Consider the following 114,699-nt stretch of genomic DNA (forward strand, 5'->3'; position numbering starts at 1 on the left):
GCTGAAAGGGCTGAGTCCTGTGATGTACAGAACTCAGCCCTTAGCGGCCTAGCCCAAAACTGTCCAACTTTGCGGGGTCAGTTCAGAAGAGGGCTTTTTTGCGTTTCGACCGATCGAATCAAAGCTGCGGATTGAGCTTTTCGACCTTCGAATGCAGCTTGTTCAACGCGGCGATGTACGCCTTCGCCGACGCCGCGACGATGTCCGGATCCGTGCCCACGCCGTTCACGATGCGACCGCTCTTCGACAGACGCACGGTGACTTCGCCCTGCGCCTGCGTGCCGGTCGTGATCGCGTTGACCGAATACAGCACGAGCTCCGCGCCGCTCTCGACCTTCGATTCGATCGCGTGCAGCGTCGCATCGACCGGACCGTTGCCGCGCGCTTCGCCCGTGACTTCGGTGCCTTCCACCGCGAACACGACCTTCGCTTGCGGCTGCTCGCCGGTTTCCGAATGCTGCTTCATCGACACGAAGCGGAAGTGCTCTTTCGCCTGCGCCTCGGCGGATTCCTCGGAGACGATCTGCATGATGTCTTCGTCGAAGATTTCGGCCTTGCGGTCGGCGAGATCCTTGAAGCGCGCGAATGCCGCGTTCACATCGGCTTCGGATTCGAGCGTCACGCCCAGTTCTTCCAGACGCTGCTTGAACGCATTTCGGCCCGACAGCTTGCCGAGCACGATCTTGTTCGCGCTCCAGCCCACGTCTTCCGCGCGCATGATTTCGTAGGTGTCGCGCGCCTTCAGCACGCCGTCCTGATGGATGCCCGAAGCGTGCGCGAACGCATTCGCCCCGACGACCGCCTTGTTCGGCTGCACGACGAAACCGGTGATCTGCGAGACGAGCTTCGAGGTCGGCACGATCTGCGTCGTGTCGATGCCCAGATCGAGGCCGAAGTAATCCTTGCGCGTCTTCACCGACATCACGATTTCTTCGAGCGACGTATTGCCCGCGCGCTCGCCCAGACCGTTGATCGTGCATTCGACCTGACGCGCGCCGCCGATCTGCACGCCCGCGAGCGAATTCGCGACCGCCATGCCGAGGTCGTCGTGGCAATGCACCGACCAGATCGCCTTGTCGGAGTTCGGCACGCGCTCGCGCAGCGTCTTGACGAGATTGCCGTAGAGCTCCGGCACGCCGTAGCCGACCGTATCCGCGATATTGATGGTGCGCGCGCCTTCGTCGATCACGGCTTCGAGCACGCGGCAGAGATAATCGATATCCGAGCGGCTGCCGTCTTCCGGCGAGAATTCGACATCATCCGTGAACTTGCGCGCGAAACGCACCGCGAGGCGCGCCTGGTCGTAGACCTGCTCCGGCGTCATGCGCAGCTTCTTCTCCATGTGCAGCGCCGACGTCGCGATGAACGTGTGGATACGGAACTGGCCGGCGGGCTTGAGCGCATCGGCGGCGCGCTGGATGTCCTTGTCGTTCGCGCGGGCGAGCGAGCAGACCGTGCTGTCCTTCACGAGCCCCGCGATGGTGTGGATCGCGTCGAAGTCGCCGTTCGAGCTGGCCGCGAAGCCCGCCTCGATCACGTCGACCTTCATGCGTTCCAGTTGCTTCGCGATGCGGATCTTCTCTTCCTTCGTCATCGACGCGCCGGGGGACTGCTCGCCATCGCGCAAGGTCGTGTCGAAGATGATCAACTTGTCTGCTGCCATGTTGGGCTCCTGTGGGGAGATTTATCGATTGTTGGAGATATCGAGACGAAACTCAAAAGGGAATTCGGGTGTTCGCGCCACCGCTGGCGTCGAAAACCTGAATGGACGAGCAGACGGGAGGCGTGAAGGATCAGCGCGGTAGGCGCGCTAGCAGCGATAGTGCGCGTAGCGACGCACTAGCCGGAAACAACGAGAAGGGGAACGTGAAAAAGTTCATTCAAAAACTATAACGACTTTTGATGACGTGTGCAATGAGGCTTTCCGATTGCGCCGATTGACTTTACCTCGCGCCCGAACGCAAAACAAAAAAGCCTGCGTCCGCAAAGGAGGCAGGCTTTTTTCGATGCCGACAGACGATCAGTAACCGCCGATCGACGCGCTCACGCGCTGGCGCAGTTCCGCGCCGTCGCCGACTTGCGCGTTCTCGATGCGACGCGCGCCCTGAAAACGCTTTTCCCAATAGCCGTCTTCCATGTCGTCGACACGGATCGTGCTGCCGGTCGACGGCGAATGCACGAACTTGTTGTCGCCGATATAGATGCCGACGTGGGAGAACGAGCGGCGCATCGTATTAAAGAACACGAGGTCGCCCGGCTTCAGGTCGGAGACGGTCACTTTCTCGCCGACCCGGCTCATTTCCTCGGCGCGGCGCGGCAAGGTCATGCCGAGCGTGTCCTGGAAAACGTAGCGGACAAAGCCGCTGCAATCGAGACCGGAATCCGGCGTGTTGCCGCCCCAGCGATAACGCACGCCGATCATGTTGAGCGCGCCGACGACGACGTCGCCCGCCTTGCTCGCCACGCCCGACAGAAACGACTTCGCGCCGCCCGGATTGCTGGCGGCGTCTGCGCTTGCTGCATCGCTGGATTTGCTGGAGAAAATGCCGTTGTTGGCATTTTGGCTGCTACTGCTGACTTCGTCGGCGAACGCGCCGGAAGTTGTTGTCATCAGAAGGCCGATTAACATGCTCGCGGCGGCGCGCGCACATGTCTGAGTCATCGTTAGTGGCTGCATCGGTCGGTAGGTTTTACAATTAAAAGCTGCTAAATCAGGGAGATACGTGAAAGTTTGGAGGGATACTAGCCATAAAGTATTTAACTGTCAAAAGAAATAGAAAAATACAATTGAGACGCGCACCCAATTGGCGAAAAAGAAAGATTTTTAGGAAACTAGCGATGCTTTCAGAAGCTTTCTTGTGTATTCGTCAGAAGGGTTCGCAAAAATCTTCTCTACTTCCCCCGACTCCACGACAAAACCATTCCGCATGACCGCCACGCGATGAGCCATCGCGCCGATCACCTGCAGGTCGTGACTTATGAAAACGTAACCAAGATTGTGCTTCTTCTGAATATCGGCCAGAAGCGCAAGCACTTGAGTTTGAATGGAAACATCGAGCGCGCTGGTCGGCTCGTCGAGGATCAGGATGCTCGGTTCGAGCACGAGCGCGCGCGCGATCGCAATGCGCTGGCGCTGTCCGCCGGAGAATTCGTGCGGATAGCGATCGAGCGCCGCGCGCTCCATGCCGACTTCGCGCAGCACGGCGATCACTTTCGCCCGTCGAGCGGCGGCATCGAGTTCCGGTCGATGCAGCGCGAGCCCTTCTCCGACGATGCGCTCCACCGTCTGCCGCGGCGAGAGCGAGCTGAACGGGTCCTGAAACACCACTTGCAAGTTCGAGCGCAGCACGGTTTTTTCGCGTCCGCGAAAATCGCTGATTGCGCGCCCCTGGAACTCCACCGCGCCATTCGAGATGCGCTGCAGGCCGAGTAGCGCCATCGCGAGCGTCGATTTCCCCGAACCCGATTCGCCGACGATGCCGAGCGTCTCGCCCTGGCGCACCGTCAGCGTGACGTCGTCGACGGCCTTGAAGCGGCCGCGCCGGAACCAGCCCGCGAAACCCGGCAGACGCGTCGGGTAATCGACGGACACATCCTTCGCATCGAGCAGCACCGGGGCGATGGGCAGCACCGGCAGCACGCTGCGCTTCGGCTTGCTCTCGATGAGCCGCTTCGTGTACGGATGCTGCGGCGACGCGAAAATGGCCTCCACCGTGCCGCTTTCGACGAGCACGCCCTTCTCCATCACCGCGACGCGCTCGGCGAAACGCCGCACGAGATTCAGGTCGTGCGTGATGAGCAGCACCGCCATGCCGCGCTTTTCGGCTTCATCGCGCTGAAGTTCGAGCAGCAACTCGACGATCTGCGCGCGGATCGTCACATCGAGCGCGGTGGTCGGCTCGTCGGCGAGCAGAAGCCGCGGCCGGCAGGCGAGCGCCATCGCGATCATCACGCGCTGACGCTGTCCGCCCGAAAGCTGATGCGGATAACTGTCCACGCGCCTTTCCGGCTCGGTGATCCCCGTACGCGCGAGCAGCGCAATCGCGCGTTTTCTCGCCTCGCGCGGGCTCGTGCCGTCGTGCAGGCGGATCGTCTCGCCGATCTGGTCCCCGACCGTGTAGAGCGGATTGAGCGCGGTCATCGGCTCCTGAAAGATCATCGCGATGTCGGAACCGCGCAGACCTCGGATCGCGCGTTCGCTTTTCGACAGCAATTCCTCGCCGTTGAAGCGGATCGATCCGCTCACTTCGGCCTCGTGCACGAGGCGCAACACCGACAGCGCCGTCACGCTCTTGCCCGAGCCCGATTCGCCGACGAGCGCCACACGCTCGCCCGCGCGAATGTCGAGATTGACGCCATCGACCGCGAGCGTGTCGCCGAAGCGCACGCGCAAGTCTTCGATCGAAAGTAGCGGCTCCGTCACTGCCCGCCTCCGGCTTTCACGGCATCGGAAATACGCGTATCGAGCGCGTTGCGCAAGGCGTCGCCCATGAAGGTCAGCAGGAGCAGCGTCGCGACGAGCACGCCGAACGTCGACAGCGAAATCCACCACGCGTCGAGATTGGCCTTGCCCTGCGCGAGCAACTCGCCGAGCGACGGCGTCGGCGACGGCACGCCGAGGCCGAGAAAATCGAGGCTCGTGAGCGCGAGAATCGCTCCGCTCATGCGAAACGGCAGGAACGTGATGACGGGCGTCAGGCTATTGGGCAAGACGTGCCGCCAGATGATCTGCCAGTTCGACAAACCCATCGCGCGCGCGGCGCGGACATAGTCCTGCGTGCGATTGCGCAGAAACTCCGCGCGCACGTAATCCGACAGGCCGATCCATCCGAACAGCGACAGCAGGATGATCAAAAGAATGAGACTCGGCTCGAATATCGACGCGAAGATGATCAGCAGATAAAGCTCCGGCAACGCGCTCCAGATTTCGATCAGGCGTTGCCCGGTGATATCGATCCTGCCGCCGAAGTAGCCCTGCACCGCGCCCGCGACGACACCGAGCACGGTGCCGATCGCCGTCAGCACGAGCGCGAACAGCACCGACACGCGAAAGCCGTAGACGAGGCGCGCGAACACGTCGCGGCCGCGATCGTCGGTGCCGAGCCAGTTCTCGCGCGACGGCGGCGCCGGGTTCGAGCCCTTCGAAAAATAGTTGAGCGTGTCGTAGTAGTAGTGATTCGGCGGATAGATCGCGAAGTTGCCGGGCGCGCTGAAGCGATCGCGCACGAACGGATCGAGATAATCGGCGGGCGTCGGAAAGTCGCCGCCGAAGGTCGTCTCCGCATACGTCTTCGCGAGCGGAAAGTAAATGTGGCCCTGATAGCGCACGACGAGCGGCTTGTCGTTCGACCACAGCGGCCCCGCGAGACTGATGACGAACGCCGCGATGAACACGATCAGGCTCCAGTATCCGAGCCTGTTTCGCTTGAAGCGCAGCCATACGCGCCGTCCTGGCGGCACCGATGCCGCGCCGCGCAGCGGTTGCGCATCGCTGCCGTTGGCACCGCGCCGTGACGATTCCGGTGAAGCGGCTCGATTCAAATCAGCGCTCCAGTTGTTCGAATTGAATGCGTGGATCGACCCAGACGTAACAGAGGTCCGAGATGAGCTTCGTCGCGAGGCCGATCAGCGTGAAGAGATAAAGCGTGCCGAGCACGACCGGATAGTCGCGCCGCACGACGGATTCGTACGAGAGCAGTCCGAGGCCGTCGAGCGAAAAGAGCGTCTCGATCAGCAGGCTGCCCGTAAAGAACGCGCCGATGAACGCCGCCGGAAAACCGACGATCAGCGGCAAGAGCGCGTTGCGGAATACGTGCTTCCACAGCACGCGCCGCTCACTCAAGCCTTTGGCGCGCGCGGTCAGCACATATTGCTTGCGGATTTCGTCGAGGAACGCGTTCTTCGTGAGCATCGTGACGACGGCGAAGCTGCCCACCACCGACGCCACGACCGGCAACGTGATGTGCCACAGATAATCGAGAATCTTGCCGCCGAGCGAGAGCGTCGCCCAGTTGTCGGACGTGAGATTGCGCAGCGGAAACAGTTGCCAGAACGTGCCGCCGCCGAACAGCACGAGCAGCAGCACGCCGAGCACGAAGCCCGGAATCGCAAAGCCGACGAGCACGATGAGACTCGTCGCGACATCGAACTTCGAGCCGTTCTTCACGGCTTTGGCGATGCCGAGCGGCACCGATATCAGATACGTGATGAAGAAGGTCCACAAGCCGATGCTGATCGACACCGGCAGCTTCGACACGATCAGCGACCACACGCTCTGATGCCTGAAATAACTCTCGCCGAGATCGAAGCGCGCGAACTTGCCGAGCATCAGAAAGTAGCGTTGCAGCGGCGGTTTGTCGAAGCCGTAGAGCTTCTTCAGTTGCTCGACCTGCTGCGCATCGACGCCCGTATGCGTGCGCAGCCCGAAGCCGCCGCCGCCTTCGGACTGTCCGCGCCGCAAGTCGTGCACCGCCTGTTCGACCGGACCGCCCGGCACGAACTGGATCACGACGAACGTGAGCGTCAACACGCCGATGAGCGTCGGGATCATCAAGAGAATGCGTTTAAGGATGTAGCTCCACATGGCGCGTCCTCGTTACTTCGCCGCGTGCGCGGCGGGCCCGGATTTGGCCCACCACGTCGATATGACCCACTCTTCCGCGCCGTAATACAGCGGCAGCGTCGACGGGTACGCCAGCGTATTCCGATACGCCACGCGATGCGTCGCCGAGTACCAGTGCGGCACCACATAGTAGCCGTTCATCAGCACGCGATCGAGCGCGTGCGTCGTGTCCACCAGTTGCTCGCGCGTCTGCGCGGAGATCACTTTCTGCAGGATCGCATCGACGGCCGGCGACTTCACGCCTGCGAGATTGTCGGAGCCCTGCTCGTCCGCGGACTTGCTGCCGAAGCGCGAAACCTGCTCGGTGCCCGGCACCTGCACGTCGGGCATGCGCACGCTCGTCATGTCGAAGTCGAACGCATCGAGACGTTTCTGGATCAACGCGTAATCGACGGTGCGAAAGTTCATCGTGATGCCGAGCTTCTGCAGATTGCGCCCGAACGCGGCCGCGACCGGCTCCATCGACGCGCCGCCGCCGGTGTCGTCGAGAATCTCGAAGACGAACGGCTCGCCCTTCGCGTTGCGCAGCGCGCCGTCGCGATACGTCCAGCCGGCCCGAGCGAGCAATTCGCGCGCCTTGATGAGATTGGCGCGCAGCGAGCCGGGCGGATCGGTGTCCGGCTGACGCGGCATCTCGCCGAACACGGAAGGATCGAGCTGCTTCTTCAGCGGGTTCAATATCGCGAGTTCGCCTTCGCTCGGCAATCCCTTCGCCTGCAGATCCGTGTTGACGAAAAAGCTGTCGATGCGCCTGTACTGATTGAAGAACAGTTGCCGGTTGAGCCACTCGAAATCGAGCGCGAGATCGAGCGCCTGACGCACGCGCACGTCCTTGAAGAGCGGCTTGCGCGTGTTCATGAAGAAGCCCTGCATGCCGGTGCCGTTGTGGTGCGGGAACTCGCGCTTGATGAGCTCGCCGCTGTCGAAGCGTTTGCCGATATCGCGCCGCACCCAACTGCGCGCGACGTACTCGACCAGCACGTCGTACTCGCCCGCCTTGAACGCTTCGAGGCGCGCGGTCGGATCGCCGTAAAGCTTGTAGTCGATGTGCGCGAAATTGAACGTGCCGACACGCACCGGCAGCGCCGCGCCCCAGTAATCCGGATTGCGCCGGTACGAGATCGTGCGGCCGTTGTCGTAACGATCGATCAGATACGGCCCGCTGCCGATGGGCTTCTGGAACGCGATCCTGTCGAACGGAATGCGCGTGCCGTCCGGCTTCATGCCCCACTTGCGCGAAAACACCGGAATGCCGCCCGCGAGCAGCGGCATCTCGCGCGTCGCGATCTTGAACTCGAAGCGGATCGTCTGCGGATCGACGATCACCGCGCGCGCGATCTGCCCGAAGTACACGGAGAACTGCGGCGCGGCAAGCGGACTCTTGAGCGTCTCGAACGAGAACTTCACGTCTTCCGCCGTGACCGGATCGCCGTTGGAAAAGCGCGCTTTCGGATTGATGTGGAAGGTGGTCGACATGCCATCGGGCGCGACGGAAATGTCATCGGCGAGCAGGCCGTAAGCGGTCGATACTTCGTCGGAACTGCCTGTCGTCAGGCTCTCGAACATCAGCGAAAGACCGGGCGCGGGATTGCCGCGCAACGTGAACGGATTGAACTTGTCGAAGCTCGTCAGCCGGTTCGGGTTCGCGAGGACGAGCGTGCCGTCGCGCGGCGCGTCGGGATTCACGTAATCGAAGTGTTTGAAACCGGCCGGGTATTTCGGCTCGCCGTATTGCGCGATGGCATGCACCGCGTAAGCCGGACCCGCGAGCCATGCAGCCGATGCGGCCAGCGACCAGGTCAGGACCAAGCGTGAGGCGCTGCATAAACGGATCGTCATGTGCCTCTGGGCGCGATTTGAGTGTGTGACGCGATGGAGTGACCCGGCCGGAAACCCGAAGCGCGAGCCGCGGGAATCTTAAGGCGAGGCATTGCGATGTGAGAGAATTCTACCCAAAATCACGCACCGCTCGGCCTGCGACCCAAGGGTTGTCGACTGGCCGATCGCGCCACGCACGACCCCGCGCGGCATCGGACAACCGGTGCGCGCCGCGACACTGACATCAAAGAAGGAGCATTCATGGGCTTTCTCGCTGGAAAACGAATTCTGCTGACGGGCCTGCTGTCCAACCGCTCGATCGCTTACGGCATCGCCGCGGCCTGCAAGCGCGAAGGCGCGGAACTGGCGTTCACGTATGTCGGCGAGCGCTTCAAGGAGCGCATCACCGAGTTCGCGACCGAGTTCGGCAGCGACATGGTCTATCCGTGCGACGTCGCCGACGACGCGCAAATCGATGCGCTGTTCGCGTCGCTGAAAGAACGCTGGGACTCGCTCGACGGCCTCGTGCACTCCATCGGCTTCGCGCCGCGCGAGGCGATCGCGGGCGATTTCCTCGACGGCATGACGCGCGAGAACTTCCGCGTTGCGCACGACATCTCCGCCTACAGCTTCCCCGCGCTCGCGAAAGCCGCGCTGCCGATGCTGAAAGACGGCTCGTCGCTGCTCACGCTGTCGTATCTCGGCGCCGAGCGCGCGCTGCCGAACTACAACACGATGGGCCTCGCGAAGGCATCGCTCGAGGCGAGCGTGCGTTACATGGCGGCGTCGCAGTCGCTCGGCGCCAAGGGCGTACGCGTCAACGCCATCTCGGCCGGCCCGATCAAGACGCTCGCGGCGAGCGGCATCAAGAGCTTCGGCAAGATTCTGAACTTCGTCGAACAGAATGCGCCGCTCAAGCGCAATGTGACGATCGAGCAAGTGGGCAATGTCGCCGCGTTCCTGCTGTCGGATCTGTCGAGCGGCATGAGCGCGGAAGTCGTCCACGTCGATGCCGGATTCCATGCGGTCGTCGGCGGAATGGGCGGCGACGCGGAATAAGCGCCCGTTCGCAGCTGCAAAACGAAGCGCCGCTCACTTCAGGTGAGCGGCGCTTTTTATTTGCCGCGATGACCGCGCCCTGCCTCAACGATAGCCGTGCGGGCCGCCATGTCCGTTGCCGTGCCCGTTGCCATGTCCGTAACCGTGCCCCGGCGGCGGACCATGCGGGCGCGGCGGAGGCGGCGGACGGCCGTGCCCGTAATGACGATAGTAGTCGTTGCGGCTCCAATAGCGTCGGCCGTCCCAGTACCGGCTGCCATGCCAGCCGATGACGACCGGCGGCGCGTACATCGGCGCGGGCTGATAGACGACGGGCGGCGGAGGCGGTGCATAGACCGGCGTCGGCGCGACGTAGACCGGCGCCGGAATGCCGATATTCACGCCGACATGAACATCCGCCGCGCGCGCGATGCCCGTCACGCTCAGCGCCGCCATGGTCAGCACACCGGCCACGATTCGTCCCGAGAACTTCTTTTTCATATGCAACCGGACCTCGCTTTGTACTTGTTCGCTTGCGCCCAAATATAACGAAAACCTTTCGACGCAATATTTCAGCTTTGTAAGTTATTGCCTGCTCGCGCTTTACGTCTGGAGAAACCTTACCTTTTGTTACATCGCGCGGGTGAGAATTCGCGGCGTTGTTGTTTTACTGGGAATTCGCCCTTCCACGTTCAAGCGGCAACAAAAAAGCCACCCGTGACGAACGAGTGGCTTTCGGCGACGGACGCCGGGCGGCGCGGGACGATCAACGCCAGCCGTTGTGACGGCCGTGGTCATGGCCGTCGTGATCGTGGCCGCGGCCATGATCGTAGTGGCGATAGTAATCGTCGCGATCCCAGTAGCGACGGCCATCCCAGTAACGATCGCCATGCCAGCCGACCACGATGGCCGGCTGCACGTAGACAGGCGCCGGAGGCGGCGCGTACACGACGGGCGGCGGAGGCGGCGCATAGACCGGCTCGGGCGCGACGTACACGGGCGCGGGCACCCCGATGTTCACGCCCACGGACACACCCGCATTGGCCGCGCCGGACACCATCAGACCGCCGAACATCACGGCGCCAGCCAGCACGGAAGCCTTCGATACCTTGTTCATGTAAAGCCCCACCCCGATGGGTTGTTTGTTGTGTTGACCGGACTATATCGGACGGATGCCGCATCGAGTGTTCGACTTCGTAACCTGCTATTACTGAGGAAAAACTTACGAAAAGTAAGCTCGTGCAGATGGAAAAACGGCGGCCCTCGCATCGCGAAGATCGCCGTTCGTGAGAGGCGCAGCGAAGATCAGTTCGGCAGTTCCTGGCCTTTGGTTTCCGGCGCGAGCGGGATCACCGCGAGACCGATGAGAAACGCAATCGCGGTAATGGCAATCGGCACGCCGAGCGTCTTCATGTTGAGCACCATCGCGCCGATGCCGAAGTTCACGATCGCGCCGAAGAAGCGCCCGACCGACGTGCAGAACGCGAAGGCCGTCGCACGCACGCGGGTTTCGAACTGCTCGGGCAGCCACAGCGAAAAGAGCGCGAAGTTGCCGCCGAAGAAGCCCAGCACGACGAGCAGCGCGATGAACGGCACCAGCCCGTTCGGCAGATAGAACGCCCAGCCGAACGCGAGCGCGATCGACGCTGCCATGCCGACGAAATACACCGCGAGCGTCTTTCTGCGGCCGATCTTTTCGGCCATCGGCGGCAGCGCGAGACAGCCGACGATCGTGCCGATCGAAAGCAGCCCCGTCGCGATCGACGCCATGCGCGCGGCATCGTGCTTGTCCATGCCCGCCTTCGTCGCGAGCTGAACGACCGCCGACGGTTCATACACCGCGCCCGCCCACAAGCCGATGATCGCCACCGTCAGCAGCACGGCCGCGACGATCGTCCGCTTGCGATATTGCGCATTGAAGATCGCCTTCAGCGAACTCTCGTGCTTGACGTGCGGATGAGCGGTTTCGGCGCGTTCCCACTTGTCGGTTTCCTTCACGCGCAGGAGCACCATGATCGACACGACGACCGGAAACAGGCCGACGAGAAACATCGCGCGCCAGCCGAACGTCGCGCCGATCGTGTAATTGAGCGCGGCGGCGAGGAAGAAGCCCGCGTAGTAGCCGGTCTGCAGATAACCCGCGCCCATCTTCCGGCGATCTTCCGGCCACGCTTCCGCGACATACGTGCCCGCGAGCGCCCATTCACCGCCGATCCCCACGCCCGCGCAAAACCGATAGAAGCCGAGCTCCCACACGTTATGCGCGGTCGCCGCGAGGCCGGTGAAGATCGCGAACGTGAAGATGGTCGCCGCGAGCACTTTGGTGCGTCCGAAACGGTCGGCGAGCGGTCCCCAGATGAACGACAGTCCCCATCCGACGAGAAAGAGCGCGAAGAGAATTGAGCCCGCAAGCCCGATGTTCGCCGGCGTCGCATCATAGCCCGAACGCGGCAGCAATTCGGTGAGCGCCGGCGCGAGCACGAGCGCGTAGATGAACGAATCCATTCCGTCGAGCGTCCAGCCGGCCCACGCACCCCAGAAACCGGTGATCTGCGACCGGTTGAGCGGTGTCTTCGTGGCGCGCGTGGCGCTTATCTGTCGATCCAGCGTGCTGGGCATGGCCATGTCTCCAAAGGAATTAGCGACGCGCCGGTTAAAAATGTTTGTTATGGCGTCTAGGGAAAGCACCGAAGTACGGTGTGCATTTTTATATATAATATTTGAACATCGACACACGACAAGTCCGCACTTTCACCTAGCCATGCCGACAGATCTCTCAGCCGGATCGACTCCGGCCTCATTTCGCGACGCGCAGTTCGAACCGCGCCAGAGCACGTCGCGCTTCATCGCGGATGCGCTGCGCGCCGCCATCGTCGATGGCTCGCTGTTGCCGGGCGAGCCGCTGCGGCAGGACGCGATCGCCCGGCAGTTTTCGGTCAGCGCCATTCCGGTGCGAGAAGCGTTCCGCCAGCTCGAAAGCGAAGGCTGGGTGACAATCGAGCCGAATCGCGGCGCGGCCGTCAGTCTGCAATCGGCCGACGAGGCGCGCGAGATCTACGAGATTCGCGCATCGCTCGAAAGTCTCGCGATCGGCATTGCGATCGCGCATCACACGCCCGCAACGCTTGCCGACGCGAAACGCCTGCTCGAAGCCGCCGAGAACGAGCCCGATCCGACGCTCTACGTCGTGCGCAACGAGCAGTTCCACATGGCGCTCTACGCGCCCGCCGACCGTCCTCGGCTGATGGAGCTGATCGGCCAGATGCATCGGCGCGGCGAACGCTATCTGCGGCTGAAGCTCGGTCTGCCGATCCACAAGGATTCATCCGATGCCGAGCACCGCGCGATCTTCGATGCCCTCGCCGCGCGCGATATCGAACAGGCGCAGACGCTCGTCGCGCGCCATCTGCTCGCGACGGGCGAACTGCTCTACCGCTTTCTCGCCGATGCCCAGGCGCTCGCGCACTCGAGCCACGTCAAGAAGAAGAAACGCCGCGCATCTTCCCGATCGAATTCCGTCAAGGCTGACCAATGAACGACGTCATCGCTAAAACCCGCAACTGGAACACGCGCGCGCAGGAAAAAGCGCGGCGTCTTAAGCTGATCGAGCCGTGGATGAACGGCTCCGTGCTCGATGCCGCGCACATCGTCGATGCGTTGAGTGCGCTCATCGTCACCGGCGACCGAGTCGCGCTCGAAGGCAACAATCAGAAGCAGGCGGACTTTCTCTCGCGCGCATTCGCGAAGCTCGATCCGGATCGCGTTCACGACATCCATCTGCTGATCTCGAGCATCAGCCGTCCCGAGCATCTCGCGCTCTTCGAGCAAGGCATCGCGCACAAGGTCGATTTCGCGTTCGCCGGGCCGCAAAGCCTGCGCGTCGCGCAACTGCTCGAAGACGGCATGCTGGAGATCGGCGCGATCTATACGTACATCGAACTGTATGCGCGCATGTTCATCGACTTGACGCCGCAGGTCGCGCTCGTGTGCGCGGCGCAGGCGGACCGGCACGGCAATCTGTACACGGGCGCCAACACCGAGGACACGCCGACGATCGTCGAAGCCACCGCGTTCCGGCATGGCATCGTGGTCGCGCAGGTGAACGAAATCGTCGACGAACTGCCGCGCGTCGATATTCCCGGCTCGTGGGTCGATGTCGTCGTCGAGGCCGATCGTCCGTTCGCCGTGGAGCCGCTTTTCACGCGCGATCCGCGTCACATCGGCGAATTGCAGATTCTCATGGCGATGATGACGATCCGCGGCATCTACGAGCGCTATGGCGTCAAGGCGCTCAATCACGGCATCGGCTTCGATACGGCCGCGATCGAACTGCTGTTGCCGACATACGGCGAGAAGCTCGGCCTCAAAGGAAAGATCTGCACGAACTGGGCGCTCAATCCGCATCCGACGCTGATTCCCGCGATCGAATCCGGCTGGGTGGACAGCGTGCATTGCTTCGGCAGCGAAGTCGGCATGGAGGACTACATCGCGGCGCGCTCCGATGTGTTCTTCACCGGCCGCGACGGCAGCCTGCGCTCGAATCGCGTGTTCTGCCAGCTCGCGGGGCAATACGGTGTCGATCTCTTCATCGGCTCGACCTTGCAGATGGACGCCGACGCGAATTCGTCGACGGTCACGCTCGGGCGGCTCGCGGGCTTCGGCGGCGCGCCGAACATGGGACACGATCCGCGCGGCCGGCGTCATTCGAGCGAAGCGTGGCTGAAGCTCCTGAAGGACGACGGCCCGAATCCGAAGATCGCGCGCGGGCACAAGCTCGTCGTGCAGACGGCCGAGACGTACAAGAAAGGCGGCGAGCCGACCATCGTCGATGCGCTCGACGCGATTGCCGTCGGCGAGAAAAGCGGCATGCCGATCGCGCCCGTGATGATCTACGGCGACGATGTCACGCACGTCGTGACGGAAGAAGGCATCGCGTATCTGCACGCGGCCGAAGGCGTCGACGAGCGCCGCGCCGCGCTCGCGGCGGTCGCGGGCGTGACGCCGATCGGCATGCGCGCCGATCCCGCGAAGACGGCGGAATTGAGACGGCGCGGCATCGTCGCGTATCCGGAAGATCTGGGCGTGCGGCGCGGCGAAGCCAAGCGCTCGCTGCTCGCGGCGCGCAGCATCGACGATCTCGTCGCGTGGTCGGGCGGCTTGTACGCGCCGCCCGCGCGCTTCCGGAGCTGGTGATGAAGCCGGCTCTTCGCGATCTTGCGCGCGCGGTCGCGTCGCCGCCGCTCATCGCGCAATGCGCCGTCGATGCGCTGATCGCCGAGGCGCGTCTCACGCCGAAGCCCGCACTCGTCGATGAACGCGGCAGCGGCGCGCATCGCGATCTCGATCTGGACACGATGCTGCGTTCCGCTCGCGCCCTGCATCCGACGTTTCTCGCGATCGCGCGCGCGGCGTCGCACGCGGAGCCGTCGCAGATCTTGCGCGAGCAACTGGCGCGCATCGGCCGCGAAGGCGAATCCGCGATGATGCGCGCAACCGATGGCAGCAACGCGCATCGCGGCGCGATCTGGATCATCGGTTTGCTGTGCGCGGGCGCGGCGATGCAAGCGCCCGACGACAGCGGCGCGATCTGCTTTTCGGCGGCGAAGATCGCCCGTTTCGACGATCGCTACGCGCCGCTAACGGCAACGAAGAGCCACGGTGCGCGCGTCAGCGAACGCTATCGCGTGGCGGGCGCACGCGGCGAAGCGCGCGATGGTTTTCCGCACGCGCGGCTCGTCGGCCTGTCCGCGCTGGACGCCGCGCGCGCACGCGGACTCGCCGAATCCGACGCGCGGCTCGATGCGCTCGTCGCGATCATCGCGTCGCTGGACGATACGTGTCTTCTGCATCGCGGCGGAATGCCCGCGCTCGAAGCAGCGCAACGCGGCGCGCGCGATGTGATCGCTTGCGGCGGAGCGGCGAGCGTCGCGGGCCGTCGCGCGCTCGAGGCGCTTCACGAAGAACTGATGAAGCTGAACGCATCGCCCGGCGGCGCGGCCGACCTGCTCGCGGCGACACTCTTTCTCGACAGTCTCAGGCGCTTGCCCTGAAGAGGAACGAACGATGGAAAACATGCGATACGAATATCCGGCCAAACGGCCCGTCACGCGCCGCGCGCACGTGGGCGTCGTCGGCTCGGGCGATCTCGAAGTGCTGCTTTCGCCGTCACAAAGTGCGAACGCGGAAGTGGTGATCCGCACGAGCGTCGATGGCTACGGCCATGTCTGGAAAAGCGTGCTCGACCGCTTCTTCCAGCGCTACGACGGCGCGGCGAAAATCGAACTGAACGATTTCGGCGCGACGCCCGGCGTCGTCATGCTGCGACTCAACGAAGCCGTCGAAGCAAGCGAAAGCGAAGGAGACACGCCATGAACGCGCACGACACGTTTCTCGCGCGGCACAGCTTCATCGAAATGACGGCGCGCGAACGCGCGCACGCGCTGCTCGACCAAGGCACGTTCCGCGAACTGCTCGGCCCGTTCGACCGCATCGAATCGCCGTGGCTCGCGATGCAGAACATCGTCTGCCAGGCGGATGACGGCGCGGTCATCGCACGCGGCATGCTCGGCGGCGAACCGGCGGTGATCGCCGCGATCGAGCCGGCGTTTCAGGGCGGCAGCATCGGCGAAGTATCCGGCGCGAAGATCGCCGCCGCGCTCGAAATGGCCTTGAGCGAATTCGAAGCCGGGCGCGCGATCCGTCCCGTCGTGCTGTTCGAAACCGGCGGCGTGCGTCTGCAGGAAGCGAATCTCGGGCTCGCGGCCATCGCCGAAATTCAGGCGGCGATCGTCGCGCTGCGGGCTCATGTGCCTGTCGTCGGGGTGATCGGCGGGATGGTCGGCTGCTTCGGCGGCATGTCGCTCGCGGCCGCGCTCTGTACCGAGCTGGTGATGACGCGGCAGGCGCGCCTCGGCATGAACGGGCCGGAGGTGATCGAGCAGGAAGCGGGCATCGAGGAACTCGATTCGGGCGACCGGCGCCTCATCTGGTCGATGATCGGCGGCGAGGAACGCGTCGCGGTCGGTCTTGCGGACACGCTCGTCGAAGACGATACCGAGCAGGTGCGCGACGCCGTGCTCGCGGCGTTCAGGCGCGGCGTGCCGCCGCGGCATCGCACGGAGAACGTGGATGGCTTCATCGCGCGGCTTGCCGACGTGAACCCCGACGCCATCGATCCCGACACCTTGCGCAAACTGTGGGGCGCATCATGACCGACACACTTTCCCGCGGCGAGCGCTGGCTCGACGCGCTGACTTCTGCGTCGACGCAATCGGAGCGCGGGCCGATCCGCGTGCGCGAAGGCGCTCTCGATGGCGAACGCGCGAGCTTCTTTGCCGTCGTGCCCGATCCGCAGAACCGCTTCCCGCGCGCGACCGATAACGTCGTCGGCCTCGAACAGGGCTGGCTGCTCGCACGCGCCGTGCGCGAAACGATCGACGCCGATCGCGATGCCGGGGTGAAGCGCGCCATCGTCGCCGTCGTCGATGTGAAGAGCCAGGCGTACGGACGTCGCGAAGAACTGCTCGGCATTCATCTCGCGTGCGCCGCCGCCGTCGATGCCTACGCGAGCGCGCGGCTCGCGGGCCATCCGGTGATCGCGCTGATCGTCGGACCGGCGATGTCGGGCGCGTATCTCGCGCACGGCTATCAGGCGAATCGCATCGTCGCGCTCGACGCGCCCGGCACGGCCGTCCACGCGATGGGCAAGGAAGCCGCCGCGCGCGTTACGCGGCGCAGCGTCGAAAGCCTCGACGCGCTCGGCGACGCGGTCCTGCCGATGTCGTACAAGATGAGCGCCTACGCGAAGCTCGGCTTGCTGCACGAGCTGATCGAAGGCGTCGACGCCGACGCGCCCTCTTCCGCCGACATCGAGCGCGTGAAGGCATCGCTCGCGGCGGCGGTGAAGGATGCGCGCAACGGTCCGCGCGATCTGTCGAACCGGCTCGCTTCCGCCGATGCGAAACGCACGCGCGCCGCATCGATCGAGGTGCGCAGGCGCATGCGCGAGCAGTGGAGCGTTTGATGGACCGCGTGATGGAGCGCGCGCCGCGTCCGCACGATTTGCTGCGGATCGCGCCCGGGACGGCCGCCTTTGACAACGCGCCGGCGTGGGTCGCCGCGTCGCTCGCGCGCGCGCCGTTCGTCGTCGTGCGGCGCGCACCGCGCATCGGCGCTGCGATTCCCGTCGGCGTGCGCGGAATGGCGCGCGGCGAACGCTTCGGCGCGTGGATCGAGACGCGTCACATCGACGCGATGCTCACGCCCGAAGCGCTGCGCACGCGCGCGCCGGATCCGGCGCGTCGCGACCTGCCCGCGTTCGCGTTGTTGCGCGCGGTCGCGCCGATCATCGACGGATGCGGTCTCGAATGGGGCCCGGCCGGCAGCGCGGGCTTCGAGCTCGCGTGCGCGATGCCGGCGATCACGCGCGACAGCGACCTCGATATCGTCGTGCGCGCGCCGACGCCCTTGCCCCGCGAAGACGCATCGGCGCTCTTCGATGCGCTCTCGCAAGCGGCGCAGAAGGAAGACACGCGCATCGACGTGCAGATCGAAACATGCGACGCGGCTTTCTCGCTCGCGGAGTTCGCGCGCGTCGGACTACGCGTCATGCTGCGGCACGCCGACGGCCCGCGCCTCGTCGCGAATCCGTGGGCAGCGGCATGATCGCGTACCTCTTTCCCGGACAGGGCGCGCAAGCGCCGGGCTTTCTGCATCGGCTCGGCGGCGGCGAGCCGCATCCGGCGATCGTCCGCACGCTCGACGAAGCATCCGATGTGCTCGGCGCGGACGTCCGCGATCTCGACAGCGCCGACGCGCTCAAATCGACCGTCGCCGTGCAGATTTCGCTCGTCGTCGCGGGCGTGGCCGCGGCGCGCGCGCTCGTGGAGGAAGGCGTCGAGCCGGAAGCCGTCGCGGGCTTGTCGGTCGGGGCGTTCGGCGCGGCGGTCGTGTGCGGCGCGATTCGCTTCGACAATGCGCTCGAACTCGTGCGCCTGCGCGCCAGGCTGATGGAAGACGCGTATCCGAGCGGCTACGGCATGCTCGCCGTGCTCGGGCTCAACGAAAGCGAGATCGCCCGCGCGATCGCCGATTGCGGCGCCGACGCCTACATCGGCAATCTGAACGCGCCGCGTCAAATCGTCCTTTCGGGCAGCGACGCCGCGCTCGCGCAAGTCCGCGACATCGCCCTGTCGCGCGGCGCGCGGCGCGCCGAACGGCTGTGCGTGAGCGTGCCCTCGCATTGCGTGCTGCTGGAAAGCGCCGCGCAACGGCTCGGCGAAGCGGCGAGCAAGGTGCGGATCGAGGCGCCGCGCATCGCCTACATCGGCAATCGCGGCGCGCGCGTGCTGCGTCGCGCCGACGCCATTCGCGAAGACCTCGCCACCAATCTGCGCTATCCGGTGCGCTGGCACGAATCGACGATCGCGCTCGCCGAACTCGGCGCGAAGGTGTTCGTCGAGATGCCGCCGGGACAGACGCTCACGCAGCTTGCCGCCGAAGCCTTGCCGGACGCGGCTTCGATCGCGATGGACACCGCACCCGCCGCATCCGTCGCCGCACGCGTGCGCGCCGCCTGCAAGCGCGCGACCGATTGATTCGCGTTCCGTGCGCGACTGATGCACGGTTTCCGCTGGCGTTTTCATCTTTTTTGCCGACAAAATCGGAATTTTCGAATAGCTTACGAATCGACTGTCATTAGCATTTCGCTGCGTTCGCGCAATCTGCGCAGAACGACGATCACAACAACATTCGAAAGGTAAAACTATGACGATCTTCCGCATCGCGCTGGCGGCCTCCGCTGTGTTCACACTTGCGTCGTGCAGCAGCATGAGCAGCATGGATCCGAACCAATTGATGCAATCCGGGCAAATGGCGACTCAGGCGCTGTCGCTGAGCGACTCCGATGTCCGCACGCTGTCCGACAAGTCCTGTGCCGAACTCGACAAGGAAAACAAAGTCGCGGCGGCCAACAGCCCGTACACCCAGCGCCTGAACAAGATTTCGAAGCAGCTCGGCGACAACATCAACGGCGTGCCGGTCAATTACAAGGTCTATCTGACGAAGGACGTCAACGCGTGGGCGATGGCCAACGGCTGCGTGCGCGTTTACAGCGGCCTCATGGACCTGATGAACGATGACGAAGTGCGTGGCGTCGTCGGGCACGAAATGGGGCACGTCGCGCTCGGCCATACGAAGAAAGCGATGCAGGTGGCGTACGCGACGTCGGCGGCGCGCACGGTGGCTTCGGCGGCGGGCGGTATGGTCGGAAGCCTGTCGGCGTCGCAGCTCGGCGATCTGTCGGAAAAATTCGTCAACGCGCAGTTCTCGCAAACGCAGGAATCGGCCGCTGACGATTACTCCTTCGATACGCAGAAGAAGAAGGGCTACGACCCGAAGGGACTGGTCACGGCGTTCCAGAAGCTCGCGACCATCGATGGCGGCAAGTCGAGCATGCTGAGTTCGCATCCGTCGTCGCCGGCGCGCGCGAAGCATATCGAGGACCGGATCGCGTCAGGGAAGTAAGGATGTGACTGAACGCGAGCGGCGACGCTCGCGTTCTCTTCGGCGACGATTCAGAAGGATGACGAAGCGATGCACTTCGTCGCAATGCACTTCGTCGCAATGCACTTCGCCGACTAACGCGGCAAAAAGAAAAAGCCCCGCAAGTTTTTAACCTTGCGGGGCCTTTCTACGACAACTGGCGGAGACGGAGGGATTCGAACCCTCGATCCAGTTTTTAGCCAGATGCTCCCTTAGCAGGGGAGTGCCTTCGACCTCTCGGCCACGTCTCCCAAACTTTTCGCCGCACCGGGAGTGCAGTGCAACGAGATCGAGATAATAGCGTGTTCGCAGGCCGGGGTCAAATTCACACGACGATTTTTTTCGAAACGGCCAATATGGAATCGCGCGTTCAGCGAACCGCAACGATGTGAAGGCCCGCGAGCCTTCACATCTCCGTCACACGCTTACACGCTTACGCGCGATCCAGCTCGAACGCCTTGTGCAGCGCGCGCACGGCGAGTTCGGTGTACTTCTCGTCGATCAGCACCGAGATCTTGATTTCGGACGTCGAGATCATCTGGATGTTGATGCCCTCTTCCGACAGCGTGCGGAACATCGTGCTAGCAATACCCACGTGCGAGCGCATGCCGACGCCCACCACCGACACCTTCGACACCTTCGGGTCGCCCAGCACGGTTTCGGCCTGGACGTGGCCCTTCACCTGGTTGTTCAGGATTTCGAGCGCGCGCTGATAGTCGCCGCGGCCGACCGTGAACGTGAAGTCGGTCTTGCCGTTCACGCTCTGGTTCTGAATGATCATGTCGATGTCGATGTTCGCATCGGCGACCGGGCCGAGAATCTGATACGCGACGCCCGGCTTGTCAGGCACGCCCATGACCGCGATGCGCGCTTCGTCGCGCTGGAACGCGATGCCAGAAATCACTGCTTTTTCCATGTTCTCGTCTTCTTCAAAAGTAATCAGGGTGCCGGAGTGCATTTCGGCTTCGAGCGGCATCAGCGGGTCGGTCAGGCTGGAGAGCACACGCGTCTTCACCTGATACTTGCCGGCGAATTCCACCGAGCGGATTTGCAGCACTTTCGAGCCGAGGCTCGCCATCTCCAGCATTTCCTCGAAGGTCACGCGGTCCAGCCGGCGCGCTTCTTCCACCACGCGCGGATCGGTCGTGTAGACGCCGTCGACGTCGGTGTAGATCAGGCATTCGTCCGCTTTCATCGCCGCCGCGATCGCAACCGCCGACGTGTCCGAGCCGCCGCGTCCGAGCGTCGCGATATGGCCTTCCGGATCGACGCCCTGAAAGCCCGTGATGACCACGACCTTGCCCGCGTCGAGGTCCTTCAGCACGCGTTCGCCGTCGATTTCGCTGATACGCGCCTTCGTGAACGCGCTGTCCGTCTTGATCGGCACTTGCCAGCCGGCATAACTCACGGCGTCGAGGCCTTCCGCGTGCAGCGCGATGGCCAGCAAGCCCACGCTGACCTGCTCGCCGGTGGAGGCAATCATGTCGAGTTCGCGCGGGTCCGGATCGGCCTTGATGTCTTTCGCGAGACCGAGCAGGCGATTGGTTTCGCCGGACATCGCCGAGGGCACGACGACCATCTTGTGGCCGGCCTTATGCCATTTGGCGACGCGCTTGGCGACGTTCTTGATGCGCTCGACCGAGCCCATCGAAGTGCCGCCGTATTTGTGTACGATGAGTGCCATTGTCGTTCTTGAACTGGAGAGAAAACCGCGCTTCACGCGCTTTGACGCGAGAACGCTCGAGACTCGCGCTCGATCGCTTCAGGGGATGTCGAAGCCGGCTACGATACGCGGGCGCTGCCGCACGCCCTTCGCACGCTCGCGCCATTGATAAGCGACGCGAGCGGATGCGTCGTTGCGGGCGAAATCGAGTCTTTTGAACGCAGATGCCGCGCAAAAACGCGCTTGGGCGAAAACGAGTTACCGTACCCGATCGAGGCTGAAATTACAAGATGAGGCACCGGTGACGGCGATTTTACCGGCTTCGGCGCAACGTTTGCCCAAAGCGCCTCACACGAGCAGCAAATCCGGCCGCCACGAAATGCGCCGCAGCGGTCCGTGCGCGGCGCTCGGCGCGGCCTCGCGGTTCACGCCGACATGCGGCACGAACAGCAGCGCCTCGCCGATGAAAAGCAGCGGCACATCGCGCTTCCAGGCCGGCACGCCGCGCTCCTGAAAGAGGTTCTTGAGCGTGCGGCTCGGCGCTTCGGCCGCGACGCGCATGCGCTCGCCGCCCGCACGCGAACGCGCGACGAGCGGCGCGGCGCGCAATACGCCCTCCCCGACGACATCGTCGGCGGAAGAATCAGCGGGCTCGAACACGAACGAGCCGCGCCATTGCGGCAGACGCCACACCTCTTCGCCCTGCCATAGCAGTTCCGCCGCGACTTTGAGCGCGGCCGCGCCTTCATCGAGATCGGGCGCATCGGCGCTGTCGCCGGCTTCCCAGAACAGCAGATTGCGATACACGCGCAAGCTGTGCCCCGCATGATCGACGCGCAGCGCGTGGCCATCGCGCGCGGCGGCGGCATCGCGCAACTGACGCAACATGTCGGCGATGCGCGCCGTCGATGCCGCCATCAAACCGCGCGAGCGGATCCAGAAACGCATGAGATTGATCGCGCGCTCGTCGTCGAGTGCGAGAAACGCGTCGAGCACGAGCGCGCCCTCTTCGTCGGCGCTCTGAACGTGTCCCAGATCGATGCGCGCAAGCTGATCCAAAAGCCGCTGCGCCGACGCGGCATGCGATGCCGTGCGCGCGAGGGCATCGCGAAAGCCGGGAAAATGCACCGCGAGCATCGGCAGCACGTCATGGCGCAGCGCGTTGCGCGAATAGCGCGTGTCGGCGTTGGATTCGTCGTCGATCCAGCTCAGGTCGCGCTCGTGCGCGTATTGCTCCAGTTGCGCGCGCAGCAGGCGCAGCAGCGGACGCACACGCGGCGCGGCGCCGTCCGCGCGTTGCGGCGCCATCGCCGCGAGGCCCGCGACGCCCGCGCCGCGCAGCAGTTGCAGCAGCACGGTTTCGGCCTGATCGTCGGCATGATGCGCGATGAGCAGCGCCGCCGCGCCATGCTGATCGCAGAGCTCGTCGAGCGCGCGATAACGCGCGTCGCGCGCCGTGGCTTCGAGGCTCTCGCCGCCGGTCCGCGCGACATCGACATGACGCGCGTCATACCGCACGCCGAGCGACGCCGCAAAGCGCTCGCAATGCGCGGCCCACGCGTTGGCGTTCGGACTCAGACCGTGATGAACATGCAGCGCGATCACACGTCGCGCGCCGAAGCAACTCACGGCCGCGTCGAGCAGCACGGTGGAGTCGAGCCCGCCGCTCAATGCGACCGCGAGAAGTGAATCCGGGGAAAGGTCCGCGTCCGAAACCGCCGCGCGCACCGCCTGTAACACGAGGCGGCCGGCCGGGGTTTCGTTATCGGATGTCACGAGAGTTCGTGATGGATGAGATGACGAAGATGACGGGAACGGATTACGCGCCCGGCAGCGATTCCTTGAACTTGCCGTACGCCATCAGCTTTTCGAAGCGGCGCTCGCGCAAGTCGTTGACGCTCATGCCCTGGAACTGACGCAGCGAATCGGCGAGTGCGCGGCGCAGGAGCGCGGCCATGCCCTTCGCGTCGCGATGCGCGCCGCCGAGCGGCTCGTTCACGATCTTGTCGATGAGACCGAGCGCCTTAAGACGATGCGCCGTGAGGCCGAGCGCTTCGGCCGCTTCCGGCGCCTTCGCCGCGCTCTTCCACAGGATCGACGCACAGCCTTCCGGCGAAATGACCGAGTACGTGGAGAACTGCAGCATCATCACGGTATCGGCGACGGCGATCGCCAGCGCGCCGCCCGAGCCGCCTTCACCGATGATCGTCGTGATGATCGGCGTCTTGAGCTCCGCCATCACATAGAGATTGCGGCCGATGGCTTCCGACTGGCCGCGCTCTTCCGCGCCGATGCCCGGGTACGCGCCCGGCGTATCGACGAACGTGAAAATGGGCAAGCTGAACTTCTCGGCGGTACGCATCAGGCGCTCCGCCTTGCGATAGCCTTCCGGACGCGGCATGCCGAAGTTGCGCAGCGCGCGTTCCTTCGTGTCGCGGCCCTTCTGATGGCCGATCACCATGCACGGCTGGCCATTGAAGCGCGCGAAGCCGCCGACGATCGCAAGGTCGTCCGCGAATGCGCGGTCGCCATGCAATTCATGAAAATCGGTGAAAAGCTCGCTGACGTAATCGAGCGTGTACGGACGCTGCGGGTGACGCGCAATCTGCGAAACCTGCCACGGCGACAGGTTTGCGTAGAGATCCTTCGTGAGCTGCTGGCTCTTCTTCGACAGCCGCTCGATTTCTTCCGAAATATCGACAGCGGAATCGTCCTGAACGAAGCGGAGTTCTTCGATCTTCGCTTCGAGTTCAGCGATCGGCTGCTCGAAATCCAGAAACGTGGTCTTCATATGTTCGAGTCCTGGGAACATCGGGCAGCGCGTATTCTAACCGCGTCCGCCCCTCAAAAATTCGCGCGTGAACTATCGATTATAAAGCAACGATAGCGCGCGCTTTTCGCGTGGTTATTTTAGTGATCTGACGGAATCGGATTGAGGCTGCGCCACATGTACCACGTCGCGACCGTGCGCCACGGCTCCCAATTCGCCGCCACTTCGCGCGCCTCGCTGCGCGTCACCGGCTCGCCGCTGAAGTAGTTGACGCTGATCGCCTGAATCAGGCCGAGATCGTCGAGCGGCAGGACGTCCGGGCGCGACAGATTGAAGATGAGGAACATCTCCGCCGTCCATCGGCCGATGCCGCGAATCTGCGTGAGCTCGGCGATGACGGCTTCGTCGTCCATCGACGTCCATGCGTCGACGTGCAGCGCGCCCGATTCGAAATGCTGCGCGAGATCGAGAATGTACTCGGCCTTGCGTTTGGATAAGCCGCACGCCTGCAGTTTCTCGTGACCGAGCTTGATGAAGTGCGCCGGATGAACCTCGGGACATGCGCCCTTCACCCGTTCCCAGATCGCCTGCGCGGCCTTCACCGAAATCTGCTGGCCGGCAACGGAACGCGCGAGCGTGGAGAACGGATCGCCGAGATTGACGAGATGAATCTCGCCGAACTTCGGAATCAGCTTCTTGAGTATGCGGTCGCGTCGCATCAAATCTGCGCACGCGCGGTCCCAGTAGTCGGGACGAACGGCTTCGCGCGTGAGTCCGCCGATTTGCACGGGCACCGCGGCATCCGATGTGACGACGCGCGACTTGCGCACCACTTCGCCGCGTTCGGCGACGAGCGCCTGAGCGCGCGCGCCATCGCCTGCGATCGCGCGGCCGTTGCCCTTCGCGGGCGACGCTTCGGCTTCTTCCGTGCCCGCTTTCGATGCGCGCGCAGCGCCGTTCAGGCGCGTTGCCGTCTCCGGCTTCGCGGCCTTGAGCGCAACGCTGCGCGCCGGCTTCGCCGTCTTGCCGGCCGCCGCACCTGCGCCATCGATCTTCTGCGTGTTCACTTTCGTTTGTGCGCTGCTCGCGCGCTTCGTTGCGCCCGACGCATCGCTGACAGACGCGGGTCGCTTGACCGGCGTCTTCCTGGCCGTTGCCATCTTGCCTCCTGCCTGGTGAGTCGATCAGAGGGTTCGAAGGGCCGCGCTCAAACGCGGCGCCATTCGGTCGACCCACCCGGTTTGTCTTCAAGCGCAATACCGGCTTCGAGCAATGCAGCGCGAATCCGGTCTGCTTCGGCATAGTTCTTCGCCTGCTTCGCGGCGATGCGCTCGGCGATCTTCGCTTCGATCTCTTGCGGCGAGAGTCCCTCGCTCGAGCCTGCGCCGCTCGCCCGCTGCAGGAACGCACGCGGCTCGCGCTGAAGCAGTCCGAGCACGCCCGCAAGACCCTTGAGCTGACGAGCGAGCGCGGCATCGCGCGTACGATTCACTTCGCTCGCGAGATCGAACAACACCGACACGGCCACCGGCGTGTTGAAGTCGTCGTTCATCGCAGACTGGAAACGCTGCGCGTTCGCCTCGCTCCAGTCAAGTTGCTGATTGTCCGGCTCGACATCCTTCATCGCCGTATATAGGCGCGTCAACGCGTTCTTTGCGTCGTCGATATGCACGTCGCTGTAATTCAGCGGCGACCGATAGTGTGCCCGCGCAATAAAGAAGCGCACGACTTCAGCATCAAATTTTTCAAGAACTTCGCGGATCGTGAAAAAGTTGCCGAGCGACTTCGACATCTTTTCACTGTCGATCTGCACGAAGCCGTTGTGCATCCAGTAGTTCACGAACTGCTTTCCGGTAGCGCCTTCGCTTTGCGCGATCTCGTTCTCGTGATGCGGGAACTGGAGATCCATGCCGCCACCGTGGATGTCGAACTGTTCGCCGAGCAACGTGCAGCCCATCGCGGAACATTCGATGTGCCAGCCGGGACGCCCGCGGCCCCACTTCGAGTTCCAGCCTGTGTCTTCCGGCTCGCCCGCCTTCGATTGCTTCCACAGCACGAAGTCGAGCGGATCTTCCTTGGCGTCGTTGGCCGTGACGCGCTCGCCCGCGCGCAAGTCTTCGATCGACTTGCCGGACAGCTTGCCGTAGTCGGTGAACTTGCGCACCGAGTAATTCACGTCGCCGTCTTTGGCCTGATATGCATAACCGTTGGCGTGCAACGCATCGATCATGCCGAGCATCTGCGGCACGAACTCGGTCGCGCGCGGCTCGATGTCCGCACGCGCGACGCCGAGCGCGTCCATGTCCTCATACATCGCCTCGATGAAACGCTGCGTGAGCGACTTGATCGATTCGTTGTTCTCCACCGCGCGGCGAATGATCTTGTCGTCGATGTCGGTGATGTTGCGGACGTAAGTCACCTTGTAGCCGATCTCGCGCAGCCATCGCTGAACGATGTCGAACACCACGAACATGCGCGCGTGCCCGACGTGACAGTAGTCATACACGGTGATTCCGCAGACATACATGCGTACCTCGCCGGCGCGAAGCGGCGTGAAGGTTTGCTTGTCACGCGCGAGCGTGTTGTAGATGCGCAGCGAGTTCATAGAAGGCGAAGCATGGGCCGGAATCAACCGTGTGCCGGGCAGCGAGCGCCGTGAGCGATACGCGCGGGAGCGAAGAGACCCACACGCGAGCGCGAACACGACGGTCATGCGACCAGGACGGAGACGGCCACGAGTGGCGAAAGACAGTCTGGAGTCGGCGCGAGATGCTCGCCTGGAGATCCAGGCGCAAGACTCGTGCGCGGGACGTGCAGACCTTTTGTTAGAATGGGTCGGAGTATAACACCGGGACTTGAGCCTATGAAATCTCGAAGCGGCCGCGCGGCGGGCATGGCAAGCCGCGCTCCGGGCCGGGCCGAAAGCCTTGCCGGACACGACGCCGCATCGGGCATTTCCGCTCGTTCTCCAGTGCTCGCACGCCTTCGCGTGCTCGGGCGCTCGCCGTCCCTTTCGCCGCTTCCACGGCTTCTTTCGCCGCCTCATTCATTGACTCGATTCCAAGTGACTCATCGCCACGCGCGCACGCCTCTGCAACTCTCTTGCCGGCTCGTTTCCCGGACGCTCGCCATCGCGGCGCTCGGCTTCGCATGTGTCGGCATGTCCGGGGCCGCGCTCGCGCAGACCTCGACCGCAACTCGCGACGACACGCCGCAGATCGATTCGGCCATCGCGGGCAAGGACTGGAACGCCGCGCTAACACAACTCGATGCGCGCATCGCGAGCAACCCGCGCGACGTGCAGGCAAAGTTCAAGCGCGCCACCGTGCTCGCGCGCCTGAATCGCGACGACGAAGCCATCGCCGCCTTCACCGAGCTCACGCAGGCCTATCCAGAATTGCCGGAGCCGTACAACAACCTCGCCGCGCTCTACGCGAAGAAGGGCCGCTACGAGGATGCGCGCGTCGCGCTCGAAACCGCGGTCAAGGCGAATCCAGGCTACGCGCTCGCCTATGACAACCTGGGCGATCTTTATCTTCGTCTCGCGAGCGAGTCGTACAAGCGCGCGCAATCGCTCGGCTCGAAGAGTCCGCTCACGCGCCAGCGCATCACGGCGATTCAGAACATCTACAACCCGCCGAAGAAGCGCGCGGGCGCGGCAGAAGGCGCATCGGGAACGGGCGCGGCAATTGCGCCAAGTCCGGCCGCGGACGAATGGGCGCCGGCATCCGGAGCCGCCTCGCAGACGATGCCCGGTCCCGACGATTACGCGCCGTTCGGCGGCCCGACGAGCCCGCTGCCGGCCACGCCATACGTCGCGCCGCAAGCGCAGCCATAAGCAGGCGCATTCGCGGCCGACTGTTTGCATTCACCACACGAGGATCGATCCTTCATGAAATTCCTGATGTTGGCGCTGTCGAGCGCTGCCCTGATCGCGACCACGCCTGCGTTAGCGCAGCCGAACGCGCAGGCCGCGCACCCCACCGTGCTCTTCAAGACCACGCAAGGCGACATCAAGGTCGAGCTGTATCCCGAGAAAGCGCCGAAGACGGTCGCGAACTTTCTCGACTACGTGAAGTCCGGTCAGTACAGCGGCACGATCTTTCATCGTGTGATTCCGGGCTTCATGATCCAGGGCGGCGGCTATAGCACGAGCTTCGCCGAGAAGCCGACGCGCGCGCCGATTCCGCTCGAAAGCAAGAACGGTCTGAAGAACGCCACCGGCACGCTCGCGATGGCGCGCACGAGCGATCCGAATTCGGCCACCGCGCAGTTCTTCATCAATACCGTCGATAATGCGGGTCTCGACTATCCGAGCCCGGACGGCAACGGCTACGCCGTGTTCGGCAAGGTCGTCGCGGGCATGGACGTCGTGAAGAAGATCGAAGGCAGCCCGACCACCACGCGCGGCCCGATGCAGGACGTGCCGCAAAAGCCGACCGTGATCGAGTCGGCCACCGTGGTCCCGCAGTAATCCGTAAGCGCCTGTCGCTGACCTGGCGCGCGCTGCGCCAGGGCTCAATCAAACACAATGGAGAGAACATCATCATGGTCGAACTGCATACGAACCACGGCGTCATCAAGATTGAACTGGACGCCGACAAGGCCCCGAAGACGGTCGAGAACTTCCTCAACTACGTGAAGAAGGGTCATTACGACAACACCGTGTTCCATCGCGTGATCGATGGCTTCATGATCCAGGGCGGCGGCTTCGAGCCGGGCATGAAGCAGAAGCCGACCGATGCGCCGATCGACAACGAAGCCAACAACGGCCTCAAGAACGAAAACGGCTCGATCGCGATGGCGCGCACGAACGACCCGCATTCGGCGACTGCACAGTTCTTCATCAACGTGAAGGACAACGACTTCCTGAACCACTCGTCGCCGACGCCGCAAGGCTGGGGCTACACCGTGTTCGGCAAGGTCGTCGAAGGCATGGACGTGGTCGAGAAGATCAAGAAGGTGAAGACCGGCTCGAAGGGCTTCCACCAGGACGTTCCGGTCGACGACGTGGTGATCGAGAAGGCCGTCGTGGTCTGATCACGGTCATTGCATGATCGATACGAAGACTTCATTCGATCGCGAAGCAGCGGGCACAGCGAAAAACGCGCGCCCGCTGTTTTTCATTGGCGATCTGCATCTCTCCGAAGCGATTCCGAAAACCGTTGCGGCCTTCGAGCATTTCATCGAGGTCACGGCGAACGATGCCGATTCGGTCTTCATCCTCGGCGACCTGTTCGAGTTCTGGATCGGCGACGACATTCTCGACGGCCCGCCAACCGACCCGCGCGCCAGCTTCGCGCGCCGCATGACGCGCCTCATGCATACGCTCTCGGAACGCGGCATCGGCCTATATGTGATGCACGGCAATCGCGATTTCCTGCTGGGCAAGCGCTTCATGAAAGATGCAGGCGCGCTGCCGCTGCCCGATCCGTTCGTCATCACCGCGTTCGGCAAGCGCATCGTGCTCGCCCACGGCGATGGCCTGTGCACCGCCGATCGCGCCTATCAAGCCTTTCGCTCGTTCGCGCGCAACAAGCTCGCGCAACGGCTCTTTCTGGCGTTGCCGCTCGACACGCGCCTGGGCATCGGCCAGCGCATGCGCTCGAAAAGCGAGGGCGCGCGCGTGACCACCGGCGTCAAGGCGAAGTACGACGTGACGAAGAAAGCGGTCGCGGAACTCTTCATCAATAGCCGCACGAACACGCTGATTCACGGCCACACGCATCGTCCGGCGATGCATCGCGAAGTCGCAGGCGTGCGCTGGGTTCTGCCCGACTGGGAACTCGACGCGGACCCGCCGCGCGGCGGCTATCTGCGCGTCGATGAAGAAGGCGTGCGCCCGCTGCCGCTTTAACTCGCGCGTTCGAGCGACGCGGCGCGCTCGTCCGCGGCCTTGCCATCCATCGACGTGCACAGGCGCTTGAGATCGACGAGCGCGGCGCCATCGACGGCGTTGAGCGCTTCCACGCGCGCGCCGAGCCGTTCGAGCGCCGCGACGATGTCGTCGATGCGCTGCGTCTGCGTCGACGCGTGATCGATCAGCCCGTGGATCGCGAGCGACACGGGATCGTCCGCGTTCGGCGTAATGCCGTAAGCGCAAAAGCCGCTCTTCGCGGTTTCATCGGATGGCTTCTTCGCGACGGCCGGCATCACGATGCGCGCCGGATTGCCCACCGCCGTACCGCCCGCCGGCACCGGCTTCACGACGACCGCATTCGAGCCGATCTTCGCATCCGCGCCGACCGTGAAACCGCCGAGCACCTTCGCGCCCGCACCGACGATCACGCCGCGCCCGAGCGTCGGATGACGTTTCGCGCCGCGCGTGAGCGACGTGCCGCCGAGCGTCACGCCCTGATAGATCGTGCAGTCGTCGCCGATTTCGGCCGTCTCGCCGATCACGACGCCCATGCCGTGATCGATGAACACGCGCCGTCCGAGCGTCGCGCCCGGATGAATTTCGATGCCGGTGAGAAAGCGCCCGATCTGCGACACGAACCGCGCGAGCCAGCGCCACTGTCCGCGCCAGCACGCGTTCGCGATGCGATGCAGGACGATCGCGTGCAGCCCCGGATAACAGGTGACGACTTCCCAGGCGCTGCGGGCGGCGGGATCGCGCTCGCGGATGGCGGCGATGTCTTCGCGAAGTCGGTCGAACATGGCGATGTCTCTGAAAGGGGGACGAGTGCTTTGCACGAATCGCGCAAAGCTTATCGGCGTTCGCCGTTTTTCGCCGATTGTAGGACGAGCGCGCGCAGTCTGCCCGATGCCCCCGACGCCAGCGCGGTCAGTCCTTTTTCGTCCGAAGGAGGATGTGCTTCGCGATGCCGCGCAGAATATTCACTTCTTCGCGCTCGAGCCCGGAACGCGCGAACATCCGCCGCACGCGCGACATCAGCTTCTTCGGATTGGCCGGATCGAGAAAATCGAGCGCGACGAGCGCGTCTTCGAGATGCGCGTACATGCCTTCGATTTCATCGCTCGATGCGCTCTGCCCCGCCGATTCCACCACGGCAAGCGGGCTCGCGGACGTCTGGAACGCGACGCGTAGTTCATACGCGAGCACCTGCACGGCCTGCGCGAGATTGAGCGAGCTGTAGGCGGGATTGGCCGGAATATGTGCGAGCGCGCTGCATCTTTCGACGTCCGCGTTGGAAAGCCCGGTGCGCTCGTTGCCGAACACGAGCGCGATATCGCCGTGGCGCACGAATTCATGCGCGCGTTCGGCGAGCGCGCGCGGCGGCATCTGCGGCGGCCCGTATTCGCGCATACGCGCGGTCAGCGCGACCGACCAGCGCACGCCGACGAGCGCATCGGCGAGCGTGTCGACGACATGCGCGGACGCGAGCACGTCGTCGGCGCCGGAGGCCATCGCGATGGCTTCGGGCTCGTTCTTGACGTCGGTCACGCGCGGCGCGACGAGGACGAGGCGCGCGAAGCCCATCGTCTTGAGCGCGCGGGCGGCCGCGCCGACATTGCCCGGATGACTCGGCTCGACCAGGATGAAGCGCGTCGACGTGAAGCCGCCGGCGGGCGCGGAAAGTTCGTTGGGTTCCAAGGCGCGGTTCGTGCTGAATTTTGAAGAAAGTGCGACCCGATATGTTAACGCGCTTTGGCCATGCGCCGGAACCGCGCGGCCACTTTCGGGTAAAATGGCGCCTTCGCGCGCGGCGAACGGTTCTTGCATGGCTTCCAAAGAACCTTCGCGCGAACGCCCCGCTCTTATTCAATTCGTCTTTCGTCGACATAGTCGTTGTCGCCAATTTTCCCGTCCACACGAAGCTGCTGGGCGGTCAGAGGATTTCGCTCATGCATCCGATGCTCAATATCGCTGTCAAGGCCGCCCGCCGCGCCGGACAGATCATCAACCGCGCGTCGCTCGATCTGGATCGTCTCCAGGTCAGCAAGAAACAGCACAACGACTTCGTGACGGAAGTCGACAAGGCGTCCGAAGCCGCGATCATCGAGACGCTGCACACCGCCTATCCCGATCACTCGATCCTCGCCGAAGAATCCGGCGCGACGGATCGCGAGTCGGAGTTTCAGTGGATCATCGATCCGCTCGACGGCACCACCAACTTCATCCACGGCTTTCCGTACTACTGCGTGTCGATCGCGCTCGCGCACAAGGGCGTCGTGCAGCAGGCGGTCATCTACGATCCGACGCGCAACGACCTCTTCACCGCATCGCGCGGCCGCGGCGCGTATCTGAACGAGCGACGCATTCGCGTGGGCAAGCTCGACCGTCTGTCGGATGCGCTGATCGGCACCGGCTTCCCGTTCCGCGACGGCCAGGGTCTGAACGCCTATATGCGCCTCTTCAGCGAAATGACGCTGTCGTGCGCAGGGCTGCGCCGTCCGGGCGCGGCGGCGCTGGATCTCGCGAACGTCGCGGCCGGCCGTCTCGACGGCTTCTTCGAGCAAGGCATCCATCCGTGGGATGTGGCGGCGGGCAGCCTCATCGTGACCGAAGCGGGCGGACTCGTCGGCAACTACACCGGCGAATCGGATTTCCTGTTCAGAAACGAAATCGTCGCCGCCAATCCGAAGGTCTACGCGCAGATGGTCAAGATCCTCGACATGTACTCGCGCACGCGCCTGACCGGCGAATAAGCCGCATCGAGGGGGCGCGTCTTGCGCCCCTTTTGTTTTACCTCTTCCGCATCCCGGGCGCGCCGCCTGCTCTGCACCGAATGCAGGGCTCCGTTACAGTGCAAGCTTTGCCCTCGTTCCGGCAACGGCGATGCGCGCTTTCTTCCGCCTGCCCCGCTCTCACGCCGCGCGCCGCGCCCCACGTCATTCCCGCTCATGAAGAAAGGCTTCTATACGATCATCGCCGCGCAGTTCGTTTCGTCGCTCGCCGACAATGCGCTCCTGATCGCGGCGATCGCCATGCTCGCCGTCGTGCATTCCGCGCCGTGGGTCACGCCGCTGTTGCAGATCTTCTTCACGATTTCGTATGTTCTGCTCGCGCCATTCGTCGGCGCATTCGCCGATGCGATCCAGAAGCGCCACGTCATGTTCACGTCGAACGCGCTCAAGGCGGCCGGCTGCGCGATGATGATCGCGGGCGTGCATCCGATGATCGCGTATGGCGTCGTCGGCCTCGGCGCGGCGGCCTATTCGCCCGCGAAATACGGCATTCTCACCGAGCTCTTGCCGCCGCAAAAGCTGATCGCGGCGAACGCGTGGCTCGAATCGGCGACGGTCGGCTCGACGATTCTCGGCACCGTGATCGGCGGCGCGCTCGTGAGCCAGGTCGTCGGGCGCTGGGTCGAGCACGCGCATCTGCCGTTCGTGAGCAGCGCCGCGCACGCCGCGCTCTTCGCCGTGATGGTGATCTACGCGTCGGCGGCCGTCATCAACGTATTCATCCCCGATACCGGCGCGCGCTATCCGAATCTGCTGAACGAACCGACGAAGCTCGTCCACGATTTCTCGCGCTGCTTCATGGTGCTGTGGAAGGACAAGCTCGCGCAGATCGCGCTGTGGGTCACGACGCTGCTCTGGGGCGCGGCCGTCACGCTGCAATTGCTCGTGCTGAAATGGGCCGATGCGAACCTCGGCCTGTCGCTCTCCAAAGCCGCCGTGCTGCAGGGCGTGACGGGCGTGGGCATCGCGCTCGGCGCGGCGGCGGCGTCCGCGTGGATCGTGCTGCGCCAGTCGCTGAAAGTGCTGCCGGTCGGCGTGCTGATCGGCGCGGTCGCGGTCGCGATGGCGTTCTACAACAAGGACCTCTTTCCGGCCGGCGCGGGCCTGCATATCGGTCCGCTCTTCGCGCCGGCGTACATCCTGATGGCCTATCCGCTGATGATCGCGCTCGGCGGCCTGTCGGGCTTTTTCATCGTGCCGATGAACGCGATCCTGCAGCATCGCGGCGCGACGCTGCTGTCGGCCGGACATTCCATCGCGGTGCAGAACTTCAACCAGAATCTCGCCGTGCTCGCAATGCTCGGCGCTTACGCCTTGCTGTTGACGGAGAAGGTGCCGGTGCAGTGGATCATCGTCGTGTTCGGCGTCTTCGTGTGCCTGATGATGGCGCTGGCGATGCGCCGCCACACGCACAACGAGCGCGAAACCGATCTCGTCGCGCTCGTCGAGGAATGAACCTTGCTCCACGGTGAACGGTGTATTCTGGGTTCATGCCCCGGCGCCGGCTCACGAGGAAACCATGGGAGGAACGCCGGCGGCGGGGTCGGGTCGTAACGCCATGTACGGCCCGGCGCGGCCGATCGCGGGCATCCGCATGGCGCATCGCGGACGGACCCGGCGATATTCATTTCTCGGCAAACGTCAATAAAGGAGCATGGAAATGGGATTGTTCACACGTTCGACGCTCGACAGCAAGATCAATGGCGCAGCCGATGTCGGCCAGCGCGCGGTGCGTGGTGCGAGCGACGCGGTCGATTCGGCGAGCAGCCAGTTGCGCAGCCTGCTCGATGATCTGGAAAGCTCGATCTCCGGCGCAAGGGACGTCGATGCCGACAAGCTGCGCAAGGAACTGCAATCGCGCCTCAAGACCGCCCGTTCGCAGATGAACGGCGCGGGCACGGCGCTCACCGGCAGGCTGAACGACGCAGCCGGTTACGCCGACGAGTTCGTTCACGACAAGCCGTGGCACACGCTCGGCGCGGTGGCGGGTCTCGCATTGCTCGTCGGATATCTCGCCGGGCGCGCGTGACGCGCTCCGGCGTCATCGGAAATCGCCGCCGGCACGGCATCGCGTCCGTGCCGGCGGCGGCGTTCGCGCAGGCGATGCACATCGACTAGACACATCTCGTTGGCCATTCGGCCGACTCGCCGTCATCTCGCGACAGGTTAAACTCCTGCTCTATCGGCTGAACGACGGCCGGCGCACGTCGCGCCCGGCCGTTTAGTCATTCTGGCCTTCAAAGCACGCAAGATGGGCACTCAAACGGCAACTCCCGACACCTCACCAGACACCGCCGCGCCGCTCGCGGACCTGTCGCAGCACACGCCGATGATGCAGCAGTATCTGCGCATCAAGGCGGAGCATCCCGGCACGCTCGTTTTCTACCGGATGGGCGATTTCTACGAGCTTTTCTTCGACGACGCCGAGAAAGCCGCGCGTCTGCTCGATCTCACGCTCACACAGCGCGGCGCATCGGGCGGCAATCCGATCAGGATGGCGGGCGTGCCGCATCACGCATGCGAACAATATCTCGCGAAGCTCGTGAAGCTGGGCGAATCGGTGGCGATCTGCGAGCAGATCGGCGATCCGGCGACATCTAAAGGTCCGGTCGAGCGCAAGGTCGTGCGCGTCGTCACACCGGGCACGCTCACCGACGCAGCCCTGCTCTCCGATAAGAGCGATGTCTATCTGCTGGCGCTCTGCCCCGCGCACAACCGTCGCGGCGTGGTGACGAGCGTCGGCCTCGCGTGGCTCAATCTCGCGAGCGGCGCATTGCGTCTCGCGGAAGTCGCGCCGAATCAGGTCAGCGCGGCGCTCGAGCGCATTCGTCCGGCGGAAACGCTCATCGCCGATTCGATCACCGACGTTCAGGCGTCGCTCGGCGTGACGCATCCCGGCGCGACCACGCGCGTGCCGGCGTGGCACTTCGACGTCGGCTCGGGCACGCAGCGCTTGCGAGAGCAACTCGATGTCGCGAGCCTCGACGGTTTCGGCGCGCAAACGCTCACCTGCGCGTGCGGTGCGGCCGGCGCGCTGCTGCTCTATGCCGCCGCCACGCAAGGCCAGCAGTTGCGCCACGTGCGCAGTCTGAAAGTCGAATACGAATCGGAGTACATCGGGCTCGATCCGGCCACGCGACGCAATCTCGAACTCACCGAAACACTGCGCGGCACCGAATCGCCGACGCTGTTCTCGCTGCTCGACACTTGCTGTACGACGATGGGCAGCCGCCTGTTGCGCCACTGGCTGCATCATCCGCCGCGCGATGCGTCGATCGCTCAGGCGCGCCAGCAGGCGATCGGCGCATTGCTCGACGCGCCCACGAGCGGCGGCCTCGACACGCTGCGCGGCGCGCTGCGCAAGATTTCGGACATCGAGCGCATCACGGGCCGTCTCGCGTTGCTGTCGGCGCGTCCGCGCGATCTGTCGAGCCTGCGCGATACCTTCGCCGCGCTGCCCGATCTGCGCGCCCTCGTCGCCGCAGTCGCCACGCATGCGCCGGCGCTCGAGCGCATCGACGCCGGGCTTGAACCGCCGCACGAATGTCTCGATCTGCTGACGAACGCCATCGCAGCGGAACCCGCCGCGCTGATTCGCGACGGCGGTGTGATCGCGCGCGGCTACGATCCCGATCTCGACGAATTGCGCGATATTTCGGAGAACTGCGATCAGTTCCTGATCGATCTCGAAGCGCGCGAGCGCACGCGCACCGGCATCGCGAATCTGCGTGTCGAGTACAACAAGGTGCACGGCTTCTATATCGAGGTCACGCGCGGGCAGACCGACAAGGTGCCCGACGACTATCGCCGCCGTCAGACGCTCAAGAACGCCGAGCGCTACATTACGCCCGAACTGAAGGCGTTCGAAGACAAGGCGCTTTCCGCGCAGGAACGCGCCCTCGCCCGCGAACGCGCGCTGTACGACGCGCTCTTGCAGAACCTGTTGCCCTTCATCGCGGATTGTCAGCGCGTCGCAAGCACGCTCGCGGAACTCGATCTGCTGTGCGCGTTTGCCGAACGCGCCCGCGCGCTCGACTGGGTCGCACCGGAATTCAGCGCCGACGCGGGCATCGATATCGAACAGGGCCGGCATCCCGTCGTCGAGGCGCAGGTCGAGCAGTTCATCGCCAACGACTGTTGTCTCAGCCAGGACCGCAAGCTGTTGCTCATCACCGGCCCGAATATGGGCGGTAAATCGACCTTCATGCGTCAGACCGCGCTGATCGCGCTGATGGCGCACGTCGGCAGTTACGTGCCCGCAAAGCGCGCGCGTTTCGGCGCGCTGGATCGCATCTTCACGCGCATCGGCGCCGCCGACGATCTCGCGGGCGGACGTTCGACCTTCATGGTCGAGATGACGGAGGCAGCGGCGATTCTCAACGACGCGACCGCGTCGAGCCTTGTCTTGATGGATGAGATCGGACGCGGCACGTCGACCTTCGACGGCCTCGCGCTCGCATGGGCGATCGCGCGGCATCTGCTCACGCACAACGCCTGCTACACGCTCTTCGCCACGCATTACTTCGAGCTCACGCAGTTGCCCGCGGAATTTGCGCAGGCGGCCAACGTGCATCTGTCGGCGGTGGAGCACGATCACGGCATCGTGTTCCTGCACGCGGTGAGCGAAGGTCCGGCCAATCAGAGCTACGGTCTGCAGGTCGCGCAGCTCGCCGGCGTGCCAGGCGCCGTGATCCGCGCGGCGCGCAAGCATCTCGTCCATTTGGAGCAGCAGTCGATCAGCCAGCCCGCCGCGCAATTCGACCTGTTCGCGAGCCAGCCTTACACGCCTTATGAAGATGAAGCGCCAGCGAAGGAAGCGCCTGAACATCCGGTGATGGAAAAACTGCGCGCGCTCGATCCGAACGATCTGCGGCCGCGTGAGGCGCTCGATCTGCTCTACGAACTGCATGAACTGGCGAAGCTTGCGCCGGATGCCTCGCGTTGAGCGTGACACTTCGCGCGTTGCGCGTGCCGCGACACGTTTGACGCGCGTCATGGCGATCGGCGCCGCACTCGCGTGCGGCACGATCGCGCAGGCGCGCGCCGAGAGCAGCGCGCCGCTCGGCTTCGCGGTTCTGTCCGGCGCCATTTCCCGCCCCGCCGACGAAGCGCCCGTGCGCCGCATGCTCGACGCGATCGGGCGCGACCCCAACATCGCGTTCATCGTCTACGACGGCAATTTGAAGGACGGCGCCGAACCGTGCCGCGACAGCGTCTATCAGTCGCGGCACGATCTGCTCGACGCGTCGCGCACGCCGCTCGTGCTGCTGCTCGGCCAGCACGACTGGGCGGATTGCGGACTCGCGCATGCGGGTGCCTACGATCCGGTCGAGCGGCTCGACTTCGTGCGCCAGCTCTTTTTCGCCGATGCCGGGTCGCTCGGGCAGAACCCGCTTACGCTCTCGCGCGAAAGCGATGTCGCGCGCTTTCGGACCTTCCGGGAAATCGTGCGCTGGCAGGCGCAAGGCGTCGCGTTCATCGGGCTGAATGCACCGAGTCCGAACAATCACTATCTGACCGCGGGCGGGCGCAACGGCGAGTTCGAGGATCGCGCCGTCGCGACAACATTCTGGCTCGAACACGCGGCGGAATCGGCGCGACGTTCCGAGATGCGCGCGCTCGTCATCCTGCTGCAGGGCGATCCCGATTTTTCGCGCTACGAACGGCGCGAGCGCTTCGCGTGGCTGCGCTTCTCGCGCACGAACCAGCCGCGCGATGGCTTTCTCGAATTGAAACGCAGCCTCGTGAAAGCGGCCGAAAGTTTTCGCGGGCCCGTGATCGTGATTCACGGCACGGATGCGCCCGAGCCGAACGGCTTTCACATCGATCAACCTTTGCGCAACGACAAGGGCTTGATCGTTACGAATCTCACGCGCGTCGCGATTGCGTTCAAGAAGCCGCAATCGCAATGGCTCGAAGTGCAGAGCGATGCGCAGTGGCATCCGCCGTTTCGTCTGCGCGTGCGCGATGTGAATGTGAATGTGAAGGACACGCGCACGCGTGAACCGGTCGCGCCACCAGAGACGCCAGCTGCATCCTATCCGGCTCCCTACCCCGCGCCTCAGCCGACGATGCCCGCATCAGCGCCGCCCGCGTTGCCGCGTAACGACCTGCCCGAGTCGCTGCCGGCGCCGCCGTCGATGCCCCTGCCGGCATCCGACCTGCCGCCGATCTATCCCGTGCCCGCGTCGGGCGTGCAGAACGGGACCGGCGCGACGAACGGGCAATAAAAAAGCGCAGCCGTAGCTGCGCTTTCTTCATCGGCCGACGCGCTCAGTGCAGCGTCGGACCTGCGTCCTTGGGCGGTGCGTCGTCATCGTCCTCGTCGTCATCGACGACATGCAGGCCGTCCGCGCCGTGCGCGTGCTGATGTTCGATTTCGTCGTCCGTCGCCGTGCGCACTTCCTGCACCGACAGCGCGAAACGCAGCGCCATGCCGGCGAGCGGATGATTGCCGTCGAGCACCACTTTGTCTTCGGCGACGTCGGTCACGGTGTAGATGAGCGAGTCGATATCGTCATCGCCGTCTTCGGGCGTGCCTTCGAACTGCATGCCGACTTCCAGCGGCTCCGGAAAACGGCTGCGCTCTTCGACCTTCACGAGCTCGGGATCGTACTCGCCGAATGCATCCTGCGGCTCGAGTTGAATGAGCGTTTCATAGCCCGCCTCGTGACCGTCGAGCGCTTCCTCGATCTTGGGGAACGTGCCATCATAGCCGCCGTGCAGATAGACCATCGGCTCGTCGCTCTCCTCGATCAGATTGCCTTGCGCATCCGATAGCTTGTAAGCGACCGAAACGACAGTGTCTTTCGCAATTTTCATTGGATCCTCCAAGATACAAGCCTCGATTATACGATGCCCAAGCGGCCCTCATACGCAACACCGTCCCCCGTTTCCGGCCTTCCCGAGCATGCCCGCGCGCCTTTGCCGGACGAACTCACACCGCTGTTGGGCAACCGTACGCCGCGACAGTTCATGCGGCGTTACTGGCAGAAGAAACCGCTCTTGATCCGGCAGGCGATTCCCGATATCGCGGCGCCGCTCGCACGCGACGAACTGTTCCAACTTGCCGATCTCGACGACGTCGAGGCGCGGCTCATCACGCATTTTCGCAATGCGTGGAATCTGGAGCACGGACCGTTCGCGCCCGACGAATTGCCATCGGTCAAAAAGCGTGAATGGACGCTGCTCGTGCAAGGCGTGAACCTGCATCACGACCGCGCACACGCGCTGATGAACCGGTTCCGCTTCATTCCGGACGCGCGCCTCGACGATCTGATGATCTCCTATGCGACCGATGGCGGCGGCGTCGGACCGCACTTCGACTCTTACGACGTGTTCTTGCTTCAGGTCTATGGCAAGCGGCGCTGGCGAATCGGCGCGCAGCGCGACCTTTCGCTAAAACCCGGACTGCCGTTGAAAGTTTTACAGCACTTCGAGCCCGAGGAAGAATGGGTGCTGGAGCCGGGCGACATGCTTTATCTGCCGCCGCATATCGCACACGACGGCATCGCCGAGGGCGAATGCATGACGGCATCGATAGGCTTTCGCGCGCCCTCGTCGCACGAGCTCACGGCTCAGTTCCTCTATCACCTCGCCGAGCGCGCCGGTGAAGCATCGGAGGGTGCTCGCGGCAACGCGCGGTATCGCGATCCGGCGCAGGAGCCGGTGTCGAATCCAGCGGCGCTGCCCGCGCTCCTGGTCGACCGCGTTGGCGCGATACTTGCGAACGTGAACTGGAACGAAAAGGACATCGCGGAGTTTCTGGGTACTTATCTGAGCGAGCCGAAAGCGAACGTCGTGTTCGATGCACCCGACCGTGCGCTGAATGAGCAAAAATTTGTAGAACGAGCGAAAAAGACAGGCGTCAGGCTGGATAGAAAGACCATTTTGCTCTACAACGCCCGTTCTTATTTCGTAAATGGCGAAGCGGAAGTCTTGTCGTCGAAGCTGAAAAAGTGGCTCCCTGAATTGGCCGATACTCGGTCTCTGGAGGCGAAACGCTTTGTAACACTTACAGACGAATCGACAATGACAGCGCTGCTACACGAATGGTATCGTGCGGGCTGGATTCTTTTGGGCGCTTTGCCTTGACGGGCGTGCCTTTACAGGATTTCACGGAATACAGCAGATGCTAGAAATTTGCTGTTCCGCAATATGAAAATTTGTATGAGAAAGACAACGTATCGTCCCCTGATTTATCGACGGTCGTTACGAAAGTGCCTATAATTTCCGGCCAAGCCGTAGGAAGTCTCACATAAAAAAGAATTGTGAGTCTCCACAGCGGCCCAGGTCGGTGTTGGAGCACACATTACCGGTACTTTGCGCTGTTGCTTACCTTTAACCATAAAAGGACGTGATCATGAAGAAATCCCTCCTCGTAGCATCCCTGTTGGCTGCTGTTGCTCTGGCTGCATGCAACAAGTCTAGCGAAACGGCTGCTCCGAGCGCTGCAAGCGATACGTCGGCTGCTTCGGCTCCGGCTGCTGCTGCTTCGGACGCAAACGCTGCTGCATCGAGCGCTTCGGCCGCTGCAAGCGACGCAGCTTCGGCTGCTGGCGCAGCTTCGGACGCTGCCGCTTCGGCTGCCGCTCCGGCATCGGGCGCAAGCCAGTAAGGCTAGCGCTACGCCGCAGGCCGCTTCATGCGGTCTGCCAACGAAAGAACCGGCCCTTGGGCCGGTTTTTTTGTATCTGCTTTTGTATCTGCTTGCGGCGTCGGTCGGCGCGCAAGGCATCTTCGATTCAGAGCGTGAGCCAGTCGAAGCCTTCCGCCTGAGTCGCGACGACGACGTCCACCGCACTCGCGCCCAACACGGACGCAAGCGCCGCCTGCGCGAGGTGCGGCAGATTGTTTTGCTGACTCAGATGCGCGGCCACGAGATGGCGCAGCTTGGAGCGATCCAGCGACGCGAGAATGGCCGCCGCCGCTTCGTTATTCAGGTGTCCATGCGTGCCGCCAATACGCGCCTTGAGCATCGGCGGATAGCGGCTCGCGGCAAGCATCTCGACATCGTGATTGGATTCGAGCACGAGCGCGTCGCAGCCGCTCAGCACGCTCGTGATATGCGGCGTCGACACGCCGACATCCGTCAACACGCCGAGCCGGCTCGCGCCGTCGGAGAACACGTATTGCAGCGGCTCACGCGCATCGTGAGGCACGGTGTACGGCAGCACGCTCAGATCGCCGATGGCGACGCTTTCATCGCCCCATAGCACGTTCAATTCGACCTTGGCTTCATCGGCGCCGATCGCGCGCGCCGTGCCCCAGCTCATGTACAGCGGAATCGACCAGCGGCGCGCCAGCGTCAGCGCGCTGCCGATATGGTCCGTGTGCTCATGCGTGATGACGATGGCGTCGAGATCTTCGGCACGGCAGTTCAGACGCGCGAGACGGCGCTCGACCTCCTTGCCGGAGAATCCGCAATCGAGCAGCACGCGCGTCGTCGTCGTACCGCTCGATGCCTCGACGAGCAATGCATTGCCCTCGCTGCCGCTGCCGAGACTGGCGAATCTCACGATGTCTTCACTTCAGGATGTCGTTAGTTCAACTGCGCGTGCAGCAAGGAAACGATGCGCTGCGCATCGGACGACGTGTCCGGCTGGCCGTTCGCATCGACGACGCCGACTTGCGTGACCGAGTCGGCCTTCGGCCTCACGTTGACGAGGAACTGGCGCGTCGGCTTCGGCGTGTTGCTCGAGAAGAACTTGCCGAAGAGGCCGTCCTTCTTCAGCTCCGCCATGGAGTCCGAAAAATGGACGTAGTAGATGCCCTTGTCGCGATCGCGATTGTCGACCGTGAAGTTGGTGCGATCGAGCGCGAGGCCCACACGCAGCCAGGCGCGATCGAACGGCTCGGCGAGATCGAGCGTGGAGCCGCCCGCGCTCGGGTCGACCGCGACCTTCGCGCCGATCGGACGCGCTTGCGCCATCAACTGCTGCGACTGCTTTTCGGTCAGGCCGAACTTCTGCATCAGCTTCGTGAGCACCGCGGCTTCGAGCTGCGGATTACGCGGACGCGCCTCCCAGCGCGACGACGTCTTGTCCTGCCCCGTCAGCACTTCTTCCATCGCGCTGTGCGTGACGGAGATGTCGGTCGAGCCATCGGATGCGCGATCGACCTGCGTGCGGAACATGTCGCGCGTACCCGACGAGTACGCGAAGTCGAGCAGCTTGCCCACGCTGTTCCTGAACCAGTCGTTCGGAATGTTCGCGCGGTTTTCGGCCCAGTCCGTCGCCATGATGCCCGTCTGCGGGGCATCGGTCTTGAGCGTGAAGCCGTTCTCTTCCCAGAACTCCTTCAGCGGTCCCCAGACCTGGTCCGGCGAACGGCCATCGACGACGAGCCAGCGGTGATCGCCATCGCTTTCGATGTGCATGCCGAACGGATCCTGCGCGTTCGGCACGCCGAGCGTCGCGTTGCCGGCCGGCGTGACCGCTCGCTCCGCGGCGCCGCCGAGCGAGTTGATCTTGGGCGGCGCGGCATAACGCTGGCTGATGTCGGCCGTGGTCAGGTCGGACGGAACGGCCAGCGAGGGTGCGGTTTCAGCAGCCTTGTAGTTGACGCGATCCGGCGCGAGCCAGTCGTTGAGCGTGTCGCAACCCGCGAGCGCGAAGACCGCACCGGCGCCGAGCGACAGCACGCCCAGGCGTTTGGCACGAGTAAGAAGAGCGGAACGTTTCATGAGGTCCTTCTTTGCTGCTGATGCGCATTGCCTCGCGCCGAACCCGCTCTAGGCGAGCGGCTCAGCGAGGCCAATGTCGAGGCCAATGAGCGGCGGTTGATGACTGAAGGTGTGGTTCATTTCGATCACGTGCGGCGGCGCGGCTTTCGATTCCTTGTGACTCGGCGCGCCGCCCCATGCGATCAGGCGAGGAGCCCGGCGTCGCGCAACGCGCCACGCACCACGTCGTGATAGCGCGCGTCGAGCGGCGTGAGCGGCAGCCGGATGCCGCCTTCCATGCGGCCGAGCGCCTGCAGCGCCCATTTGGCCGGAATCGGATTCGATTCGCAGAAGAGTTGCTTGTGCAGCGACAGCAGCTTCAGATGGATGCGGCGCGCGGTGATCGCATCGCCTTCGATCGCGGCGCGGCAGAGCTGGCTCATTTCCTTCGGCGCGACGTTGGCCGTCACCGAGATGTTGCCGTGTCCGCCGAGCAGCATGAGCGCGATCGCCGTGGGATCGTCGCCGCTGAAGATGCTGAAATGCGCCGGCGCGTGCTTGATCAGATGCGCAGCGCGATCGATGTTGCCCGTCGCTTCCTTGACGCCGATGATGCCCGGCACGTCCGCGAGGCGCAGGATCGTTTCGTTGCTCATGTCGGCAACGGTGCGGCCCGGCACGTTGTAGAGCAGCACCGGCAGATCGACGGCTTCGGCGATCGCCTTGAAATGGCGATACATGCCTTCCTGCGTCGGCTTGTTGTAATACGGAACGACTTGCAGCGTGGCGTCGGCGCCGACCTTTTTGGCCTGCTTCGAGAGCTCGATGGCTTCGGCGGTCGAATTGCCGCCCGCGCCCGCGATGATCGGAAAGCGCTTGGCCGTATGCTCGACGGCCGTCTGGATCATCAGGATGTGTTCTTCGACCGACAAAGTGGCCGACTCGCCACTGGTGCCGACCACGACGAGTCCGTTCGAGCCTTGTTCGACGTGCCAGTCGATCAGTTTTCGAAACGCCGGCAGATCGAGACTACCGTCCTCGTGCATCGGTGTGACGATGGCAGGGATACTGCCGCGGATCTGGATGCCGCCGTGTGTTCCGTTTGTCATGAAACTCTATGAATTTAATCGTGAATTTAATCGCAAAAAGCGATATTACGCGATTGTAGCGGATTAGCCGCCGAGCGCGTAACGTGGCGGACCCGGGGGTATGTTACTAATCGTGAGTGGGTTTTCCGCTGACTGCGGTGCGCGAACCGCACAGATTCGCTGCACGTAGGCAGGGCGCGGGTCATCGACGAACCCGTCTTCGTAGCCGATCACGCGCAGTCGCCCTCGCACCGCTTCGAGCAGTTCGCCGGGTTCGAGCAGAAACGCCGGATTCGACGGCTTGCCGATACTGCCGTTGCCCGCCGCGAACGTTTCATAGATCAGCACGCCGCCGGGCGCGAGCGCGTCGATGAAGTGCCCGAACAGCGGCCGATGCAGATAGTTGGTGACGACGACGGCATCGAACTTTCGATCGCCCGAAAGCGGCCACGGCGCGCCGTTTTCCAGATCGGCGGCAAGCGTTTCGATGCCTTCGAGCGCCGCCATCGACGCGAGCGCGTCCGCGTCACGATCGACCGCCAGCACGGAAAAACCGCGCGCCGCGAACCAGCGCGCGTGGCGCCCGCTGCCCGCGGCGACGTCGAGGACCGCGCCGCCGGGCGCGACGAGATGCGCCCAGCGCGCGACCCACGGAATGATCGCACTGTCCATCAGTTGTAAGACAGCCCCATGGCCTCGCGCACGTCGCGCATCGTTTCGGTCGCGAACTTGCGCGCCTTGTCGCAGCCGTCCGCGACGATCGCGCGCAACAGCGACGGATCGTCCATGTACTTCTGCGCGCGTTCCAGCATCGGCTGCTGCTCGCGCAGGATGCCTTCGATCACCGGCTGCTTGCACTCCAGACAGCCGATGCCCGCGCTGCGGCAGCCCTTCTGCACCCATTCGTGCGTGTTCTCGTCGGTGTAGACCTGATGCAGTTGCCACACCGGACACTTGTCGGGATCGCCCGGATCGGTGCGGCGCACGCGCGCCGGGTCGGTCGGCATCTTGCGGACTTTCTGCTCGATGGTCGCCGCGTCCTCACGCAAGCCGATGGTGTTACCGTACGACTTCGACATCTTCTGGCCGTCGAGGCCCGGCATGCGCGACGCTTCGGTCAGGAGAACCTGCGGCTCGACCAGAATGATCTTGCGCGCGCCTTCGAGATAGCCGAACAGACGCTCGCGATCGCTCATCGACAGGCTTTGCGATTCCTGCAGCATCGCGCGTGCTTGTTCGAGCGCTTCGTCGTCGCCTTCCTGCTGATACGCGACGCGCAGCTCGTGATACAGCTTCGAGCGCTTGCCGCCGAGTTTCTTGGCCGCTTCGAGCGCCTTCTCCTCGAAATCCGGCTCCTTGCCATAGAGATAGTTGAAGCGGCGCGCGATCTCGCGCGTCATTTCCACGTGCGGCACCTGATCCTCGCCCACCGGCACGAGCGACGCGCGATACAGCAGGATGTCCGCCGCCATCAGCACCGGATAGCCGAGGAAGCCGTACGTCGACAGATCCTTTTCGCGCAGCTTTTCGATCTGCTCCTTGTAGGTCGGCACGCGTTCGAGCCAGCCGAGCGGCGTGCCCATGCCGAGCAGCAGCGAAAGTTCGGCGTGCTCGGGCACGCGGCTCTGGATGAAGAGCGTCGCCTGTGCCGGGTCGATGCCGGACGCCAGCCAGTCGATGAGCACTTCCCAGACGTTTTTCTCGATGACCTCGGGCGTCTCGTAGTGCGTCGTGAGCGCGTGCCAGTCGACCACTGCGAAGAAGCACGGATACTCGGACTGCAGCCGCACCCAGTTTTTCAGCACGCCGTGATAGTGGCCGAGGTGCAGCGACCCGGTGGGCCGCATGCCGGAGAAGATACGGTCAGGGAACATGATGTTATGGGAATAGTGAAGCGAGGGGATTCAAGATAGCCGACACCGCCGTATAGCCGACGTTCACGAGCGGCCCGAGCCAGAAGCGCGTCAGCACGCCGGTCACGACGAGCGCCATCACGATGAAGAAGCCGTACGGCTCGAGCTTCGAAAACGCGATGGACGCGCGCACCGGCAGAAGCGCCATGACGACACGCCCGCCGTCGAGCGGCGGCAACGGAAAGAGATTGAGCACGCCGAGCACGAGATTCACGCTGATGCCCGCCTGAGCCATGCCCGTGAAGAACGGCTCGTCGATGTGAAAGGCCCGCAGCAGCACGAAGATCACGCCCCAGACGATCGCCTGGGCGAAGTTGCTGCCCGGCCCGGCCGCCGCGACCCACAGGCTGCCCCAGCGCGGATTGCGCAGGTTGCCGAACGCCACGGGCACGGGCTTCGCATAGCCGAACATGAACGCACCGCTCGTCACGAAGTAAAGGACGATCGGAATGACGATCGTGCCGATCGGGTCGATGTGGCGCATCGGGTTCATCGAAACGCGGCCGAGAACGTAGGCCGTGTTGTCGCCGAGCAGTCGCGCGGCGTAGCCATGCGCGGCCTCGTGCAGCGTGATCGCGAAAATCACGGGGAGCGCGTAGACCGCGATGGTCTGTATCAGGGAAGCATCCATAGGGCGGTATTGTAACAAGCAGGCAGGTTGGATCAGACACGCACGGCGGCGCCGGGCGCGCACTATTTCGCCCATGGTGTGAGCAAACGCTTAATCGGGTCGTATGCCCGTGTGCGCTACTGCGCGGCGCTTACGCCGTGAGCCCGAACGGTTCGAGACTGCCTCTCCCCGCGCGCACGAGCACTGGCTCCCCCGAAGAAAGATCGATCACCGTGGACGGCTCCGCCGGACACGCGCCGGCATCGATCACGAGTTCGATCTGTTTTTCGAGGCGTTCGCGGATTTCCTCGGCGTCGTTGAGCGGCTCGGTGTCGGGCGGCAGGATCAGCGTCGATGCAAGCAGCGGCTCGCCGAGCGCCTCCAGCAACGCGAGCGTGATCGCGTGATCGGGCACGCGCAGCCCGATCGTCTTGCGCGACGGATGCGAAAGCCGCCGCGGCACTTCCTTGGTCGCCTGCAGCACGAAAACGTAAGGCCCAGGCGTCACCGACTTGATCAGCCGATACTGCTGGTTGTCGACCATGGCGAAATTGGACAGCTCGGAGAGGTCGCGCACGAGCAGGGAGAGCAACTGCTTGTCGTCGATGCCGCGCACGCGTCGCAATCGCTCGACCGCGTCCTTGTCGTCGAGATGGCAGCCGAGCGCGTAGCTCGAATCGGTCGGCAACGCGACGAGACCGCCGTCCTTGATGATCTGCACGGCCTGATTGATGAGCCGCGGCTGCGGATTATCCGGATGAATGCGAAAGAATTGAGACATGGCGACGCCTTATTGTTTCGATCGTTATCGCGATGGGCCGAGCGGCGCGCGACTTCTTGTCTCGCGCGCGAGCGCGCCCTGCGCGATGCGCGTGCGGAAAATCACAGGTGATGCAAAGACCGTGCGCGCGAACAGAAAGACGCGCGCCGCGGGAACGCTAAAGCCAGCGCTCCCAGACAGGCGTGAGATCGTCGGGCAACGGCGGAAGCAGGCCGAGATCGACGCGCCCTTCGCCCGCGCCGTGGAAGTCCGAGCCGCGCGATGCCTCGAACCCATAGCGGCGCGCGACATCGGCGTATTCGCGGTACTGGTCGGGCGTATGGCTGCCCGTCACGACTTCGATGGCCCGGCCGCCGAGCTCGATGAATTCATCGAAGAGCGCGGCGAATTCGACCGGCGTGAAGTCATAGCGGCCCGGATGCGCGATGATCGGCTCTCCGCCCGCATCCTTGATCCATTTCACGGCGTCCGCGAGCTTCGCCCAGCAATGCCCGACGAAACCCGGCTTGCCGTCGCCGAGATAGCGCGCGAACACATCCGACGTGGACTGCGCATACCCCGCCTCCACCAGATACCGCGCGAAGTGCGTGCGCGAGATCATGTCGGGATCGTCGGTGAAGCGCAGCGCGCCTTCGTAGCAATCCGGAATGCCGACCGCCGCGAGCGCCTCGCCGATCGCCACGCCGCGCGCCGCGCGCCCGTTGCGCGTCGATTCGAGCCCCTTGCGCAGCGCATCGTTATGCGGATCGACGTTCATGCCGACGATATGCACCGTGCGCGACGCCCACGTCACCGAAATCTCGACGCCGGGCAGATAGCGCATGCCGAGCGCCTCGGCGGCCTTCTTCGCTTCGTCCTGCCCGCCAAGCTGATCGTGATCCGTCAGCGACCATAGCGTGACGCCGTTCGCGTGCGCGCGCGCGGCGACATCGGCGGGCGCAAACTGTCCGTCGGACACGGTGGAATGGCAATGCAGATCGGCGTTCATCGTCGTTTATCGGGCTTCACTCACATTCTAACTGTATCGGCGCGACAAGCCGATTATGTAGTTCCTTCGTTCCGTGCTGCGCCGCTCACGCGCAGAACGATTCGACGAGCGCCGCGACGCGCTCCGGCTGATCGTGATGGATCATGTGACCGGCCTCGTCGACGATTTCCTCGCGCCAGTCGGGAAACGCCTGAAAGCGCGTCTTGAATTCGGCGATGGGCGTCTCGCCCGCGAAAGCCGCGAGCGTCGGCGAATCCTTCGCCTCGACGTGCAGCACGGGCGCCGCCACGCGCGCCCACGCCGCGCTCACCTCGTCGAGCCGATACAGCGTCGGTCCGCGCAATTTGTGCGCCGGATCGGCAAGCAGATGGAAGCGCCCATCCGCTTCCTCGCGGGACCAGTGTTGCGCGAGATAGCGCGCACGCGCGAGCGGCAGACGCGGATTCGTGCGGATCAGCCGGTCGGCGACTTCGTCGAGGCTCGCGTAGCTGCGCAGCGCGGGCGGCGCGCGCAGATCGTCGAGCCATTGGGAAATGCGCCCCGGCGATTGCGACGCGCGCGCCGCCGGCAATCCGAAGCCTTCGAGATCGACCACGCGGCGCACGCGCGCGGGCCGCACGCCCGCGTACAGCAGCGCGACGTTCGCGCCCATGCTGTGGCCGACGATGTTCACCTGACCGCCCGGCGCGTAATGGTCGAACAGCACGTCGAGATCGGAGAGATAGTCGGGAAAGTAGTAATGGCCGCCGCCCTTCTGCGCGACCGGCCAGTCGGAGAGCCCGAAGCCGCGCGCATCGGGCGCGAGCACTTGCCAGTCGCCCGCGAGTGCATCGACGACGAACTGGAACGACGCGCCGATATCCATCCAGCCGTGCAGCATGAAGAGCATCGGGGCGTCGGGCGAGCCCCAGCGGCGTACGTGCAGGCGCACGCCGCGCGCGTCGACGAATTCGGAGCGCGAATCTTTCATGGTGTCGTCTCGAAGTAAAAAAGGATGATCGTTCGATTATAGCGACGAAGAACCTGCCCTACTTCGCATCGTCGAGGCCGGCGAGTGCGCGCAGTTCGGCTTCGTCGAAACCGGCGTCGCGGCGCGCTTCGAAATTGAACGGGCCGCGCAGCTTCGGCGCGCGATATCGCGCGGCGAGGCGTTCGTAAGTCGTGTGCGGGTCCAGATTTCGCGCGTCGCACAGAAACCGGAACCAGCGATTGCCGATCAACACATGGCCGATTTCATCGCGCAGGATGACGTCGAGGATCGCCGCGGACGGGTGATCGCCCGCCTGCGCGAGACGCTTTCTGATCGGCGGCGACGCGTCGAGCCCGCGCGCCTCCAGTGTCCGCGGCACGAGCGCCATGCGCGCCAGCACATCGCCGCGCGTGCGTTGCGCCATGTCCCACAGCCCATCGTGCGCCGGGAAGTCGCCGTAAGCGTGGCCGAAATCGGCGAGGCGCGCGCTCAGCAGCGAAAAGTGATGCGCCTCCTCCGCCGCCACCTTCAACCAGTCGAGATAAAAATCCTGCGGCATCGACGGAAATCGCCAGACGGCATCGAGCGCGAGATTGATCGCGTTGAATTCGATGTGCGCGAGCGCGTGCAACAGCACGGCGCGCCCCGCATCCGACTGCATGCTGCGACGCTTCAGCGACGATGGCTCCACGAGCGCCGGACGCTCGGGCCGGCCAGGCAGATCGCCGGGTTCCGCGAACTCGGCTCGTGGATCGATCCGCGACGGCTGGGCGCGCGCCGCATCGAAAAGTGCGCGGGCGCGCGCGGCTTTCGTCGCGGGATCGCGCTCGCGCAGGACCGCGAGCGCTGCGCGGCGGGCGCAGTCATCGGCTTCCGGGGAAATGACAAGGTCGTGCATCGGACTGTCTCGAAAACGGGCGTCGAACACTGCGTTCCAGCGGACGCTTACGGCAAACAGCTAAAATGGTAATCCCGGCGGACGCCTCAAAACGCGCAACAATGCGCGTGCGCCGCCTCACCGGCAGGCGCGCATTGTAGTCCCACCTTCACGACATCACGCCTCAGGAGACAATGTGGCCATCTACAAACTCGGCGACGACGCCCCGACCATCCACGAAAGCGTGTTTCTCGCGGACACCGCGACCATCATCGGCCGGGTGACGCTCGAGGAAAACGCGAGTGTCTGGCCCGGCGCGGCGCTGCGCGGCGACAACGAGCCGATCGTCGTCGGACGCGGCAGCAACGTGCAGGAAGGCGCGGTACTCCACGCCGATCCGGGTTTTCCTCTGACGATCGAGAGCGATGTCACCGTCGGCCATCAGGCAATGCTGCACGGCTGCACGATCAAGGAAGGCTCGCTGATCGGAATCCAGGCGGTGGTCTTGAATGGCGCGGTGATCGGCCGCAACTGTCTGGTTGGCGCGGGCGCCGTCGTCACCGAAGGCAAGGTGTTTCCGGACAATACGCTGATTCTCGGCGCGCCCGCCAAGGCAGTGCGGGAAATCGGCGAGGCGGATATCGCCCGCATGCGTGCGGCCACGGCGAGTTATGCCGACCGTCGCGAATATTACAAGGCGCACCTCGTGCGTATCGGCTGAACGGACGCCGCACGAGACGGCGCAGCAGCCTCAACACCCAAGGAAGAGTTGTGAACGACCAGTTGCAGAAATTCATGTTCAACGCGGCGCCGGTGCGCGGCGAGATCGTCTCGTTGCGTCATACGTGGCAGGAAGTGCTCGCGCGCCGCTCGTATCCCGTGGCCGTGCGCAACGTGCTCGGCGAAATGATGGCCGCATGCGCGCTGCTGTCCGCGAACCTCAAGTTCGACGGCACGCTCATCATGCAGATCTACGGCGACGGCCCCGTGAAGATGCTGGTCGTGCAGTGCAATTCCAACCTGTCGCTGCGCGCCACGGCGAAGCTGGCCGATGGCGGCGAGAGCGAGCTCGACAGCGAAATGTCGCTGCCGGACCTGCTGAACCGTCACGGGCGCGGCCGCTGCGTCATCACGCTCGATCCCTCCGACAAAAAGCCGGGGCAGCAACCGTATCAGGGCATCGTGCCGCTGTCGGACGAGCATGGCGCGCTCAAGTCGATGGCCGAAGTGCTCGAGCACTACATGCATCACTCCGAGCAGCTCGACACACGCTTGTGGCTCGCCGCCGATACCGACCGCGCCGTCGGCCTGCTGCTGCAGAAGCTGCCGGGCGATGGCGGCATCGTTCCGCATCCGGGCGAGCACGACGCCGATACGTGGCAGCGCGTCTGCCATCTCGGCAGCACGCTTTCGAACGAGGAATTGCTGAAGGAAGAGCCGGATACCGTGTTCAAGCGCCTTTTCTGGCAAGAAAACGTCCAGCACTTCGAGCCGGCAGCCGCGCGCTTCCAGTGCACATGTTCGCGCGAGAAGGTCGGCGGCATGCTGAAGATGCTCGGCCGCGAGGAAGTCGACAGCGTGATCGTGGAGCGCGGCAATGTCGAAGTGCATTGCGAGTTCTGCAACCAGCGCTATGACTTCGACTCCGTCGACGTTGCGCAACTTTTTGTCGCAAACGAACTCTCACAAGGTGTGAGCCCGGCGTCGGACCGGCGCCACTGAAACGCCGCGCAAGCCTTGTCCAGTCGAGGTTTCGCCACGCGCGCCGGTGGCGCTCGAAGCACGGCGCGCCGCTTGCGGCCTGCTTTCGGCCCGGCTCTCACGACAGATTCCGCAAGCTATGATGGGACTCCTGCACAGATGTCCGGCCCGCTGGAGGTCGCAAAATGAAAACCGCAACACTCAACTGGAAATTGCTGCCGTGTCTGGCCGGGGTCGCGCTCGTCGCCGGCTGCATGATGGATCCGCCCGGCCCGTCGCCGATCTACAGCCGCTTGCCCGACACATCGCCTGCGCCGCAACAGACGCTCACGCCGCAGCAGGAGATGGACCGCTACAACGCCATCGACAAGCAGGCGCTCAACGAATCGCAGCAGGCAGCCGCGGCTGGCAACGCCGCGAAGACGATGTCGCAGTTCTACGCGCCCGCGCCGGTGTCGGTCTACGGCGGCTATTCGAGCGGCGGCTGGGGCGGCCCGTACTGGGGCACCGGCATCGGATTCGGCACTTCGTGGTAGGCGAGGCGGCCATCCGCCTTTGTCTGCCAAATACAAAAATGGCGCGGTCGTGACCGCGCCATTTTTTATCTCAACCAGCCGGCGTCTTACTGCGCCGCGCCCTGCTGCTTTTTCTTCGCTTCGGCCGCTTTTTCCTTCTGCGCCTTCTTGTCCAGCTCGCGCAACTCCTGCTTCGAGCGCGACACGGGATTCGGCACCACGCGCAGCGGCGCCGCTGAAACCTGACCGCGCGTCGAGCCGTTCATGCCCGGCACGTTCGCGGAATTGACGGGCGCGTTCGAATTCGGCGAGACGAACTGCACGAACACCTCGCTGTCCTTCACCATGCCCATCTCGTAGCGCGCGCGCTCTTCCACGGCGGCGGTGCCGTTTTGCAGGTCCTGCACTTCGCCCTGGACGCGCTCGTTGCGCAGTCTCAGATTCGTGTTCTTGTCCGTCTGCTGCGCGAGCTGCTGCTGCAATTCATGCACGCGCAGCCAGCCGCCATGTCCCCACCAGAGCGGGTATTGGATCAGCACCAGCAAAAGAACCAGAACGACAGTTACGAGCCGCATTCACGTAGCCGAAATAAGCGCCGCCCGGCGGCAAGCTGCCCCGGGCGACGGGCTTCAAAAGATGACGCTTCAAAGACCACTAAGCGTCCTTATCGACTAAAGCGGCAAAAGCTTTAGCGCAAGTTATAAAACGCCGACTTGCCCGGGTAGCTGGCGATATCGCCGAGATCTTCCTCGATGCGCAGCAACTGGTTGTACTTCGAGATGCGATCGCTGCGCGACAGCGAGCCGGTCTTGATCTGGCCGGCGTTCAGGCCGACCGCGATGTCCGCGATGGTCGAATCTTCCGTCTCGCCCGAGCGGTGCGAGATGACCGCCGTGTAGCCCGCACGCTTGGCCATTTCGATCGCCGCGAAGGTTTCCGTCAGCGTGCCGATCTGGTTGATCTTGATGAGGATCGAGTTCGCGATGCCCTTCTCGATGCCTTCCTTCAGAATGCGCGTGTTCGTGACGAAGAGATCGTCGCCGACGAGCTGGATCTTCTTGCCGAGCTTGTCGGTCAGCGTCTTCCAGCCTTCCCAGTCCGACTCGTGCATGCCGTCTTCGATCGACACGATCGGGAACTTGTCGGCGAGCGTGGCGAGGTAATCCGCGAATTCGGTCGACGACAGTTGCAGGCCTTCGCCAGCCAGTTGGTACTTGCCGTCGTGATAGAACTCGCTCGCCGCGCAGTCGAGCGCGAGCAGCACATCTTCACCGGCGCGATAACCGGCCTTCTCGATGGCTTGCAGAATCGTCGACAGGCACTCGTCGTTGCTGCCGAAGTTCGGCGCGAAGCCGCCTTCGTCGCCCACCGCGGTGCTCATGCCGCGCTCGGCCAGGATCTTCTTCAGCGCGTGGAACACTTCCGCGCCGCAACGCAGCGCTTCGCGGAACGTCGGCTGGCTCACCGGGACGATCATGAATTCCTGGATGTCCAGGCTGTTGTTCGCGTGCGCGCCGCCGTTGACGATGTTCATCATCGGCACCGGAAGCTGCATCGCGCCCGAGCCGCCGAAGTAGCGGTACAGCGGCAGGCCGGCTTCTTCGGCGGCAGCCTTCGCGACCGCCATCGACACCGCGAGCATCGCGTTCGCGCCGAGACGCGACTTGTTGTCGGTGCCGTCGAGTTCGAGCAGGGTCTTGTCGAGGAAAGCCTGTTCCGAGGCGTCGAGGCCCATGATGGCTTCGGAAATCTCGGTGTTGATGTGTTCGACGGCCTTAAGCACGCCCTTGCCGCCGTAGCGGCCCGCTTCGCCGTCGCGCAATTCGATGGCCTCGCGCGAGCCGGTGGATGCGCCCGAAGGCACCGCCGCGCGGCCCATCGTGCCCGACTCGAGCAACACGTCGCATTCGACGGTCGGATTGCCTCGCGAATCGAGAATCTCGCGGCCGATGATATCTACGATAGCACTCATGGTTTCCTCAAGAAATGACGATGAATTCTGTCAGTCACAACGAAGCGCGCCGCCTGTTTTTACACTTCGATACACGCTTCACTGGCTTCGCTCAGACCCATTCGATGACCGCCGGGTTCAGCTCCGGCGCAAAGAGCGGTCGTTTCGGGACCGGATCGAATCCGGTCCGCATCGCTTTCGTGGGGAGCGGGCGTCTCATCCGCCGGTTGCGGATGCCGCCCCGATGCGTTGCACGCTCCTCCGTTGCCCGGATGACGCCGGACGGCCTGATCTCGCAACACGGGCGCCCATGATGACGCCCGCGCCGTACTACTTTTTGCTGCCGACGCTCAGTTGAAGTCGTTCTCGAGGAACGAACCGCTTTTCACCGCGCGATCGATCGTGATGAGCGTCGAAAGCAGCGCTTCCATGTGATGCAGCGGCACCGCGTTCGGGCCGTCGGACTTCGCGCAGGCCGGGTCCGGATGCGTCTCCATGAAGAGGCCCGCCACGCCCGTCGCGACCGCCGCACGCGCCAGCACCGGCACGAACTCGCGCTGACCGCCCGAGCTCGTGCCCTGCCCGCCCGGCAACTGCACCGAATGGGTGGCATCGAAGACGACCGGCGCGTTGGTTTCGCGCATGATCGCGAGCGAGCGCATGTCGGACACGAGGTTGTTATAGCCGAACGACACGCCGCGCTCGCACGCCATGAAGCGGTCTTCCGACAGACCCGCTTCACGCGCGGCGTCGCGCGCCTTGTCGATCACGTTCTTCATGTCGTGCGGCGCGAGAAACTGGCCCTTCTTGATGTTGACCGGTTTGCCCGAGCGCGCGCACGCGTGGATGAAGTCGGTCTGACGGCAGAGGAACGCGGGCGTTTGCAGCACGTCCACGACCGATGCGACCGCTTCGATTTCTTCCTCGGTGTGCACGTCCGTGAGAACGGGCACGCCGAGCTGCTTCTTCACCTCGCCGAGAATGCGCAGGCCTTCGTCCATGCCCGGACCGCGATACGACTTGCCCGAACTGCGGTTCGCCTTGTCGAACGACGACTTGTAGATGAACGGAATGCCGAGCTTCTGCGTGATTTCCTTCAGCCGGCCGGCGACGTCGATGGTCATTTGCTCCGACTCGACGACGCACGTGCCCGCGATCAGGAAGAACGGCTTGTCGAGGCCCGCTTCGAAATGACACAGCTTCATGCTTGCGCTCCCGCGGTGGCTTTCGCCGGCGCCTTCACGCCATTGCCTTCGGCGTGCGCGCGCGCTGCATCGACGAATGCCTTGAAGAGCGGATGCCCGTCGCGCGGCGTCGACGTGAATTCGGGGTGGAACTGCACGCCGACGAACCACGGGTGCAGCGACTGCGGCAACTCCATCATCTCGGGCAGATCCTCGCTCGGCGTACGGGCGCTGATGATAAGCCCGCCGGCTTCGAGCTGGGGCACGAAACGGTTATTGACTTCATAACGGTGACGATGACGCTCGTTCACATCGCTGCCGTAGATGCGCTCGGCCATCGTTCCCGGCTTGATCGGGCACTTCTGCGAGCCGAGGCGCATGGTGCCGCCGAGATCCGACTCTTCGTTGCGCTTTTCGATGCGGCCCGCGCGGTCGTACCACTCCGTGATGAGCGCGACGACCGGGTTGCCCGTGTCCTGATCGAACTCGGTGGAATTCGCATCGGCGAGACCGGCGACATCGCGCGCGAACTCGATCACCGCGAGCTGCATGCCGAGGCAGATGCCGAGATACGGCGTCTTCGATTCGCGTGCGTAGCGGATCGCCTTGATCTTGCCTTCCGTGCCGCGACGGCCGAAACCGCCCGGCACCAGCACGGCGTCGAGGTGCTTCAGTGCGTCGGTGCCTTCGGCGTCGATCTGCTCGGAATCGATGTACTCGATGTTGACCTTCGTCGACGTATGGATGGCCGCGTGACGCAGCGCTTCGATCAGCGACTTGTACGATTCGGTGAGCTCGACATACTTGCCGACCATGCCGATGGTCACTTCGTGCTTCGGATTTTCGAGCTTCTCGACGAGGTTCGACCACATCGCCAGATCGGCCGGCGGCGGCGCGAGCTTCAGCTCTTCACAGATGATGTCGTCGAGGTGCTGGTCGTTGAGCATCTGCGGAATCTTGTAGATGCTGTCCGCGTCCCAAACGGAAATGACCGCGTCTTCGGGCACGTTCGAGAACATGGAAATCTTGGCGCGCTCGTCGTCGGGAATGCGGCGGTCGGCGCGGCACAGGAGCACGTTCGGATAGATACCGATTTCGCGCAGCTTCTGCACGCTGTGCTGCGTGGGCTTCGTCTTGAGTTCACCCGCCGTCGCGATGAACGGCACGAGCGTGAGGTGCACGAAGCACGCGCTGTTGCGGCCCATGCGCAGGCTCATCTGACGCGCGGCTTCGAGGAACGGCAGCGATTCGATGTCGCCCACCGTGCCGCCGATTTCCACGATCGCCACGTCCGGCTGGCCGCACGTCGCCGCAGCGGCGCCGCGCTCCACGAATGCCTGGATTTCGTTGGTGATATGCGGAATGACCTGCACCGTCTTGCCGAGATACTCGCCGCGGCGTTCCTTGCGGATCACCGATTCGTAGATCTGGCCGGTGGTGAAGTTATTGGCCTTGCGCATCTTCGTGCTGATGAAGCGCTCGTAATGGCCGAGGTCGAGGTCGGTCTCCGCTCCGTCTTCCGTCACGAACACTTCCCCGTGCTGGAACGGGCTCATCGTGCCGGGGTCGACGTTGATGTAGGGATCGAGCTTGAGGAGAGTGACTTTGAGACCGCGCGATTCGAGGATCGCGGCGAGAGAGGCGGCGGCAATACCCTTGCCAAGGGACGAAACTACGCCGCCGGTGACGAATACATATTTGGTCATCGCTAGATGCTCGCGGGAAAAACGGATTATACCGTAAAGGCCGGTTCCCACGAAGCGCGCCCGGCGCGGATATTGGCTACAAATCCGCGCATTTCGGCGTCATTTTTGCGGAACGTGACGCGGGCCGTTCGTCAAGTCCCGCGCGTGCTCGCGCCCTTTTCAGCGCGCCGTCTGCATGGCCGTGAGCAGCCGCTGCACGGCGCGCGCGGTGTCGATCGGGCGCTCCATCGGAAAGAGATGGCTGCCTTCCATCCATTCGATGTGCTCGCCCGCGATGCGCCGCGTCATCCCGAGCCCGACCTGGCGCACTTCGCGCGAATGCGTCCCCGCGATGAAACCGACGGGCACCGGCGCGCCGTGCGCGAGCCGCGCGCCGAGCGTGTGCGGCAGCGTGCGATAGATCAGATATTCCACATGGCGATCGAATGCGAGCGAGCGTGCGCCGTTCGCATGGGTCTGCGGAATGCCGAAATCGATATAGTCCGACAGCATGCGTTCGTCCCAGCGAGCGAACGCCGGTTTCGACAGGAAATGCCGCCACGCCTCGTCGCGGCTCGCCCACTGCGTGCGGCGCTTGCGCGTCGCGGCGGCGGGCGACAGGCGCTCGTCCAGCCCGGTCCATTGCGTGACGCGCAGGAGTCCGCTCTTCCAGCCCGCGATCACCGGCGAATCGAGCATCACCACGCCTTTCACCCATTCCGGGCGCTTCAGCGCCGCCATCAGCGACAGATAGCCGCCGAGCGAATGCCCGACGAGCCACACCTTCGGATGATCGCCGTCGGCTTCGCGCCGATAGCGGCTCATGTCGTCGATGAGCTGATCGACGAGATACGGCCAGTCGCGCGTCACGGGAAAGCGCGCGTCATGACCGATGCGCTCGATGCTGCGAACTTCGTATTCGTCGGAAAGCTCCGCGAACATCGTGCGATACGTCGATGCGGGAAAACCGTTCGCGTGCGAGAAATGGATGATGTCTTTCAAGCGTGTCTCTTGTTTTTTTAGCGTTTAGCGCGCCATCCAGTAGCGCGCGTGGCTTTGCCGGTAGCGCTCGAACGTAATCTGCGAACCGATTTCGATACGCGCCGCGCCGTCTTCGTCGCTGCGCGAAAGCACGATGTCGCGCATCCGGTAGCGCGCGAAAACGGTCGGATGCGGATGATGAAAACGGTTGCGATAGCCTACCTGAAATATCGCGGCCAACGGCCCGACAGAATCGAGGAAAGGCTCGGTGGACGAAGTGCGGCTGCCGTGATGCGGCACGATGAGCACATCGGCGCGCAGGTCTGACGGGTCGCGCGCGATCAGCATGCGTTCGACGTCCGCTTCGATATCGGCGGCGAAGAGCGCCGAGCGTCCCGCCGCGTTCGTCACCTTGAGCACGCACGACTGCCGATTCGGCTTGCCCGAAAGCGGTCCCGGCTCGGGCCACAGCATTCGGAATTCGACGCCGTCCCACGTCCAGCGCTGCCCCGCCGCGCAACGCAGCGTCTGCGCGCCGCGTGCGCGCGCATCGGACCACGACGCGTCCTGCGCGGGCAGCGACGCGAGCAGTTGCCGCACGGCGATCGATTGCAGCACCGCCGGCGCGCCGCCCGCGTGATCCGAATCGGAATGGCTGATGACGAGCGCATCGAGCGCACGCACGCCCGCAGCCTGCAGATACGGCACCACGATCCGCTCGCCCGCATGCGTCGATTCGGGACCGGGACCGGCGTCGAAGAGCAACGTGCGCCGCGCCGTTTCGACGACGAGCGCCGAGCCCTGGCCGATATCGAGCGCGGTGACGCGAAACGCGCCGACCGGCGCGGGATGCATCGCGGGCGCGAGCAGCGGCAGCCACGTCAGCGGCGCGGCGAAGCGCAACGGCCAGCCGCGCGGCGCGAGCGCCCATGCGACGCCGACGCACGATGCCGCGAGCGCGAACGCATCCGGCCGGGGCAAAAGCCAGAGCGACGCGGGCGCGGCATTCGCGAGACGCGCGAGCATGTCGCAGAGCACGGACAACGCGGCATGGGCGACGTGAAGCATCGGCGCATCGAGCGGTGCGGGAAGCATGAGACCGGCGAGCGTCGCGGGCGTCACGAGCGCGCTGATCCACGGAATCGCGAACGCATTCGCGAGCGGACCGAGCAGCGGAATCTGCGAGAACCAGTAGGCGGTGAGCGGCGCGAGCGCGATCGTCACCGCGTACTGCACACGCGCGCTCGACGCGATATACCGCCGCGCGCGCGCGGCGAACCGCGCGACGATCGCGAGCGGCCTGCGCTTCGCGACATGTTGCGGACGATGACCGACTTCGCTCGGATCGACGCGATCCCATTGATCGACGTCGTCCCGTTCTTCCGTTTGCGCCCGCGACGCGCGACGTCCCGCCGACGCGATCGCATGCAGAATCGCCGCCACCGCGCAGAACGACAGCCAGAATCCCGGCGCTGTCACCACCCACGGATCCGCGATCAGCACGAACGCGAGCGCCCACAGCAGCACGAGCGACGACGACGGCCGTCGTCCGAAGAAAAACGCGAGCGCAACGACCAGCAGCATCCACAGCGTGCGTTGCGCGGGCACGTTGAAACCGGCGAGCGCGGCATAGCACGCAGCGAACACGGTCGCGCCGATGGCCGCCGCTTTCGGCGTGGCCGCGATCAACGGCGCGCTCAGGCCGCGCAAGCGCACGCGCTTCCACACGAATCCGACGATCAACGCCGCCAGCCCCGCGACGAAGCCGATATGCAAGCCCGATATCGCAACGAGATGACTCGTGCCGGTCGCGCGCATGACGGTCCAGTCGGCATCGCTGACGGCGTCCTGCGCGCCCACCGCGAGCGCGACGATGATCCCGCGATGCGGCGCATCGCCGAGCACGGTCTCGATGCGTTCGCGTGCGCGCGCACGCAGCCGGTCGATCGTCAGCCGCGGACCCGACGCATCGGCGTGCAAACGGCGCGGCTCGCGTGCTGCCGATACATAACCCGTCGCGCGAATGCCGCGTTCGAGCAGCGTTGCTTCGGCATCGCGCAGACCGAAGTTGGCGTTGGCATGCGGACGCTTCAAACGCGCCACCAAGCTCCATCGCTCGCCGGCGTGCAGGTTCGGAACATGATCGCCCGACATCCAAAGCAAGCGCACGACGCGCGGAAAGTCATGCAATTTCGCGCCGTTGGCCTCGATTTCGAAGAGAAAGGGCGTACCGTCGGCGCGTCGCTCGGGCATGCCGCGCACGAAACCCGTCAGTTCGATGTCGCGCTGCTCGTAGCGTGCTGGCAATTGTTCGCGCAGCCGCACATCCGCGCGTATCGCCGCATACGCGAAACCCAGCGCGCAAGCAGCCAGCGCGAAGCTCGCGATGCGCGGACGCGGCTCGATCGCGCCCGACGCAATCGCGATGACGAACGCCGTGCAGCACGCGCACCACGCGATGACATCCGGCAAGCGAGCCTGCTGCTGCAACCACCAGACACCCAATGCAAATCCCAGCAGAATCGCCCGCACGTCTTCCCTCTTCGTTCCTCGTCACGGCGAACGCATGCAGCCGATGCGTCCATCGAAACGATTATGAAGAGGCGAGCGCGAGCCGTGGGAGCGCAGCGTGAGCGTTAGCCGTTGTGCCTAGGGAAAGCACGTTTTCGTCGATGCCGCGCAGTTGCGCGAGCACTTGCGCGATGCGCGCGACCTGGTCCGGCGTGTTGCGTTGCTTGTAGCGCCAGGACGGCGCGATGTCGGGCGCATCGGTTTCGAGCACGATCGCGTCGAGCGGCAGCTCCGTCGCGAGCCGGCGGATCTGCAGCGCGCGCTCGAACGTGAGATTGCCGCCGAAGCCGAGATGCATGCCTTGCGCGATGAACGCCTCGGCCTGCTGGAAACTGCCGTTGAACGCATGCGCGATGCCGCGATGAATGTCGTGCGCGCGCAAGCCCTTCAGCACCTTGTCCTGCGACTTGCGCACATGACAGATGACCGGCAGATCGAACTCGCGCGCGAGCTTCAGTTGCTCGTTGTAGAAGAACTGCTGGCGGGCGTCGTCGAGCGTCGGCACGAAGTAATCCAGCCCGATTTCGCCGATGCCCACAAAGCGCGGATCGTCCATGCTCGCTTCGATTTCCTCGCGCAGCGCGCGCAGGTCGTCTTCGTGCGCGCCCGGCGTGAAGAGCGGATGAATGCCGAGCGCGTACGCGCCGCCTTCGATGCGATGCGCCAGCGCCCGCACCGTGTCGAAGTTGAAGCGCCCGACGCCCGGAATCACGATGCGCGTCACGAGCGCATCGAGCGCGGCATCGGCGACGGCATCGCGGTCGGCATCGAATTCGCCGGCATCCAGATGACAGTGCGTATCGATCCACATGGCGGCCTCCGCGCGTCGCGAAAGATTCAGACCGGCACGACCGGCTCTTCGTGCAGCACGCCGTCGCGCAGGCGCAGGATGCGGTCGCAGCGCGCGGCGAGATCGGGATCGTGCGTGACGATCACGAAGCTCGTCTCGAGCGTGCGCGACAGCTCCAGCATCAGGTTGAAGACGGTATCGGCGGTGCCGCCGTCGAGATTGCCGGTGGGTTCGTCGGCGAGCACGCATGCGGGATGCGTGACGAGCGCCCGCGCGATCGCCACGCGCTGACGCTCGCCGCCCGACAATTCGCCCGGCCGATGCTTCGCCCGATGCCCGATGCCCACGCGCTCCAGCATGACGAGCGCTTCCTTGCGCGCGTCTTCCTCGGGCATGCGGCGGATGCGCAGCGGCATCGCGACGTTGTCGAGCGCCGTGAATTCCGGCAGCAGATGATGGAACTGATACACGAAACCGAGCGCGCGATTGCGCAGCTCGTTGCGTTCCTTTTCCTTCAGTTCGGTGAACGGCTTGCCGAGCAGCGAGACCTTGCCCGCGCTCGGTTCGTCGAGCCCGCCGAGCACATGCAGCAGCGTGCTTTTACCCGAGCCCGATGCGCCGACGATCGCGAGCTTTTCGCCCTTCATCACGTCGAGTTGCGCGTTGTTGAGCACCTGCACGTTGAAGCCGCCCTGCACGAACGTCTTCGAAATCGCCGATGCCCGCAGCACGATGTTGTTGGCCGGAATCAGATCACTCATAGCGCAGCGCCTCCGCCGGACGAACCTTCGCGCCGCGCCAGCTCGGATAGAGCGTGGCGAGCGACGACAACAAAAATGCGATGACGCCGATCTTGACGACATCGCCCGGCACGAGCTCAGACGGCAGTTCGCTGATGAAATACACCGAAGACGGCAGGAACTGCACGTTGAAAAGATGCTCGATCATCGGCACGAGCCATGGAATACTCCACGCGATCAGACAGCCGAGCGTCACGCCGAGGGCCGTGCCGATGAAGCCGATCGTCACGCCCTGCACGACGAATATCTTCATGATCGAGCCCGGCTGCGCGCCGAGCGTGCGCAGAATGGCGATATCGGCCTGCTTGTCGGTGACGGTCATCACGAGCGACGACACGAGATTGAACGCCGCTACCGCGATGATCAGCGTGAGGATGATGAACATCATGCGTTTCTCGATCTGCACGGCGGAGAACCACGTCTTGTTCTGCTGCGTCCAGTCGCGAATGTACAGATCGCCCGACAGCGTGCCCGCGAGCTGGCGCGCGACTTCGGGCGCGCGCTGCATGTCCTTCAGGCGCAGGCGCACGCCGGTCGGCGCGGGCAGGCGAAAGAGCGCTTCGGCATCGCGGATTTCGATGAGCGCGAGCGTCGAATCGTATTCGTAGTGCCCCGACTCGAAAACGCCGACGACGGTGAACTGCTTGAGGCGCGGCATCATGCCGGCCGGCGTGATGGTGCCTTCGGGCGCGACGAGCGTGATCTTGTCGCCCCGCGTCACGCCGAGGTTGGCCGCGAGATCCTTGCCGAGCACGATGCCGAACTCGCCCGGCTTCAGGTCCGTGAGCTTGCCCGCGCGCATTTCCTTGCCGATGTCGGACACTTCCGGCTCGAGCGTGGGCTCCACGCCGCGCAGCGCGACGCCGCTCACGGCGCCCTGACGCGTGAGCAGCGCCTGCGCTTCGACATAAGGCGCGGCGCCGATCACTTCCGGATTGCGCTTCGCTTCCTGCGCGGTCAGTTGCCAGTCCGGCATGGAACCCGTCGGCGAGAAGATTTCGACGTGCGCGAGCACCGACAGCATGCGGTCGCGCACTTCCTTCTGGAAGCCGTTCATGACCGACAGCACGACGATCAGCGCGGCGACGCCGAGCGCGATGCCCGCCATCGAAACGAGCGCGATGAAGGAGATGAAGCCGTTGCCCGTGGTGCGTTTGCTGGCGCGCGTGTAGCGCCAGCCGATCTGCCATTCGTACGGAAGTTTCAAGCGATTCCTTTCTGCTGCTGTTCCAGCGTTGTTGAGTCCGGTGAAGCAAATTTGCGAAAGTTTGCCATATGTCGCGAAAGCCACGCACTGGCAGCCTTCGTCCGCGAGGCGGGAACGGCGCGCCGAGCCTGATCGGAGAAGGCGCTTTGCCCTACAATGCCGAGCATCATGCCCGTTCATCATCTCCATCTCCTGTTGCCGTTCGCCCTGCCTTCGGCCGCGGACGCCGCCACCGCCCTGCACGGACTGGAGAGCGCGGCGCTCGACAAGCTGCTCGCCCGCGCCACGCTCGAAGAACGCGTCATCGGCGAGGATTTTCAGCGCACGCTGCCGCACGAACGCTGGATCGCGCGCCGCTTCGGCGCGGTGACGCCCGCCGATCAGCGCTATGCCGACGACGCCCCGCTCGCGCCCTTCATGCTGCTCGCCGACGGCGGCACGCCCGGCGATGCGCTCTGGGCCTGCATCGAGCCGGTTCATGTCCGTATCGCGCACGATCATCTCGTATTGATCGATCCCGACACGCTCGGCGTGCACACGGAAGAAGCGCGCGCCCTGCTCCAGACCGCGCGGCCGGTGATCGAAGCGCTCGGCGTGACGCTGCAAGCGCCGACGCCATTACGCTGGTACGTGTCGGGTGAAGCGCTGGGCGCGCTCGCGGGCGCATCGCCGTTGCGCGCGACCGGGCGCAACATCGAAATCTGGCTGCCGCACGAGGCCCGCACCGGCGAGCGCTCGCGCGCGTGGATGAAGCTGCAGAACGAAGTGCAGATGGCATGGTTCGAACATCCGCTGAATCTGGAACGCGAATCGCGCGGCCTGCCTGCGATCAATTCGATCTGGCTCCACGGGCAAGGCGCGATGCGGCCCGTGCAAAGCCCGTTCGCGCGCGTGATGTCCGATGCGGCCGCGACGCGCGGTCTCGCGCTCGCTTCCGGCGTGAAGCCGTCGATGCCGCCGGAGTCGTTTGCATCGCTCTCGAAAGACGACGCGCAGGACGCGACGCTCGTCGAGCTCGATGCGTTCTCCGCGCCGTTCATCGAACAGGATTGGGCGCGCTGGAACGATGCGCTCAAGGCGCTGGAAAACGCGTGGTTCGCGCCCGCGCTGCAGGCGCTTCTCGACGGCTCGCTCGGCCGCCTGAGTCTCACGCTTTGCGGCGATACCGGCTCGGTCACGCTCTCGGTCACGCGCGCCGATCTGCGCAAGTTCTGGCGGCGCCGTCCGATCGCGGCGCTCTTCATCGAATAAGGCACTTTGCAATGACGCGAATCGTTACGCGCGCTTCTTCTCCCGCCGATGCCGAAGCGCTGATGCGCCACGGCCTGCATCCCGTCATCGCGCGTCTTTACGCATCGCGCGGCGTGACTTCTCCCGATGAAGTCGAAACCGAATTCAAGCGCCTGCACGCGCCCGCCGGCCTGAAAGGCTGCGACGCCGCCGCCGTCGTGCTCGCCGATGCGCTCGTCTCGGGACAGCGCATGCTCGTCGTCGCGGACTACGATTGCGACGGCGCGACCGCATGCGCCGTCGCCGTGCGCGGGCTGCGGATGTTCGGCGCGAACATCGACTATCTGGTTCCGAACCGCTTCGAATACGGCTACGGGCTGACGCCGGAAATCGTCGAGCTGGCGTCGCGTTCGAAGAGCGGCCTGCCCGATCTGCTCATCACGGTCGATAACGGCATCGCGAGCGTCGATGGCGTCGCGGCGGCGAACGCGCTCGGCATCGACGTGCTCGTCACCGATCATCACCTGCCCGGCGACGAGCTGCCCGCCGCGCGCGCGATCGTCAATCCGAATCAGCCGGGCTGCGCGTTTCCGAGCAAGTGCATCGCGGGAGTCGGCGTCATGTTCTACGTGCTGCTCGCGTTGCGCGCGGAGTTGCGGCGGCGCGGCGCTTATGCCGATGGCACACCCGAGCCGCGTCTCGATGGCCTGCTCGATCTCGTCGCGCTCGGCACCGTCGCCGATGTCGTGAAGCTCGACTGCAACAACCGCATTCTCGTCGCGCAAGGCTTGAAGCGGATTCGCTCGGGCCGCATGCAGCCGGGCATCGCCGCGCTCTTTCGCGCCGCCGGCCGCGATGCGCGCGCGGCGTCGGGTTTCGATCTCGGCTTTGCACTCGGGCCGCGCCTCAACGCGGCGGGACGGCTGTCGGACATGTCGCTCGGCATCGAATGCCTGACGACCGACGATGTCGGCCGCGCCTGGGAGCTCGCGCAGCAACTCGATTCGATGAACCGCGAGCGTCGCGAAATCGAAGCCGGCATGCAGCAGCAGGCGCTCGCCGAATTGCAGACGATCGATCCGGGCGAGCGCGCCACGCTCACGCTCTACGACGCGAGCTGGCATCAGGGCGTGATCGGCATTGTCGCGGGGCGGCTGAAGGAGCGGTTTCATCGGCCATCGTTCACGTTCGCGCACGCCGACGACAGCGGCACGCTCAGCAAGGGCTCCGGCCGCTCCATTCCGGGCTTTCATCTGCGCGACGCCGTCGATCTGATCGCCAAACGCGAGCCCGGCCTCATCCACAAGTTCGGCGGACACGCAATGGCCGCGGGCCTGACGCTTTCCACCGCCGACATCCCGCGCTTCACCGCCGCGTTCGAAGCGATCGGGCGCGAATGGCTGACGGCCGAAGCGCTGTCGCGCACCGTCGAAACCGATGGCGAACTCGAAGACGCGTACTTCACGCCGCAATTCGTCGAAATGCTCGACGCCGCCGTCTGGGGACAGGGCTTTCCCGCGCCGACCTTCTCCGGCGAGTTCGAAGTCGCGTCGCAGGCGCTCGTGAAGGACAAGCATCTGAAGCTGTCACTGTTGCGCGGGCGGCAGCGTTTCAACGCGATCTGGTTCAACCACGTCGATCCGCTGCCGCCGCGCGCGACCGTCGCGTACCGGCTCGTCAGCGATTCGTGGAACGGCGTCGCGCGGGTGCAGCTGATCGTGGAGCACGCGGGCTGAGCGGCCCGCCGCGCACCCCAAAGGCCGGGGAAACCCTGTCGATCGGCTATAATTTCATCTTTTTACGAAGCCGAAGATCGACAATGGAAGCGGAACGTCTCAACGCGATCGAAAGCCTTCTGGCCGACCTGCGCCGCCGCGCGGGCGAGCTACGGGGGTATCTTTGACTACGACGCCAAGTCCGCGCGTCTAGCCGAAGTCAATAAGGAACTCGAAGACCCGAACGTCTGGAACGACTCGAAGAACGCCCAGGCGCTCGGTCGCGAAAAGAAGCTGCTCGACGGCGTGGTCTCCGCACTCACCGCCCTCGACAACGACCTGCGCGACGCGGACGAACTGTTCGGCATGGCGCGCGAGGAAAACGACGAGGACACGCTCGTCGCATCCGAATCCGATGCGGATGCGCTGCGCCTGCGCGTCGAAGACATGGAATTCCGCCGGATGTTCTCGAACCCGGCCGACCCGAACAACTGCTTCATCGACATCCAGGCGGGCGCGGGCGGCACCGAAGCGTGCGACTGGGCGTCCATGCTGCTGCGCCAGTACCTGCGCTACTGCGAACGCAAGGGCTTCAAGACCGAAGTGCTCGAAGAGTCCGAAGGCGACGTCGCGGGCATCAAGAGCGCGACGATCAAGGTCGAGGGCGAATACGCATACGGCTATCTGCGCACCGAAACCGGCATTCACCGCCTCGTGCGCAAGTCGCCGTTCGACTCGTCGGGTGGGCGTCACACGTCGTTTTCGTCGGTGTTCGTGTATCCGGAAATCGACGATTCGATCGAGATCGAGATCAATCCCGCCGATATCCGCACGGACACGTATCGCGCATCCGGCGCGGGCGGCCAGCACATCAACAAGACCGACTCCGCCGTGCGACTCACGCACGCGCCGACGGGCATCGTCGTGCAGTGCCAGAACGACCGCTCGCAGCACCGCAATCGCGCGGAAGCCATGCAAATGCTCAAGGCGCGTCTCTACGAATTCGAGATGCGCAAGCGTCAGGCCGAGCAAGACAAGCTCGAATCGAGCAAGACCGACGTGGGCTGGGGCCATCAGATCCGCTCCTACGTGCTCGACCAGAGCCGCGTGAAGGACTTGCGCACCAACGTGGAAATGAGCAACACGCGCGCCGTGCTCGACGGCGACCTCGACGACTTCATCAGCGCGAGTCTGAAACAGGGCGTTTAATTCGCCGACGCGGGTATCGACTTCGATATCCGCGTTTTCAATTCAGCCCGCCTCGCATCAAAAAGCCACAATCATCATGACCGAACCGATTCAACCGGGCGCCGCTCCCGAACTGGAAGAGAACCAGATCATCGCCGAGCGACGCGACAAGCTGCGCGCGATGCGCGAGCAAGGCATCGCCTATCCGAACGACTTCCGCCCGACGCATCAGGCCGCCGCGCTGCAGAGCGACTACGCCGAAACGGATAAAGACGCGCTCGAAGCGAATCCCCTGCCCGTCGCGATCGCCGGCCGGATGATGTTGAAGCGCGTGATGGGCAAGGCGAGCTTCGCGACGGTTCAGGATGGCAGCGGCCAGATCCAGTTCTTCGTGACGCCCGCGGACGTCGGCGCCGAAACCTACGACGCATTCAAGAAGTGGGATCTGGGCGATATCGTCGCCGCCAAGGGCGTGCTGTTCCGCACGAACAAGGGCGAACTGTCGGTGCGCTGCACGGAGTTGCGTCTGCTCTCGAAGGCGCTGCGTCCGCTGCCGGACAAGTTCCACGGCCTCGCCGATCAGGAAACGCGCTATCGCCAGCGCTATGTCGATCTGATCGTCACGCCGGAATCGCGCAAGACCTTCATGGCGCGCACGAAAGCCGTCACGTCGATCCGCAATTTCATGGCGCAGGCGAGCTTCATGGAAGTCGAAACGCCGATGCTCCACCCCATTCCCGGCGGCGCGGCGGCCAAGCCGTTCACCACGCATCACAACGCGCTCGACATGCAAATGTTCCTGCGCATCGCGCCCGAGCTGTATCTGAAGCGGCTGATCGTCGGCGGTTTCGAGCGCGTGTTCGAGATCAACCGTAACTTCCGGAACGAAGGCGTGTCGCCGCGTCACAATCCGGAGTTCACGATGATGGAGTTCTACGCCGCGTACACCGATTACCGCTGGCTGATGGACTTCACCGAGCAACTGATCCGCCAGGCCGCGATCGATGCGCTCGGCACCGCCACCATCACGTATCAGGGGCGCGAGCTTGATTTGAGCAAGCCGTTCCATCGTCTGACGATCAATCAGGCGATTCAGAAGTACGCGCCGCAATACACCGACGCGCAGTTGTCCGATGCCGCGTTCCTGCGCACGGAACTGAAGAAGTTCGGTGTGGATACGACGCAGCCCGCGTTCCTCAACGCCGGTCTCGGCTCGCTGCAGCTCGCGCTGTTCGAAGAGACGGCGGAATCGCAATTGTGGGAGCCGACGTACATTGTCGATTATCCGATCGAAGTGTCGCCGCTCGCGCGTGCGTCGGATTCGGTGCCGGGCATCACCGAGCGTTTCGAGCTCTTTATCACGGGCCGCGAAATCGCCAACGGCTTCTCGGAGCTGAACGATCCGGAAGATCAGGCCGCGCGCTTCCAGAAGCAGGTCGACCAGAAGGACGCCGGCGACGAAGAAGCGATGTACTTCGACGCCGATTACATCCGCGCGCTCGAATACGGCATGCCGCCGACGGGCGGTTGCGGCATCGGCATCGACCGTCTGGTGATGCTGCTGACCGACAGCCCGAGTATTCGCGACGTGATTCTGTTCCCGCATCTGCGTCGCGAGGACTGAGCTTTCGCCTCGGTTTTCAGCGAAAAAAGCGCGCCTTTCGAGGCGCCTTTTTTTCGATGGAACGATCGTTGTTGTAACCGCTGGTAAAAATTTCAAGCCGTATTCGGCCCGGAAGGGCGCACAGCCGCGAGCCATCGGGATTGGCATCGCTCCTGCTTTCATCGAAAGAGACAATCTCCGCGAATTTGTTACACGCCGAAAAAGCGGAAAGTCGGCGCTTCCCCGAGAATGGGCGTGATTGCCGACATCGGTAGCGGCAGTTCGCCTCGAAACGGAGGTTCGATAATGGATAACGGAACCAGCAAACTCGGCACGTCACCCTCTTCCGGCAGCGCTCAGCCGCCGCAGCGGCGTCTGCATCCGCTCATCGCCACGGCGGCGGGCGCGGTCATCGTCGCGAGCCTCGTGGCTACCGCCGCGATGACGGGACTGTTCCCGAGAGCATCGAGCAATTCCTCGCAGAACCCGCAGACACAGACGGCGGCGGTCGCGCAGCAGCCAGTAGTCGATTCCGCCGCGCCGAGCCCGGCGCAGCAGCAAGCCGCCGCTCAACAGCAGGCGGCGCAGCAACAAGCCGCCCAGCAACAGCAAGCGGCGCAGCAGCAGGCGCAACCGGCCCCGGCGCAGCCACGACCCGCGCAGCCATCGTATGCGCAGCAACCGCCGCAGCATCCGGCGTATTGCTCGACGTGCGGCACGGTCGAGTCGATTTCAGCCGTCAAGCATGAAGGCCACGGCACCGGCATCGGCGCGGTCGGCGGCGCGGTGGCGGGCGGTGTCGTTGGCAATCAGTTCGGCCGTGGCGGCGGGCGCACGGCGATGACGCTGCTCGGCGCGCTCGGCGGCGGTCTGGCCGGCAATTCGGTCGAAAAGCATATCCGCAGCGAAACCGATTACTCGGTGCACGTGCGGATGGAAAACGGCAAGACTCGGACCTTCACGTACAAGAATCCGCCGCCGTTCCAGCAAGGCGAGCGCGTGCATATTCAGAACGGCACGCTGGTCGCGGGTTGATCGGCGCGCAAAAAGCAAAAAGGCGGCGAACCTCATCGGTTGCCGCCTTTTTTGTTTGAAAGCGTCGAGGCCTAGTGTTCCCGCTGCGAACTGCGCGCGGGATTCGGCCGTCCGCGCATCGCAAGATAGCCCCACCAGATATAGCCCGAGAAGCCGTACAGCACGAACAGGCAGAACAGCATGACCGGCGGATCCGACGACACCAGTACGAACGCCACCACGATCAGCAACACGCCCGCGAACGGCACGCGATAGCGCACGTCGAGCGCCTTGCCGCTGTAGAACGGCGCGTTCGATACCATCGTCACGCCGGCGTAGATGGTCAGCGCAAACGCGACCCACGGCAGCCACACGAGCTTGAGCGGCACGCGATTGTCGGTCGCGAGCCAGACGAAACCGGCGATCAGCGCAGCCGCGGCCGGTGACGGCAAGCCCTGGAAGTACCGCTTGTCGACCACGCCGACGTTCGTATTGAAGCGCGCGAGCCGCAGCGCCGCGCCCGAGCAGTAGACGAACGCGGCGAGCCAGCCCCAGCGCCCGAGATCCTTCAACACCCATTCGTACATGACGAGCGCCGGCGCGACGCCGAACGACACCATGTCCGAAAGGCTGTCGAACTGCTCGCCGAACGCGCTCTGCGTGTGCGTCATGCGCGCGACGCGTCCGTCCATGCCATCGAGCACCATCGCGACGAAAATGGCGATGGCCGCGATCTCGAAACGCACGTTCATCGCCTGAACGACGGCGAAGAAGCCGCAAAAAAGCGCGGCCGTGGTGAACGCGTTGGGCAGCAGGTAAATGCCGCGTTTTCTGAGGAACTGCTGCCGCTTCGCGCGCCGCGTCTCCACGGCGCCGACGTCCTGCGCGGCCTTGTTGCGGCGGAACGCGCGCGGAGGCGTCGCGTTCGCGCGATTACGGCGCGGTTTGAATGCCGCCATCGAATCCTCCGCGTTATTCCGCGAATTCGGCGAGGATCGTCGACGAAGCCGAAACCTTCTCGCCGATCGACACGCGCGGCCGGCTGCCAACCGGCAGATACACGTCGACACGCGAGCCGAAGCGAATGAAGCCGTAGCGCTGGCCGCGCGTGAGCGGCTCGCCCACATGCACGTAGCAGAGAATGCGTCGCGCGATGAGGCCCGCGATCTGCACCGACGTCACGGTATGCCCGCCCGCCGTCTGCAGCACGACCGCGTTGCGCTCGTTCTCGGTCGACGCTTTATCGACAGCCGCGTTCAAATACGCGCCCGGAAAGTACTGCACCTTCGTGATGGCGCCGTCCACCGGCGAGCGCTGCGAGTGTACGTTGAACACGTTCATGAACACGCTGATCTTGAGCGCTTCGCGGCCCACGTACGGATCGTGCGCGGTTTCGACCGCGACGATGCGGCCATCCGCCGGACACAGCACCGCGTTGGGCTGGGTCGGAATCGGGCGGGCCGGATCGCGGAAGAACTGGACGACGAAAATCACGATCAGCCAGAAGATCCAGGCGAAGCCAAAGCCGCCGATCGCCTGCACGAGGATGGCGACGACAGCCGCGATGGCGATGAACGGCCAGCCTTCGCGGGCAATGATCGGATGAGGATAGTTCATGAACGAGTTCTGTGTTTTATAAAAACCGTAGGATAGCAAAAGCCGCCCGGCGCACAGGGCATCCGGGCGGCTTTCGATGCAGCAAAAAGCGTGACTAGCTAAAGATTTAGTTCTTCGACTGGTCGACGAGCTTGTTCTTCGCGATCCACGGCATCATCGCGCGCAGCTTCTCGCCGACTTGCTCGATCTGATGCTCCGAAGTCAGACGGCGGCGCGATTGCAGCGTCGGCGCACCCGCGCGGTTCTCGATGATGAAGCTCTTCGCGTATTCGCCCGTCTGGATGTCCTTCAGCACGGCCTTCATCGCCTTCTTCGTCTCTTCCGTGACGATGCGCGGACCCGTCACGTATTCGCCATATTCGGCGTTGTTCGAGATCGAGTAGTTCATGTTGGCGATGCCGCCTTCGTAGATCAGGTCGACGATCAGTTTCAGTTCGTGCAGGCACTCGAAGTACGCCATTTCCGGCGCGTAGCCGGCTTCCACCAGCGTTTCGAAGCCGGCCTTGATCAGGTCGACGGTACCGCCGCACAGCACGGCCTGCTCGCCGAACAGGTCGGTTTCGGTTTCTTCACGGAAGTTCGTTTCGATGATGCCCGCGCGGCCGCCGCCGTTCGCCACCGCATACGACAGCGCCACGTCGCGCGCGGAGCCGGACTTGTCCTGCGCCACGGCGACCAGGTGCGGCACGCCGCCGCCTTGCGTGTACGTGTTGCGCACGGTGTGGCCCGGCGCCTTCGGCGCGATCATGATGACGTCCAGATCGGCGCGCGGGATCACCTGACCGTAGTGCACGTTGAAGCCGTGCGCGAACGCGAGCGCCGCGCCCTGCTTGGCGTTGTCATGCACTTCGTTCTTGTAGACTTCAGCGATCTGCTCGTCCGGCAGCAGCATCATGACCACGTCCGCGCCCTTCACGGCTTCGGCCACTTCCTTCACCTTGAGGCCCGCGTTCTCGGCCTTGCTCCACGATGCGCCGCCCTTACGCAGGCCGACCGTCACGTTCACGCCGCTTTCCTTCAGGTTGAGCGCGTGTGCATGGCCTTGCGAGCCATAACCGATGATGGTGACTTGCTTGCCCTTGATGAGGGAGAGGTCGGCGTCCTTGTCGTAGAAAACTTTCATGGTGGTTCCTTGATCGTGCGTTGAATTTGGTTGCGCTACTTTGCTTCGTTTTGACTGGAAAGGCGTCAGACCTTGAGAATCCGCTCGCCCCGGCCGATGCCTGAGCTGCCCGTGCGAACCGTTTCGAGGATCGCCGTGGCGTCGAGCGCCTGGATGAACGCGTCGAGCTTGTCGGACGCGCCCGTCAGTTCCATCGTGTAGGTCTTCTCGGTCACGTCGATGATGCGGCCGCGGAAGATATCCGCCATGCGCTTCATTTCTTCGCGTTCCTTGCCGACCGCCCTTACCTTGATGAGCATCAGCTCGCGCTCGATGTGGGCGCCCTCTGTCAGGTCGACCACTTTCACCACCTCGATCAGGCGGTTCAGGTGCTTCGTGATCTGTTCGATCACGTCGTCCGAGCCAATGGAGACGATGGTCAGCCGCGACAGCGAACTGTCTTCGGTCGGCGCCACCGTCAGCGTTTCGATGTTATAGCCGCGTGCCGAAAAGAGCCCGACGACGCGCGATAACGCGCCCGGTTCGTTCTCCAGCAAAACGGAGATGATGTGTTTCATTGTCTTTTCCCGAATGTGTCCAGAAGAGGCGTTCGTCCGAAAAACCCGCGCGCGTCACATGTCCTTTGTGAAGACAGGCGCGCGCGGGCCTCGCGAGTCGAAGCCGCGTTATAGATCCTCAGACCCGAGCAGCATTTCCGTGATGCCTTTGCCTGCCTGCACCATCGGGAATACGTTTTCGGTGGGATCGGTCTGGAAGTCGAGAAATACGGTGCGATCCTTCAGGCGCAGCGCTTCCTTCAGCGCCGGCTCGACGTCCGCGGTCTTTTCGACGCGAATGCCGACGTGACCGTACGCCTCAGCGAGCTTCACGAAGTCGGGCAGCGCGTCCATGTACGAACTGGAATAGCGCTTCTTGTATTCGATCTGCTGCCACTGGCGCACCATGCCGAGATAGCGGTTGTTCAGCGAGATGATCTTGACGGGCGTGTTGTACTGCTTGCACGTCGAGAGCTCCTGAATGCACATCTGGATCGAGCCTTCGCCCGTGATGCAGACCACTTCGTCGTCCGGATAGGCCATCTTCACGCCCATCGCCGCCGGCAGGCCGAAGCCCATCGTGCCGAGACCGCCCGAGTTGATCCAGCGGCGCGGCTTGTTGAACGGATAGAACTGCGCCGCCCACATCTGATGCTGGCCGACATCGGAACACACGAACGCGTTGCCGTCGGTCAGTTCCCAGAGCTTTTCGACGACGTACTGCGGCTTGATGATCTCGCTCTTGCGGTCGTAGGACAGGCAATCCTTCGAGCGCCAGCCTTCGATCTCGTCCCACCACTTCGCGAGCGCCTGCGTGTCCGGGCCGTGCTCGGCGTGCTGAAGCTGCTCGATGAGCTCCTTGAGCACTTCCTTCACGTCGCCGACGATGGGGATATCCACCTTCACGCGCTTGGAAATGGACGACGGGTCGACGTCGATATGGATGATCTTGCGCGGCGACGACGCGAAGTGCTTCGGATCGCCGATCACGCGGTCGTCGAAGCGCGCGCCGATGGCGATCAGCACGTCGCAGTTCTGCATCGCCATGTTGGCTTCGTACGTGCCGTGCATGCCGAGCATGCCGAGGAACTTCTTGTCCGATGCGCGATAGCCGCCGAGGCCCATCAGCGTGTTGGTGACGGGATAGCCGAGCAGATCGGCGAACTGGTTCAGCTCGCGCGATGCGTCGGCGAGGATGATGCCGCCGCCGGTATAGATGTACGGGCGCTTCGCCGACAGCAGAAGCTGCACCGCCTTGCGGATCTGGCCCGAATGGCCCTTCGTGACCGGATTGTACGAACGCAGCGACACGCTCTTGACCGGCTCGTACTTGCACGGCGCCTTCGACACGTCCTTCGGAATGTCGATCAGCACCGGGCCGGGACGGCCGGTACGCGCGATGTAGAACGCTTTCTTGACGGTCTCGGCCAAGTCGCGCACGTCCTTCACGAGGAAGTTGTGCTTCACGCATGGACGCGTGATGCCGACGGTGTCGCACTCCTGGAATGCGTCGAGACCGATGGCCGCGGTCGGAACCTGCCCGCTGATGACGACGAGCGGAATCGAATCCATGTAGGCCGTGGCGATGCCGGTGACGGCATTGGTGACGCCCGGGCCCGAGGTCACGAGACACACGCCGACGTTGCCGGTCGAGCGCGAATACGCGTCGGCGGCGTGCACGGCGGCCTGCTCGTGGCGCACGAGAATGTGCTGAATCTGGTCTTGCTTGTACAGCTCGTCGTAGATGTAGAGTACCGAGCCGCCGGGATAGCCCCAAATGAACTCGACGTTCTCATCGGCCAATGCGCGCATGAGCACGGTGGCGCCGATGGAGTCAGCTTCGTGAGGAGGAGTCGTATCCGACGTGGAGAATTCCGCGCTGGGCATGTTCATTCATCACCTTTCGAATTTTCGGCAAAAAATTGATCGGGTGCTCTCTGCCGGGCTTGTGGCTCGGGTTCAAGCGGCGCGTCTAGGTTTGACTGGCGTGCTTCTTGGGCTCGCCTCAAAGCAGACATTTCACTGATGATGCGAGTCAGAAAATGTAACAGCGGCGCGCGCGGGCGGTCAAGCAAAAAGTTACCGAACGCGGCATGCGCGCTGATTTTGCGCCGTTGCGGCGCGAAAGTTCCTTTACGGGGAGAGGCTGTCCGGGGCGCATTCGACCGGTCGAGTGCAGGCGGCAAATGGCAACAAAAGCTCTCATCCGCTCCGGATGCGGCGAAACTTTGCTAGGATTCGCAGGTTTTCCTAGAACTCCACGATCCTCATCGACGCAACTTCGGACGCAGCTTCGTTGCGCCGGGTCCCCAACGGATGGCATCAGACAAGGAACTCGCCGACTTCCTGGCGGGCGTCGAAAGACGCGCGTTCAAGCAAACCGTGTACACCGTTCGCGACGACGACGCGGCGCTCGACATCGTGCAGGACGCGATGATCAAGCTGGCGGAAAAATACGGCGACCGGCCTGCATCCGAGCTTCCCCTTTTATTCCAGCGTATCCTTCAGAACGCGACGCATGATTATTTTCGTCGCCAGAAGGTGCGCAACACCTGGGTCAGCCTGTTTTCGTCCTTCGGCAATGCGGACGACGACGAATTCGACCCGCTCGAAACCCTCGAATCCGAGGACGGCGCGGCGAGCAGCGAGAGCAGCGAAAACCGTCTGGAGCGCGAGCAGGTATTGAATCTGATCGACGCCGAAATCCAGAAACTGCCCGCGCGTCAACGAGAAGCTTTTCTCATGCGTTACTGGGAGGATATGGATGTCGCCGAGACGGCCGCCGCGATGGGATGCTCCGAGGGTAGCGTGAAGACGCACTGTTCACGCGCTACGCATGCACTCGCGCAAGCCCTGAAAGCCAAAGGGATCACGCTATGAGTTCCACTCTTGAAACGAAGGAAAACGAGTTCGCGCTGAAAGTCGTGCGCGCACTCGATGAAAGCACGTTGAACATTCCGGCTGCCGCCGTCGACCGGCTGCGCGATGCGCGCCGCGCCGCGATCGCGCGCAAGAAGCCGGAGAAGGTGGCCGTCGCGATGACCGCGCCCGCCTTCGCTCCGGCGTTCGCCGGAGGCACGCTCGACGCGGGCGGCGCCGATAACGGCCGCGGCGCAAAAGGGCTGCTCGCGCGGCTCGGCGGCCTCGGACTCGCGTGGCCGCTCGCGGCGCTCGTCATCGGGATTGCGGGCATCGCGTATTGGGAAGATCAGCAGCGCAAGGCGGAACTGGCCGACATCGACGCGGCCATGATGAGCGACAGCCTGCCCATCGACGCCTATCTGGATCACGGTTTCAACGCGTATCTGACGCGCAATCATTAAGCACTGAAAACAGCGGGGGAATTTCCGGGTGAGTTACAAGCGCGGTCTCGCGATTGTCTTTAGTTGCGCGATTGCGGGTCTGGTTGCGTTCGCCGCGACTTATCCGCGCTTTTATTCCACCGCCGCAGCGCCGTCGTCCGCCGCCGCGCCGAGCGGCAGTTCCGGCACGCCCGCCGATTCGAACGCATCGCCGCTCGCGGCGCTGTCGTCCGACAGCCCGATCTCCTGGAGTCATCTCACCGAAGCGCAGCACGTTGCGCTCGCGCCCTTCGCCACGCAGTGGGACTCGTTCTCCGACGAGCGCAAGAAAAAGTGGCTTAGGATCGCGTCGCGGTTCCATCGGATGTCGCCCGACGCGCAGAAGCATCTGCATCAGCGCATGGAAGAATGGGTGCGGCTCACGCCCGACCAGCGCAAGGTCGCGCGCGAGAACTATCAGGTTTCGAAGTCGGTGCCGCTCGAAAAGCGCGAGAAGGCGTGGGACGCGTATCAGAAGCTCTCCGAAGAACAGAAGAAAAAGCTGGCCGCGAGCGAGCACACGCGCCGTCCGACAATCGTTTCCGCGCCGCCCACCGGCAAGACGGAAGTGAAGGACATCAACCGGCTCGTCGCGGCGCGCGAGCAGGGACACGTCGGCGGCCACGTGGACGGCAGTTCGGCGGCGGCGGCCGCGCCGGCAGTGCCCGTTTCCGGCGCGCCGGCGCAACCCGCCATTCCGAGCGCGGCGAGCATCGTGCCGGCCACGCCGATTCCGGTATCGCCGCAGCAGGCGCCTTCGATGTACAACGGCTCGTGAGCGCGCAGCCGGCAGTGGCCACCGTCGATCCGATGCGCGCGCCCACACTGCGCCGCCGGCTCGCGACGATGCTCTACGAAGGCGTCATTCTCTTCGGCGTCGTGTTCCTCGCCGGTTATCTCTTCAGCACGCTCACGCAGCAACGCAACGGTCTCACGCATCACAACTGGCTGATGTCGTGGATCGGCATCGTCCTCGCGGCTTACTTCGTGTATTTCTGGACGCACGGCGGCCAGACCCTGCCGATGAAAACCTGGCGCCTCAAACTCGTCGATGCGCGCGGGCAACCCGTCAAACCCGCCCGCGCGCTCGCGCGCTACGCGCTCGCGTGGCTGTGGTTCCTGCCGCCGCTCGCGCTGCACCCGCTCTTCTCGCTCGCCGTGCCGCAGACGCTCGCCGTCTTCGCCGCGTGGGTCGCGCTGTGGGCCGCCGCCGTGTGGCTCGATCCGGCGCGTCAATTTCTCCATGACCGCCTCGCCGGCACGCGCATCGTTCCCGCGCAATCCGTTGTCAAGTAATAAGAACTTCTCGTGACTGTCACGGCTCGGTCACGGCCGGAAGGCGTAATGCGCATACCGAAACCCGATGCGCGAGCCAATGGCCTTCAACTCGTCCGCCCGACCGGCAATCGACCCGCCCTCTCCCTTCAGCTTCAGCAATAACGAACTGCGCACCGGTCCCTTCGCGCTGCGATCGGAGTCCACGGAATCGTTCGGGTCCGAATCCGCGTCGCCGGGCCAGCACGACGGCATCGCCGATTCTGGCGGAGAGCCGCATCGATACCGCACGATCTGGCTGTCCGATATCCACCTCGGCTCGGGCGGCTGCCAGGCGCCGTATCTGCTCGATTTCCTGCGGCACCACGAGTCGGAGTATCTGTATCTCGTCGGCGACATCATCGACGGATGGCAGCTTCGCAAAGGCTGGTTCTGGCCGCAGGCGCACAACGACGTCGTGCAGAAAATCCTGCGCAAGGCGCGAAAGGGCACGCAGGTCGTGTACATCCCGGGCAATCACGACGAAGCGGCGCGCCAGTTCTGCGATCTCGCGTTCGGCGACATCCACGTTCGCGGCGAAGCCTTTCACACGACGCTCGCGGGCAAGCGTCTATGGATCGTGCACGGCGATCTCTTCGATGGCGTGATCCAGCACGCCAAATGGCTCGCCTATCTCGGCGACACCGCCTACACGATGATCCTGCTGCTCAACCGCTGGTTCAATCGCGTGCGCACGAAGCTCGGCTTCAACTACTGGTCGCTGTCGCAATACCTGAAGCATCAGGTCAAGAACGCGGTGAACTTCATCTCGCAGTTCGAGCGCGTGATGACCGACGAAGCGCGCCGCCGCGGCTGCGACGGCGTCGTGTGCGGGCACATCCACAAGGCCGAAATCCGCGACATCGACGGCATTCTCTACTGCAACGACGGCGACTGGGTCGAGAGTCTCTCGGCGCTCGTCGAAACCTACGACGGCGAACTGAAAATCGTCTACTGGACGGTGATGCGCTCGCCGGAAGCGCGGCCGGCGAAAGCACGCGCGACCGTCTGACCACGAACGAACCAACGGGGCCAAAGCCGATGAAGATCATGATCGTTACCGACGCATGGGAACCGCAGGTCAACGGCGTCGTGCGCACGCTCACGCAGACGACGAAGGAACTCACCGCGCTCGGACATCGCGTGGAATTGCTCACGCCGCTCGAGTTCAGAACGATTCCCTGCCCGACCTATCCGGAGATTCGCCTGTCGCTGATGCCGGGACAGCGCGTCGCGAGCCGCATCGACGCGTTCGGGCCGGACGCGCTGCACATCGCCACCGAAGGTCCGCTCGGACTCGCGGCGCGCGCGTATGCGCTGCGTCACAAGCTGCCGTTCACGACCGCGTACCACACGCGCTTTCCAGAGTATGTGAAGGCGCGCTTCGGCATCCCGCTCGCGCTGACGTATCGCTTCCTCCACTGGTTCCACAAGGGCTCGCAGGCGGTGATGGCGCCGACGCCCGTCGTCAAAAGCGATCTCGAAAAATACGGCCTCACCAATGTCGTGCTGTGGACGCGCGGCGTCGATCTCGACATCTTTCATCCGATGGAGTCGAAGGTGCTCAACACGGCGCGGCCGATCTTTCTGTACGTCGGGCGCGTGGCCGTGGAAAAGAACGTCGAGGCGTTTCTCAAGCTCGATCTGCCCGGCTCGAAGTGGGTCGCGGGCGAAGGTCCGGCGCTCGCGGAGCTGAAGTCGCGCTATACGAACGTCAACTATCTGGGCGTGCTGTCGCAGCCGGAGCTCGCGAAGGTCTACGCGGCGGCGGATGTCTTCGTGTTCCCCAGCAAGACCGATACTTTCGGCCTCGTGCTGCTCGAAGCGATGGCCTGCGGCACGCCGGTCGCGGCCTATCCGGTGACGGGCCCGATCGACGTGCTCGGCGAAAACGGCCCCGGTGCGCTCGACGACGACCTTCACGAAGCCTGCCTGCAGGCGCTGAAAATCGAACGCGCCGATGCCCGCGCGTGGGCCGAACGCTTCTCGTGGCGCGCGGCCTCGGAGCAGTTCGCATCGCATCTGCGCCAGTTCGGGCCGCGCGCCGCGAGCTCGGACCGGGCAGCGGCATGACGCGACACGCCGTGGCGCAGGAACGGGCCGAAGCGAACGCGCGAGGCGCTTCGTCCGCGACGGGCCGCGCGCGCGATCCCTTCGACGATGACCCCGAAGACATCGACGAAACGTCCGCGCAGCCGCCCGAGCCGCTCGGCCCCGACGACCTGCCCTTCAATCCGTACAAGGGCAACCGCGGCTTCACGCGCGCGTGGCACGCGATGAAAAATTCGCTGTACGGTTTTCGCGTCGCGATTCGCGAGGAAAGCGCGTTTCGTCAGGAATTGACGCTCGCCGCGATCCTCCTGCCGTGCAGCCTTTTCGTGCCGGTCTCGCCCGTCGAGCGCGCGGCGCTGATCGCGTCCGTGCTGCTGGTGCTGATCGTCGAGTTGCTGAATTCGAGCGTCGAGGCGGCCATCGACCGGATATCGCTCGAACGTCACGAGTTGTCAAAGCGCGCGAAGGATTTCGGCAGCGCCGCGGTGATGGTCGCGCTCGGCGTCTGCGTCATTACCTGGGGTCTGATTCTTTGGCCGTTTGCATCCGCTTGGCTCGCGCGTATCTTATAAAAGAGAATTCGTGCGCTCAAAGCTCGCGTCCGTGCCGCAGAACGACCGGTTTATAATCGTCCGATATTCTCAAAAATAGCAACGGAAGCGGCCGCGCGAACGCTCATCCCGAGCCCTCGCGGCCCGATCCCAAGGTCGGACGACATGGAAGCCAAACCACCCCGCCGCACCCGCGAACGGATACTCGAGCTGTCGCTGAAGTTGTTCAACGATATCGGCGAGCCGAACGTCACCACGACGACCATCGCCGAGGAGATGGAAATCAGTCCAGGCAACCTGTACTACCATTTCCGCAACAAAGACGACATCATCAACAGCATCTTCGCGCAGTTCGAGCAGCAGATTCAGAAGCGTCTGCGCTTTCCGGACGATCATCGCCCGACGATCGACGAGATGTGGTCGTATCTGCAATACATGGCGGATTTCCTGTGGACTTACCGCTTCCTGTATCGCGACCTGAACGATCTGCTCGCGCGCAACCGCACGCTCGAAACACACTTCAAGCAGATCATCACGCACAAGGTGCACTTCGCGAGCCAGTTGTGCGAGGCGCTCGTGGCCGATCAGGAAATGGTCGCGACGCCCGAGGAGATCAAGGTGATCGCGACGAACATCGGCGTGATCGCGACGTACTGGCTGTCGTATCAGTACGTGATGAATCCGCGCAAGTACAACGATCAGGAAGCGATCCGCACGGAACTGCATCAGGCGAGCCTGCATATCATCTCGATCATGGCGCCGTATCTGCGCGGACGCTCGCGTCAGCTCTTCGACGATCTCGTTTCCGGTAAGCTGCCAAAGCGCGAGTATGCGGATTTCCTGCCGCCGCGCGAAGACGCGTCCAACGCATCGAACGCGTCGAAGACCGAAATACCGAAGGATTCCAGATAAATGAAGGCAGTTTGTGTTTATTGCGGCTCCGCGACCGGCGCCCGCCCCGTCTATGCCGAAGCGGCCAAGGCATTCGGCCGCGCGCTCGTTGAAAACGATCTCTCGCTCGTCTACGGCGGCGGCCGCGTCGGGCTGATGGGACTCATCGCCGATGAAGTGCTCGCCGCGGGCGGACGCGCCGTCGGCGTGATTCCCGAGTTGCTGCTCGCGAAGGAAGTCGGCCACACGGATCTCACCGAATTGCACGTCGTGCCCGACATGCACGAGCGCAAGAAGAAGATGGCCGATCTGTCGGACGCGTTCGTCGCGATGCCGGGCGGCGTCGGCACGTTCGAGGAGTTTTTCGAGGTCTACACGTGGGCGCAGCTCGGCTATCACCAGAAGCCGGTCGGCTTGCTCGACGTGAACGGCTACTACGATCCGCTCATGGCGATGCTGCGTCATACGGTCGACGAAGGCTTCATGCGCGAGGCGTATCTGGATTTCATTCAGGTCGCAGCCGAACCCGGCGAGATGATCGCAAAGCTGAAGACCTACACGCCGCCCGCGATCGACAAGTGGTCCGAAAAACGTAACGCCGTCTGAGGAGCGGAACCGATGTCTAAAGTCATCCTGATTACGGGGGCTAGCCGCGGCATCGGCCGCTCGGCTGCGGTGCTCGCGGGCGCGCGCGGCTGGTCGGTCGGCGTCAACTACGCGTCGAACGCCGCGGCCGCCGATGACACCGTCGCGGCCGTCGTTGCGGCGGGCGGCAAGGCCATCGCGATTCCCGGCGACGTCAGCGACGAAGCCGCGATCATCGCGATGTTCGACGCGACGGAGAAAGCCTTCGGCAAGATCGATGGCGTCGTGAACAACGCGGGCATCGTCGCGCCCGGTTCGATGCTCGCGGACATGGATATCGCGCGCATGAAGCGCATTTTCGACATCAACGTGCTCGGTGCGTATCTCTGCGCGCGCGAGGCGGCGCGGCGCATGTCGACTTCGCGCGGCGGCAAGGGCGGATCGCTCGTGAATGTATCGTCGGCGGCGGCGCGGCTCGGCGGGCCGAACGAGTACGTCGATTACGCGGGATCCAAAGGTGCGATCGACACGCTCACGATCGGGCTGTCGAAGGAACTCGGGCGCGAAGGCGTGCGCGTGAACGCGATTCGCCCCGGGCTCATCGATACCGACATCCACGCGAGCGGCGGCAAGCCGGATCGCGCGCACGTACTTGGCGTGCAGACGCCGATCGGACGCGCGGGCACCGCCGATGAAGTCGGCGAATCGATCGTATGGCTGTTGTCGGATGCGTCGTCGTATGTGACGGGCGCGATTCTGGACGTGTCGGGCGGGCGTTGATCAAGCAGGCTCGGGCATGAACTCGAGCCGATAACCGCGCTCCTCGAGCATCTTGACCACAGGCGGCTCCAGCGGATGTTCGTCGATGTGGCGCCGCGTCGCGCCATAACGCACGACCGGCGGATCGATGCTGGCAAGACGCCGCCATGAACCGTGCATGCCGAATACAGCGTGAAGGTTCACGCCGATGTGACTGAGCGCGGCATGTTCGAAACCGAAACGCGCCGCGACTTCGAGCGGCGCGAACCGCAGACCCACGGCTTCCAGCTCGGGACGCAACATGCAGGTGAGTTGCACGTCTTCATGCGTGGCGTCGTTGAACCAGCTCATGGCGATCGGCTCGGAATCGCTGACGTCGGGCGGCGGGACCACCATCCGGATGTGCGGATGATCGACCAGCGCACGAAGCATGCGACGGCTACGAAGACTGAAGCCTCCGTTGAGCACCGGAATCACGACGGAGTCCGGGTTCTCGAGATCGCCGTACCAAGAAAAATCCTTCTTCCAGTAAATGCCTTCGGGTCTGTCGACGCGCGCGAGGTGTCCGGGCGCGCCGATATAGTCGTATTCGAGGAATTCATCGGTCCAGTTCGACGCGTCGAGCAGCCAGCCGTCTTCCTGGACGATCAGGACGTACTCCGTTTCGACCATGCGCCACAACGCGAACATCATGAAAAGGCTGTATTCCTTGAAGCTCAGCGGCGCGATGGCACGGTGACGAATGTCCGGCGGAAGATTGCCGGGTGCGGACGGGCTTAGAAGCAAGGCGGAAGCGCCGGGCATTTGCCGGCGGGAGAATTCGAGCGCCAGCGCCGCGCCGTGGGCGTCGTTCAGTCCGGTCACGGAGACCAGAGTGATGTTGCTGAAATCGGGCATGAAACACGTCGGATGATAAGGATGCCGAGCGATTCTAAATCACTGGCATTCGACGCCATCTCAAAAGGCTGGGTCATTCATCGACGCGCATTTGGCGGCGAGAATATGGTTTTGACGGGGAAAGTGCGCGATCAATTTCGATGAAGCGAGCAAATCGATCGGGTGGCTGATGTCGCATATGTCGTTATCGACACCGAACTCAGGCGCGCGGCAACTGTTCAGATCGTTGCAAAGGCCCGCGGCAGGCGAGCCTTCCATTCATACTCGACGACGTCTCGAGCGCGTAACAGCGGGATCTGCCCTGTCAGCTTCGTTTGATCGCCAGGATGCTCTCAACGGCCTTCCGGGCATTGATGAGACCCGCGCCACAACCCTCCGGACACTGTGCGGCCATCGATGTCGCCGTTGAAGTCAGGGCGGACTTTATCTCGTCGACGGTCGCCCCAGGGTTCGCCTCAAACATGAGTGCAATCACTCCTGCTACGTGCGGAGTCGACTGCGATGTGCCACTCAATATCGAAAACATGGAGTTGGATGCGGGAACGGTCTTACCTGTATCGATGGTCGAGATGATCGATCCGCCGGGGGCCATCACAGTGACCGGCGGCCCGTAATTCGAGAATACAGCACGATTGCCACCGGAATCCGTTGCACCAACAGTGACGATCCCGTTGCAGTTCCCAGGCTGCTGCGTCGAAACTTCCCCCTTGCCGTTAGGCCCGTTTCCGGAAGCAGTCACTCATTATTCGGATACCTTATTTAATTCGTATCCTTAATTTAACCGACCGTAAAACTGAACATTGCACCCAGATACTATGCGACCATGCCACCCTCCTTCGTCGATGATGAGTTCCCGAAAACCTCCCTAGCGTCATCGTCTGGGGGCGATGTCTTCCAGTGTGTCGCCTTATGCCTGCTCACTCCGCAGCGAACGTTACGCGATACCCGCGCGCCTCCAACATACGCACGACATCCATTTCCCGGAATGCCCGCTGTGCCAAACTGCGTTTGACTTTGTACTCCACGCTCGGTGGATCGATGCTGACCAGACGGCGCCAGAAAGCGTGATGGCCGAAAAGGTCCATGAAATCGGCATCGCCATAGATAGGACCGGAATCTTCGACTGCAAAGCGCTTGCACAAATCGAGCGGAGCGTACTTGATCCCGACCGCCTCGAGTTGCGGACGCAAAGTGGCAGTCAGTTGCACGTCTTCATTGGGTGCGCGATTACTCCAGCGCATGCGAAATTCGCTGTTATCGAGTAATTCCGGCCGCGGAATCTCAACCTTGATTTCCGGATGATCCATCAATGCGCGCAACATGCGCCTGCTGCGCAGGCTGAAGCCTCCATTCAAAACAGGCCGCACGACATGGCCCGGACGATCTATCCGATCGCGCCATTTGAAGTGTGAAATCCATTCGGTACCGGCGGCCGATTCGACGCACGCCTGATGAACGGGTGCCCCTATGTAGTCGTAGTCGAAGAATTCGTCACGCCAGTTATTGCCGTCCAGAACCCAGCCATCATCCTGCAAGACGAGCGCGAAATCGGTGTCGATCAGCTTCCAAAGCGCAAACATCACGAACCAGCTGTATTCGTGGTAGTTCATGGGAGCGATCTTGCGGTGCGCGATTCCTTCAGGCAGCCCGCGCGGCGAATTCGGGCTGCAAAGTAATGCGCGCGCGCCTGGCATTTGTCTGCGACTCAATTCCAGCGCTGGAACGGCGCGCGTGGCGTCCTGCAAACCTGTTACGGAAACCAAAGTAATTCGATTAAAGTTCGCGCGCGTCATGCTGTTGCGATGGTCCGATATATGAATAGTGCCTTGATACAGCGGTATTCATATTAGGGGCGCATCGCTCATGCATCAATAGAACTAATCGGAAAACGGATCGTCAACGACCAATGTCAATCCGTTCGATCGACGATGTGACGCGGGCTTCCTCACGTAAAAGGGATGCGGCGCACGCTTCGCCCGTGGGTCAAAACCCGCCATGCGCCGCCAGCCACGCCTCCTCATCGGCGCGCATTTCGCGTCCGAGAATCCGATTGCGATGCGGAAAGCGTCCGAAGCGCTCGACCACTTCCGCGTGCTCCAGCGCCGATTCATGGAAGCTCGAAACGCCGGTCTCTTCTTTCAGCTTCGCGAATAAGCGCAGCGCCTCGCGCTGGCTCCCCATCGATTCATCGTGCTCGAACGGCATGTACGCGAACGCGCGATGGTACGCACTCGGCAAGCGCAGATCGTCGCCGCGCTCGACCAGCGTCTTCGCCAGCGCGAGCGCACGCGCATCGCCCGCAAACGCGCGCGGCGTGTTCCGATGACAGTTGCGCGAAAACTGATCGATGAGCACGATCAGCGCAAGCGTGCCGAGCGGCGTGCTTTCCCACTCGCGCAAGCCGCCCGCGTGCGCCTCGTCGAGCAGCGCGCCGAAACGTTCGGCGAGCAGCGAATCGAAGGCGCGCTTCTTCTTCCACCACAGCTTGCGATCCTGACCGAATTCCGCTGAACCGGGCGCGCCGAACCAGAGATCGAGCACGGCCTGAGCGCGCGGATCCATGCTCAGACGAGTTCCAGCACCAGTCGCCGCGTGCGCGCGCTCTTTTTCTCCAGCTTCGCGATGCGCAACTCGCCGATCTCCTCCGTGTTGCGCACATGCGTGCCGCCGCACGGCTGCAGATCGACATTCTCGATGCGCAAGAGACGCACGCGGCCGAGGCCCGTCGGCGGCTTCACGCTCATCGTGCGCACGAGCTCGGGACGCGCGGCCATTTCATCGTCGGTGATCCATTCGGTCTGCACGCCGTGCGCGCCGCCGATCAGCGCGTTGAGCTTCGCTTCGACGGCTTCGCGCTCGATCGGCTCGACCGTCGCGAGATCGAGCCGCGCGTATTCCGTCGTGATGCTGCAGCCGTCGACGGGATACGGCAGCACCGCGCAGATCAGATGGCTCGCCGTATGCAGCCGCATGCGCCGGTAACGCTGCGCCCAGTCGATCTCCGCGCTCACCTTGTCGCCGGTTTTCAGCTTCGCAAGCGCATCCTCCTGACCGGGCGCGGGAACGTGAACCGCGTCATCCGGCGTTGCGCCTTCGAACTTCGCCTTGCGCGTATCGGCGATCGCGATGACCGTGCCGTCCGCGAGCGTCAGCGTGCCGGCATCGCCCGCCTGGCCGCCGCCGAGCGGATAGAACACGGTTTGATCGAGGTGGATGCCCTGCTCGTCGATGGCGGTGACGGTCGCGTCGCAACGCGTTTGATAAGCGTCCTCGCGAAAGAGTGCGCGTGTGCTCATGGTCGTGCTTCCTTGCGATGAGGCGAAAAAGCCGATGATGCATCAGCCGCGCCCCGCCTGAACCGGTACAAAAGAAAGCGAATCAACCGGGACGGTTGCGCATCCAGTCGGCGGTATCGAAGAACGAAGTGAGCAGCCGCTCGCGCAAGGATGCGTCGATGCCGATGTCTTCCATCGCCCACGCCATGCAGCGCAGCCATTGATCGCGCTCGCTCGATGCAATCGCGAACGGCAGATGCCGCGCCCGCAAACGCGGGTGACCGAAGCGGCTGATGTAGTGATCCGGCCCGCCCATCCAGCCGCACAGGAACCAGAACGTCTTGTCGCGCGAATTGTCGAGCGTCGGCGGATGCAGCGCGCGGATGCCCGCGAACTCCGGCTCGAGGTCCATCAGATCATAGAAACGGTCGACGAGCGCGCGCACGCGCTCTTCGCCGCCGACCAGCTCGAAAGCGGTCGGCTTTTGCACATCGTCTTCGGGATTGACGTCGGTCATTGCTCTGATTCGAAAAACTACGCGTCGCGCAGCGATTGCAGCGCGGGGCGCGCCAATACGCGCCGCAGGCTCAGCCAGCCGCCGAGCCCCGCGCACGCGACGCCCGCGACGATGCCCACCGGCACCAGCCACGGATTGAAATCGATATGAAACTCGAACACGCGCGCCGCCAGCACATAGCCGATGCCCTGCGCGCCGACCGCGGCCATCAGCCCGGACAGCGCGCCCACGGCGACGAACTCGGCGACCTGCACGGAGCGGATCTGTCCGTGCGACGCGCCGAGCGCGCGCAACAGCGCCGATTCGCGCACGCGTTCGTCGCGCGTGCCGGCAAGCGCCGCGTAGAGCACGAGCACGCCCGCCGCGAGCGTGAAGAGGAACAGGAACTGCACCGCGCCGATCACCTGCGCGAGCGTGCGATGAATCTGCGCGAGAATCGGCGCGATATCGATCGCCGTCACGTTCGGATAACGCGCGACGAGCCCGTCGATCACGCGTTGCTCGTCTGCCGGCAGATGAAAGCTCGTGATGAAGGTCGCGGGAAGATCGGCGAGCGCGTCGGGCGGCAGCAGCACGAAGAAGTTGACCTTGAACGAATTCCAGTCGACCTTGCGCACGCTCGTCACCGGCGCTTCGACCGGCAGTCCGGCGACGTCGAAACGCAGCACGTCGCCCATCTTCACGCGGATCGTCTTCGCGATGCCCTCTTCGATCGACACCTGCGGCTTGCCGTCTTTGCCGAACCACGCGCCTTGCGTGACGCGGTTATCGCCCGGCAGCTCGGTCGTGTACGACAGATTGAATTCGCGATCGACGAGGCGCTTCGCGTCGGCACGGTCGTAGTTGTCCGGATTCACAGCCTTGCCGTTGATGGCGACGAGACGCGCGCGCACCATCGGCGAAAGCGCGGCGTCGGGCTGGCCGTGCGCGTGCAGATAGTCGAGCACGCCGGCGCGCTGGTCCGGCTGAATGTCGATGAGAAACTGATTCGGCGCGTCGGGCGGCGTCGCGTCGCGCCAGCCCTTGATGAGATCGTTGCGCGTCATGCCGATGAGCAGCAGACACATCAGCCCGATGCCGAGCGCGGTGATTTGCAGCGCGCTCGACCCGCTGCGCCGCTCCAGCGACGCGAGCGCATAACGCCAGCCGACGCCCGCGCGGCTGCGCTCGCGCCGCACGAAGCGCGCCGCCGCCCAGAGCGCCGCGCGCGCGATCGCGCCGAACACGAGCAGGCCCGCCGCGAAACCGCCCGCGACGATGCCGCCGAGCTTCAACTCGCCCGCCGCGACGATCAAAAGCGCCGCGAACAGCAGCACGCCGACGCCATACGCGGCATGGGCGACGCGTTGCGCATCGCCGAGTTCGCGCCGGATGACATGCACCGGCGGCACGCGCGTGATCGGCAGAAGCGGCGGCAGCGCGAAGCCGAGCAGCAGCACGAGCCCCATCGCGACGCCTTGCAGCGCGGGCCAGACGCTCGGCTGCGGCAGTTCGACATCGACGAGCGAGCCGAGCCAGTTCAGCAGCACGAGATGCCCGCCGAAACCGAGCACGACGCCCGCCGCGCTGCCGATCAGGCCGATCGCCAGAAATTCGTTCAGGAAGAGCGCGCGCAGCGTGCGCTGGCTGACACCGAGACAGCGCATCGCGGCGCAGCCGTCGAGATGACGCCGCGCGAAACGATGCGCCGCCATCGCGATCGCGACCGCCGCGAGCAGCGCCGTCAACAGCGACACCAGCGTGAGGAAGTGGCTCGCGCGATCGATCGTCTGGCGCACTTGCGGCTGGCCGTCGGAGAGCGATTCCAGCGCGACGCCGCGCAGCTTGCCGCCATCGACGTTCTCGCGCGCGAACTTCGCGAACTGCTCGACCTGGCTGTCGGAACCGGCGACGAGCAGGCGATACGTCACGCGGCTGCCGTAGCCGATGAGTCCCGTGGCGGCGATTTCGTCGGCGCGCATCATCAGGCGCGGCGAGAAGTTGACGAACGAGAAGCCGCGATCCAGTTCGCGCGTGATGACGCCCGCGACCGTGAACGTGCGCGTGCCGACTTTCACCGTGCCGCCGACCTTCGTCTTGAGCGCATCGAGCAAGGCGGCGTCGACCCAGACGGTGCCGGGCGCGGGAATGCCGTGCGCGGGCGCATCGGCGGCGTCGACGGCGGGCGCGATGCGCAGCGCGCCGCGCAACGGATAGCCCTGCGTCACGCCCTTGATCGCCGCGAGGCGCGAGAGCGGCTGCGCGGACGTCGAACTGATCATGCTCGGGAAAATCGTCGTGCCCGCCGTCTCGAGTCCGAGCGATTTCGCTTGCGTTGCGAACATCGGATCGACGGGATGATCGGCGCGCACGACGAAATCGGCGGCGATCATCTGGCGTCCGTCGCGCGCGAGTCCCTGGCGCATGCGATCCGCGAGAAACCCGACGCTGGAGAGCGCCGCCACCGCCAGCACCAGCGCGAGCAGCAGCATCGTGAGCTCGCCCGCGCGCCAGTCGCGGCCGGTCATGCGCCACGCCTGACGCATCGTCTGCATGAAACCGAGCGTGATGTGCGGATGCGAATGTCCTGCCTTACGTGCGGCCTGATCGTTCCTGAATGCGGTGCTCAATCGTGCTTGCTCCGCAGCCGGTTCATCCGATGTTCCGAGCTCGGCAGCATGTGCTTGGCCATGCGCGACACCCCGCCGTGCACGCCGCGCGCGAGCCTCGGCAGCGCCCAGCCCGCCAGCACCAGAAACGCGAGAAGCAGCACGAGAAACAGCAGCGGCACGAAGAGCGCGAGCGCGATGCCGGTGACCGCGCCGACATCCTCGGTCGCCGACGCCGCCCAGTTCGACACCGGCTCCGGCGACAGATTGATGAGCGCCCGCGTGCCCGCCTTCGCGAAATGCGATGCACCGGCGAGCGTGCCGCCCGCGAGCGCGGCGATGGTGAGCATGGCGGGATCGGCGTGGCCGAGGGAGCCGGCGGCGAGCACCGCGCCCGCCGGAATGCGGATGAACGTGTGCACCGCGTCCCACAGGGAATCGAAGGCGGGAATTTTATCGGCGAGAAATTCGACGACCGCGAGCACGCCCGCGACGCCGATCACCCACGGCGAGCCGAGCACCGCAAGCGAATCCGGCAGGTGAACGATTCCCATGCGCTGGAACATGCCGGCGATGAAAACAGTGAGATACAGGCGCAGCCCGCTCGCCCATGACAGGCCCGCTGCGAGCGAAAGTGACTCAAGCATTGCCGTCTCCCTAATGCTGCCTGCCGCCGGCGTTCGCCGCTACGGGACGATTTGCCGATTGAAAAGAGCGGTCTTTGCGGCAGATGCCGGAAGAAGCCGCCTACATCCGCGAAGATAGGATGAAAAAGCGCAAAACGTTGCGCTCAGACAAATGCGGATGACCTCGAACCATTATATCCACGCAAATACGCGCGGTGCAGCACGGTTCAAGCGATTGGCGTTCCCGGCGCCCTCAGTGTCCTGACGAGAGCTTGAGCCCGATCAGCCCGGCGACGATCAGCACCGCGCTCAGGATGCGCGCCGCCGACAGCGCTTCGCCCATGAACACGATTCCGAAGACGAACGCGCCGACCGCGCCGATGCCCGTCCAAACGGCGTAGGCCGTGCCGAGCGGCAGTTGCTTCATGGCCATCGCGAGCAGGACGAAGCTGCCGAGCGCGGTGATGACTGTAAAGACGGACGGTCCGAGCCGGGTGAAGCCTTCGGACGATTTGAGACCGGCCGCCCAGGCGACTTCCAGCAGACCGGCGACGAAAAGAAGAATCCAGGACATCGAGCGACTCCCTTGAAAAATGGGGCCGTCCCCGACGAAACGATGCGCATGCGGTCGTCCGCATGGCTTAGGCGCGAAAGCCGAAGATTGTACCAAACGGGTGCATTCGCGGCAGGCGCACGCGGCGCTTCGCCGCGCGGCGTGTGGTCGCGTTCCTTAAAACCATGCTATTAAGGAGAAAAGCGCCCGCGCGAGGCGCGCCTTTCGACACATCCGCTGCAAAAAGCCTGAACAAGGAGCGTTCATGGATGTCGACTCGGTCCTGCTCTCCCGCTTCCAGTTCGCGTGGGTCGTCGCCTTTCACATTCTGTTGCCGGCCTTCACGGTCGGTCTGTCGTGCTTCATCGCGACGCTCGAATTCAACTGGTGGATCACGAAGCGCGACGTCTATCGTCGCCTGTCGGCGTTCTGGCTGAAAATTTTCGCGGTGTCGTTCGGCATGGGCGTGGTGTCGGGCATCGTGATGCCGTTTCAGTTCGGCACCAACTGGAGCCGTTTTTCGGATGCGACTGCGAACGTCGTCGGCCCGCTGATGGGCTACGAAGTGCTGACGGCGTTCTTCCTCGAATCGGCGTTTCTCGGCGTGCTGCTCTTCGGGCGCAAGCTCGTGCCGCAGTGGGCGCATGTGATGTCGGCGATTTTCGTCGCGGCGGGCACCGTGATCTCGTCGTTCTGGATTCTCGCCGTCAATAGCTGGATGCAGACGCCGCAAGGCCACCGCCTGCTGCCGGACGGCCGCTTCGAAGTGGTGAGCTTCTTCGACGTGATCTTCACGCCGTCGTTTCCGTACCGGCTCGGGCACACGGTGAGCGCGTTTCTCGTGACGGCCGGCTTCGTGATTCTCGGCGTCGGCGCGATGTATCTGCGCCAGCGCCGCGCGCTCGAGGAAAGCCGCGTGATGGTGAAGATGTCGCTGATCTTTCTCATCATCATGGTGCCGGTGCAGATGGTGATCGGCGACGCGCATGGACTCAACACGCTCAAGCATCAGCCGGCCAAGCTCGCGGCGATGGAAGCGCTCTGGGAATCCGGCACGCGCGTTCCGGCCAATCTCTTCTCGATTCCCGATCAGGACGAGGAACGCAATCACTTCGAAATCTCGATTCCGGTGCTCGGCAGCATTTATCTCACGCACGACCCCAACGGCTACGTGCGCGGCCTCAAGGACTTTCCGCGCGAGGACCGGCCGCCCGTCGCGGTCGTATTCTTCGCGTTTCACATCATGGTCGGCATCGCGCTGCTGATGTTCGCGCTCGTGCTGTGGGGCATCGTGCAGTTCGCGCGCGGGCGCATCGAGACGAGCACGCGCTGGCTGCGCGCGGCGACGTGGGCGATGCCGCTCGGCTTCATCGCGGTGATCGCCGGCTGGACGACGACCGAGGCCGGCCGTCAGCCGTGGACGGTCTACGGCATCCTGCGCACGAAGGATTCGGTGACGCCCTCGCTCACCGCCGCCGATGTCGGTCTCTCGTGGCTGCTCTATGTGCTCGCCTATCTCGTGATCTTCGGCGCGGGTTTGTTCCTGCTGCGGCGGCTGGTGCGCGTCGGGCCGGCCGAAGTCGGCCATGCGCACGAAAAGGACGAACTCGATACGAAGGCGCGCGCGGCGCGTCCGCTGTCGGCGGTATCGGCGGGCGCGAACGGCGCGACGCCCCGCGTGAGCGAGGACGACATCGTGCCGCCCGGCCGCGGACGCAAATAAGCAACGAACCGGAGAACGCGATGCTCGATCTCGTGCCGCTGTGGGCCGCCATTCTCGCGCTGGCGGTGTTCATGTATGTGCTGCTCGACGGCTTCGATCTCGGCGTAGGCATGGTTTTTCTGCTGCGCCGCGACGCCGAATCGCGCAATCTGATGATCAACTCCGTCGCGCCCGTCTGGGACTTTAACGAGACCTGGCTCATTCTCGGCGGCGGCGGATTGTTCGCGGTGTTTCCGCTCGCGTTCGCGATCATCGTGCCGGCCGTTTATTTCCCGATTCTCTTCATGCTGCTCGGGCTGATCTTTCGCGGCGTCGCGTTCGAATTCCGCGAAGTGACCGGCGCGCGCAAATGGCTGTGGGACGGTGCGTTCGGCTGCGGCTCGCTCGTCGCGACGTTCTCGCAGGGCATCGTGCTCGGCATGTTTATCCAGGGCTTCCCGATCGAAGGCCGCGTCTACGCCGGCACGAGCTGGAACTGGGTCGCGCCGTTTCCGTTGCTCGTCGGCGTAGGGCTGATCTTCGGCTATGCGCTGCAAGGCACGACGTGGCTCGTGCTCAAGACCGAAGGCGAACTGCAGGACTGGAGCCGCAAGATGGCGCGCTATGCGCTCATCGGCGTGATCGCGTTCATTCTGCTCATCAGCCTGTGGACGCCGCTCAAGGACGCGCGCATTGCCGCGCGCTGGTTTGCCTTCCCCGACAGCCTGGCGTTCGCGCCGGTGCCTGTGCTCACCGTGCTGCTCGCGTGGACGCTCTGGTCGAGCCTCGCGAAAGACCGCGACGTGCTGCCGTTCCTGTGCTCGATCGGGCTCTTCTTTCTCGCGTTCACGGGGCTCGTCATCAGCCTGTGGCCGTTCATCGCGCCGCCTTCGGTCACGCTCTGGGATGCGTCCGCCGCGCCCTTGTCGCATCAGTTTCTGCTGATCGGGACGATGTTTCTGCTGCCCGTCCTGATGATCTACGTGATCTGGTCGTACTGGGTGTTCCGCGGCAAGGTACGCGGCGACATGGGTTATCACGCGGAATAGTCAGAGCTTCTGCTGCGTGGCGAGCGACAGGATGCGCGCCCATTTGTGCGCCTCGCCGCGATCACGCATCGGCAGCGTCCATTCGCCGTGCTTCGCGTCCCGCACGTCGAGCACGACCTGCCACGCGCCGTTCGTTCCATTCGCCTGCCGCATGCGCGCGCCGCGCAGGTCCGCGAAGATATAGCTGCCGCGCTCGTCGCCGACGCGCACATCGCACAGACGCTTGCCCGCCGCGACCCGCACGCCGCCCCAGTCGGATTTGAGTTCGTGGGTCCAGTCGCCGTGTTCGCCTTTGCGCAGATTCGGCGCGATCTCGCGGCGGCTCGCGAGCCAGCGCATCACGCCCGCCGCGATGATCGCCAGCACGACGATCGCAACCGCCACCGCGACGCCGAGGCCGAAGTGCGCGTGTAGCGCGTCGAACGACCATATCGCGCCGTAAATCAGCAATCCTAAGACGATCAGTCCGACGACGATGGGCATCGCGCCTCCCGCACGCTCAATCGATGAGACCGCAGCGTATCACTGCGCCTTGTGCTTCGCGTTCCAGTCGCGCAGCGCCTGCAGCGTGTTGGCGACGTGCTGGTCCGGCGACAGGCTCGTGTATTCGTAAATGACGCGGCCGTCGGGCGCGATCACGTAGGACACGCGATTGGCCATCGTGCTTTTCATCGGCATGGAGGCGTCGTAGGACTTGATGATCTTCGAGTTTTCGTCCGCCGCGACCGGAAACTTGCTGCGGCATTCGCTCACCGAAAACTTCTTCAACGTATCGATGTTGTCGTGCGACACGCCGATGACCGTCGCGCCTTCGGCCTTGTACTGATCGACCGCTTCCGCGAATTCATGCGCCTCGATCGTGCAGCCCTTCGTGAACGCCGCCGGATAGAAGTACAGCACGACCGGGCCTTTCTTGAGGGCATCGGCGAGCGAATAGTCGTACACGTTGCCGCCGAGCGACGCCTGCGCGGTGAAGTCGGGCGCGGCATCCCCGGGCTTGAGCGTCGCGCCTGCGACGAGCGGATAAACGGCCGCGGCCGCGGCCATCGCCAGAACAGCACCCGCTTTCAAACCGGAAAATCTTTTCATGCGCGCTCCTTTCGAAGACCTCGTTCATGCAAAGACGCCGGCTATGCGTCGTCCTCGCCCTGATCCATCCGGTGTTGCGCGAACCACGCCGCCGCTTCGAATTGCAGTTTCGCGAGCACCGCGGGCGTGAGCACGTCGAGCGATGGCTGCGCGTGCCGGCTCGCGTCGATGGCGGGCGCATCGCCCCGCTCGGCAGCCCGCGCGATGCCGAGCAGCGCGCCGAGCAAGCCTTCGCCCGCGAGAATGGCCGTGCGGATTTCGGCCGCCAGATGGAGCTTATCGAGAATTTCCACGGGCTGCATGTTCAGCACGACATGCACGAGCGAGAAGATGCCGGTCATGAACGCGGCGTCGGAGAAGGCTTCGTCGGCGGGACGCAGCTTTTCGGCCGCGAGCTCCAGGAAGCGCGCGCGCGTGCCGACGAGTTGCAGCAGCGGATCCGAGCGCCACGGCAAACCGCTGCCGTCCGCGTAAAGCAGCAGCTGCGCCCAGCGCATCAACTGGCGCGTGCCGGTCGCGGCGATCGCCTCGCGCAACGACGACACGCGCCGCCCGCGCGTCTGCGCACTCGAATTCGCGAGACGCATCAGCTGCACGACGATATCCGGATTGCGCTTCAGTTCCGCTTCCAGCTCGCGCAGGCCCGGCTCGCCGGCGAGCACGGCCATGAGGCGCAGGAGCGAGCCGCGCGCCGGGCTCTCGCGCCGCGCCGAAAGCACCTGCGGCCGCGCGAAGAAATAGCCCTGAAAGAGATCGAAGCCGAGACGTTTGGCGCGCGTCAGATCGTCGAACGTCTCGATCTTTTCCGCCACGAGCAGCTTGCCGCGCCGCTTCACTTCCGCAGCGAGTAGCGGCAGATGCCGATCGTCCGCGGCGAGGAAATCGACCTTGACGATATCGACGGTCGGCAGCGCGGCATGCAGCGCGTCGTCGAGCTTCACGACGTCGTCGAGCGCGAAGCGAAAGCCCGCGTTGCGCAACTGCGCGCAGCGTTTGAATAGCGACTCGTCGAACGTGATGCTTTCCAGCAGCTCCAGCACGAAACGCTCGGGCTGCATGATGTGGACGATGTCGTCGAACAGCAGCTCGCGGTTCATGTTCACGTAACCGGGATGCGGCCCGAGCACCGCCGGCACGCCCATCTCGCCGATCGTGCGCGCGACGACATGCGCGGTCGCCTGCACGTCGTCGTGGATGCGGGCGCGATTGTCGGGGCTGTCGCGAAAGAGCAGTTCGTAGGCGACGAGCGCGCCTTCGCCGTCGAGGATCGGCTGACGCCCGACATAGACGCTTTGCCCGCGCCGCGCCGATGCCGCGCGCTTCAGGGAAGAATCGGGCATGGCGCGGACTGGTCGGATGCGCGCGGCGGCGCCGTGAAGCGTTGCGTGATGGCCGGCTCGATGGCCTTGGCTATGGCACAGGCCGGCCGCTTGGTGGATTCGATCATGGGGCGAACGAGTCGAACGGAATTCTGATGGTCAACAGCACGGCGAAAGCCCTGCGTCCGGCGGCACACCGACGAGAGAACGGGTTCCCGGCCGCAAACGCGCCACTGTAACCGAATTCTCCTGACGAGATAATATGAAACCTCATATCGACAATAACTGGACGTTCTTGATGCCGCGATGCGCCCGCCGCATCCGCGCCGCCGGTTAAAGAAATCCCCGATCGCGCCGATAACTCGCCTGATAGAGCGTGTCGCGCCTCATTGCGGCACGTCCCGGCCGGAACCCGCGAGGCGCGTGTTCCGCGCGCCGCCGCCTGGCCGAAACAGCAGGCGCAGCCGCCAGAAACCAACGAGACCATGCAAGCGAACCGGATCAACGTCTCCCGCCGCGCACCGTGGCGCATCGCGCTCGATGCGCTCTCTCGCGCATGGGGAAGCGCCGCGCGCGAGCGGCATCCCGAGAGCGCCGGGGAGCCGCCCGCGCCCGCGACATCGCCCGGGGCCGGCGCGCCGGATGCGCCCGTCGCCGCCGTCGCGAATGCCCTGACCGACGCGTCCGAGGCCACGCTCGGCGCGGTCGACTTCCTCGCCCAGCTCGACGACGCGCTGCGCTTCCAGTATGTGTCGGATGCGAGCATCGAGTTCATCGGCTATCACCGCGATTATCTGAGCATGCTGACGCTGCACGATCTCGTCGCATCCGAGGAAGCCGACGAGCTGCATGCGCTCGTCGCGCGGGCGCGCGTGAGCGGCAAGCTCGAATCGGCGACGCTGACGGTCGTGAAGTCGCTCACCTATCCGATCTGCGTCGAGTTGCGGCTCGTGTCGACGGCCGCGCGCGGCATGCCCGGCTTCGCGCTCGCCGCCTTCGACGTGACGCACTGGCGCGAGCGCGAAGCGGCGCTCGTGCATACGATCAATCACGATGCGCTGACGGGCCTCGACAATCTCATCGCCCTGAAGGCCGCGATCGTTGCGGCGCAGGACGAAGCCGAACTCACGCGCACGCACGCGGGACTCGTGCTGCTCGACATCGACGATTATCAGCGCATCAACCGCGCGCTCGGCTACGACGCCGGCGACGAGCTGCTGCGCGAAACCGCGCGGCGCATCCAGCATACGGCGGGACACGGCGAGCGCGTCGCGCGCGTGGCCGGCGACGAATTCGCCGTGCTGCTGCCGCCCGGCACCACGGCGGAACTCGCCGAAAGTCTCGGGCGGCGCTTGCTCACCGCGATCGCGCAGCCCTACCGGCATCGCGGGCAGCACACGCATTTGTCGGCGAGCGTGGGCGTCGCGCTGTATCCGGATCAGGCGGGCAGGCTCGCGAAAAGCGAAGCGCAGACCAACCTCTTGCGCATGGCCGATCAGGCGCTCGCGCAGGCGAAGGAATCGGGCGGCAATGCGCTCGTCTTCCACACGATCGACGACAACCCCGCCGACGCCGAGCGCCTCAAGCTCGAAGCGGACCTGTACGAAGCCGTGCGCAACGGTGAGTTCTCGCTCTACTTCCAGCCGATCACGAAGATCCGCACGGGCGCGGTGGTCGGCGTGGAAGCGCTGATGCGCTGGAATCATCCGGTGCACGGGCTCGTGCCGCCGTCGACGTTCATTCCGCTCGCGGAATCCATCGGCCTCATCAATTATCTGGGCAACTGGGTGCTGAAGGCCGCGTGCATGCAGATCGTGCAGTGGGACGCGATCGGCATCCGGCTCGATTACGTGTCGGTGAACGTGTCGCCGCAGCAGTTCCGCGACAAACGATTCACCGCCGCAGTAAAAGAAGCGCTCGCGCTCACCGGCATCGACGCGCGGCGGCTCGTGTTCGAGATCACCGAAAGCCTTTTGATGCACGATCCGGAGGAAGCGACGCGCCTGCTCGAAACGCTGACGACGATCGGCATCCGCTTCGCCGTCGACGATTTCGGCACCGGCTATTCGAGCCTCGCCTATTTGCAACGTTTTCCGCTCTCGAAGCTCAAGATCGACCGCAGCTTTGTCGAGAACCTGATTACGTCCCGAAACAATCGCGCGATCGTGAGCGCGGTGGTCGGGCTGGCGCAATCGCTCGGACTGGAGCTGGTGGCCGAAGGCGTCGAAACCGAGGCGCAGCGGGATTTGCTCGCGGACCTGGGATGCGACCATATTCAGGGCTGGCTCATCAGCCATGCGTTGCCGTCGGACGAGCTGGCGCGCTCGTTCCAGTCGCATTCGCTCGTATTGCACGAGACATTATGAACGGACGATTGTTCGTGTTTTAATCGAAGCACGCGCCGTAACTCCCTAATAACGTGTACATTTCGTTGTTGGGTGCTGGATTGCAGGACCGCCTCGGGTTAGCCGTCGCGTAACGAACGAGTTCTTATTTTTTGCAATGGCACGCACCAAGGCCGAACTACTGGACAAGCTGTGGTCGCGCATGAGCGAGCGCGGGGATTTCCCCATGCTGTCTCAGGCGCTGCGCTCGACTGTGTCCGCAATGAGCGATGACGACCTCGACTTCACGTCCCTCGTGCAAGTCGTGCTGTCGGACGTCGGCCTCACGCAGAAGGTGCTGCGGCTCGCCAACTCGGCGATGTACATCGCGTTCGGCGGCAACATCACCACCGTCACGCGCGCGTTGATGGTGCTCGGCATGGACGCCGTCGGTCATCTCGTCGTCGGGTTGAAGCTCGTCGACCACTTCCATCAGAGCGCGCCGCGCCGTATCGACGCGAAGCTCGAACTGAACCGCACCCTGCTCTCGGGCGCGGTCGCGCGGCAGCTCACCGAGCACAAGGACTTGCGCTCCGCCGAGGAAGCGGTCGTCTGCACGCTGATGCGGCAGATCGGCAAGCTGCTCGTCGCGTTCTATCTCGAACACGAGTGGGATCAGTTGCGCCGCAAGGCCGCTTCGGAAAACATCCCCGACAGCGCCGCCTGTGCCGCGCTGCTCGGCGTCACCTTCGACGAGATCGGCCTCGAAGCGGCGGACCGCTGGCGTCTGCCCGAGACGATTCGCGAAGGCATGCGCGCGACCGATCCGAACGCGCCTGTCGATGAAACCGTGCCGAAGCACGTTCGCTGGCTGCGCGCGATCTCCAACTATTCGACCGAAGTCGCGGACGCGCTCACGGCGCAAAACGTGGCCGCGGACGGCCGCGAATCGGTGCTCTTCGATATCGCGAACCGCTACACCGGACCGCTCAACACCGACGCCGACACGCTCACGTCGATGAGCCTCGCGCTCGCGAACGAAGAAGCGAGCGACGGCGTGATGCGCGAGATCTCCGAGCTGCAGGCCAACGCCGATGCCATGGCGCGCGCGAACGTATCGGCGGAGGCGCGCATCGGCGCGAGCGTCGCGGACTTGCGCTCGTTGCCGTCGAAGAATGCGCTCGCGCCCGCGCTCGCGCTCGCGTCGGAATCGATACTCGGCAGCCTGCATCTGTCGCGCACCGTGGTGTTCGTGCGCCAGGCCAACAACGAATTCCACGCGCGTCTCGGCCTCGGCGCGGGCGTCGAGCCGATGTTGCCGAAACTGCGCTTCTCGGCGGAGTTCCGGCCCGACGTGTTTCATCTCGCGATCAGCAATCCGGTCGGCATCTTCATCGAGAACGCGCACGACGCGCGCATCGACGCCCGCCTGCCGCGCTGGTACAAGGAGACGCTCGGCGAAGCGCAGGCGTTCGTCGTGCTGCCGGTGAAATCGAACGATACGACCGTCGCGCTGATCTACGGCGACTGGACTTCGCCGCAACACGTGCGCAAGATCTCGCCCGCCGAGATGAGCGCACTGAACGAGCTCACGAAGGAGCTGAGCCGTTTTTTCTTTAGCGCGAACTGGAAGGAAGTCGAGCTCATCTGAGCGGCTTCCTTCTTGCGCGCAGACCCCTTCCTCCGCCTTATTCCCGCTTCAGAATCGCCACGGCCTGCTCGCCGTATCGCACGATATAGCCGCCGTGCGCGCGCTGCCATTCGCGTGCTTCCGATTCGTTCGCAAACCAGTTCTTCTCGTAGTCGTTGAACGCGCCGGCGTCGAGCCGATAGCGGTCGATCGCCGCGTCCGGCTGTTCGTCGATGTGGGATTTGCACGCGTCCCAGCCTGGGTAGCCGAGTTCGACGGCGAGCATCGAAAGCAGATGCTTCAGTTGCAGATCGTCGCGCATCGCGTGCAGATCGGCGAGGCGTTCCGCGCGCGTGACGTTCGTCGCGAGCAGGCGGCGCAGAACGGGCATCGACGCGCTCGTATCGCCGTCGCGGGCGTGACGAAGCAGACGCCGCGCATGTTCGCGCAGATAGTCGCTATTGGAAACGGAAGAAGAGATCGGACAGGATGTAGACCACATGACGTTGTTCCTTTGTTGCGCCGTTCTCGCTGCGGCTATAAAGGTTCGACGTTGCGGTTCGATCCAAAGTTGAGGTGCTGCACGGCAGGTGCGTAAGACTTTCGCGAGACCGGGCGCCCTGCCGCGCCCGTCCGCGATTCTATCCTCAAGCCTTGCGTCAGGCCAACTGGAATTTTCCGACGAGCGACTTGAGCGCGCGCGCCTGATCGTCGAGCGATTGCGCGGCGGCCGCCGCCTGTTCGACGAGCGCGGCGTTCTGCTGCGTGTTCGCGTCCATCTTCGTGACGGCCTCGCCGATCGACTCGATGCCCGTCTTCTGCTCCGCCGATGCCGCCGAGATCTCGCCCATGATGTCCGTCACGCGGCGCACGGCCTTGACGACTTCCTCCATCGTGGCGCCCGCTTCCTGCGCGTAGGTCGAGCCGTCCGACACGCGCGACACCGATGTATCGATGAGCCCTTTGATCTCCTTCGCCGCCGACGACGAACGCTGCGCGAGACTGCGCACCTCGCCCGCGACGACCGCGAAGCCGCGTCCCTGCTCGCCCGCGCGCGCCGCTTCGACCGCCGCGTTCAGCGCGAGGATGTTGGTCTGGAACGCGATGCCCTCGATCACGCCGATGATGTCGCCGATGCTCTTCGCGCTCGCATCGATGCGCTGCATCGTTTCGACGACGCGGCCCACGACCGCGCCGCCCTTCTCCGCGATCTCCGACGCGCTCGCCGCGAGCGTGCTCGCCTGCTTCGCATTGTCGGCGTTCTGACGCACCGTCGACGTGAGCTGCTCCATGCTGGCCGCGGTTTTTTCCAGCGCGACGGCCTGCTCCTCGGTACGGCGCGACAAGTCGACGTTGCCCGTTGAAATCTCGCTCGATGCCGAAGCGATCGCCTCCGCGCTCGCCGCGATATCGCCGACGGTCGACGACAGTCCCGCCTGCATTTCGGAGAGCGCGTGAAGCATCGACGCGTCGTCGCGACGCTTGAGCTTGACCGGATACGCGAGATCGCCCGATGCGATGCGACGCGCGATGTCCTTCGCATAACCGGGCTCGCCGCCGAGCTGGCCGGCGAGACGCCGCACGACCCATTCGGAGACGACGATCGCGAGCGCGAACAACGCGAGCGTCAGCACCGACACCATCACGAACGACGAATGGAAGATGAACGCGGCGGATTCGATCGTCGCCTTGGCTGCGGCGCCGCGGCGCGCGACGAGTTCATCGACCATCTTTTCGAGCTTGCCCGTTTCGACGAGCAGCGACACGTCCTGCATGCCGACTTGCCAGTTCATCTGCGAGAGATCGAGCGGTTGCTCCTTCACGAGCTTCACGAACGTCCGCAGATTCTCGGCCCACTTGCCGAGCGCGATCGAGAAGTTCTTTTGCTGCGCGAGCGCGTCCTTGTCGGCGTGATCGATGTATTGCGCGAGCTGCGCCTGTTCACGTCCGATTTCGGCGAGCGATTGCTCGATCTGCGCGCCGAGATCGTCGCGCTCTTTCGCCGTGCTCGCGGTGAGCAGCATCTTCTGCGACCGGCTCGCGCGCAGCAGATAGCCGCGCGTTTCCTCGGCCGCGCGGCTCGCGACGTAGCCTTGCGTGTAGATGGATTCGGTCGCGCCGTTCAGACGGCTGATCTGCGTGAGCGAAATTGCGCCGATGACGAGCGTGCCCGCGAGCACGAGTCCGAAAGCCAGCCTGAGCGATGCCTTGACTGATAGCGTGCGCTTCGCTTCGTCATGCGCCATGAAGCCCGCGTCTTTTGCGCCGCGTAGCGAAAACAGTTTCATCGATCGAATCCCCGAATTTGTTCTTTGGACTTGGCCGTCGTGAGGCGTGTCCTGGTCTGATCCCTGCCGGGAATACGGCAGGTTTGCGGGCTTTCTTGAGCCTTTTTTTAGCAGGAGCGCACGTTCGTTCGCTCCGCCGTCGCTTCTTATAACCGGCCAAAAAACCTTGCGTGCGACGAAATCGCAGCTGGATTCGCTGCCGATCCTGTCCGATTCGCGACAAAGCTTGGCAGGACAACGCGTCGGGGACAGCCTACACTTGTCAGAAATTCAGTCTGCGCATAAATGTCGCACTGACAAAAGATCGATTCCGAGACGCTTTCCTGCTTTCACAAGCCATCACTATGCAAACGAGCATCGACAAGGGCGCTTTGTCGCCTTCCGGCGCATCGGCCGGCGCTTCCGCCAACGCTTCTGCAAACGCTTCCGCCGCGACATCAGCGGGCGCGCAACGCACCGTTTATTCCGTTCTGGGCGCGATCAGCTTTTCGCACCTTTTGAACGACATGATCCAGTCGCTGATTCTGGCGATCTATCCGATGTTCAAGAGCGAATTCGCGCTCACGTTCGGACAGATCGGCCTCATCACGCTCGTGTATCAGGTGACGGCTTCGCTGCTGCAACCGCTCGTCGGCCTGTACACGGACAAGCATCCGAAGCCGTATTCGCTTCCGGTCGGCATGGGCTTCACGCTGTCGGGTCTCTTGCTGATGTCGGTCGCGGGCAGCTTCGGCACGCTCTTGATCGCGGCGGCGCTGGTCGGCTGCGGATCGTCGGTGTTTCATCCGGAATCGTCGCGGGTGGCGCGCATGGCGTCGGGCGGCAAGCACGGTCTCGCGCAGTCGCTCTTTCAGGTCGGCGGCAACGCGGGTTCGTCGTTGGGTCCCTTGCTCGCCGCGCTGATCGTCATCCCGCACGGGCAAAAGAGCATCGCGTGGTTCTCGGTGGCCGCGCTCGTCGCGATGTTCGTGCTGGCGAATATCGGCCGCTGGTACAAGCGTCATCCGGCGACGAAGAAGGGCCGCGCGCAGACCGCGCACGCGACGCTGCCGCGCAACAAGGTCGTCATGGCGATGAGCGTGCTCGTGCTGCTCGTGTTCTCGAAGTACTTCTATCTGGCGAGCATCACGAGTTACTTCACGTTCTATCTGATCAGCAAGTTCGGCATTTCGGTGCAGGCCGCGCAGATCCATCTGTTCGTGTTCCTCGCGGCGGTGGCGGCGGGCACGATCATCGGCGGTCCGGTCGGCGACAAGGTCGGGCGCAAGGCGGTGATCTGGGTGTCGATTCTCGGCGTCGCGCCGTTCACGCTCTTGATGCCTTACGCGAACCTGTTCTGGACGGGCGTGCTGTCGGTGATCATCGGGCTCGTGCTGGCATCGGCGTTCTCGGCGATTCTCGTGTATGCGCAGGAACTGATTCCGGGCAAGGTCGGGATGGTCGCGGGCTTGTTCTTCGGATTCGCGTTCGGCATGGGCGGCGTGGGCGCGGCGGTGCTCGGGCATCTCGCGGATGCGACCAGCATCGATTATGTGTACAAGGTTTGCGCGTTCCTGCCGTTGCTGGGCGTGTTGACGGTGTTGTTGCCGAAGACGCATGAGGGGAAGGCGAAGGCCTGAGCGCACGCGATGACGATAACAACGGGCACGCCGGACCGCGTGCCCGTTGTGTTTTGGGCGCTCAGTTTCCCAACGCCTCCCTCACCTGCATCAACGCGCCCGGATCCTCGATCGTCGGCAGCTCGCCCGGATCGCGCCCTTCCGCCAACGCCGCGATCGCGCGTCGCAGCAGCTTCCCCGAACGCGTCTTCGGCAGCATCGTCACGAAATGCACGCGCGCCGGACGCGCGATCGCGCCGAGCTGCGAATCCACCGCGTGACACAACTCCGCTTCCATGCCCTCGCGCGCGCCCGGCGCATTGATGCGATCCGCATCGCGCAGCACGACGAACGCCGCAGCCGCCTGCCCCTTCACGGAATCGGCGATGCCGACCACCGCGACCTCCGCGACCGCCGGATGCGCCGACAACGCCTCTTCGATCTCGCGCGTGCCGAGCCGATGCCCCGCCACGTTGATGACATCGTCGGTGCGGCCGAGGATCGACACGTAGCCGTCCTCGTCCTGCACACCCCAGTCGAAGGTCGAATAGACCATCTGATTCGGCACGCTCTTCCAGTACGTGTCGACGAAGCGCTCGTCGTCGCGCCACACCGTCTGCATGCAGCCCGGCGGCAGCGGATACGCCAGCGTGACGACGCCCTTCTCGCCGGGCGCGCAGGCATCGCCGGTCGCTTCGTTGCGCAGCGTGAGATTGAAGCCCATCGACGGTACGCCCGGCGAGCCGAGCTTCGACGGCAATTCTTCGATGCCGCGCGGAATCGCGATCATCGGCCAGCCGGTTTCCGTCTGCCAGTAATTGTCGATGACGGGCTTTTTCAACGCGCTCTGGATCCAGTGCGCAGTCGGCTCGTCGAGCGGCTCGCCCGCGAGAAACAGCGTGCGCAGGCTCGACAGATCGTATTTCTCCATCAGCGCCGGATCCTGCTTCTTCAGCACGCGGATCGCGGTCGGCGCGGTGAACATCAGATTGATCTTGTACTGCTGGACGAGCCGCCACCAGATGCCGCCGTCGGGACGAATCGGCGTGCCTTCGTACATCACGGTCGTGAGGCCGGCGATCAGCGGCGCATAAATGATGTAGCTGTGCCCCACGACCCAGCCGATGTCCGATGCGGTGAACATCGTGTCGCCCGGCGCGCCCTGAAAGATGTGCTCAATCGATGCGGCGAGCGCGACCGCGTAACCGCCGACATCGCGCTGCACGCCCTTCGGCCTGCCCGTCGTGCCGGACGTGTAGAGCACGTACGACGGCTCGTTCGATTCGAGCCATTCGCACGGCACGTGCGCGTCGAAAAATTGCTCGCGCAGCGGTTCGTACGCGACGAGATAACTCGCCTGCAAGCGCTCGGGCGCGAGTTGCCGGTCGATCAAGAGCACTTGCGGCACCTTGTATTCGGCGCGCGAGAGCGCTTCGTCGACGAGCGGCGTGTAGTCGATCACCTTGCCCGCGCGCGCGCCGGCATCGGCGGTGACGATGAGCGCAGGCTCGGCATCGTCGATGCGCGCCGCGAGATTCGGCGCCGCGAAGCCGCCGAACACGACCGAGTGGATCGCGCCGATGCGCGCGCACGCGAGCATCGCGAAGAGCGCTTCGGGAATCATCGGCAGATAGATGAGCACGCGATCGCCCTTCTTCACGTGCAGCGAGCGCATGACGGCTGCCATGCGGTTCACTTCCGCGTGCAGCTCGGCGTAGGTGTAGCGGCGCTCGATGCCCGTTTCCGTCGATACGTAGACGAGCGCGTCCTGTTGCGCACGCGACGCGAGATGCCGATCGACGGCGTTATGGCACAGATTGGTCTTGCCGCCGACGAACCACCGCGCGAACGGCGGCTTGCTGCGGTCGAGCACCCGCTCGAACGGCGTCTGCCAGTGAATGCGACGGGCCTGTTCGGCCCAGAACGCTTCGGGCTCGTCGATCGACCGTCGATACGCTTCTCGGTAAGTCGGCATGCGCGTCCTCTGCAAAGCGGCGTTGGCTGAGCCCTGAGCATAGAGCAGCCGTCCAACCCGCGCCAGACCGGGCGCGCCCTGATCGATCCGGCGCGTCAGAGCGCCCGGGTTCGCGCTGCGGCGCGGCCCTCGGACGCGGTGTGCTTGAGCAGCACCGGCGCAAGCTCGCCCGCGACGCGCATGCTCGACACGACGACCGTTCGTACGCCGCATCCGTCCGTCAATGCGCGCAGCGTTTCTCGCGTGCTCGCGCGCGCCTCGATGCGCGGTTCGATCAGGATCAGGCCGCGGCAGTACGCGGCCAGCATCGCGCGATGCGTGCGCATCCACGCGGCGCGCAGACGGGCGTCGTCGGCGGTTTCGTTTGCGTCGTGCTCGGCCACGAGAACGAAAGGCGTCGCGAGGGACACGAGACGGCGCATCTGCGCGCCCCATGCGAACGCATAGCCCGGTTTCACGGCGCGCGGACGCAGGCGCACGAGCGGGAATCGGCTCGCGTCGAAAAGACGCTCGTCGAGTTCGATGGATTTCGGTGCAAGGTCGGCGGCGTTCACAGCGGTTTCGGACTCCAGTAGTTGAGCGCGGCGACGAGCGACGGCCAGCGGGAACGCCGCGGCACCACGCGTTTCTTGGGCTGCGTGGCGCGTGGCGCGCGGCGAGCCGATTCCTGCGCCGCCTGCGCCGCCTGCGCCATCGCCTCCGTCCACGCGCGGCGCGTGGTTTCGAGCACCTTCGCGGCGTTCGCCGAAACAGCGCAACGCTCGCCCCGCTCGCCGCTTTCGGACGCCGGGCGCGCTTCGCCCATCGTGCCGATGGCGGTGAAATCGTTGGTCATGTCGTCGGGCCTCCTGTGTCTGCCTCACGGTGTGCGAGTCATTGTATTGAGAATCATTCTCAACTACAAGCAGGATTTTCGACGATGCGCGGCCCGTGGAAAGCCGCGTCCGCGTGGGATTCGGCGCTCGATCAGCCGGCAGCGCGGAGAAAGCGCGACAAAATGCCCGACGAGTAAGTCGCGGCGATCGACGTCAGAAATTCGGTGAACGATAGCGGCGCGGCGGCGTCCGCCGCATCGGAAATGGTCCGCACGACCGCGCACGGCACGCCGTGCTCGTAGCAGACCTGCGCGATGGCCGCGCCTTCCATTTCGACCGCAAGCGCGTCGGGCAGCGCGTCGCGCAAGCCGAAGAGCGCGTCGTGGCTCGCGATGAAGCGATCGCCGCTCACGATCAGCCCGCGATGCACGCGCGGCCCGGCGACGGCGAAGCGCTCCGTCAGCGTACCGCCCTCGTCGGCGATGAACGCATCGGCGGCGGCGGCGAGCGCATCGGAAAGCGCGCGATCGGCGCCGAAGCGCGCGCGGTCGAGCAGCGGCACTTCGTAGCGCGGAAAGAGCGGCGATGCGTCGAGATCATGCTGCAGCAAAGCATCGGCGATGACGACATCGCCCACTTGCACGTCCGCCCGCACGCCGCCCGCGACGCCTGTGAAAACGATGGCATCGGTTTCGAACACATGGATGAGCGCGCTCGCGGTCGCGGCCGCCGCCACCTTGCCGATGCGCGCGAGCGTGACGACGGCCGGCAGCCCATGCGCGTCGCCGACGTAATACTCGCGCTGGCCGAGCGTCACGGTGCGAACTTCGCCTGCCGAGCGCATCTGCGCGATGAGGTCGCCCAGTTCCTGCGGCAGCGCCGCCATGATGCCGAGCCGCTTCGTCTTCATTCGACGGCCTGCAGTTTCGCCACGGCCAGCGCGAGCCACTTTTCGCCGTGGCGCTTGAAGCGCACTTGCGCGCGCGCGTCGCCGCCCGAGCCTTCCAGCGCGGTCACGGTGCCTTCGCCGAACTTCGTATGGAACACGGCCTGGCCGACCTTGAAGCCGGATTCCGCCGCGCGCTGCTCGTTGGCGAACGACGGCAATGCCGCGCTGGCGCCCTGATCCCGCGCATAGCCGGAAGAACCGCCGCGCTCCTGTCCGGGACGCGCAAACCAGTCGCGGCCCCAGCCGGCGTTGTCGGCGCGTCCGCCCCAGCGCGCGCCCGCCTCCATCTTCGGCGTGAGCCACTTGAGCGAGCCTTCGGGCAATTCGTCGAAGAAACGCGAACGGATGTTGTAGCGCGTCTGGCCGTGCAGCATGCGGCTCTGCGCGAACGACAGATAAAGCCGCTCTTTCGCGCGCGTGATCGCCACGTACATGAGACGCCGCTCTTCCTCCAGCCCGTCCGATTCCTGCGCGCTGTTCTCGTGCGGGAACAAGCCCTCTTCCAGCCCGGTGATGAACACCGCCGTGAATTCGAGGCCCTTGGCCGCGTGCACGGTCATCAGTTGCACGGCGTCCTGGCCGGCCTGCGCCTGGTTGTCGCCGGCTTCGAGCGATGCGTGCGACAGGAAACCGGCGAGCGGCGTCATCGTGTCGGGATTCTGCGCGGGATCGGCGATGCCGGGCGCATCGAGCACTTCGATCTCGCCGTCCTCGCTGACGATCTCCGGCAACGCCGACGCGCCCGGACGCAGCGGAATGGAGCGCGCGGGCGTATCGAGCCCGTAGCCTTCCTCGCTGACGAACGCCGCCGCCGCATTCACGAGTTCCTGCAAGTTCTCGAGCCGATCCTGGCCCTCGCGCTCGGTTTCGTAGAACGCGGCGAGACCGCTCGCGCGCACGACGTATTCGACGGTTTCCGGCAGGCTCATCTGCTGCGTTTCGGCGCGCATTTTCGCGATGAGCGTCGCGAATGCGCCGAGGCTCGTGCCCGCCTTGCCGGTGACGTACGGCACGGCGGCGGCCATCGAACAGTTGTAGAGACGCGCCGCGTCGGCCACTTGCTCGATGGAGCGCGCACCGATCCCGCGCGTCGGGAAATTGACGACGCGCGCGAAGGCGGTATCGTCGTTCGGATTGTCGATGAGACGCAAATACGCGAGCGCATGCTTCACTTCCTGCCGCTCGAAGAAGCGCAGACCGCCATACACGCGATACGGAATGCCCGCGTTCACGAGCGTATGTTCGATGGTCCGCGACTGCGCGTTGCTGCGATAAAGCACCGCGACCTCGCCGCGCGACACGCCCGTATTGATGAGCGCCTTGATTTCCTCGACGATCCAGCCCGCTTCCTGCGAATCCGTTGCGGCCTCGTAGACGCGCACCGGCTCGCCGTGTCCCGCGTCGGTGCGCAGATTCTTGCCGAGCCGGTTGGCGTTGTTGGCGATCAGATAGTTCGCGGTATCGAGAATATGGCCGTGCGAGCGATAGTTCTGCTCCAGCTTGATGAGATTGCGCACGCGGAATTCGCGCTCGAAATCGTGCATGTTGCCGACGTTCGCGCCGCGGAACGCGTAGATCGACTGGTCGTCGTCGCCGACCGCGAAGATCGCGTTGTGCTCGCCCGCGAGCAGCTTGAGCCACGCGTACTGCAGCTTGTTCGTGTCCTGAAACTCGTCGACGAGAATGTTGCGAAAGCGCGCCTGATAATGCGCGCGCAGCGGCGGATTGTGCGCGAGGAGTTCATAACAGCGCAGCAGCAGCTCGGGAAAATCGACGACGCCTTCGCGCTGGCATTGCTGATCGTAGGCTTCGTAAAGCTCGACGAACTTGCGATTGAACGCATCGGTGGCGTCGACGTCTTTCGGACGCAGGCCCTGCTCCTTCGCGTTGTTGATGAAGTACTGCAGATTCTTCGCCGGATACTTCTCGTCGTCGACGTTCAGGCCTTTCATCAGCCGCTTGATCGCGGACAGCTGGTCGGCCGTGTCGAGAATCTGGAATGTCTGCGGCAGGCCGGCGTCGCGGTAATGCGCGCGCAGCATGCGGTTGCACAAGCCGTGAAACGTGCCGATCCACATGCCGCGCGTATCGATGGGCAGCAGCGCGGACAGGCGCGCCATCATCTCGCGCGCGGCCTTGTTCGTGAAGGTGACGGCGAGCACGGTCGGCGGCGACGCGTAGCCCTGCTGGATCAGCCACGCGATGCGCGTGATGAGCACGCGCGTCTTGCCGCTGCCGGCGCCCGCGAGAATGAGCGCGGGCTCGTCCGGGAGCGTCACGGCGGCGAGTTGTTCGGGATTCAGATTCGCGAGCAGGTCGGGCATGGGAAAGAGGCGTCGAGGTAAGCGAGCATTATAAATGTCCGGTTCTTCGACGACTTTCCGCGTCGCCCATCGCAGCCGACACTCGATTACGGCGCAGACGGCCTACTTTCCATGGATTGTTGCATTTTCTGGGCCGCGTCCGCGCCTAGCGTATTTCGCACACGTCCGTTCACAAGCGTGTTCAGAAATTTGTCATCGAAGCCATTCGCCACTTTCCAGGCGTCCCGATCCCGCTCGAACACGAATTCGCCCTTGAGCTGCACGTATGGCATCGCACCGATAACGCTCAACAGATTGTCCTTATAGTCGACCAAAACCGGACATGCGTAGGAATGGTCATCGATCCTGCGGCAATCCGCTGCCGGAAGCACGCCGATGACCCTCGCTTCCATCGTCCTCGGCACATCTTCCCCGTACACCGGTTTGTGATACGACGGCGACCGTCTGCCCACGCGATCGTCGATTCCCTTGATTCCCGCGATGACCGCTGCGCGAATCGCGTCGCGGCCGAGCGGGGCGCCCAACGCCTTGTTCAGCCCGGCCTCGTTGTAGCGCGCGGCCACGTATTCGTACGGATAGGTATGCACTTCGAACTCACCATTCTTTTCCCTGGGCCGGATCACGTAGCCTATGGGGCTCGTCGCCTCCCCCGCTTTGATGACCGCTGTGCAACCGCGCGATCTGTCGCCATCGTCGCAGCCCACTTCCTGGAAATCCGAAAATCGTTGCGTCAAATCGCGGTCATCGTTCAGCGACAGGCCCGGACGTTTCGTGGCGAGATCGGTCTTCGATTGGACGCCGATCCGGAACAGCGCGTCCTTCGTGCTGCTTGCCGCGCAGGATGGCGTGCTTGCCGACCAGAGGGTGTAGGCCCCGACCGCCGCGAAGATCACGCAAAACGCCGATGCATATCCGATCATGCGACGTTTCACCTTCTTGCGCGTGCGCGCGGCGAACGCCGCGAATGGCGCCCGGAAACGCGGGTCGATCTGCCCGACGACCGACTCGTACTGCAACAAGTCCTCGGGCGCCTTGTCCGTCTCCAGCGTTTCCACGAAACGGACCGCCGCCGCTTCCGCCGCTTGCTCATCCAGGAAACGTTCTTGAATGAGCCAGTCGAGCATCGCGCGCGCGGAATCGAAGCGCAGGTCGATCTCCGACATCTGGTCCATCGACTCTAGCACCCGCAGGGCCGTTTTATCGTCGATATAGCCGCAACTATTCAACACTGCCAAAGTCTGCAAGCGGACCATGCCCGCGACGCTAACCTTCTGACACTCCTGATCTGTGGTCATCTCGCCCCTTTCTCTTGCGCCACTCGTGCCGGATGCACGCGTGCGAATCCGCCAGCGTAGAACCATGGCTTTTTGCGATACAGGGACAGAGCGCGCTTTTGACAATTACTTCCAGATATCGCTCTTACGGGGCACTCGGGCACCGTACGAGTAGGCCACGTGGGCACCGCTATAATTGACGGATTCCCTGCTTTCAGATCTAGACGAACGACGACATGAGCGACAACACACTGGCAAAAAGCTTCGAGCCTCAAAACATCGAGTCCCAATGGGGCCCGGAATGGGAAAAGCGCGGATACGCCGCTCCCACGTTCAAGGAAGGCGCGAAGAATTTCTCCATCCAGTTGCCGCCGCCGAACGTCACCGGCACGCTGCACATGGGGCACGCGTTCAACCAGACCATCATGGATGGCCTGACGCGCTATCACCGCATGCTGGGCGAAAACACGCTGTGGGTGCCGGGCACGGACCACGCGGGCATCGCGACGCAGATCGTCGTCGAACGCCAGCTCGATGCGCAAGGCATCTCGCGCCATGACCTCGGCCGCGAAGAGTTTCTGAAGCGCGTCTGGGCGTGGAAGCAGCAATCCGGCTCGACAATCACGAATCAGGTTCGGCGTCTGGGCGCATCGATCGACTGGTCGCGCGAATACTTCACGATGGACGACAAGATGTCGGCCGCCGTGCGCGACGTGTTCGTCACGCTCTATAAACAAGGGCTGATCTATCGCGGCAAGCGGCTCGTGAACTGGGACCCGGTGCTCGGCACCGCCGTGTCCGATCTCGAAGTCGTGAGCGAAGAAGAAAACGGCAGCCTGTGGCACATCAACTATCCGCTGCCGGACGGTTCCGGTCATCTGACGGTCGCGACCACGCGCCCGGAAACCATGCTGGGCGACACCGCCGTGATGGTGCATCCGGAAGACGAGCGTTATCAGCATCTGATCGGCAAGACGGTGACGTTGCCGCTATGCGATCGCGAAATCCCGATCATCGCGGATGAATACGTCGATCGCGAATTCGGCACCGGCGTCGTCAAAGTCACGCCCGCGCACGACTTCAACGACTACGCCGTCGGCCAACGCCACAAGCTGCCGCAGATCGAAATTCTCACGCTCGACGCGAAGATCAACGACAACGCGCCTGAAAAATATCGCGGCATGGATCGCTTCGACGCGCGCAAAGCCGTCGTGAAAGATCTCGAAGCGCTCGGCCTGCTCGAATCCGTCAAGCCGCACAAGCTGATGGTGCCGCGCGGCGACCGCACCAACGTGGTCATCGAACCGATGCTGACGGACCAGTGGTTCGTCGCCATGAGCAAGCCGGCGCCCGAAGGCACGTTCAATCCGGGCAAGTCGATCACGGAAACGTCGCTCGATGTCGTGCGCAACGGCCAGATCAAGTTCGTGCCGGAGAACTGGACGACCACCTACTATCAGTGGCTCGAAAACATCCAGGACTGGTGCATTTCGCGCCAGTTGTGGTGGGGCCATCAGATTCCCGCGTGGTACGGCGAGAACGGCGAGATTTTCGTCGCGAAGACCGAAGAAGAAGCCCGCGCCGAAGCCGACGCGCAAGGCTACAAAGGCGCACTCAAGCGCGATGAAGACGTGCTCGACACCTGGTTCTCGTCCGCGCTCGTGCCGTTTTCGTCGCTCGGCTGGCCGAACGAGACGAAGGAACTGAAGGCGTTCCTGCCGTCGTCGGTGCTCGTGACAGGCTTCGACATCATCTTCTTCTGGGTCGCCAGAATGGTGATGATGACCACGCATTTCACCGGCAAGGTGCCGTTCGACACCGTCTATGTGCACGGACTCGTGCGCGACGCCGAAGGCCAGAAGATGTCGAAGAGCAAGGGCAACACGCTCGACCCGATCGATATCGTCGATGGCATCGACCTCGAATCGCTCGTCGCCAAGCGCACGACCGGCCTCATGAATCCGAAGGCCGCCGCGCAGATCGAGAAGAAGACGCGCAAGGAATTCCC

Annotated in this window: 107 protein-coding genes and 1 tRNA gene (1 of these 108 only partly in view); 45 read left to right on the forward strand and 63 right to left on the reverse strand. The window is 64.1% G+C overall.

Features of this window, described 5'->3' with window-relative positions; genetic code table 11:
• Window positions 1–118 precede the first annotated feature (118 nt).
• The 6 genes from NCS67_RS07950 to NCS67_RS07975 form a co-directional block, all read right to left on the reverse strand.
• Entirely contained in the window at window positions 119–1,663 is a 1,545-nt protein-coding gene (locus tag NCS67_RS07950; RefSeq protein ID WP_008341793.1) for a 2-isopropylmalate synthase, read from the reverse strand.
• Window positions 1,664–2,020: 357 nt separating this feature from the next.
• A complete protein-coding gene (locus NCS67_RS07955) occupies window positions 2,021–2,677 on the reverse strand; it encodes a C40 family peptidase (protein WP_008341795.1) in 657 nt (218 codons plus the stop codon).
• A gap of 147 nt (window positions 2,678–2,824) precedes the next feature.
• Window positions 2,825–4,423, reverse strand: coding sequence for an ABC transporter ATP-binding protein (locus NCS67_RS07960; RefSeq protein ID WP_034473896.1), 1,599 nt, complete (start codon window positions 4,421–4,423; stop codon window positions 2,825–2,827).
• Window positions 4,420–5,541 carry an ABC transporter permease gene (locus NCS67_RS07965; RefSeq protein ID WP_502801851.1) on the reverse strand — a complete coding sequence of 374 codons (1,122 nt, stop codon included), beginning with the start codon at window positions 5,539–5,541 and terminating at the stop codon, window positions 4,420–4,422. Before NCS67_RS07965 ends, NCS67_RS07960 begins: the two co-directional genes overlap by 4 nt.
• A 1-nt stretch (window position 5,542) precedes the next feature.
• Window positions 5,543–6,583 carry a microcin C ABC transporter permease YejB gene (locus NCS67_RS07970; RefSeq protein WP_008341800.1) on the reverse strand — a complete coding sequence of 347 codons (1,041 nt, stop codon included), beginning with the start codon at window positions 6,581–6,583 and terminating at the stop codon, window positions 5,543–5,545.
• A gap of 12 nt (window positions 6,584–6,595) precedes the next feature.
• Entirely contained in the window at window positions 6,596–8,461 is a 1,866-nt protein-coding gene (locus NCS67_RS07975; RefSeq protein WP_250434887.1) for an extracellular solute-binding protein, read from the reverse strand.
• Window positions 8,462–8,701: 240 nt separating this feature from the next.
• On the opposite strand from NCS67_RS07975, the gene fabI reads away from it, so the two are divergent.
• A complete protein-coding gene (gene fabI / locus NCS67_RS07980; protein ID WP_008341802.1) occupies window positions 8,702–9,499 on the forward strand; it encodes an enoyl-ACP reductase FabI in 798 nt (265 codons plus the stop codon).
• Between the two features lie 84 nt (window positions 9,500–9,583).
• Here the strand turns inward: fabI and NCS67_RS07985 are convergent, their stop codons facing one another.
• From NCS67_RS07985 to NCS67_RS07995, 3 genes are all read right to left on the reverse strand, one after another.
• Window positions 9,584–9,979, reverse strand: coding sequence for a hypothetical protein (locus tag NCS67_RS07985; protein ID WP_175982687.1), 396 nt, complete (start codon window positions 9,977–9,979; stop codon window positions 9,584–9,586).
• A 265-nt stretch (window positions 9,980–10,244) separates the two neighbouring features.
• On the reverse strand, window positions 10,245–10,595 hold the full coding sequence (locus NCS67_RS07990) for a hypothetical protein (RefSeq protein WP_008341804.1): 351 nt from the start codon (window positions 10,593–10,595) through the stop codon (window positions 10,245–10,247).
• 188 nt (window positions 10,596–10,783) lie between these two features.
• Complete coding sequence (locus NCS67_RS07995; RefSeq protein WP_175982688.1) at window positions 10,784–12,097, reverse strand: MFS transporter; 1,314 nt, start codon at window positions 12,095–12,097, stop codon at window positions 10,784–10,786.
• Between the two features lie 142 nt (window positions 12,098–12,239).
• Here NCS67_RS07995 and NCS67_RS08000 point away from each other — a divergent pair, with 142 nt between their 5' ends.
• The 9 genes from NCS67_RS08000 (at window position 12,240) to loiP (ending at window position 20,002) form a co-directional block, all read left to right on the forward strand.
• The gene (locus NCS67_RS08000) at window positions 12,240–13,013 is read left to right on the forward strand and encodes a GntR family transcriptional regulator (protein ID WP_175982689.1); all 774 of its coding nucleotides are present in this window, start codon (window positions 12,240–12,242) and stop codon (window positions 13,011–13,013) included.
• Window positions 13,010–14,671: a malonate decarboxylase subunit alpha gene (mdcA, locus tag NCS67_RS08005; protein ID WP_250434888.1), complete on the forward strand. Its 1,662-nt coding sequence runs from the start codon at window positions 13,010–13,012 to the stop codon at window positions 14,669–14,671. Before NCS67_RS08000 ends, mdcA begins: the two co-directional genes overlap by 4 nt.
• Window positions 14,671–15,528, forward strand: a complete 858-nt coding sequence (locus NCS67_RS08010) for a triphosphoribosyl-dephospho-CoA synthase (protein ID WP_250434889.1) — start codon at window positions 14,671–14,673, stop codon at window positions 15,526–15,528. The genes mdcA and NCS67_RS08010 overlap by 1 nt, the downstream gene beginning before the upstream one ends.
• A gap of 13 nt (window positions 15,529–15,541) precedes the next feature.
• Complete coding sequence (locus tag NCS67_RS08015; protein ID WP_008341815.1) at window positions 15,542–15,850, forward strand: malonate decarboxylase subunit delta; 309 nt, start codon at window positions 15,542–15,544, stop codon at window positions 15,848–15,850.
• A complete protein-coding gene (locus tag NCS67_RS08020) occupies window positions 15,847–16,689 on the forward strand; it encodes a biotin-independent malonate decarboxylase subunit beta (protein ID WP_250434891.1) in 843 nt (280 codons plus the stop codon). Before NCS67_RS08015 ends, NCS67_RS08020 begins: the two co-directional genes overlap by 4 nt.
• Window positions 16,686–17,501, forward strand: coding sequence for a biotin-independent malonate decarboxylase subunit gamma (gene mdcE / locus NCS67_RS08025; protein ID WP_033535772.1), 816 nt, complete (start codon window positions 16,686–16,688; stop codon window positions 17,499–17,501). The genes NCS67_RS08020 and mdcE overlap by 4 nt, the downstream gene beginning before the upstream one ends.
• Window positions 17,501–18,142: a malonate decarboxylase holo-ACP synthase gene (locus NCS67_RS08030; protein ID WP_244807419.1), complete on the forward strand. Its 642-nt coding sequence runs from the start codon at window positions 17,501–17,503 to the stop codon at window positions 18,140–18,142. The genes mdcE and NCS67_RS08030 overlap by 1 nt, the downstream gene beginning before the upstream one ends.
• On the forward strand, window positions 18,139–19,074 hold the full coding sequence (gene mdcH, locus NCS67_RS08035) for a malonate decarboxylase subunit epsilon (protein ID WP_250434893.1): 936 nt from the start codon (window positions 18,139–18,141) through the stop codon (window positions 19,072–19,074). Before NCS67_RS08030 ends, mdcH begins: the two co-directional genes overlap by 4 nt.
• A gap of 169 nt (window positions 19,075–19,243) precedes the next feature.
• Window positions 19,244–20,002: a metalloprotease LoiP gene (loiP, locus tag NCS67_RS08040; protein ID WP_175982696.1), complete on the forward strand. Its 759-nt coding sequence runs from the start codon at window positions 19,244–19,246 to the stop codon at window positions 20,000–20,002.
• 176 nt (window positions 20,003–20,178) lie between these two features.
• Here loiP and NCS67_RS08045 read toward each other — a convergent pair.
• The 6 genes from NCS67_RS08045 to cysS form a co-directional block, all read right to left on the reverse strand.
• Window positions 20,179–20,271: transfer RNA gene (locus NCS67_RS08045), tRNA-Ser, on the reverse strand.
• Window positions 20,272–20,453: 182 nt separating this feature from the next.
• Window positions 20,454–21,704 carry an aspartate kinase gene (locus NCS67_RS08050; protein ID WP_175982697.1) on the reverse strand — a complete coding sequence of 417 codons (1,251 nt, stop codon included), beginning with the start codon at window positions 21,702–21,704 and terminating at the stop codon, window positions 20,454–20,456.
• Between the two features lie 327 nt (window positions 21,705–22,031).
• Window positions 22,032–23,459, reverse strand: a complete 1,428-nt coding sequence (tilS, locus tag NCS67_RS08055; RefSeq protein ID WP_250434896.1) for a tRNA lysidine(34) synthetase TilS — start codon at window positions 23,457–23,459, stop codon at window positions 22,032–22,034.
• A 43-nt stretch (window positions 23,460–23,502) separates the two neighbouring features.
• Window positions 23,503–24,474: an acetyl-CoA carboxylase carboxyltransferase subunit alpha gene (locus NCS67_RS08060; protein ID WP_008341830.1), complete on the reverse strand. Its 972-nt coding sequence runs from the start codon at window positions 24,472–24,474 to the stop codon at window positions 23,503–23,505.
• Between the two features lie 119 nt (window positions 24,475–24,593).
• Window positions 24,594–25,613, reverse strand: coding sequence for an endonuclease III domain-containing protein (locus tag NCS67_RS08065; protein ID WP_008341832.1), 1,020 nt, complete (start codon window positions 25,611–25,613; stop codon window positions 24,594–24,596).
• 47 nt (window positions 25,614–25,660) lie between these two features.
• Entirely contained in the window at window positions 25,661–27,058 is a 1,398-nt protein-coding gene (gene cysS / locus NCS67_RS08070) for a cysteine--tRNA ligase (protein WP_250434897.1), read from the reverse strand.
• Between the two features lie 555 nt (window positions 27,059–27,613).
• Here cysS and NCS67_RS08075 point away from each other — a divergent pair.
• The 4 genes from NCS67_RS08075 to NCS67_RS08090 all read left to right on the forward strand — a co-directional run bounded on the left by NCS67_RS08075 (window position 27,614) and on the right by NCS67_RS08090 (window position 30,310).
• A complete protein-coding gene (locus NCS67_RS08075) occupies window positions 27,614–28,291 on the forward strand; it encodes a tetratricopeptide repeat protein (RefSeq protein ID WP_175982736.1) in 678 nt (225 codons plus the stop codon).
• A 54-nt stretch (window positions 28,292–28,345) separates the two neighbouring features.
• A complete protein-coding gene (locus NCS67_RS08080; protein ID WP_008341835.1) occupies window positions 28,346–28,927 on the forward strand; it encodes a peptidylprolyl isomerase in 582 nt (193 codons plus the stop codon).
• Between the two features lie 74 nt (window positions 28,928–29,001).
• On the forward strand, window positions 29,002–29,493 hold the full coding sequence (locus NCS67_RS08085) for a peptidylprolyl isomerase (protein WP_008341836.1): 492 nt from the start codon (window positions 29,002–29,004) through the stop codon (window positions 29,491–29,493).
• 13 nt (window positions 29,494–29,506) lie between these two features.
• Entirely contained in the window at window positions 29,507–30,310 is an 804-nt protein-coding gene (locus tag NCS67_RS08090; protein WP_250434898.1) for a UDP-2,3-diacylglucosamine diphosphatase, read from the forward strand.
• On the opposite strand, the gene cysE is transcribed toward NCS67_RS08090, so the two are convergent.
• Together cysE and NCS67_RS08100 are read right to left on the reverse strand one after the other, a co-directional pair.
• Window positions 30,307–31,113, reverse strand: a complete 807-nt coding sequence (gene cysE, locus NCS67_RS08095) for a serine O-acetyltransferase (protein ID WP_250434899.1) — start codon at window positions 31,111–31,113, stop codon at window positions 30,307–30,309. The genes NCS67_RS08090 and cysE overlap by 4 nt on opposite strands.
• Window positions 31,114–31,240: 127 nt before the next feature.
• Complete coding sequence (locus tag NCS67_RS08100) at window positions 31,241–32,140, reverse strand: RNA methyltransferase (RefSeq protein ID WP_244807423.1); 900 nt, start codon at window positions 32,138–32,140, stop codon at window positions 31,241–31,243.
• 122 nt (window positions 32,141–32,262) lie between these two features.
• Here NCS67_RS08100 and NCS67_RS08105 point away from each other — a divergent pair, with 122 nt between their 5' ends.
• From NCS67_RS08105 to NCS67_RS08125, 5 genes are all read left to right on the forward strand, one after another.
• On the forward strand, window positions 32,263–33,066 hold the full coding sequence (locus NCS67_RS08105; protein ID WP_008341842.1) for an inositol monophosphatase family protein: 804 nt from the start codon (window positions 32,263–32,265) through the stop codon (window positions 33,064–33,066).
• 195 nt (window positions 33,067–33,261) lie between these two features.
• Window positions 33,262–34,560 carry a lysophospholipid transporter LplT gene (gene lplT, locus NCS67_RS08110; RefSeq protein WP_250434900.1) on the forward strand — a complete coding sequence of 433 codons (1,299 nt, stop codon included), beginning with the start codon at window positions 33,262–33,264 and terminating at the stop codon, window positions 34,558–34,560.
• A gap of 205 nt (window positions 34,561–34,765) precedes the next feature.
• Entirely contained in the window at window positions 34,766–35,134 is a 369-nt protein-coding gene (locus tag NCS67_RS08115; protein ID WP_008341847.1) for an ElaB/YgaM/YqjD family protein, read from the forward strand.
• 222 nt (window positions 35,135–35,356) lie between these two features.
• Window positions 35,357–38,050, forward strand: coding sequence for a DNA mismatch repair protein MutS (gene mutS, locus NCS67_RS08120; RefSeq protein ID WP_502801852.1), 2,694 nt, complete (start codon window positions 35,357–35,359; stop codon window positions 38,048–38,050).
• A gap of 49 nt (window positions 38,051–38,099) precedes the next feature.
• Entirely contained in the window at window positions 38,100–39,335 is a 1,236-nt protein-coding gene (locus tag NCS67_RS08125) for a hypothetical protein (protein WP_250434901.1), read from the forward strand.
• Between the two features lie 43 nt (window positions 39,336–39,378).
• Here the strand turns inward: NCS67_RS08125 and NCS67_RS08130 are convergent, their stop codons facing one another.
• Window positions 39,379–39,927: an FKBP-type peptidyl-prolyl cis-trans isomerase gene (locus NCS67_RS08130; RefSeq protein ID WP_008341850.1), complete on the reverse strand. Its 549-nt coding sequence runs from the start codon at window positions 39,925–39,927 to the stop codon at window positions 39,379–39,381.
• A gap of 33 nt (window positions 39,928–39,960) precedes the next feature.
• On the opposite strand from NCS67_RS08130, the gene NCS67_RS08135 reads away from it, so the two are divergent.
• Both NCS67_RS08135 and NCS67_RS08140 read left to right on the forward strand, forming a co-directional pair.
• The gene (locus NCS67_RS08135) at window positions 39,961–41,199 is read left to right on the forward strand and encodes a cupin domain-containing protein (protein WP_250434902.1); all 1,239 of its coding nucleotides are present in this window, start codon (window positions 39,961–39,963) and stop codon (window positions 41,197–41,199) included.
• A gap of 268 nt (window positions 41,200–41,467) precedes the next feature.
• Entirely contained in the window at window positions 41,468–41,722 is a 255-nt protein-coding gene (locus NCS67_RS08140) for a hypothetical protein (protein ID WP_074168913.1), read from the forward strand.
• A 127-nt stretch (window positions 41,723–41,849) separates the two neighbouring features.
• Here the strand turns inward: NCS67_RS08140 and NCS67_RS08145 are convergent, their stop codons facing one another.
• The 10 genes from NCS67_RS08145 to NCS67_RS08190 form a co-directional block, all read right to left on the reverse strand.
• The gene (locus NCS67_RS08145; RefSeq protein WP_008341854.1) at window positions 41,850–42,623 is read right to left on the reverse strand and encodes an MBL fold metallo-hydrolase; all 774 of its coding nucleotides are present in this window, start codon (window positions 42,621–42,623) and stop codon (window positions 41,850–41,852) included.
• A 23-nt stretch (window positions 42,624–42,646) separates the two neighbouring features.
• On the reverse strand, window positions 42,647–43,789 hold the full coding sequence (gene bamC / locus NCS67_RS08150; protein ID WP_008341855.1) for an NlpB/DapX family lipoprotein: 1,143 nt from the start codon (window positions 43,787–43,789) through the stop codon (window positions 42,647–42,649).
• Window positions 43,790–43,971: 182 nt separating this feature from the next.
• On the reverse strand, window positions 43,972–44,877 hold the full coding sequence (dapA, locus tag NCS67_RS08155) for a 4-hydroxy-tetrahydrodipicolinate synthase (RefSeq protein ID WP_008341856.1): 906 nt from the start codon (window positions 44,875–44,877) through the stop codon (window positions 43,972–43,974).
• Window positions 44,878–44,940: 63 nt separating this feature from the next.
• Window positions 44,941–45,528 (reverse strand): class I SAM-dependent methyltransferase, encoded by a 588-nt coding sequence (locus NCS67_RS08160; RefSeq protein WP_250434904.1) that lies wholly within the window; start codon window positions 45,526–45,528, stop codon window positions 44,941–44,943.
• Entirely contained in the window at window positions 45,528–46,730 is a 1,203-nt protein-coding gene (locus tag NCS67_RS08165) for a tryptophan--tRNA ligase (RefSeq protein ID WP_008341861.1), read from the reverse strand. The genes NCS67_RS08160 and NCS67_RS08165 overlap by 1 nt, the downstream gene beginning before the upstream one ends.
• A gap of 4 nt (window positions 46,731–46,734) precedes the next feature.
• Window positions 46,735–47,400, reverse strand: coding sequence for a site-2 protease family protein (locus tag NCS67_RS08170; protein WP_008341863.1), 666 nt, complete (start codon window positions 47,398–47,400; stop codon window positions 46,735–46,737).
• Between the two features lie 130 nt (window positions 47,401–47,530).
• Complete coding sequence (locus NCS67_RS08175) at window positions 47,531–48,160, reverse strand: L-threonylcarbamoyladenylate synthase (protein WP_008341865.1); 630 nt, start codon at window positions 48,158–48,160, stop codon at window positions 47,531–47,533.
• Window positions 48,161–48,317: 157 nt separating this feature from the next.
• Entirely contained in the window at window positions 48,318–49,148 is an 831-nt protein-coding gene (locus NCS67_RS08180) for a 3',5'-nucleoside bisphosphate phosphatase (protein ID WP_008341867.1), read from the reverse strand.
• An 85-nt stretch (window positions 49,149–49,233) separates the two neighbouring features.
• Window positions 49,234–50,118 carry an alpha/beta fold hydrolase gene (locus NCS67_RS08185; protein ID WP_008341868.1) on the reverse strand — a complete coding sequence of 295 codons (885 nt, stop codon included), beginning with the start codon at window positions 50,116–50,118 and terminating at the stop codon, window positions 49,234–49,236.
• Between the two features lie 58 nt (window positions 50,119–50,176).
• The gene (locus tag NCS67_RS08190) at window positions 50,177–51,016 is read right to left on the reverse strand and encodes a ferritin-like domain-containing protein (protein ID WP_250434906.1); all 840 of its coding nucleotides are present in this window, start codon (window positions 51,014–51,016) and stop codon (window positions 50,177–50,179) included.
• A 175-nt stretch (window positions 51,017–51,191) separates the two neighbouring features.
• Between NCS67_RS08190 and NCS67_RS08195 the strand changes: the two genes are divergently transcribed.
• The 3 genes from NCS67_RS08195 to NCS67_RS08205 all read left to right on the forward strand — a co-directional run bounded on the left by NCS67_RS08195 (window position 51,192) and on the right by NCS67_RS08205 (window position 53,232).
• Complete coding sequence (locus NCS67_RS08195; protein WP_008341871.1) at window positions 51,192–51,716, forward strand: gamma carbonic anhydrase family protein; 525 nt, start codon at window positions 51,192–51,194, stop codon at window positions 51,714–51,716.
• Between the two features lie 50 nt (window positions 51,717–51,766).
• Entirely contained in the window at window positions 51,767–52,717 is a 951-nt protein-coding gene (hslO, locus tag NCS67_RS08200) for an Hsp33 family molecular chaperone HslO (RefSeq protein WP_008341872.1), read from the forward strand.
• A 164-nt stretch (window positions 52,718–52,881) separates the two neighbouring features.
• On the forward strand, window positions 52,882–53,232 hold the full coding sequence (locus NCS67_RS08205) for a hypothetical protein (protein WP_008341874.1): 351 nt from the start codon (window positions 52,882–52,884) through the stop codon (window positions 53,230–53,232).
• Window positions 53,233–53,318: 86 nt separating this feature from the next.
• Here NCS67_RS08205 and ftsB read toward each other — a convergent pair whose 3' ends face one another.
• The 9 genes from ftsB to NCS67_RS08250 form a co-directional block, all read right to left on the reverse strand.
• Window positions 53,319–53,786, reverse strand: coding sequence for a cell division protein FtsB (gene ftsB, locus NCS67_RS08210; RefSeq protein WP_008341875.1), 468 nt, complete (start codon window positions 53,784–53,786; stop codon window positions 53,319–53,321).
• A gap of 113 nt (window positions 53,787–53,899) precedes the next feature.
• A complete protein-coding gene (eno, locus tag NCS67_RS08215; protein ID WP_008341877.1) occupies window positions 53,900–55,183 on the reverse strand; it encodes a phosphopyruvate hydratase in 1,284 nt (427 codons plus the stop codon).
• 329 nt (window positions 55,184–55,512) lie between these two features.
• Window positions 55,513–56,367: a 3-deoxy-8-phosphooctulonate synthase gene (gene kdsA / locus NCS67_RS08220; RefSeq protein ID WP_008341878.1), complete on the reverse strand. Its 855-nt coding sequence runs from the start codon at window positions 56,365–56,367 to the stop codon at window positions 55,513–55,515.
• Window positions 56,364–58,052, reverse strand: a complete 1,689-nt coding sequence (gene pyrG, locus NCS67_RS08225; RefSeq protein ID WP_008341880.1) for a CTP synthase — start codon at window positions 58,050–58,052, stop codon at window positions 56,364–56,366. Before pyrG ends, kdsA begins: the two co-directional genes overlap by 4 nt.
• Before the next feature lie 159 nt (window positions 58,053–58,211).
• Window positions 58,212–59,033, reverse strand: a complete 822-nt coding sequence (locus NCS67_RS08230; protein WP_008341881.1) for an alpha/beta fold hydrolase — start codon at window positions 59,031–59,033, stop codon at window positions 58,212–58,214.
• Window positions 59,034–59,057: 24 nt separating this feature from the next.
• Complete coding sequence (locus NCS67_RS08235; protein ID WP_250434907.1) at window positions 59,058–61,544, reverse strand: DNA internalization-related competence protein ComEC/Rec2; 2,487 nt, start codon at window positions 61,542–61,544, stop codon at window positions 59,058–59,060.
• 61 nt (window positions 61,545–61,605) lie between these two features.
• Window positions 61,606–62,394, reverse strand: coding sequence for a TatD family hydrolase (locus NCS67_RS08240; RefSeq protein ID WP_175982710.1), 789 nt, complete (start codon window positions 62,392–62,394; stop codon window positions 61,606–61,608).
• 26 nt (window positions 62,395–62,420) lie between these two features.
• Window positions 62,421–63,134, reverse strand: a complete 714-nt coding sequence (gene lolD, locus NCS67_RS08245; RefSeq protein WP_008341887.1) for a lipoprotein-releasing ABC transporter ATP-binding protein LolD — start codon at window positions 63,132–63,134, stop codon at window positions 62,421–62,423.
• Entirely contained in the window at window positions 63,127–64,380 is a 1,254-nt protein-coding gene (locus NCS67_RS08250; RefSeq protein ID WP_033535777.1) for a lipoprotein-releasing ABC transporter permease subunit, read from the reverse strand. Before NCS67_RS08250 ends, lolD begins: the two co-directional genes overlap by 8 nt.
• Window positions 64,381–64,536: 156 nt before the next feature.
• Between NCS67_RS08250 and NCS67_RS08255 the strand changes: the two genes are divergently transcribed.
• The 5 genes from NCS67_RS08255 to NCS67_RS08275 all read left to right on the forward strand — a co-directional run bounded on the left by NCS67_RS08255 (window position 64,537) and on the right by NCS67_RS08275 (window position 71,151).
• On the forward strand, window positions 64,537–65,631 hold the full coding sequence (locus NCS67_RS08255; protein ID WP_250434908.1) for a regulator: 1,095 nt from the start codon (window positions 64,537–64,539) through the stop codon (window positions 65,629–65,631).
• A gap of 11 nt (window positions 65,632–65,642) precedes the next feature.
• A complete protein-coding gene (gene recJ, locus NCS67_RS08260; RefSeq protein ID WP_008341891.1) occupies window positions 65,643–67,346 on the forward strand; it encodes a single-stranded-DNA-specific exonuclease RecJ in 1,704 nt (567 codons plus the stop codon).
• An 83-nt stretch (window positions 67,347–67,429) separates the two neighbouring features.
• Window positions 67,430–68,534, forward strand: a protein-coding gene (gene prfB, locus NCS67_RS08265) for a peptide chain release factor 2 (protein WP_144403574.1) whose coding sequence is annotated in 2 segments (ribosomal slippage) — window positions 67,430–67,510 and window positions 67,512–68,534 — 1,104 coding nt in all. Because the reading frame shifts where the segments join, the coding sequence is not laid out codon by codon here.
• Between the two features lie 76 nt (window positions 68,535–68,610).
• On the forward strand, window positions 68,611–70,137 hold the full coding sequence (gene lysS / locus NCS67_RS08270) for a lysine--tRNA ligase (RefSeq protein WP_244807434.1): 1,527 nt from the start codon (window positions 68,611–68,613) through the stop codon (window positions 70,135–70,137).
• 285 nt (window positions 70,138–70,422) lie between these two features.
• Window positions 70,423–71,151 carry a glycine zipper 2TM domain-containing protein gene (locus NCS67_RS08275; protein WP_250434909.1) on the forward strand — a complete coding sequence of 243 codons (729 nt, stop codon included), beginning with the start codon at window positions 70,423–70,425 and terminating at the stop codon, window positions 71,149–71,151.
• A 71-nt stretch (window positions 71,152–71,222) separates the two neighbouring features.
• Here NCS67_RS08275 and pssA read toward each other — a convergent pair whose 3' ends face one another.
• From pssA to NCS67_RS08300, 5 genes are all read right to left on the reverse strand, one after another.
• Window positions 71,223–72,089 carry a CDP-diacylglycerol--serine O-phosphatidyltransferase gene (gene pssA, locus NCS67_RS08280; protein WP_034473055.1) on the reverse strand — a complete coding sequence of 289 codons (867 nt, stop codon included), beginning with the start codon at window positions 72,087–72,089 and terminating at the stop codon, window positions 71,223–71,225.
• A gap of 13 nt (window positions 72,090–72,102) precedes the next feature.
• Window positions 72,103–72,747, reverse strand: a complete 645-nt coding sequence (locus NCS67_RS08285; RefSeq protein ID WP_034473054.1) for a phosphatidylserine decarboxylase — start codon at window positions 72,745–72,747, stop codon at window positions 72,103–72,105.
• Between the two features lie 106 nt (window positions 72,748–72,853).
• A complete protein-coding gene (gene ilvC / locus NCS67_RS08290; protein WP_008341903.1) occupies window positions 72,854–73,870 on the reverse strand; it encodes a ketol-acid reductoisomerase in 1,017 nt (338 codons plus the stop codon).
• A gap of 65 nt (window positions 73,871–73,935) precedes the next feature.
• Window positions 73,936–74,427, reverse strand: coding sequence for an acetolactate synthase small subunit (ilvN, locus tag NCS67_RS08295; protein ID WP_008341906.1), 492 nt, complete (start codon window positions 74,425–74,427; stop codon window positions 73,936–73,938).
• A gap of 108 nt (window positions 74,428–74,535) precedes the next feature.
• Entirely contained in the window at window positions 74,536–76,299 is a 1,764-nt protein-coding gene (locus NCS67_RS08300) for an acetolactate synthase 3 catalytic subunit (protein WP_008341907.1), read from the reverse strand.
• A gap of 423 nt (window positions 76,300–76,722) precedes the next feature.
• Between NCS67_RS08300 and NCS67_RS08305 the strand changes: the two genes are divergently transcribed.
• From NCS67_RS08305 to NCS67_RS08350, 10 genes are all read left to right on the forward strand, one after another.
• Window positions 76,723–77,286, forward strand: a complete 564-nt coding sequence (locus NCS67_RS08305) for an RNA polymerase sigma factor (RefSeq protein WP_244807436.1) — start codon at window positions 76,723–76,725, stop codon at window positions 77,284–77,286.
• Window positions 77,283–77,729, forward strand: coding sequence for a DUF3619 family protein (locus tag NCS67_RS08310; protein ID WP_034473052.1), 447 nt, complete (start codon window positions 77,283–77,285; stop codon window positions 77,727–77,729). Before NCS67_RS08305 ends, NCS67_RS08310 begins: the two co-directional genes overlap by 4 nt.
• Before the next feature lie 28 nt (window positions 77,730–77,757).
• The gene (locus tag NCS67_RS08315) at window positions 77,758–78,525 is read left to right on the forward strand and encodes a DUF3106 domain-containing protein (RefSeq protein ID WP_008341910.1); all 768 of its coding nucleotides are present in this window, start codon (window positions 77,758–77,760) and stop codon (window positions 78,523–78,525) included.
• Window positions 78,522–79,043: an RDD family protein gene (locus NCS67_RS08320; RefSeq protein ID WP_008341911.1), complete on the forward strand. Its 522-nt coding sequence runs from the start codon at window positions 78,522–78,524 to the stop codon at window positions 79,041–79,043. The genes NCS67_RS08315 and NCS67_RS08320 overlap by 4 nt, the downstream gene beginning before the upstream one ends.
• 79 nt (window positions 79,044–79,122) lie before the next feature.
• The gene (locus NCS67_RS08325; RefSeq protein WP_250434910.1) at window positions 79,123–80,073 is read left to right on the forward strand and encodes a UDP-2,3-diacylglucosamine diphosphatase; all 951 of its coding nucleotides are present in this window, start codon (window positions 79,123–79,125) and stop codon (window positions 80,071–80,073) included.
• A 29-nt stretch (window positions 80,074–80,102) separates the two neighbouring features.
• A complete protein-coding gene (locus NCS67_RS08330; RefSeq protein WP_250434911.1) occupies window positions 80,103–81,134 on the forward strand; it encodes a glycosyltransferase family 4 protein in 1,032 nt (343 codons plus the stop codon).
• On the forward strand, window positions 81,131–81,685 hold the full coding sequence (locus NCS67_RS08335) for a diacylglycerol kinase (protein ID WP_008341914.1): 555 nt from the start codon (window positions 81,131–81,133) through the stop codon (window positions 81,683–81,685). Before NCS67_RS08330 ends, NCS67_RS08335 begins: the two co-directional genes overlap by 4 nt.
• Before the next feature lie 144 nt (window positions 81,686–81,829).
• The gene (locus NCS67_RS08340; protein ID WP_008341915.1) at window positions 81,830–82,576 is read left to right on the forward strand and encodes a TetR/AcrR family transcriptional regulator; all 747 of its coding nucleotides are present in this window, start codon (window positions 81,830–81,832) and stop codon (window positions 82,574–82,576) included.
• Window positions 82,577–83,161: an LOG family protein gene (locus NCS67_RS08345; protein WP_244807439.1), complete on the forward strand. Its 585-nt coding sequence runs from the start codon at window positions 82,577–82,579 to the stop codon at window positions 83,159–83,161.
• Between the two features lie 12 nt (window positions 83,162–83,173).
• Window positions 83,174–83,920 carry an SDR family oxidoreductase gene (locus NCS67_RS08350; RefSeq protein WP_008341918.1) on the forward strand — a complete coding sequence of 249 codons (747 nt, stop codon included), beginning with the start codon at window positions 83,174–83,176 and terminating at the stop codon, window positions 83,918–83,920.
• Here the strand turns inward: NCS67_RS08350 and NCS67_RS08355 are convergent, their stop codons facing one another.
• The 10 genes from NCS67_RS08355 to sugE form a co-directional block, all read right to left on the reverse strand.
• On the reverse strand, window positions 83,921–84,796 hold the full coding sequence (locus tag NCS67_RS08355; protein ID WP_034473046.1) for a DUF5672 family protein: 876 nt from the start codon (window positions 84,794–84,796) through the stop codon (window positions 83,921–83,923).
• 60 nt (window positions 84,797–84,856) lie between these two features.
• The gene (locus tag NCS67_RS08360; protein ID WP_250434913.1) at window positions 84,857–85,054 is read right to left on the reverse strand and encodes a hypothetical protein; all 198 of its coding nucleotides are present in this window, start codon (window positions 85,052–85,054) and stop codon (window positions 84,857–84,859) included.
• Window positions 85,055–85,100: 46 nt separating this feature from the next.
• Window positions 85,101–85,535 (reverse strand): S8 family peptidase, encoded by a 435-nt coding sequence (locus NCS67_RS08365; RefSeq protein ID WP_075583547.1) that lies wholly within the window; start codon window positions 85,533–85,535, stop codon window positions 85,101–85,103.
• A gap of 178 nt (window positions 85,536–85,713) precedes the next feature.
• The gene (locus tag NCS67_RS08370; RefSeq protein WP_033535778.1) at window positions 85,714–86,589 is read right to left on the reverse strand and encodes a DUF5672 family protein; all 876 of its coding nucleotides are present in this window, start codon (window positions 86,587–86,589) and stop codon (window positions 85,714–85,716) included.
• Between the two features lie 190 nt (window positions 86,590–86,779).
• On the reverse strand, window positions 86,780–87,358 hold the full coding sequence (locus NCS67_RS08375) for a DUF924 family protein (RefSeq protein ID WP_051996616.1): 579 nt from the start codon (window positions 87,356–87,358) through the stop codon (window positions 86,780–86,782).
• Between the two features lie 2 nt (window positions 87,359–87,360).
• On the reverse strand, window positions 87,361–88,092 hold the full coding sequence (locus NCS67_RS08380; RefSeq protein ID WP_008341926.1) for an alanyl-tRNA editing protein: 732 nt from the start codon (window positions 88,090–88,092) through the stop codon (window positions 87,361–87,363).
• An 82-nt stretch (window positions 88,093–88,174) separates the two neighbouring features.
• Window positions 88,175–88,588: a group II truncated hemoglobin gene (locus NCS67_RS08385; protein ID WP_008341927.1), complete on the reverse strand. Its 414-nt coding sequence runs from the start codon at window positions 88,586–88,588 to the stop codon at window positions 88,175–88,177.
• 17 nt (window positions 88,589–88,605) lie between these two features.
• On the reverse strand, window positions 88,606–91,122 hold the full coding sequence (locus NCS67_RS08390; RefSeq protein ID WP_372492618.1) for an ABC transporter permease: 2,517 nt from the start codon (window positions 91,120–91,122) through the stop codon (window positions 88,606–88,608).
• A gap of 71 nt (window positions 91,123–91,193) precedes the next feature.
• A complete protein-coding gene (locus NCS67_RS08395; protein WP_008341929.1) occupies window positions 91,194–91,823 on the reverse strand; it encodes a DUF4126 domain-containing protein in 630 nt (209 codons plus the stop codon).
• Window positions 91,824–92,055: 232 nt separating this feature from the next.
• On the reverse strand, window positions 92,056–92,376 hold the full coding sequence (gene sugE, locus NCS67_RS08400) for a quaternary ammonium compound efflux SMR transporter SugE (protein WP_008341930.1): 321 nt from the start codon (window positions 92,374–92,376) through the stop codon (window positions 92,056–92,058).
• Window positions 92,377–92,620: 244 nt separating this feature from the next.
• On the opposite strand from sugE, the gene NCS67_RS08405 reads away from it, so the two are divergent.
• Together NCS67_RS08405 and cydB are read left to right on the forward strand one after the other, a co-directional pair.
• Window positions 92,621–94,078 carry a cytochrome ubiquinol oxidase subunit I gene (locus tag NCS67_RS08405; protein WP_250434914.1) on the forward strand — a complete coding sequence of 486 codons (1,458 nt, stop codon included), beginning with the start codon at window positions 92,621–92,623 and terminating at the stop codon, window positions 94,076–94,078.
• A gap of 20 nt (window positions 94,079–94,098) precedes the next feature.
• Window positions 94,099–95,106: a cytochrome d ubiquinol oxidase subunit II gene (cydB, locus tag NCS67_RS08410; protein WP_034473035.1), complete on the forward strand. Its 1,008-nt coding sequence runs from the start codon at window positions 94,099–94,101 to the stop codon at window positions 95,104–95,106.
• Here the strand turns inward: cydB and NCS67_RS08415 are convergent, their stop codons facing one another.
• Genes NCS67_RS08415 through NCS67_RS08425 form a run of 3 tightly spaced genes read right to left on the reverse strand, consistent with a single transcriptional unit; the run spans window position 95,107 to window position 97,535 of the window.
• Entirely contained in the window at window positions 95,107–95,589 is a 483-nt protein-coding gene (locus NCS67_RS08415; protein ID WP_034473033.1) for a hypothetical protein, read from the reverse strand.
• Window positions 95,590–95,628: 39 nt separating this feature from the next.
• Window positions 95,629–96,195 (reverse strand): peroxiredoxin, encoded by a 567-nt coding sequence (locus tag NCS67_RS08420; RefSeq protein WP_250434915.1) that lies wholly within the window; start codon window positions 96,193–96,195, stop codon window positions 95,629–95,631.
• A gap of 41 nt (window positions 96,196–96,236) precedes the next feature.
• On the reverse strand, window positions 96,237–97,535 hold the full coding sequence (locus NCS67_RS08425; protein ID WP_008341935.1) for an EAL and HDOD domain-containing protein: 1,299 nt from the start codon (window positions 97,533–97,535) through the stop codon (window positions 96,237–96,239).
• A gap of 464 nt (window positions 97,536–97,999) precedes the next feature.
• On the opposite strand from NCS67_RS08425, the gene NCS67_RS08430 reads away from it, so the two are divergent.
• Window positions 98,000–99,880: a putative bifunctional diguanylate cyclase/phosphodiesterase gene (locus tag NCS67_RS08430; protein WP_008341936.1), complete on the forward strand. Its 1,881-nt coding sequence runs from the start codon at window positions 98,000–98,002 to the stop codon at window positions 99,878–99,880.
• A gap of 136 nt (window positions 99,881–100,016) precedes the next feature.
• Window positions 100,017–101,489, forward strand: a complete 1,473-nt coding sequence (locus NCS67_RS08435; RefSeq protein ID WP_008341937.1) for an HDOD domain-containing protein — start codon at window positions 100,017–100,019, stop codon at window positions 101,487–101,489.
• 37 nt (window positions 101,490–101,526) lie between these two features.
• Here NCS67_RS08435 and NCS67_RS08440 read toward each other — a convergent pair whose 3' ends face one another.
• Window positions 101,527–101,970: a hypothetical protein gene (locus NCS67_RS08440; RefSeq protein WP_008341938.1), complete on the reverse strand. Its 444-nt coding sequence runs from the start codon at window positions 101,968–101,970 to the stop codon at window positions 101,527–101,529.
• A gap of 157 nt (window positions 101,971–102,127) precedes the next feature.
• Window positions 102,128–103,756, reverse strand: a complete 1,629-nt coding sequence (locus NCS67_RS08445) for a methyl-accepting chemotaxis protein (protein ID WP_008341939.1) — start codon at window positions 103,754–103,756, stop codon at window positions 102,128–102,130.
• A 344-nt stretch (window positions 103,757–104,100) separates the two neighbouring features.
• On the opposite strand from NCS67_RS08445, the gene NCS67_RS08450 reads away from it, so the two are divergent.
• On the forward strand, window positions 104,101–105,375 hold the full coding sequence (locus tag NCS67_RS08450; protein WP_008341940.1) for an MFS transporter: 1,275 nt from the start codon (window positions 104,101–104,103) through the stop codon (window positions 105,373–105,375).
• A 61-nt stretch (window positions 105,376–105,436) separates the two neighbouring features.
• On the opposite strand, the gene NCS67_RS08455 is transcribed toward NCS67_RS08450, so the two are convergent.
• From NCS67_RS08455 to NCS67_RS08480, 6 genes are all read right to left on the reverse strand, one after another.
• Complete coding sequence (locus NCS67_RS08455; RefSeq protein WP_250434916.1) at window positions 105,437–107,329, reverse strand: propionate--CoA ligase; 1,893 nt, start codon at window positions 107,327–107,329, stop codon at window positions 105,437–105,439.
• Window positions 107,330–107,424: 95 nt separating this feature from the next.
• Window positions 107,425–107,883: a hypothetical protein gene (locus NCS67_RS08460; protein ID WP_008341944.1), complete on the reverse strand. Its 459-nt coding sequence runs from the start codon at window positions 107,881–107,883 to the stop codon at window positions 107,425–107,427.
• On the reverse strand, window positions 107,880–108,164 hold the full coding sequence (locus tag NCS67_RS08465) for a hypothetical protein (RefSeq protein WP_250434917.1): 285 nt from the start codon (window positions 108,162–108,164) through the stop codon (window positions 107,880–107,882). Before NCS67_RS08465 ends, NCS67_RS08460 begins: the two co-directional genes overlap by 4 nt.
• Window positions 108,165–108,295: 131 nt before the next feature.
• A complete protein-coding gene (locus NCS67_RS08470) occupies window positions 108,296–109,054 on the reverse strand; it encodes a 5'-methylthioadenosine/adenosylhomocysteine nucleosidase (RefSeq protein WP_250434919.1) in 759 nt (252 codons plus the stop codon).
• Window positions 109,051–111,417, reverse strand: coding sequence for a UvrD-helicase domain-containing protein (locus tag NCS67_RS08475; protein ID WP_008341949.1), 2,367 nt, complete (start codon window positions 111,415–111,417; stop codon window positions 109,051–109,053). The genes NCS67_RS08470 and NCS67_RS08475 overlap by 4 nt, the downstream gene beginning before the upstream one ends.
• Window positions 111,418–111,503: 86 nt before the next feature.
• Entirely contained in the window at window positions 111,504–112,712 is a 1,209-nt protein-coding gene (locus tag NCS67_RS08480) for a hypothetical protein (protein ID WP_250434920.1), read from the reverse strand.
• 215 nt (window positions 112,713–112,927) lie between these two features.
• On the opposite strand from NCS67_RS08480, the gene NCS67_RS08485 reads away from it, so the two are divergent.
• Window positions 112,928–114,699 carry the 5' portion of a valine--tRNA ligase gene (locus NCS67_RS08485; protein ID WP_008341952.1) on the forward strand. The gene runs 1,096 nt beyond the window's last position, so only the first 1,772 of its 2,868 coding nucleotides appear in the window; it begins with the start codon at window positions 112,928–112,930; its stop codon lies off the right edge, out of view.

It is taken from the genome of Caballeronia sp. ATUFL_F2_KS9A, assembly GCF_023630765.1.
GTDB lineage: Bacteria > Pseudomonadota > Gammaproteobacteria > Burkholderiales > Burkholderiaceae > Caballeronia > Caballeronia zhejiangensis.

Excerpts from the sequence above, each read along its gene's own strand:
- NCS67_RS07950 (WP_008341793.1), bottom strand. The coding sequence starts at position 1,663 with ATGGCAGCAGACAAGTTGATCATCTTCGACACGACCTTGCGCGATGGC.
- NCS67_RS07955 (WP_008341795.1), bottom strand. The coding sequence starts at position 2,677 with ATGCAGCCACTAACGATGACTCAGACATGTGCGCGCGCCGCCGCGAGC.
- NCS67_RS07970 (WP_008341800.1), bottom strand. The coding sequence starts at position 6,583 with ATGTGGAGCTACATCCTTAAACGCATTCTCTTGATGATCCCGACGCTC.
- NCS67_RS07975 (WP_250434887.1), bottom strand. The coding sequence starts at position 8,461 with ATGACGATCCGTTTATGCAGCGCCTCACGCTTGGTCCTGACCTGGTCG.
- fabI (WP_008341802.1), top strand. The coding sequence starts at position 8,702 with ATGGGCTTTCTCGCTGGAAAACGAATTCTGCTGACGGGCCTGCTGTCC.
- NCS67_RS07985 (WP_175982687.1), bottom strand. The coding sequence starts at position 9,979 with ATGAAAAAGAAGTTCTCGGGACGAATCGTGGCCGGTGTGCTGACCATG.
- NCS67_RS07990 (WP_008341804.1), bottom strand. The coding sequence starts at position 10,595 with ATGAACAAGGTATCGAAGGCTTCCGTGCTGGCTGGCGCCGTGATGTTC.
- NCS67_RS07995 (WP_175982688.1), bottom strand. The coding sequence starts at position 12,097 with ATGCCCAGCACGCTGGATCGACAGATAAGCGCCACGCGCGCCACGAAG.
- NCS67_RS08000 (WP_175982689.1), top strand. The coding sequence starts at position 12,240 with ATGCCGACAGATCTCTCAGCCGGATCGACTCCGGCCTCATTTCGCGAC.
- mdcA (WP_250434888.1), top strand. The coding sequence starts at position 13,010 with ATGAACGACGTCATCGCTAAAACCCGCAACTGGAACACGCGCGCGCAG.
- NCS67_RS08010 (WP_250434889.1), top strand. The coding sequence starts at position 14,671 with ATGAAGCCGGCTCTTCGCGATCTTGCGCGCGCGGTCGCGTCGCCGCCG.
- NCS67_RS08015 (WP_008341815.1), top strand. The coding sequence starts at position 15,542 with ATGGAAAACATGCGATACGAATATCCGGCCAAACGGCCCGTCACGCGC.
- NCS67_RS08020 (WP_250434891.1), top strand. The coding sequence starts at position 15,847 with ATGAACGCGCACGACACGTTTCTCGCGCGGCACAGCTTCATCGAAATG.
- mdcE (WP_033535772.1), top strand. The coding sequence starts at position 16,686 with ATGACCGACACACTTTCCCGCGGCGAGCGCTGGCTCGACGCGCTGACT.
- NCS67_RS08030 (WP_244807419.1), top strand. The coding sequence starts at position 17,501 with ATGGACCGCGTGATGGAGCGCGCGCCGCGTCCGCACGATTTGCTGCGG.
- mdcH (WP_250434893.1), top strand. The coding sequence starts at position 18,139 with ATGATCGCGTACCTCTTTCCCGGACAGGGCGCGCAAGCGCCGGGCTTT.
- loiP (WP_175982696.1), top strand. The coding sequence starts at position 19,244 with ATGACGATCTTCCGCATCGCGCTGGCGGCCTCCGCTGTGTTCACACTT.
- NCS67_RS08050 (WP_175982697.1), bottom strand. The coding sequence starts at position 21,704 with ATGGCACTCATCGTACACAAATACGGCGGCACTTCGATGGGCTCGGTC.
- NCS67_RS08060 (WP_008341830.1), bottom strand. The coding sequence starts at position 24,474 with ATGAAGACCACGTTTCTGGATTTCGAGCAGCCGATCGCTGAACTCGAA.
- NCS67_RS08065 (WP_008341832.1), bottom strand. The coding sequence starts at position 25,613 with ATGGCAACGGCCAGGAAGACGCCGGTCAAGCGACCCGCGTCTGTCAGC.
- cysS (WP_250434897.1), bottom strand. The coding sequence starts at position 27,058 with ATGAACTCGCTGCGCATCTACAACACGCTCGCGCGTGACAAGCAAACC.
- NCS67_RS08075 (WP_175982736.1), top strand. The coding sequence starts at position 27,614 with ATGTCCGGGGCCGCGCTCGCGCAGACCTCGACCGCAACTCGCGACGAC.
- NCS67_RS08080 (WP_008341835.1), top strand. The coding sequence starts at position 28,346 with ATGAAATTCCTGATGTTGGCGCTGTCGAGCGCTGCCCTGATCGCGACC.
- NCS67_RS08085 (WP_008341836.1), top strand. The coding sequence starts at position 29,002 with ATGGTCGAACTGCATACGAACCACGGCGTCATCAAGATTGAACTGGAC.
- NCS67_RS08090 (WP_250434898.1), top strand. The coding sequence starts at position 29,507 with ATGATCGATACGAAGACTTCATTCGATCGCGAAGCAGCGGGCACAGCG.
- cysE (WP_250434899.1), bottom strand. The coding sequence starts at position 31,113 with ATGTTCGACCGACTTCGCGAAGACATCGCCGCCATCCGCGAGCGCGAT.
- NCS67_RS08100 (WP_244807423.1), bottom strand. The coding sequence starts at position 32,140 with ATGCAAGAACCGTTCGCCGCGCGCGAAGGCGCCATTTTACCCGAAAGT.
- NCS67_RS08105 (WP_008341842.1), top strand. The coding sequence starts at position 32,263 with ATGCATCCGATGCTCAATATCGCTGTCAAGGCCGCCCGCCGCGCCGGA.
- lplT (WP_250434900.1), top strand. The coding sequence starts at position 33,262 with ATGAAGAAAGGCTTCTATACGATCATCGCCGCGCAGTTCGTTTCGTCG.
- NCS67_RS08115 (WP_008341847.1), top strand. The coding sequence starts at position 34,766 with ATGGGATTGTTCACACGTTCGACGCTCGACAGCAAGATCAATGGCGCA.
- mutS (WP_502801852.1), top strand. The coding sequence starts at position 35,357 with ATGGGCACTCAAACGGCAACTCCCGACACCTCACCAGACACCGCCGCG.
- NCS67_RS08125 (WP_250434901.1), top strand. The coding sequence starts at position 38,100 with ATGGCGATCGGCGCCGCACTCGCGTGCGGCACGATCGCGCAGGCGCGC.
- NCS67_RS08130 (WP_008341850.1), bottom strand. The coding sequence starts at position 39,927 with ATGAAAATTGCGAAAGACACTGTCGTTTCGGTCGCTTACAAGCTATCG.
- NCS67_RS08135 (WP_250434902.1), top strand. The coding sequence starts at position 39,961 with ATGCCCAAGCGGCCCTCATACGCAACACCGTCCCCCGTTTCCGGCCTT.
- NCS67_RS08140 (WP_074168913.1), top strand. The coding sequence starts at position 41,468 with ATGAAGAAATCCCTCCTCGTAGCATCCCTGTTGGCTGCTGTTGCTCTG.
- bamC (WP_008341855.1), bottom strand. The coding sequence starts at position 43,789 with ATGAAACGTTCCGCTCTTCTTACTCGTGCCAAACGCCTGGGCGTGCTG.
- dapA (WP_008341856.1), bottom strand. The coding sequence starts at position 44,877 with ATGACAAACGGAACACACGGCGGCATCCAGATCCGCGGCAGTATCCCT.
- NCS67_RS08160 (WP_250434904.1), bottom strand. The coding sequence starts at position 45,528 with ATGGACAGTGCGATCATTCCGTGGGTCGCGCGCTGGGCGCATCTCGTC.
- NCS67_RS08165 (WP_008341861.1), bottom strand. The coding sequence starts at position 46,730 with ATGTTCCCTGACCGTATCTTCTCCGGCATGCGGCCCACCGGGTCGCTG.
- NCS67_RS08170 (WP_008341863.1), bottom strand. The coding sequence starts at position 47,400 with ATGGATGCTTCCCTGATACAGACCATCGCGGTCTACGCGCTCCCCGTG.
- NCS67_RS08175 (WP_008341865.1), bottom strand. The coding sequence starts at position 48,160 with ATGTCTCAATTCTTTCGCATTCATCCGGATAATCCGCAGCCGCGGCTC.
- NCS67_RS08180 (WP_008341867.1), bottom strand. The coding sequence starts at position 49,148 with ATGAACGCCGATCTGCATTGCCATTCCACCGTGTCCGACGGACAGTTT.
- NCS67_RS08185 (WP_008341868.1), bottom strand. The coding sequence starts at position 50,118 with ATGAAAGATTCGCGCTCCGAATTCGTCGACGCGCGCGGCGTGCGCCTG.
- NCS67_RS08190 (WP_250434906.1), bottom strand. The coding sequence starts at position 51,016 with ATGCACGACCTTGTCATTTCCCCGGAAGCCGATGACTGCGCCCGCCGC.
- NCS67_RS08205 (WP_008341874.1), top strand. The coding sequence starts at position 52,882 with ATGAAAACCGCAACACTCAACTGGAAATTGCTGCCGTGTCTGGCCGGG.
- ftsB (WP_008341875.1), bottom strand. The coding sequence starts at position 53,786 with ATGCGGCTCGTAACTGTCGTTCTGGTTCTTTTGCTGGTGCTGATCCAA.
- eno (WP_008341877.1), bottom strand. The coding sequence starts at position 55,183 with ATGAGTGCTATCGTAGATATCATCGGCCGCGAGATTCTCGATTCGCGA.
- kdsA (WP_008341878.1), bottom strand. The coding sequence starts at position 56,367 with ATGAAGCTGTGTCATTTCGAAGCGGGCCTCGACAAGCCGTTCTTCCTG.
- pyrG (WP_008341880.1), bottom strand. The coding sequence starts at position 58,052 with ATGACCAAATATGTATTCGTCACCGGCGGCGTAGTTTCGTCCCTTGGC.
- NCS67_RS08240 (WP_175982710.1), bottom strand. The coding sequence starts at position 62,394 with ATGTGGATCGATACGCACTGTCATCTGGATGCCGGCGAATTCGATGCC.
- lolD (WP_008341887.1), bottom strand. The coding sequence starts at position 63,134 with ATGAGTGATCTGATTCCGGCCAACAACATCGTGCTGCGGGCATCGGCG.
- NCS67_RS08255 (WP_250434908.1), top strand. The coding sequence starts at position 64,537 with ATGCCGAGCATCATGCCCGTTCATCATCTCCATCTCCTGTTGCCGTTC.
- recJ (WP_008341891.1), top strand. The coding sequence starts at position 65,643 with ATGACGCGAATCGTTACGCGCGCTTCTTCTCCCGCCGATGCCGAAGCG.
- lysS (WP_244807434.1), top strand. The coding sequence starts at position 68,611 with ATGACCGAACCGATTCAACCGGGCGCCGCTCCCGAACTGGAAGAGAAC.
- NCS67_RS08275 (WP_250434909.1), top strand. The coding sequence starts at position 70,423 with ATGGATAACGGAACCAGCAAACTCGGCACGTCACCCTCTTCCGGCAGC.
- pssA (WP_034473055.1), bottom strand. The coding sequence starts at position 72,089 with ATGGCGGCATTCAAACCGCGCCGTAATCGCGCGAACGCGACGCCTCCG.
- NCS67_RS08285 (WP_034473054.1), bottom strand. The coding sequence starts at position 72,747 with ATGAACTATCCTCATCCGATCATTGCCCGCGAAGGCTGGCCGTTCATC.
- ilvC (WP_008341903.1), bottom strand. The coding sequence starts at position 73,870 with ATGAAAGTTTTCTACGACAAGGACGCCGACCTCTCCCTCATCAAGGGC.
- ilvN (WP_008341906.1), bottom strand. The coding sequence starts at position 74,427 with ATGAAACACATCATCTCCGTTTTGCTGGAGAACGAACCGGGCGCGTTA.
- NCS67_RS08300 (WP_008341907.1), bottom strand. The coding sequence starts at position 76,299 with ATGAACATGCCCAGCGCGGAATTCTCCACGTCGGATACGACTCCTCCT.
- NCS67_RS08305 (WP_244807436.1), top strand. The coding sequence starts at position 76,723 with ATGGCATCAGACAAGGAACTCGCCGACTTCCTGGCGGGCGTCGAAAGA.
- NCS67_RS08310 (WP_034473052.1), top strand. The coding sequence starts at position 77,283 with ATGAGTTCCACTCTTGAAACGAAGGAAAACGAGTTCGCGCTGAAAGTC.
- NCS67_RS08325 (WP_250434910.1), top strand. The coding sequence starts at position 79,123 with ATGGCCTTCAACTCGTCCGCCCGACCGGCAATCGACCCGCCCTCTCCC.
- NCS67_RS08330 (WP_250434911.1), top strand. The coding sequence starts at position 80,103 with ATGAAGATCATGATCGTTACCGACGCATGGGAACCGCAGGTCAACGGC.
- NCS67_RS08335 (WP_008341914.1), top strand. The coding sequence starts at position 81,131 with ATGACGCGACACGCCGTGGCGCAGGAACGGGCCGAAGCGAACGCGCGA.
- NCS67_RS08340 (WP_008341915.1), top strand. The coding sequence starts at position 81,830 with ATGGAAGCCAAACCACCCCGCCGCACCCGCGAACGGATACTCGAGCTG.
- NCS67_RS08345 (WP_244807439.1), top strand. The coding sequence starts at position 82,577 with ATGAAGGCAGTTTGTGTTTATTGCGGCTCCGCGACCGGCGCCCGCCCC.
- NCS67_RS08350 (WP_008341918.1), top strand. The coding sequence starts at position 83,174 with ATGTCTAAAGTCATCCTGATTACGGGGGCTAGCCGCGGCATCGGCCGC.
- NCS67_RS08355 (WP_034473046.1), bottom strand. The coding sequence starts at position 84,796 with ATGCCCGATTTCAGCAACATCACTCTGGTCTCCGTGACCGGACTGAAC.
- NCS67_RS08360 (WP_250434913.1), bottom strand. The coding sequence starts at position 85,054 with ATGGAAGGCTCGCCTGCCGCGGGCCTTTGCAACGATCTGAACAGTTGC.
- NCS67_RS08370 (WP_033535778.1), bottom strand. The coding sequence starts at position 86,589 with ATGACGCGCGCGAACTTTAATCGAATTACTTTGGTTTCCGTAACAGGT.
- NCS67_RS08375 (WP_051996616.1), bottom strand. The coding sequence starts at position 87,358 with ATGGATCCGCGCGCTCAGGCCGTGCTCGATCTCTGGTTCGGCGCGCCC.
- NCS67_RS08380 (WP_008341926.1), bottom strand. The coding sequence starts at position 88,092 with ATGAGCACACGCGCACTCTTTCGCGAGGACGCTTATCAAACGCGTTGC.
- NCS67_RS08385 (WP_008341927.1), bottom strand. The coding sequence starts at position 88,588 with ATGACCGACGTCAATCCCGAAGACGATGTGCAAAAGCCGACCGCTTTC.
- NCS67_RS08390 (WP_372492618.1), bottom strand. The coding sequence starts at position 91,122 with ATGCAGACGATGCGTCAGGCGTGGCGCATGACCGGCCGCGACTGGCGC.
- NCS67_RS08395 (WP_008341929.1), bottom strand. The coding sequence starts at position 91,823 with ATGCTTGAGTCACTTTCGCTCGCAGCGGGCCTGTCATGGGCGAGCGGG.
- sugE (WP_008341930.1), bottom strand. The coding sequence starts at position 92,376 with ATGTCCTGGATTCTTCTTTTCGTCGCCGGTCTGCTGGAAGTCGCCTGG.
- NCS67_RS08405 (WP_250434914.1), top strand. The coding sequence starts at position 92,621 with ATGGATGTCGACTCGGTCCTGCTCTCCCGCTTCCAGTTCGCGTGGGTC.
- cydB (WP_034473035.1), top strand. The coding sequence starts at position 94,099 with ATGCTCGATCTCGTGCCGCTGTGGGCCGCCATTCTCGCGCTGGCGGTG.
- NCS67_RS08415 (WP_034473033.1), bottom strand. The coding sequence starts at position 95,589 with ATGCCCATCGTCGTCGGACTGATCGTCTTAGGATTGCTGATTTACGGC.
- NCS67_RS08420 (WP_250434915.1), bottom strand. The coding sequence starts at position 96,195 with ATGAAAAGATTTTCCGGTTTGAAAGCGGGTGCTGTTCTGGCGATGGCC.
- NCS67_RS08425 (WP_008341935.1), bottom strand. The coding sequence starts at position 97,535 with ATGCCCGATTCTTCCCTGAAGCGCGCGGCATCGGCGCGGCGCGGGCAA.
- NCS67_RS08430 (WP_008341936.1), top strand. The coding sequence starts at position 98,000 with ATGCAAGCGAACCGGATCAACGTCTCCCGCCGCGCACCGTGGCGCATC.
- NCS67_RS08435 (WP_008341937.1), top strand. The coding sequence starts at position 100,017 with ATGGCACGCACCAAGGCCGAACTACTGGACAAGCTGTGGTCGCGCATG.
- NCS67_RS08440 (WP_008341938.1), bottom strand. The coding sequence starts at position 101,970 with ATGTGGTCTACATCCTGTCCGATCTCTTCTTCCGTTTCCAATAGCGAC.
- NCS67_RS08445 (WP_008341939.1), bottom strand. The coding sequence starts at position 103,756 with ATGAAACTGTTTTCGCTACGCGGCGCAAAAGACGCGGGCTTCATGGCG.
- NCS67_RS08450 (WP_008341940.1), top strand. The coding sequence starts at position 104,101 with ATGCAAACGAGCATCGACAAGGGCGCTTTGTCGCCTTCCGGCGCATCG.
- NCS67_RS08455 (WP_250434916.1), bottom strand. The coding sequence starts at position 107,329 with ATGCCGACTTACCGAGAAGCGTATCGACGGTCGATCGACGAGCCCGAA.
- NCS67_RS08465 (WP_250434917.1), bottom strand. The coding sequence starts at position 108,164 with ATGACCAACGATTTCACCGCCATCGGCACGATGGGCGAAGCGCGCCCG.
- NCS67_RS08470 (WP_250434919.1), bottom strand. The coding sequence starts at position 109,054 with ATGAAGACGAAGCGGCTCGGCATCATGGCGGCGCTGCCGCAGGAACTG.
- NCS67_RS08475 (WP_008341949.1), bottom strand. The coding sequence starts at position 111,417 with ATGCCCGACCTGCTCGCGAATCTGAATCCCGAACAACTCGCCGCCGTG.
- NCS67_RS08480 (WP_250434920.1), bottom strand. The coding sequence starts at position 112,712 with ATGACCACAGATCAGGAGTGTCAGAAGGTTAGCGTCGCGGGCATGGTC.